101 protein-coding genes, 1 tRNA gene, 4 pseudogenes and 1 other annotated feature (1 of these 107 running past the window's edge) are annotated in these 115,343 nt (G+C 51.3%); of the genes and pseudogenes, 71 read left to right on the plus strand and 35 right to left on the minus strand.

Annotated elements, in window-relative coordinates:
* The 5 genes from dnaA (at position 1) to yidA (ending at position 6,968) form a co-directional block, all read left to right on the plus strand.
* Positions 1–1,404, plus strand: a complete 1,404-nt coding sequence (gene dnaA / locus HV037_RS00005; RefSeq protein ID WP_047498800.1) for a chromosomal replication initiator protein DnaA — start codon at positions 1–3, stop codon at positions 1,402–1,404.
* Positions 1,405–1,408: 4 nt separating this feature from the next.
* Positions 1,409–2,509, plus strand: a complete 1,101-nt coding sequence (gene dnaN / locus HV037_RS00010; protein WP_103284410.1) for a DNA polymerase III subunit beta — start codon at positions 1,409–1,411, stop codon at positions 2,507–2,509.
* Positions 2,509–3,582, plus strand: coding sequence for a DNA replication/repair protein RecF (recF, locus tag HV037_RS00015; protein ID WP_016155067.1), 1,074 nt, complete (start codon positions 2,509–2,511; stop codon positions 3,580–3,582). The genes dnaN and recF overlap by 1 nt, the downstream gene beginning before the upstream one ends.
* Before the next feature lie 28 nt (positions 3,583–3,610).
* Positions 3,611–6,025 (plus strand): DNA topoisomerase (ATP-hydrolyzing) subunit B, encoded by a 2,415-nt coding sequence (gene gyrB / locus HV037_RS00020; protein ID WP_016157816.1) that lies wholly within the window; start codon positions 3,611–3,613, stop codon positions 6,023–6,025.
* 130 nt (positions 6,026–6,155) lie between these two features.
* On the plus strand, positions 6,156–6,968 hold the full coding sequence (gene yidA / locus HV037_RS00025; RefSeq protein WP_016155065.1) for a sugar-phosphatase: 813 nt from the start codon (positions 6,156–6,158) through the stop codon (positions 6,966–6,968).
* A gap of 4 nt (positions 6,969–6,972) precedes the next feature.
* Here yidA and cbrA read toward each other — a convergent pair whose 3' ends face one another.
* Positions 6,973–8,091, minus strand: coding sequence for a colicin M resistance lipid reductase CbrA (gene cbrA / locus HV037_RS00030; RefSeq protein WP_103284411.1), 1,119 nt, complete (start codon positions 8,089–8,091; stop codon positions 6,973–6,975).
* A gap of 99 nt (positions 8,092–8,190) precedes the next feature.
* On the opposite strand from cbrA, the gene HV037_RS00035 reads away from it, so the two are divergent.
* A complete protein-coding gene (locus HV037_RS00035) occupies positions 8,191–9,417 on the plus strand; it encodes a DUF3748 domain-containing protein (protein WP_065554410.1) in 1,227 nt (408 codons plus the stop codon).
* Between the two features lies 1 nt (position 9,418).
* Here the strand turns inward: HV037_RS00035 and HV037_RS00040 are convergent, their stop codons facing one another.
* Positions 9,419–9,751 carry a YceK/YidQ family lipoprotein gene (locus HV037_RS00040; protein WP_181022917.1) on the minus strand — a complete coding sequence of 111 codons (333 nt, stop codon included), beginning with the start codon at positions 9,749–9,751 and terminating at the stop codon, positions 9,419–9,421.
* A gap of 239 nt (positions 9,752–9,990) precedes the next feature.
* Positions 9,991–10,063: a sequence feature (ROSE (Repression Of Heat Shock gene Expression) occurs in the 5'-region of heat shock genes and acts as an RNA thermometer to modulate expression.), on the plus strand.
* On the opposite strand from HV037_RS00040, the gene ibpA reads away from it, so the two are divergent.
* Together ibpA and ibpB are read left to right on the plus strand one after the other, a co-directional pair.
* Complete coding sequence (ibpA, locus tag HV037_RS00045) at positions 10,057–10,470, plus strand: small heat shock chaperone IbpA (RefSeq protein ID WP_003023882.1); 414 nt, start codon at positions 10,057–10,059, stop codon at positions 10,468–10,470. It overlaps the preceding feature by 7 nt.
* Positions 10,471–10,562: 92 nt before the next feature.
* Positions 10,563–10,991 (plus strand): small heat shock chaperone IbpB, encoded by a 429-nt coding sequence (ibpB, locus tag HV037_RS00050; RefSeq protein ID WP_003827096.1) that lies wholly within the window; start codon positions 10,563–10,565, stop codon positions 10,989–10,991.
* Here the strand turns inward: ibpB and HV037_RS00055 are convergent.
* Positions 10,980–11,201, minus strand: coding sequence for a hypothetical protein (locus HV037_RS00055; RefSeq protein WP_137352488.1), 222 nt, complete (start codon positions 11,199–11,201; stop codon positions 10,980–10,982). The two genes, ibpB and HV037_RS00055, sit on opposite strands and share 12 nt — an antisense overlap.
* Before the next feature lie 71 nt (positions 11,202–11,272).
* On the opposite strand from HV037_RS00055, the gene HV037_RS00060 reads away from it, so the two are divergent.
* Positions 11,273–12,934, plus strand: a complete 1,662-nt coding sequence (locus tag HV037_RS00060; RefSeq protein WP_103284412.1) for a putative transporter — start codon at positions 11,273–11,275, stop codon at positions 12,932–12,934.
* Here the strand turns inward: HV037_RS00060 and HV037_RS00065 are convergent, their stop codons facing one another.
* The gene (locus HV037_RS00065) at positions 12,935–13,651 is read right to left on the minus strand and encodes a GntR family transcriptional regulator (protein ID WP_046276201.1); all 717 of its coding nucleotides are present in this window, start codon (positions 13,649–13,651) and stop codon (positions 12,935–12,937) included.
* Between the two features lie 223 nt (positions 13,652–13,874).
* On the opposite strand from HV037_RS00065, the gene HV037_RS00070 reads away from it, so the two are divergent.
* Together HV037_RS00070 and HV037_RS00075 are read left to right on the plus strand one after the other, a co-directional pair.
* The gene (locus HV037_RS00070; protein WP_046276200.1) at positions 13,875–15,494 is read left to right on the plus strand and encodes an alpha-glucoside-specific PTS transporter subunit IIBC; all 1,620 of its coding nucleotides are present in this window, start codon (positions 13,875–13,877) and stop codon (positions 15,492–15,494) included.
* Positions 15,491–16,813, plus strand: coding sequence for a 6-phospho-alpha-glucosidase (locus HV037_RS00075; protein WP_019078008.1), 1,323 nt, complete (start codon positions 15,491–15,493; stop codon positions 16,811–16,813). Before HV037_RS00070 ends, HV037_RS00075 begins: the two co-directional genes overlap by 4 nt.
* Here HV037_RS00075 and HV037_RS00080 read toward each other — a convergent pair.
* Positions 16,810–17,703 (minus strand): AraC family transcriptional regulator, encoded by an 894-nt coding sequence (locus tag HV037_RS00080; protein WP_029139706.1) that lies wholly within the window; start codon positions 17,701–17,703, stop codon positions 16,810–16,812. The genes HV037_RS00075 and HV037_RS00080 overlap by 4 nt on opposite strands.
* Positions 17,704–17,870: 167 nt before the next feature.
* Between HV037_RS00080 and HV037_RS00085 the strand changes: the two genes are divergently transcribed.
* The 5 genes from HV037_RS00085 (at position 17,871) to HV037_RS00105 (ending at position 22,983) form a co-directional block, all read left to right on the plus strand.
* Positions 17,871–19,586, plus strand: a complete 1,716-nt coding sequence (locus HV037_RS00085; protein WP_029139707.1) for a solute:sodium symporter family transporter — start codon at positions 17,871–17,873, stop codon at positions 19,584–19,586.
* Positions 19,583–21,076: a sulfatase-like hydrolase/transferase gene (locus HV037_RS00090; protein WP_046276199.1), complete on the plus strand. Its 1,494-nt coding sequence runs from the start codon at positions 19,583–19,585 to the stop codon at positions 21,074–21,076. Before HV037_RS00085 ends, HV037_RS00090 begins: the two co-directional genes overlap by 4 nt.
* A 98-nt stretch (positions 21,077–21,174) precedes the next feature.
* Positions 21,175–21,522, plus strand: coding sequence for a DUF202 domain-containing protein (locus HV037_RS00095; protein ID WP_016155059.1), 348 nt, complete (start codon positions 21,175–21,177; stop codon positions 21,520–21,522).
* The gene (locus HV037_RS00100) at positions 21,512–21,874 is read left to right on the plus strand and encodes a DUF202 domain-containing protein (protein WP_019078012.1); all 363 of its coding nucleotides are present in this window, start codon (positions 21,512–21,514) and stop codon (positions 21,872–21,874) included. Before HV037_RS00095 ends, HV037_RS00100 begins: the two co-directional genes overlap by 11 nt.
* Entirely contained in the window at positions 21,871–22,983 is a 1,113-nt protein-coding gene (locus HV037_RS00105; protein WP_158655794.1) for an anaerobic sulfatase maturase, read from the plus strand. The genes HV037_RS00100 and HV037_RS00105 overlap by 4 nt, the downstream gene beginning before the upstream one ends.
* 12 nt (positions 22,984–22,995) lie before the next feature.
* Here the strand turns inward: HV037_RS00105 and dsdA are convergent, their stop codons facing one another.
* A complete protein-coding gene (gene dsdA / locus HV037_RS00110; RefSeq protein ID WP_049271687.1) occupies positions 22,996–24,318 on the minus strand; it encodes a D-serine ammonia-lyase in 1,323 nt (440 codons plus the stop codon).
* A gap of 17 nt (positions 24,319–24,335) precedes the next feature.
* Positions 24,336–25,673 (minus strand): D-serine transporter DsdX, encoded by a 1,338-nt coding sequence (dsdX, locus tag HV037_RS00115; protein ID WP_016157809.1) that lies wholly within the window; start codon positions 25,671–25,673, stop codon positions 24,336–24,338.
* A gap of 229 nt (positions 25,674–25,902) precedes the next feature.
* On the opposite strand from dsdX, the gene dsdC reads away from it, so the two are divergent.
* Both dsdC and HV037_RS00125 read left to right on the plus strand, forming a co-directional pair.
* Positions 25,903–26,829, plus strand: coding sequence for a DNA-binding transcriptional regulator DsdC (dsdC, locus tag HV037_RS00120; RefSeq protein ID WP_103284413.1), 927 nt, complete (start codon positions 25,903–25,905; stop codon positions 26,827–26,829).
* Between the two features lie 78 nt (positions 26,830–26,907).
* Positions 26,908–27,990, plus strand: a complete 1,083-nt coding sequence (locus HV037_RS00125; RefSeq protein ID WP_075848954.1) for a cellulase family glycosylhydrolase — start codon at positions 26,908–26,910, stop codon at positions 27,988–27,990.
* Here HV037_RS00125 and emrD read toward each other — a convergent pair.
* The 3 genes from emrD to tisB form a co-directional block, all read right to left on the minus strand.
* On the minus strand, positions 27,917–29,101 hold the full coding sequence (gene emrD / locus HV037_RS00130) for a multidrug efflux MFS transporter EmrD (RefSeq protein ID WP_075848952.1): 1,185 nt from the start codon (positions 29,099–29,101) through the stop codon (positions 27,917–27,919). The genes HV037_RS00125 and emrD overlap by 74 nt on opposite strands.
* A 193-nt stretch (positions 29,102–29,294) precedes the next feature.
* Entirely contained in the window at positions 29,295–30,128 is an 834-nt protein-coding gene (locus tag HV037_RS00135; protein WP_016157806.1) for a DMT family transporter, read from the minus strand.
* 123 nt (positions 30,129–30,251) lie between these two features.
* Entirely contained in the window at positions 30,252–30,341 is a 90-nt protein-coding gene (gene tisB, locus HV037_RS00140; RefSeq protein ID WP_003023909.1) for a type I toxin-antitoxin system toxin TisB, read from the minus strand.
* Between the two features lie 522 nt (positions 30,342–30,863).
* Here tisB and ivbL point away from each other — a divergent pair.
* The 3 genes from ivbL (at position 30,864) to ilvN (ending at position 33,052) form a co-directional block, all read left to right on the plus strand.
* Positions 30,864–30,962, plus strand: coding sequence for an ilvB operon leader peptide IvbL (gene ivbL / locus HV037_RS00145; protein WP_003827118.1), 99 nt, complete (start codon positions 30,864–30,866; stop codon positions 30,960–30,962).
* Between the two features lie 107 nt (positions 30,963–31,069).
* Positions 31,070–32,758 (plus strand): acetolactate synthase large subunit, encoded by a 1,689-nt coding sequence (ilvB, locus tag HV037_RS00150; protein ID WP_103284414.1) that lies wholly within the window; start codon positions 31,070–31,072, stop codon positions 32,756–32,758.
* Between the two features lie 3 nt (positions 32,759–32,761).
* A complete protein-coding gene (gene ilvN / locus HV037_RS00155) occupies positions 32,762–33,052 on the plus strand; it encodes an acetolactate synthase small subunit (RefSeq protein ID WP_003023914.1) in 291 nt (96 codons plus the stop codon).
* Between the two features lies 1 nt (position 33,053).
* Here the strand turns inward: ilvN and HV037_RS00160 are convergent, their stop codons facing one another.
* The gene (locus HV037_RS00160; protein WP_016157805.1) at positions 33,054–33,839 is read right to left on the minus strand and encodes a DeoR family transcriptional regulator; all 786 of its coding nucleotides are present in this window, start codon (positions 33,837–33,839) and stop codon (positions 33,054–33,056) included.
* A 325-nt stretch (positions 33,840–34,164) separates the two neighbouring features.
* Between HV037_RS00160 and rbsK the strand changes: the two genes are divergently transcribed.
* The 11 genes and pseudogenes from rbsK to HV037_RS00215 all read left to right on the plus strand — a co-directional run.
* Positions 34,165–35,085 carry a ribokinase gene (rbsK, locus tag HV037_RS00165; protein WP_003827124.1) on the plus strand — a complete coding sequence of 307 codons (921 nt, stop codon included), beginning with the start codon at positions 34,165–34,167 and terminating at the stop codon, positions 35,083–35,085.
* A gap of 27 nt (positions 35,086–35,112) precedes the next feature.
* Positions 35,113–36,429, plus strand: a complete 1,317-nt coding sequence (gene fucP, locus HV037_RS00170; protein ID WP_003023919.1) for an L-fucose:H+ symporter permease — start codon at positions 35,113–35,115, stop codon at positions 36,427–36,429.
* Positions 36,430–36,440: 11 nt separating this feature from the next.
* Positions 36,441–37,454 (plus strand): aldose 1-epimerase family protein, encoded by a 1,014-nt coding sequence (locus HV037_RS00175; protein WP_103284415.1) that lies wholly within the window; start codon positions 36,441–36,443, stop codon positions 37,452–37,454.
* Positions 37,455–37,649: 195 nt separating this feature from the next.
* Positions 37,650–38,243: a transcriptional regulator UhpA gene (gene uhpA / locus HV037_RS00180; protein ID WP_016155044.1), complete on the plus strand. Its 594-nt coding sequence runs from the start codon at positions 37,650–37,652 to the stop codon at positions 38,241–38,243.
* Positions 38,240–39,742: a signal transduction histidine-protein kinase/phosphatase UhpB gene (gene uhpB / locus HV037_RS00185; protein WP_103284416.1), complete on the plus strand. Its 1,503-nt coding sequence runs from the start codon at positions 38,240–38,242 to the stop codon at positions 39,740–39,742. The genes uhpA and uhpB overlap by 4 nt, the downstream gene beginning before the upstream one ends.
* Positions 39,743–39,751: 9 nt before the next feature.
* A complete protein-coding gene (gene uhpC / locus HV037_RS00190) occupies positions 39,752–41,080 on the plus strand; it encodes an MFS transporter family glucose-6-phosphate receptor UhpC (protein WP_075848946.1) in 1,329 nt (442 codons plus the stop codon).
* 142 nt (positions 41,081–41,222) lie between these two features.
* A pseudogene (uhpT, locus tag HV037_RS00195) lies at positions 41,223–42,602 on the plus strand (hexose-6-phosphate:phosphate antiporter); the annotation flags it as partial.
* Positions 42,603–42,669: 67 nt separating this feature from the next.
* Positions 42,670–43,821, plus strand: a complete 1,152-nt coding sequence (locus tag HV037_RS00200; RefSeq protein ID WP_001254932.1) for an IS30-like element IS30 family transposase — start codon at positions 42,670–42,672, stop codon at positions 43,819–43,821.
* Positions 43,822–44,232: 411 nt separating this feature from the next.
* Positions 44,233–44,949, plus strand: a complete 717-nt coding sequence (locus tag HV037_RS24770) for an EndoU domain-containing protein (RefSeq protein WP_077899760.1) — start codon at positions 44,233–44,235, stop codon at positions 44,947–44,949.
* The gene (locus HV037_RS00210) at positions 44,950–45,204 is read left to right on the plus strand and encodes a MafI family immunity protein (RefSeq protein WP_046401687.1); all 255 of its coding nucleotides are present in this window, start codon (positions 44,950–44,952) and stop codon (positions 45,202–45,204) included.
* 675 nt (positions 45,205–45,879) lie between these two features.
* Positions 45,880–46,226 (plus strand): annotated as a pseudogene (locus HV037_RS00215) (IS110 family transposase); the annotation flags it as partial.
* A gap of 350 nt (positions 46,227–46,576) precedes the next feature.
* Here HV037_RS00215 and HV037_RS00220 read toward each other — a convergent pair.
* Positions 46,577–46,666 (minus strand): annotated as a pseudogene (locus HV037_RS00220) (transposase domain-containing protein); the annotation flags it as partial.
* A gap of 405 nt (positions 46,667–47,071) precedes the next feature.
* On the opposite strand from HV037_RS00220, the gene HV037_RS00225 reads away from it, so the two are divergent.
* From HV037_RS00225 to HV037_RS00285, 13 genes and pseudogenes are all read left to right on the plus strand, one after another.
* The gene (locus HV037_RS00225; protein ID WP_044254439.1) at positions 47,072–47,809 is read left to right on the plus strand and encodes a hypothetical protein; all 738 of its coding nucleotides are present in this window, start codon (positions 47,072–47,074) and stop codon (positions 47,807–47,809) included.
* 89 nt (positions 47,810–47,898) lie between these two features.
* Positions 47,899–48,381 carry a hypothetical protein gene (locus tag HV037_RS00230; protein WP_044254435.1) on the plus strand — a complete coding sequence of 161 codons (483 nt, stop codon included), beginning with the start codon at positions 47,899–47,901 and terminating at the stop codon, positions 48,379–48,381.
* A gap of 127 nt (positions 48,382–48,508) precedes the next feature.
* On the plus strand, positions 48,509–49,642 hold the full coding sequence (locus HV037_RS00235; RefSeq protein ID WP_103284417.1) for a tellurite resistance domain protein: 1,134 nt from the start codon (positions 48,509–48,511) through the stop codon (positions 49,640–49,642).
* A gap of 50 nt (positions 49,643–49,692) precedes the next feature.
* Positions 49,693–51,162: an SrfA family protein gene (locus HV037_RS00240; protein ID WP_103284418.1), complete on the plus strand. Its 1,470-nt coding sequence runs from the start codon at positions 49,693–49,695 to the stop codon at positions 51,160–51,162.
* Positions 51,163–51,179: 17 nt separating this feature from the next.
* Positions 51,180–54,248 (plus strand): virulence factor SrfB, encoded by a 3,069-nt coding sequence (locus tag HV037_RS00245; RefSeq protein WP_046401685.1) that lies wholly within the window; start codon positions 51,180–51,182, stop codon positions 54,246–54,248.
* The gene (locus tag HV037_RS00250) at positions 54,248–56,962 is read left to right on the plus strand and encodes a virulence factor SrfC family protein (RefSeq protein ID WP_103284419.1); all 2,715 of its coding nucleotides are present in this window, start codon (positions 54,248–54,250) and stop codon (positions 56,960–56,962) included. The genes HV037_RS00245 and HV037_RS00250 overlap by 1 nt, the downstream gene beginning before the upstream one ends.
* Positions 56,956–57,969: a hypothetical protein gene (locus tag HV037_RS00255; protein ID WP_052443878.1), complete on the plus strand. Its 1,014-nt coding sequence runs from the start codon at positions 56,956–56,958 to the stop codon at positions 57,967–57,969. Before HV037_RS00250 ends, HV037_RS00255 begins: the two co-directional genes overlap by 7 nt.
* On the plus strand, positions 57,966–59,927 hold the full coding sequence (locus HV037_RS00260) for a vWA domain-containing protein (RefSeq protein WP_046401683.1): 1,962 nt from the start codon (positions 57,966–57,968) through the stop codon (positions 59,925–59,927). Before HV037_RS00255 ends, HV037_RS00260 begins: the two co-directional genes overlap by 4 nt.
* Positions 59,927–60,652 carry an ABC transporter ATP-binding protein gene (locus HV037_RS00265; RefSeq protein ID WP_044254422.1) on the plus strand — a complete coding sequence of 242 codons (726 nt, stop codon included), beginning with the start codon at positions 59,927–59,929 and terminating at the stop codon, positions 60,650–60,652. The genes HV037_RS00260 and HV037_RS00265 overlap by 1 nt, the downstream gene beginning before the upstream one ends.
* The gene (locus HV037_RS00270; protein ID WP_077899761.1) at positions 60,642–61,856 is read left to right on the plus strand and encodes an ABC transporter permease; all 1,215 of its coding nucleotides are present in this window, start codon (positions 60,642–60,644) and stop codon (positions 61,854–61,856) included. Before HV037_RS00265 ends, HV037_RS00270 begins: the two co-directional genes overlap by 11 nt.
* A 48-nt stretch (positions 61,857–61,904) precedes the next feature.
* Positions 61,905–63,473, plus strand: a complete 1,569-nt coding sequence (locus tag HV037_RS00275; protein ID WP_103284420.1) for an SUMF1/EgtB/PvdO family nonheme iron enzyme — start codon at positions 61,905–61,907, stop codon at positions 63,471–63,473.
* 46 nt (positions 63,474–63,519) lie between these two features.
* A complete protein-coding gene (locus HV037_RS00280; RefSeq protein WP_044254410.1) occupies positions 63,520–64,020 on the plus strand; it encodes a hypothetical protein in 501 nt (166 codons plus the stop codon).
* Positions 64,021–64,221: 201 nt separating this feature from the next.
* Positions 64,222–64,524: pseudogene (locus tag HV037_RS00285) on the plus strand (transposase); the annotation flags it as partial.
* Positions 64,525–64,653: 129 nt separating this feature from the next.
* Here HV037_RS00285 and HV037_RS00290 read toward each other — a convergent pair.
* Together HV037_RS00290 and HV037_RS00295 are read right to left on the minus strand one after the other, a co-directional pair.
* Complete coding sequence (locus HV037_RS00290) at positions 64,654–65,868, minus strand: integrase arm-type DNA-binding domain-containing protein (RefSeq protein ID WP_046401682.1); 1,215 nt, start codon at positions 65,866–65,868, stop codon at positions 64,654–64,656.
* A gap of 299 nt (positions 65,869–66,167) precedes the next feature.
* Positions 66,168–66,262: transfer RNA gene (locus HV037_RS00295), tRNA-Sec, on the minus strand.
* Between the two features lie 290 nt (positions 66,263–66,552).
* Here HV037_RS00295 and HV037_RS00300 point away from each other — a divergent pair.
* The 9 genes from HV037_RS00300 (at position 66,553) to HV037_RS00340 (ending at position 76,756) form a co-directional block, all read left to right on the plus strand.
* On the plus strand, positions 66,553–67,935 hold the full coding sequence (locus tag HV037_RS00300) for a glycoside-pentoside-hexuronide family transporter (RefSeq protein WP_016155017.1): 1,383 nt from the start codon (positions 66,553–66,555) through the stop codon (positions 67,933–67,935).
* A 10-nt stretch (positions 67,936–67,945) separates the two neighbouring features.
* Positions 67,946–70,264: an alpha-xylosidase gene (yicI, locus tag HV037_RS00305; RefSeq protein WP_103284421.1), complete on the plus strand. Its 2,319-nt coding sequence runs from the start codon at positions 67,946–67,948 to the stop codon at positions 70,262–70,264.
* A gap of 446 nt (positions 70,265–70,710) precedes the next feature.
* Positions 70,711–72,264, plus strand: coding sequence for a PRD domain-containing protein (locus HV037_RS00310; protein ID WP_101700449.1), 1,554 nt, complete (start codon positions 70,711–70,713; stop codon positions 72,262–72,264).
* 26 nt (positions 72,265–72,290) lie between these two features.
* On the plus strand, positions 72,291–72,761 hold the full coding sequence (locus HV037_RS00315; protein ID WP_003842172.1) for a fructose PTS transporter subunit IIA: 471 nt from the start codon (positions 72,291–72,293) through the stop codon (positions 72,759–72,761).
* A 19-nt stretch (positions 72,762–72,780) separates the two neighbouring features.
* Positions 72,781–73,101, plus strand: coding sequence for a fructose PTS transporter subunit IIB (locus HV037_RS00320; protein ID WP_016155014.1), 321 nt, complete (start codon positions 72,781–72,783; stop codon positions 73,099–73,101).
* A 26-nt stretch (positions 73,102–73,127) separates the two neighbouring features.
* The gene (locus tag HV037_RS00325) at positions 73,128–74,219 is read left to right on the plus strand and encodes a PTS fructose transporter subunit IIC (protein WP_016157774.1); all 1,092 of its coding nucleotides are present in this window, start codon (positions 73,128–73,130) and stop codon (positions 74,217–74,219) included.
* Between the two features lie 11 nt (positions 74,220–74,230).
* The gene (locus HV037_RS00330) at positions 74,231–75,082 is read left to right on the plus strand and encodes a class II fructose-bisphosphate aldolase (RefSeq protein ID WP_103284422.1); all 852 of its coding nucleotides are present in this window, start codon (positions 74,231–74,233) and stop codon (positions 75,080–75,082) included.
* Between the two features lie 80 nt (positions 75,083–75,162).
* Positions 75,163–76,023, plus strand: a complete 861-nt coding sequence (locus tag HV037_RS00335) for a ketose-bisphosphate aldolase (RefSeq protein WP_016155012.1) — start codon at positions 75,163–75,165, stop codon at positions 76,021–76,023.
* Positions 76,024–76,072: 49 nt separating this feature from the next.
* Positions 76,073–76,756, plus strand: coding sequence for a D-lyxose/D-mannose family sugar isomerase (locus tag HV037_RS00340; protein WP_103284423.1), 684 nt, complete (start codon positions 76,073–76,075; stop codon positions 76,754–76,756).
* 41 nt (positions 76,757–76,797) lie between these two features.
* On the opposite strand, the gene HV037_RS00345 is transcribed toward HV037_RS00340, so the two are convergent.
* Positions 76,798–78,507, minus strand: coding sequence for an AsmA family protein (locus HV037_RS00345; protein ID WP_103284424.1), 1,710 nt, complete (start codon positions 78,505–78,507; stop codon positions 76,798–76,800).
* A gap of 121 nt (positions 78,508–78,628) precedes the next feature.
* Positions 78,629–80,020, minus strand: coding sequence for a xanthine/proton symporter XanP (xanP, locus tag HV037_RS00350; protein ID WP_003024026.1), 1,392 nt, complete (start codon positions 80,018–80,020; stop codon positions 78,629–78,631).
* 225 nt (positions 80,021–80,245) lie between these two features.
* On the opposite strand from xanP, the gene gltS reads away from it, so the two are divergent.
* A complete protein-coding gene (gene gltS / locus HV037_RS00355) occupies positions 80,246–81,451 on the plus strand; it encodes a sodium/glutamate symporter (RefSeq protein WP_016155009.1) in 1,206 nt (401 codons plus the stop codon).
* A gap of 42 nt (positions 81,452–81,493) precedes the next feature.
* Here gltS and recG read toward each other — a convergent pair whose 3' ends face one another.
* Genes recG through gmk form a run of 5 tightly spaced genes read right to left on the minus strand, consistent with a single transcriptional unit; the run spans position 81,494 to position 87,367 of the window.
* Complete coding sequence (gene recG, locus HV037_RS00360; protein WP_047415765.1) at positions 81,494–83,575, minus strand: ATP-dependent DNA helicase RecG; 2,082 nt, start codon at positions 83,573–83,575, stop codon at positions 81,494–81,496.
* Between the two features lie 5 nt (positions 83,576–83,580).
* Positions 83,581–84,270: a tRNA (guanosine(18)-2'-O)-methyltransferase TrmH gene (gene trmH / locus HV037_RS00365; RefSeq protein WP_047415767.1), complete on the minus strand. Its 690-nt coding sequence runs from the start codon at positions 84,268–84,270 to the stop codon at positions 83,581–83,583.
* A 10-nt stretch (positions 84,271–84,280) separates the two neighbouring features.
* Entirely contained in the window at positions 84,281–86,395 is a 2,115-nt protein-coding gene (gene spoT, locus HV037_RS00370; RefSeq protein WP_181500162.1) for a bifunctional GTP diphosphokinase/guanosine-3',5'-bis pyrophosphate 3'-pyrophosphohydrolase, read from the minus strand.
* A gap of 18 nt (positions 86,396–86,413) precedes the next feature.
* The gene (rpoZ, locus tag HV037_RS00375) at positions 86,414–86,689 is read right to left on the minus strand and encodes a DNA-directed RNA polymerase subunit omega (RefSeq protein WP_000135058.1); all 276 of its coding nucleotides are present in this window, start codon (positions 86,687–86,689) and stop codon (positions 86,414–86,416) included.
* Between the two features lie 54 nt (positions 86,690–86,743).
* Positions 86,744–87,367: a guanylate kinase gene (gene gmk / locus HV037_RS00380; RefSeq protein ID WP_103284425.1), complete on the minus strand. Its 624-nt coding sequence runs from the start codon at positions 87,365–87,367 to the stop codon at positions 86,744–86,746.
* 261 nt (positions 87,368–87,628) lie between these two features.
* Between gmk and ligB the strand changes: the two genes are divergently transcribed.
* Positions 87,629–89,308 (plus strand): NAD-dependent DNA ligase LigB, encoded by a 1,680-nt coding sequence (gene ligB, locus HV037_RS00385; RefSeq protein WP_103284426.1) that lies wholly within the window; start codon positions 87,629–87,631, stop codon positions 89,306–89,308.
* Here the strand turns inward: ligB and HV037_RS00390 are convergent.
* Together HV037_RS00390 and HV037_RS00395 are read right to left on the minus strand one after the other, a co-directional pair.
* Complete coding sequence (locus tag HV037_RS00390) at positions 89,305–89,922, minus strand: trimeric intracellular cation channel family protein (RefSeq protein ID WP_003024049.1); 618 nt, start codon at positions 89,920–89,922, stop codon at positions 89,305–89,307. The genes ligB and HV037_RS00390 overlap by 4 nt on opposite strands.
* A gap of 256 nt (positions 89,923–90,178) precedes the next feature.
* A complete protein-coding gene (locus tag HV037_RS00395) occupies positions 90,179–91,042 on the minus strand; it encodes a YicC/YloC family endoribonuclease (protein ID WP_019078038.1) in 864 nt (287 codons plus the stop codon).
* A 125-nt stretch (positions 91,043–91,167) separates the two neighbouring features.
* Here HV037_RS00395 and rph point away from each other — a divergent pair, with 125 nt between their 5' ends.
* Together rph and pyrE are read left to right on the plus strand one after the other, a co-directional pair.
* A complete protein-coding gene (gene rph / locus HV037_RS00400; RefSeq protein ID WP_016154991.1) occupies positions 91,168–91,884 on the plus strand; it encodes a ribonuclease PH in 717 nt (238 codons plus the stop codon).
* Between the two features lie 65 nt (positions 91,885–91,949).
* Entirely contained in the window at positions 91,950–92,591 is a 642-nt protein-coding gene (gene pyrE, locus HV037_RS00405; RefSeq protein WP_016157763.1) for an orotate phosphoribosyltransferase, read from the plus strand.
* A gap of 87 nt (positions 92,592–92,678) precedes the next feature.
* On the opposite strand, the gene slmA is transcribed toward pyrE, so the two are convergent.
* The 3 genes from slmA to coaBC form a co-directional block, all read right to left on the minus strand.
* Complete coding sequence (slmA, locus tag HV037_RS00410) at positions 92,679–93,275, minus strand: nucleoid occlusion factor SlmA (protein ID WP_016154989.1); 597 nt, start codon at positions 93,273–93,275, stop codon at positions 92,679–92,681.
* A 116-nt stretch (positions 93,276–93,391) separates the two neighbouring features.
* Entirely contained in the window at positions 93,392–93,850 is a 459-nt protein-coding gene (dut, locus tag HV037_RS00415) for a dUTP diphosphatase (RefSeq protein WP_016154988.1), read from the minus strand.
* On the minus strand, positions 93,828–95,048 hold the full coding sequence (gene coaBC / locus HV037_RS00420; RefSeq protein WP_088583168.1) for a bifunctional phosphopantothenoylcysteine decarboxylase/phosphopantothenate--cysteine ligase CoaBC: 1,221 nt from the start codon (positions 95,046–95,048) through the stop codon (positions 93,828–93,830). Before coaBC ends, dut begins: the two co-directional genes overlap by 23 nt.
* 172 nt (positions 95,049–95,220) lie before the next feature.
* On the opposite strand from coaBC, the gene radC reads away from it, so the two are divergent.
* The 4 genes from radC to mutM all read left to right on the plus strand — a co-directional run bounded on the left by radC (position 95,221) and on the right by mutM (position 97,495).
* Positions 95,221–95,886 (plus strand): DNA repair protein RadC, encoded by a 666-nt coding sequence (gene radC, locus HV037_RS00425; protein WP_016154986.1) that lies wholly within the window; start codon positions 95,221–95,223, stop codon positions 95,884–95,886.
* 276 nt (positions 95,887–96,162) lie between these two features.
* The gene (gene rpmB / locus HV037_RS00430) at positions 96,163–96,399 is read left to right on the plus strand and encodes a 50S ribosomal protein L28 (protein WP_003024071.1); all 237 of its coding nucleotides are present in this window, start codon (positions 96,163–96,165) and stop codon (positions 96,397–96,399) included.
* Between the two features lie 20 nt (positions 96,400–96,419).
* Complete coding sequence (rpmG, locus tag HV037_RS00435; RefSeq protein ID WP_003024094.1) at positions 96,420–96,587, plus strand: 50S ribosomal protein L33; 168 nt, start codon at positions 96,420–96,422, stop codon at positions 96,585–96,587.
* A 98-nt stretch (positions 96,588–96,685) separates the two neighbouring features.
* Positions 96,686–97,495, plus strand: a complete 810-nt coding sequence (gene mutM / locus HV037_RS00440; protein ID WP_019078041.1) for a bifunctional DNA-formamidopyrimidine glycosylase/DNA-(apurinic or apyrimidinic site) lyase — start codon at positions 96,686–96,688, stop codon at positions 97,493–97,495.
* A gap of 47 nt (positions 97,496–97,542) precedes the next feature.
* On the opposite strand, the gene coaD is transcribed toward mutM, so the two are convergent.
* Both coaD and waaA read right to left on the minus strand, forming a co-directional pair.
* The gene (gene coaD, locus HV037_RS00445) at positions 97,543–98,022 is read right to left on the minus strand and encodes a pantetheine-phosphate adenylyltransferase (RefSeq protein ID WP_047358802.1); all 480 of its coding nucleotides are present in this window, start codon (positions 98,020–98,022) and stop codon (positions 97,543–97,545) included.
* 8 nt (positions 98,023–98,030) lie between these two features.
* Positions 98,031–99,308: a lipid IV(A) 3-deoxy-D-manno-octulosonic acid transferase gene (gene waaA, locus HV037_RS00450; RefSeq protein WP_103284427.1), complete on the minus strand. Its 1,278-nt coding sequence runs from the start codon at positions 99,306–99,308 to the stop codon at positions 98,031–98,033.
* A gap of 397 nt (positions 99,309–99,705) precedes the next feature.
* On the opposite strand from waaA, the gene rfaQ reads away from it, so the two are divergent.
* From rfaQ to HV037_RS00480, 6 genes are all read left to right on the plus strand, one after another.
* Complete coding sequence (gene rfaQ / locus HV037_RS00455) at positions 99,706–100,776, plus strand: lipopolysaccharide core heptosyltransferase RfaQ (RefSeq protein WP_075205757.1); 1,071 nt, start codon at positions 99,706–99,708, stop codon at positions 100,774–100,776.
* Positions 100,773–101,897 carry a glycosyltransferase family 4 protein gene (locus tag HV037_RS00460; RefSeq protein WP_019078044.1) on the plus strand — a complete coding sequence of 375 codons (1,125 nt, stop codon included), beginning with the start codon at positions 100,773–100,775 and terminating at the stop codon, positions 101,895–101,897. Before rfaQ ends, HV037_RS00460 begins: the two co-directional genes overlap by 4 nt.
* The gene (gene rfaP, locus HV037_RS00465; protein WP_019078045.1) at positions 101,890–102,687 is read left to right on the plus strand and encodes a lipopolysaccharide core heptose(I) kinase RfaP; all 798 of its coding nucleotides are present in this window, start codon (positions 101,890–101,892) and stop codon (positions 102,685–102,687) included. The genes HV037_RS00460 and rfaP overlap by 8 nt, the downstream gene beginning before the upstream one ends.
* Before the next feature lie 74 nt (positions 102,688–102,761).
* Positions 102,762–103,772, plus strand: a complete 1,011-nt coding sequence (gene waaO / locus HV037_RS00470) for a lipopolysaccharide 3-alpha-galactosyltransferase (protein WP_029139713.1) — start codon at positions 102,762–102,764, stop codon at positions 103,770–103,772.
* A gap of 90 nt (positions 103,773–103,862) precedes the next feature.
* Positions 103,863–104,876, plus strand: a complete 1,014-nt coding sequence (locus HV037_RS00475; protein ID WP_019078047.1) for a UDP-glucose--(galactosyl) LPS alpha1,2-glucosyltransferase — start codon at positions 103,863–103,865, stop codon at positions 104,874–104,876.
* A gap of 11 nt (positions 104,877–104,887) precedes the next feature.
* Positions 104,888–106,030 (plus strand): lipopolysaccharide N-acetylglucosaminyltransferase, encoded by a 1,143-nt coding sequence (locus HV037_RS00480; RefSeq protein ID WP_049042816.1) that lies wholly within the window; start codon positions 104,888–104,890, stop codon positions 106,028–106,030.
* A gap of 37 nt (positions 106,031–106,067) precedes the next feature.
* Here HV037_RS00480 and rfaL read toward each other — a convergent pair whose 3' ends face one another.
* Genes rfaL through rfaD form a run of 4 tightly spaced genes read right to left on the minus strand, consistent with a single transcriptional unit; the run spans position 106,068 to position 110,253 of the window.
* On the minus strand, positions 106,068–107,276 hold the full coding sequence (rfaL, locus tag HV037_RS00485) for an O-antigen ligase RfaL (RefSeq protein WP_181500353.1): 1,209 nt from the start codon (positions 107,274–107,276) through the stop codon (positions 106,068–106,070).
* A 14-nt stretch (positions 107,277–107,290) separates the two neighbouring features.
* Positions 107,291–108,268, minus strand: coding sequence for a lipopolysaccharide heptosyltransferase RfaC (gene rfaC / locus HV037_RS00490; protein WP_049271732.1), 978 nt, complete (start codon positions 108,266–108,268; stop codon positions 107,291–107,293).
* Between the two features lie 3 nt (positions 108,269–108,271).
* On the minus strand, positions 108,272–109,318 hold the full coding sequence (gene rfaF / locus HV037_RS00495; RefSeq protein WP_103284428.1) for an ADP-heptose--LPS heptosyltransferase RfaF: 1,047 nt from the start codon (positions 109,316–109,318) through the stop codon (positions 108,272–108,274).
* 2 nt (positions 109,319–109,320) lie between these two features.
* The gene (gene rfaD, locus HV037_RS00500) at positions 109,321–110,253 is read right to left on the minus strand and encodes an ADP-glyceromanno-heptose 6-epimerase (protein WP_003827312.1); all 933 of its coding nucleotides are present in this window, start codon (positions 110,251–110,253) and stop codon (positions 109,321–109,323) included.
* A gap of 278 nt (positions 110,254–110,531) precedes the next feature.
* Here rfaD and yibB point away from each other — a divergent pair, with 278 nt between their 5' ends.
* From yibB to tdh, 3 genes are all read left to right on the plus strand, one after another.
* Positions 110,532–111,389, plus strand: a complete 858-nt coding sequence (yibB, locus tag HV037_RS00510) for a protein YibB (RefSeq protein ID WP_103284485.1) — start codon at positions 110,532–110,534, stop codon at positions 111,387–111,389.
* 279 nt (positions 111,390–111,668) lie between these two features.
* Complete coding sequence (gene kbl / locus HV037_RS00515; RefSeq protein WP_046275754.1) at positions 111,669–112,865, plus strand: glycine C-acetyltransferase; 1,197 nt, start codon at positions 111,669–111,671, stop codon at positions 112,863–112,865.
* Positions 112,866–112,874: 9 nt separating this feature from the next.
* A complete protein-coding gene (gene tdh, locus HV037_RS00520) occupies positions 112,875–113,900 on the plus strand; it encodes an L-threonine 3-dehydrogenase (RefSeq protein WP_046275753.1) in 1,026 nt (341 codons plus the stop codon).
* A 67-nt stretch (positions 113,901–113,967) separates the two neighbouring features.
* Here tdh and HV037_RS00525 read toward each other — a convergent pair whose 3' ends face one another.
* The 3 genes from HV037_RS00525 to HV037_RS00535 form a co-directional block, all read right to left on the minus strand.
* Positions 113,968–114,231 (minus strand): lipopolysaccharide core heptose(II) kinase RfaY, encoded by a 264-nt coding sequence (locus HV037_RS00525; protein ID WP_249414955.1) that lies wholly within the window; start codon positions 114,229–114,231, stop codon positions 113,968–113,970.
* Between the two features lie 57 nt (positions 114,232–114,288).
* Positions 114,289–114,986, minus strand: a protein-coding gene (locus HV037_RS00530; RefSeq protein ID WP_223274117.1) for an IS1 family transposase whose coding sequence is annotated in 2 segments (ribosomal slippage) — positions 114,289–114,737 and positions 114,737–114,986 — 699 coding nt in all. Because the reading frame shifts where the segments join, the coding sequence is not laid out codon by codon here.
* A 28-nt stretch (positions 114,987–115,014) separates the two neighbouring features.
* Positions 115,015–115,343 carry the 3' portion of a lipopolysaccharide core heptose(II) kinase RfaY gene (locus HV037_RS00535; protein WP_249414956.1) on the minus strand. The gene runs 88 nt beyond the window's last position, so only the last 329 of its 417 coding nucleotides appear in the window; its start codon lies beyond the right edge, outside the window; its stop codon occupies positions 115,015–115,017.

A 115,343-nucleotide genomic window follows, 5' to 3' on the forward strand; every position in this document is an offset into this window, starting at 1 on the left:
GTGTCACTTTCGCTTTGGCAGCAGTGTCTTGCCCGATTGCAGGATGAGTTACCAGCCACAGAGTTCAGTATGTGGATACGCCCGTTGCAGGCGGAACTGAGCGATAACACGCTGGCTTTGTATGCGCCAAACCGTTTCGTGCTTGATTGGGTAAGGGATAAATACCTTAATAATATTAATGGATTACTCAATAACTTCTGTGGAGCGGATGCCCCACAGCTGCGCTTTGAAGTCGGTACTAAACCCGTCACGCAAACGCTGAAAACGCCGGTGAACAACGTTGTTGCGCCCGCCTACGTGGCTCAGCAAGTGCAACCGCAACGTGCCGCTCCGTCGGCGCGCTCAGGCTGGGATAACGTCCCGGCACCGGCAGAACCTACCTATCGTTCTAACGTCAACGTCAAACACACGTTTGATAACTTCGTTGAAGGTAAATCTAACCAACTGGCGCGCGCGGCGGCACGTCAGGTGGCGGACAATCCTGGCGGCGCCTACAATCCGTTATTCCTTTATGGCGGTACGGGTCTGGGTAAAACCCACCTTCTGCACGCTGTCGGTAACGGTATTATGGCGCGTAAGCCAAACGCGAAAGTGGTGTATATGCACTCCGAACGTTTTGTGCAGGACATGGTTAAGGCCCTGCAAAACAACGCGATCGAAGAGTTTAAACGCTACTACCGTTCCGTGGATGCGCTGCTGATTGACGATATCCAATTCTTCGCGAATAAAGAACGATCGCAGGAAGAGTTTTTCCACACCTTTAACGCCCTGCTGGAAGGCAATCAGCAGATCATCCTGACTTCGGATCGCTATCCGAAAGAGATCAACGGCGTTGAAGATCGTCTGAAATCCCGCTTCGGCTGGGGACTGACTGTTGCGATCGAGCCGCCTGAGCTGGAAACGCGCGTTGCGATCCTGATGAAAAAAGCCGACGAAAACGACATTCGTCTGCCGGGTGAAGTGGCGTTCTTTATTGCCAAGCGTCTACGCTCTAACGTACGTGAGCTGGAAGGCGCACTGAACCGTGTGATCGCCAACGCTAATTTTACCGGCCGGGCGATTACCATCGATTTCGTGCGCGAAGCGTTGCGCGATCTGCTGGCTTTGCAGGAAAAGCTGGTCACCATCGACAATATTCAGAAGACGGTGGCGGAGTATTACAAAATCAAAATTGCGGATCTGCTTTCTAAGCGTCGATCTCGCTCGGTAGCTCGTCCGCGCCAGATGGCGATGGCGCTGGCAAAAGAGCTCACTAACCACAGTCTGCCGGAAATTGGCGACGCGTTTGGTGGGCGTGACCATACTACCGTGCTTCATGCCTGTCGCAAGATTGAGCAGTTGCGTGAAGAAAGCCATGATATTAAAGAAGATTTCTCCAATTTAATCAGAACATTATCTTCGTGACGCTATGAAATTTACCGTTGAACGTGAACATTTATTAAAACCGCTTCAGCAGGTCAGCGGCCCGCTGGGTGGACGTCCTACACTGCCTATTCTCGGAAATCTGCTGCTGCAGGTTGCTGACGGTGTGCTTTCTCTCACTGGTACCGATCTCGAAATGGAGATGGTGGCGCGCGTGGCGCTGATCCAGCCTCATGAACCTGGTGCGACCACCGTTCCGGCGCGTAAATTCTTCGATATTTGCCGTGGGTTGCCGGAAGGCGCGGAAATTGCCGTTCAACTGGAAGGCGATCGCATGCTGGTGCGTTCTGGCCGCAGCCGTTTCTCCCTGTCTACGCTGCCTGCCGCCGACTTCCCGAATCTGGACGACTGGCAGAGCGAAGTTGAATTCACTCTGCCGCAGGCCACGATGAAGCGCCTGATTGAAGCCACGCAGTTTTCGATGGCGCATCAGGACGTGCGTTACTACTTAAACGGCATGCTGTTTGAAACCGAAGGGGAAGAGCTGCGTACCGTGGCGACCGACGGTCACCGCCTGGCGGTCTGTTCAATGCCTGTCGGTCAGCAGTTACCCAGCCATTCGGTGATCGTTCCGCGTAAAGGCGTGATTGAACTGATGCGTATGCTCGACGGCGGCGACAACCCGCTGCGCGTGCAGATTGGCAGCAACAACATTCGTGCGCACGTGGGTGACTTCATCTTTACTTCCAAGCTGGTTGATGGCCGTTTCCCGGATTATCGCCGCGTATTGCCGAAGAATCCGGACAAACATCTGGAAGCCGGTTGCGATATCCTCAAACAGGCATTTGCTCGTGCGGCGATCCTCTCTAACGAGAAATTCCGCGGCGTGCGTCTGTATGTCAGTGAAAACCAGCTGAAAATCACCGCCAACAACCCGGAGCAGGAAGAAGCGGAAGAAATTCTGGATGTCTCCTATCCTGGCACTGAACTGGAAATCGGTTTTAACGTTAGCTACGTACTGGACGTACTAAACGCGCTGAAGTGCGAGAACGTTCGTATTCTGCTGACCGATTCCGTATCGAGCGTACAGATTGAAGATGCTGCCAGCCAGAGCGCGGCTTATGTTGTTATGCCAATGAGACTGTAATGTCGCTCACCCGTCTGTTGATCCGCGACTTTCGCAATATCGAAAGCGCGGATCTCGCTTTATCCCCTGGCTTTAACTTCCTGGTTGGCGCGAACGGCAGCGGCAAAACCAGCGTGCTGGAAGCCATCTATACGCTCGGCCACGGCCGGGCGTTTCGCAGTTTGCAGATTGGCCGCGTAATTCGCCACGAGCAGGAGTCGTTTGTTTTACACGGGCGTTTGCAGGGGGAAGAGCGTGAGACATCGATTGGCCTGACGAAAGACAAACTGGGCGACAGCAAAGTGCGCATTGACGGCACTGACGGGCACAAGGTCGCGGAACTGGCGCACCTGATGCCGATGCAGCTGATCACGCCAGAGGGGTTTACTTTACTCAATGGCGGCCCCAAATACAGAAGAGCATTCCTTGACTGGGGATGCTTTCACAATGAAGCCGGATTTTTCACCGCCTGGAGCAATCTGAAGCGACTGCTCAAGCAGCGCAACGCAGCCCTGCGCCAGGTGAGTCGTTATGAGCAACTGCGTCCGTGGGATAAAGAACTGATCCCGCTGGCGGAACAAATCAGCACCTGGCGCGCGGAGTACAGCGCCGGTATCGCGCAGGATATGGCGGATACCTGTCAGCAGTTTCTACCCGAGTTTTCTCTCTCCTTCTCATTCCAGCGCGGCTGGGAGAAAGAGACCGATTATGCCGAAGTGCTGGAACGCAGTTTTGAACGCGATCGCATGTTGACCTACACCGCACACGGTCCGCACAAAGCGGATTTTCGCATTCGCGCTGACGGTGCGCCGGTGGAAGACACGTTGTCGCGTGGGCAGCTAAAGCTGCTGATGTGCGCCTTACGTCTGGCGCAAGGGGAGTTCCTCACCCGCGAAAGTGGGCGGCGGTGTCTCTACCTGATAGATGATTTTGCCTCTGAACTTGATGATGCCCGTCGTGGGCTGTTAGCCAGCCGCTTAAAAGCGACGCAATCTCAGGTCTTTGTCAGCGCAATCAGCGCTGAACACGTTCTGGACATGTCGGACAAAAATTCGAAGATGTTCACCGTGGAAAAGGGTAAAATAACGGATTAACCCAAGTTTAAATGAGCGAGAAACGTTGATGTCGAATTCTTATGACTCCTCCAGTATCAAAGTCCTGAAAGGACTGGATGCGGTGCGTAAGCGCCCGGGTATGTATATCGGCGACACGGATGACGGCACCGGTCTGCACCACATGGTATTCGAGGTGGTAGATAACGCTATCGACGAAGCGCTCGCGGGTCACTGTAAAGATATCGTTGTAACGATTCACGCTGACAACTCCGTGTCCGTTACCGATGATGGCCGTGGTATCCCAACCGGTATTCACCCGGAAGAGGGCGTTTCGGCGGCGGAAGTTATCATGACCGTTCTGCACGCAGGCGGTAAATTCGATGATAACTCCTATAAAGTTTCCGGTGGTCTGCACGGCGTAGGTGTTTCCGTAGTAAACGCCCTGTCACAGAAACTGGAGCTGGTGATTCGCCGCGAAGGTAAAGTGCATCAGCAAACTTACGTGCACGGTGTGCCGCAGGCGCCGCTGGCGGTAACCGGCGAAACAGAAGCGACGGGTACTCAGGTACGTTTCTGGCCAAGCCACGAAACCTTTACCAATGTCGTTGAGTTTGAATACGAGATTCTGGCTAAGCGTCTGCGCGAGCTGTCGTTCCTGAACTCCGGCGTCTCTATTCGTCTGCGCGACAAGCGCGATGGTAAAGAAGACCATTTCCACTACGAAGGCGGCATCAAGGCGTTTGTTGAATACCTCAACAAAAACAAAACGCCGATTCACCCGAATATCTTCTACTTCTCCACCGAAAAAGACGGTATCGGCGTTGAAGTTGCGCTGCAGTGGAACGATGGTTTCCAGGAAAACATCTACTGCTTCACCAACAACATTCCGCAGCGTGACGGCGGTACTCACCTTGCAGGCTTCCGTGCGGCGATGACCCGTACCCTGAACGCCTACATGGACAAAGAAGGCTACAGCAAAAAAGCCAAAGTCAGCGCCACCGGTGACGATGCCCGTGAAGGCTTGATTGCCGTTGTTTCCGTGAAAGTACCAGATCCGAAATTCTCCTCACAGACCAAAGACAAGCTGGTCTCCTCTGAGGTGAAATCGGCGGTAGAACAGCAGATGAACGAACTGCTGAGCGAATACCTGCTGGAAAACCCGTCTGATGCGAAAATCGTCGTTGGCAAAATTATTGATGCTGCACGTGCCCGTGAAGCGGCACGTCGCGCGCGTGAAATGACCCGTCGTAAAGGCGCGCTGGACTTAGCGGGCCTGCCGGGCAAGCTGGCGGACTGTCAGGAACGCGACCCGGCGCTGTCCGAACTGTACCTTGTGGAAGGGGACTCCGCGGGCGGTTCTGCGAAGCAGGGCCGTAACCGTAAAAACCAGGCGATTCTGCCGCTGAAGGGTAAAATCCTCAACGTCGAGAAAGCGCGCTTTGATAAAATGCTCTCTTCTCAGGAAGTGGCGACGCTGATCACCGCGCTCGGCTGTGGCATCGGTCGTGACGAGTACAACCCGGACAAACTGCGTTATCACAGCATCATCATCATGACCGATGCGGACGTCGACGGCTCGCATATTCGTACGCTGCTGTTGACCTTCTTCTATCGTCAGATGCCGGAAATCGTGGAACGCGGCCACGTTTACATTGCACAGCCACCGCTGTACAAAGTGAAAAAAGGTAAGCAGGAACAGTACATTAAAGATGACGAAGCGATGGATCAGTACCAAATTTCTATCGCTCTGGATGGCGCAACGCTACACACTAATGCCAGCGCACCTGCTCTTTCAGGTGAGTCGTTAGAAAAACTGGTTTCTGAATACAACGCGACGCAGAAAATGATTGGCCGTATGGAACGTCGTTTCCCGAAAGCGCTGCTGAAAGAACTGGTTTATCAACCGACGCTGCCGGAAGCTGATTTGGCGAACGAGCAGACCGTTACCCGCTGGGTTAATTCGTTGATTACCGAGCTGAACGAAAAAGAACAGCACGGCAGCCTGTGGAAGTTTGATATCCACCACAACGCAGAGCAGAACCTGTTTGAGCCGATTGTGCGCGTCCGTACTCACGGTGTGGATACCGACTATATTCTGGATCACGAGTTTGTGACCGGTGGCGAATACCGTCGTATTTGTACGCTCGGTGAGAAGCTGCGCGGGCTGATCGAAGACGATGCGTTTATCGAACGTGGCGAGCGCCGCCAGCCGGTTGCCAGCTTTGAGCAGGCGCTGGAATGGCTGCAGAAAGAGTCACGTCGCGGCCTCGCTATCCAGCGTTATAAAGGTCTGGGCGAGATGAACCCGGATCAGCTGTGGGAAACCACCATGGATCCGGAAAGCCGTCGTATGCTGCGCGTTACCGTGAAGGATGCGATTGCCGCCGACCAGCTGTTCACTACGCTGATGGGCGATGCCGTTGAACCGCGTCGCGCGTTTATCGAAGAAAACGCCCTGAAAGCGGCGAACATCGATATCTAACTTGCACCCAGGTCTACAACCGTCCTGCAAAAGGGGAATCTCGATTCCCCTTTCTATCCCCCTTTTCGTAGCTGTTTTTTGAGCGGAATCGCGTTAGCATGAGGACGGACTCATTTAATCCGGGGAACTCATGGCTATCAAACTTATTGCTATCGACATGGATGGCACACTTCTGCTGCCCGATCACACCATTTCACCCGCGGTCAAAACGGCGATTGCCGCAGCGCGCGCGCGTGGCGTAAATGTGGTGCTGACCACGGGGCGCCCGTATGCCGGCGTCCACAGCTATCTGAAAGAATTGCATATGGAAGAACCCGGTGACTACTGCATTACCTACAATGGCGCGCTAGTGCAGAAAGCAGGGGATGGCAGTACTGTCGCGCAAACCGCGCTGAGCTATGATGATTATCGTTATCTGGAGCAGCTCTCCCGGGACGTTGGCTCGCATTTCCACGCACTCGATCGCAACACGCTGTATACCGCGAACCGTGATATCAGCTACTACACGGTACATGAATCGTTTGTTGCGACGATTCCGCTGGTGTTCTGTGAAGCCGAGAAAATGGATCCCGCAACCCAGTTCCTGAAAGTGATGATGATTGACGAGCCGGAGATCCTCGATAAAGCTATCTCACGCATACCTGCGGAAGTAAAAGAGAAGTACACCGTGCTGAAAAGTGCGCCGTATTTCCTCGAAATCCTCGATAAACGCGTCAATAAAGGGACTGGCGTGAAATCGCTGGCCGATGCGTTGGGTATAAAAGCCGAAGAGGTGATGGCGATTGGCGATCAGGAAAACGACATCGCGATGATTGAATACGCAGGCGTGGGCGTTGCCATGGACAACGCTATTGGATCAGTCAAAGAAATCGCCAACTTTGTGACGAAATCTAACCTTGAAGATGGCGTCGCGTATGCCATTGAGAAGTTTGCGCTGAAATAAGATGTTATGGGCAAATGCCTTGGCGCATTTGCCCTGTTTCAGCAATTAGTTGTGATACTGAGTGGTCACCTTGAGGAATATGCGCCACGCCGCTGCGCATTATCCATTTACGGGAAAACGCCGACGTCAGGGCCCGACTTTTCAGGATCTTGCCAAACAGTTTGAGACGTAACTTGCGGGGGGCTTTGCGGTAAGCGTGATTCATATCTGGTGCATCCCGCAACAATACAGATTTGAGCGCCTCCGCGCTGTCCAGCGCATAGCTAATCCCCTCCAGTGAGCTGGCGCTGATAAAACCGGCCGCTTCGCCAATCAAAAATGCGTTGTCCTTGCCACAGACGAAGTCTTTCCAGCGTGAAGGAAACAGCACCGTACATTTTTCACTTTTCACCGGTTTGCCGAACTGAAATTGGAACGCTTCCATCTTCGCTTTCAGCGCGTCAAAGCGCGCCTGGCCGTCCTTCATCGGGTAGGCACCGCCAAAGATAAAATAGCCATCTTTGCTGATACTCCAGGAATAACAGTCGGTTGCGTCGTTATCAAAAATGCAGGAATAGAACGGGACGGGATGTTTTTCCGCAAACCATTGTTGAATAGCAACATATTTACGGATCTGGTGCCGGGGATAGAGATGACGGCGTACCAATGAGTTCGCGCCGTCGGCTCCCACCAGATAACGCGCGGTGATCTGCTGCTCCCAACCGTCGGCGCGGAAGATAACATGCCATTTATCGCCCTCGCGCCAGATTTTCCGACACAGGCTGTCGTGGTACACCTGTACATCATCAGGAATGAGAGATTTAAGCCATAAATCAAAAGCATGGCGGTTGATATTAATGTAGCTACGCTGGTAGTTACGCGTCAAAGAGGCTGCAACATCAACCGTTTTAACGCTAAATATCTGTGGGTTAGCGATGACATCAACGGGTAAGGTTATCCCGTCGCGGATAAACGAACGCTGGGCATCCGGGGCCAACAGACCGCCGCAGGGTTTGGTGAAACCTTCGTTGCCGCACTGGTGTTTTTTATCCAACGCGATCACGCGCATTTTTCCACTCAACTGCCGCGCCAGCGCTGCGCCTGCCGGGCCTAACCCGATAATGGCTACGTCAAAATGTTCCATCTTTCTGTCCGCAAAAATGAAGATGGCGATACGCTAAAGCCTGAAAGTGAAGTGCTTGTGAAGTATGATTGCTGAAATCGTCTTGTATCAGGGCATTCCATGAAGCAAATCACCTTTACGCCGCGTAATCATCAGCTTACCAATATCAATACCTGGACACCGGACAGCCAGTGGCTGGTCTTTGATGTGCGCCCTTCCGGTGCCTCTTTTACCGGCGACACAATTGAGCGCGTCAATATTCATACTGGCGAGCTGGAGGTGATTTATCGGGCCATGCAGGGATCGCACGTTGGCGTGGTGACCGTTCATCCAAAGTTGGAAAAATATGTGTTTATTCATGGGCCTGAAAATCCTGATGAAACATGGCATTACGACTTCCATCATCGGCGTGGGGTGATAGCTACGCAGGCAAAAGTGGAGAATCTGGATGCGATGGATATTACCGCCCCATATACGCCGGGCGCGCTGCGCGGCGGTAGTCATGTACATGTATTTAGCCCGAGCGGCGAGTTTGTCAGTTTCACCTATAACGACCATGTGCTGCATGAGCGCTCACCGGCGCTGGATCTACGCAATGTCGGTGTGGCTGCGCCCTATGGTCCGGTGACGGTCTCCGCGCAGCATCCCCGTGAGTACAGCGGGAGCCATTGGTGCGTGCTGGTAACCCAGACGACACCCACGCCTAAACCGGGTAGCGATGAGATTAACCGCGCCTATGAAGAGGGCTGGGTAGGGGAAAATAGACTGGCGTTTATCGGTGATACGTTATCAGTCACGGGCGAGAAAGTGCCGGAGTTATTTATTGTTGATTTACCACAGGATGAAAGCGGTTGGAAACAGCCGGGCGACGCTCCGCTGGAGGGCACTGAGACGACAATGCCTGCGCCGCCATTCGGTATTAATCAACGCCGCCTGACGTTTACTCATGCGCGCGCCTTTCCCGGTCTGGTAAATCAGCCGCGCCATTGGGTGCGCAGTAATCCAAAGGCATCTGATATTGCGTTTTTAATGCGTGATGACGTCGGCATTGTGCAACTGTGGCTGATTTCCCCACAAGGAGGGGAACCGCGTCAGCTTACCCGCTGCGCCACGGATATTCAGTCAGCATTCAACTGGCATCCTTCAGGGAAATGGCTGGGGTTTGTACTGGATAACAAAATTGCTTGTTGTGATGCTCAGACGGGAGAGGTTGATTTTCTAACGGACCGTCACGGCAACCCACCATCGGGCGATGCGATCATCTTCTCTCCTGATGGTCGACAGGTTGCGTGGATGGAAGACGTCGAGGGTTTCCGCCAGCTGTGGGTAACAGAGACAGGGCGTTAACTTAAGGAGCAGGAATTTCAGCCGGAGGGATAACGGCGTTCGTGGCCTGCGTTCTCTCCTCGCTTTTTTCTACACGGGATCTCACCGAGTTATCTTTGCGAAAGAGATCCCACGGAAGTAATACTGTATCCAGTACTGCGGTAAACGGCATATCCAGAATCGCCAGTGACTTGGTTCCCCAGTTTGTATCACTTTCGCTAATCATTGTGGCGCTGGCGCGCGTGCCAGGATACGTCCCTTCTTTGCCTCCGGTATGCGACATAATGCTGGAACAGCCGCTCACAAACGCCATCCCGCTGCACATTGTCAGTGTTACCAACATTTTTTTTATCATCATTTTTTTCATCTGTATTTATTGTGTTTGCATGGTGAGTTAAAGCGATCCGTTGCGAAAATAACATCACCATTTCGTCACACTGTGGCGGCTATCGCGATTTAACGATAACAACTGCTCACACCAGTGTATGCAATAGACAACAAACTGCAAAAAAAGTCAGATGAATACGCTTGAAAAGTTTGTATTAAGACCCATTTTTAGAGTGTAGACAAATGAAGGGCATGCCTGATGGGTGTCCTGGCTACCTGACCTGTCCATGATGGAAGGTCTATTATTCTCGCTGATTTCAGGAGCTATTGATTATGCGTAACTTTGATTTATCCCCGCTGTACCGTTCTGCTATTGGTTTTGATCGCCTGTTTAACCTGCTGGAAAACAATCAGGGCCAGAGCAATGGCGGCTACCCTCCGTATAACGTTGAGCTGGTAGACGAAAACCATTACCGAATTGCGATTGCCGTTGCTGGTTTTGCTGAAAGCGAACTGGAAATTACTGCCCAGGACAATCTGCTGGTGGTGAAAGGCGCCCATGCGGACGATCAAAAAGAACGTACTTACCTGTATCAGGGGATTGCCGAGCGCAACTTCGAACGTAAGTTCCAGTTAGCGGAGAACATTCATGTTCGCGGCGCGAACCTGGTGAATGGTCTGCTGTATATCGATCTCGAACGCGTGATTCCCGAAGCGAATAAGCCGCGCCGCATCGAAATCAACTAATTCTGTGGGCCGCTTCAGGCGGCCCTGCTAAGCAATCGGCTTGCCGTCAGGGAGCCAAAAGGTACTTACTCGCTTCTTAGAAGGAGATTATTATGCGTAACTACGATTTATCCCCACTGCTGCGTCAATGGATCGGTTTTGACAAACTGGCCAATGCCTTGCAAAACACGGGCGAAAGCCAGAGCTTCCCGCCTTATAACATCGAAAAGAGCGATGATAACCACTACCGCATTACCCTTGCGTTAGCCGGTTTCCGCCAGGAAGATCTGGATATTCAACTGGAAGGCACGCGCCTGACCGTGAAAGGTACGCCGCAGCAGCCGGAAAAAGAGACCAAATGGTTGCATCAGGGGCTGGTCACTCAGCCGTTCAGCCTGAGCTTTACGCTGGCTGAAAATATGGAAGTCTCCGGCGCAAGCTTCACTAACGGCTTGCTGCATATCGATTTGACCCGGAATGAACCTGAAACCATCGCTCCACAACGTATCGCCATCAGCGAACGTCCCGCATTAGACAGTTAAATAGCTCCATGCCTTTGCCCCGCCAGAAATGACGGGGCTTTTTTGTGCCTCAGCCCACATGAAACTATTATCTGGGAGGGCAGGATGCCGGAAGCGCTGCCATTGCCAGAAAAAAGCATTCAGCAATTTCAAATCGACGTGAAGAAAAACAGTAAAGAACGCCCTTCTTAAGCGCTCCTGGGCGCTCTGTAGCATGATAATGTGCGCCACTCTGCATTCATGCCTGAACGGTTCAGTCATAATCTTCGTTAAATAAAATGTTATTCACAGGGAACAGGAAAATGAGTGATATAGCATTGACGGTCAGCGTTCTGGCAATGGTGGCAGTTGTCGGATTATGGATCGGCAACATAAAAATACGTGGTGTTGGTTTTGGCATCGGAGGCGTGCTGTTCGGCGGTATTATTGTCGGGCATTTTGTCGATCAGGCAGGGATGACCCTGAGCGGCGACATGCTGCATTTTATTCAGGAATTTGGCCTGATTCTTTTCGTCTACACCATCGGTATTCAGGTGGGGCCGGGCTTTTTTGCGTCACTGCGCGTTTCGGGCCTACGGCTGAATCTGTTTGCCGTGCTGATTGTTATCATGGGTGGCCTGGTCACCGCGATCCTGCATAAGATTTTTGCCATTCCCCTTCCCGTGGTGCTGGGCATTTTTTCCGGTGCGGTCACTAATACTCCGGCGTTAGGCGCGGGGCAGCAGATTCTGCGCGATCTGGGTACTCCTGTTGATGTGGTGGATCAGATGGGGATGAGCTATGCCATGGCTTATCCTTTTGGTATCTGCGGTATTTTGCTCACTATGTGGCTGATGCGCCTTATTTTTCGCGTTAACGTTGATGCCGAAGCCCATCAGCATGAATCCACGCTGACCAACGGACACGCGCTGATTCAGACGATGAATATCCGTGTGGAAAACCCGAACCTCAACAATATGGCGATTCAGGATGTCCCAATCCTGAACAGCGACAAAATCATCTGCTCACGTTTAAAACGTGAAGAAACATTGATGGTGCCGTCGCCGGGGACGATTATTCAGATGGGCGACCTGCTACACCTGGTTGGTCAGCCTGCTGATCTGCACAATGCGCAGGTGGTGATTGGGCAGGAGGTGGACACATCGCTGTCGACGCGAGGCACCGATTTACGCGTTGAGCGCGTGGTGGTGACCAACGAACAGGTGCTGGGGAAACGAATCCGCGACCTGCATTTCAAAGAACGTTACGACGTGATTATCTCCCGTCTGAACCGTGCGGGGGTTGAGCTGGTAGCCAGCAGCGACGCCAGCCTGCAGTTTGGCGACATCCTCAATCTGGTTGGCCGACCTTCCTCGATTGATACTGTTGCCAATGTGGTGGGTAACGCCCAGCAAAAACTGCAGCAGGTGCAGATGCTGCCGGTATTTATCGGGATCGGGCTGGGTGTTCTGCTGGGTTCAATCCCGCTATTCATTCCGGGGTTCCCGGTGGCGCTAAAACTGGGGTTGGCCGGTGGGCCGCTGATTATGGCCTTGATCCTGGGGCGTATTGGCAGCATTGGTAAGCTGTATTGGTTTATGCCCCCCAGCGCTAACCTGGCGCTGCGAGAGTTGGGTATCGTGCTGTTTCTCGCAGTGGTTGGTCTGAAGTCAGGCGGTGATTTTGTTCATACCCTGACGCAGGGGGATGGCCTGAGCTGGGTGGGCTACGGTATTTTCATCACCGCGATTCCGCTGATTACCGTGGGGCTGCTGGCGAGGATTTTCGTCAAAATGAACTACCTCACGCTGTGCGGAATGCTGGCTGGCTCAATGACCGATCCGCCTGCACTGGCATTTGCTAACAACCTGCATGCCACCAGCGGGGCGGCGGCGCTGTCGTATGCGACCGTTTATCCGCTGGTGATGTTCCTGCGAATTATCACGCCGCAACTGCTGGCGGTGATTTTCTGGGGGATGGGTTAGTCAGGCTGAGTCTGGGTGGACGCGCCGTAAGTGGTAGTCCACCTGGTACTCGCTGGCGTTTCTGAACATCACCGAATAATTCAAAAACTCCCCGCTATCGCTGTAGGACAGTGAGGTAATCCGCAGCAATGGCGTCTGTTCAGGTACGTTCATCTGCGCGGAAAGCTGCTTATCGGCAAGAACGGGAGTCAGACTTTCATAGTTGCCGCTGATAGTTATTCCGCACTCTTTCTCGATGTAATCGAATTTTGACCCTTCCAGATGCGCCAGCGATAAATTACGGAATAATTTTACCGGCATGTAGCTGTCTTCAAGCATCAGCGGCTTGCCGTCCACATAGCGAACGCGACGTGAGAAGTAGATGCGTTCATTAATCTGGATACGCAGTTGGCTGGCAATTGCTGGTGGTGCGGGCATCACTTCAAATACCAGTACTTCACTGGTGACCTCTTTCCCTTGTCGCTTCAGTACTTCCGCCAGTCCGGTCAGGTTTGTGGTTTCATGATGGACATCTTTGCGCGCCACATAAGTTCCACTCCCATGACGGCGTACGACCAATCCCCAGCCAATCAACATATCAATTGCTTTACGGATCGTCATTCGTGAAACCGCGAACTCTTGGGCAAGCTTTTTTTCACCAGGCAACGGGCTACCGATGTTGTAATCAGAAGAATTCAGGCGAATTCGTAGTCGTTCCGCAATTGATTTGTAGATCACTACCAGACCTCTTTTTTCTTTTAATTACTGCACCATAAACCTTTTGATGTCTAACTTTTACGTAAAAAGTAGACCTCATTGCCGAAATTAAAACCATGAAAGCGATCACGAATCGCAGCGGCATGCCATGTCTGAAGGATCGCAACTTTCTATTCTCGTATCAGGCCAGCAATCACTACAAAAAAGGCCTCTCCCCTACTGGTTGTTATATGAGGATGTGAAAATGCTCAGTCAAATACAACGCTTTGGCGGCGCGATGTTCACCCCGGTGCTGCTGTTTCCCTTTGCCGGTATCGTCGTCGGTATCGCTATTATGCTGCGCAACCCGCTGTTTGTGGGTGAAGCGCTTACCGATCCCAACAGTTTGTTCGCACAAATCGTTCATATCATCGAAGAAGGTGGCTGGACGGTATTTCGCAATATGCCGCTGATTTTCGCCGTTGGTCTGCCGATCGGTCTGGCGAAACAGGCTCAGGGGCGCGCTTGTCTGGCGGTACTGGTCAGCTTTCTTACGTGGAATTACTTCATCAATGCCATGGGCATGACCTGGGGAGATTTCTTCGGCGTGGATTTTAGCGCAGACCCGACGGCAGGTAGCGGCTTAACGATGATGGCCGGGATTAAAACACTAGATACCAGCATCATCGGCGCCATTGTCATTTCCGGTATTGTTACTGCCTTGCATAACCGTTATTTCGACAAACCCTTGCCAGTATTTCTCGGTATTTTTCAGGGAACATCGTTTGTGGTGATCATTGCCTTCCTGGTGATGATTCCCTGTGCCTGGCTGACGCTGCTGGGTTGGCCAAAGGTGCAGATGGGGATTGAATCTCTGCAAGCTTTTCTGCGTTCTGCGGGTGCGTTGGGGGTATGGGTTTATACCTTCCTTGAGCGTATTTTGATTCCGACCGGGCTGCATCACTTCGTCTATGGTCCATTTATCTTCGGCCCTGCGGCGGTGGAAGGCGGCATCCAGGTCTACTGGGCGCAGCACTTGCAGGAATTCAGCCAAAGCACAGAGTCGCTGAAAACGCTGTTCCCGGAAGGGGGTTTTGCTCTGCACGGCAATTCGAAAATCTTTGGTTCATTAGGTATTGCTCTGGCGCTTTACTTCACTGCCTCTCCGGAAAACCGGGTGAAGGTGGCGGGATTATTGATCCCCGCTACGCTAACGGCTGTGTTGGTTGGGATTACCGAACCGCTGGAGTTCACCTTCCTGTTTATCTCACCCTTGCTGTTTGCTGTACACGCCGTGCTGGCGGCCTCCATGGCGACGGTAATGTATCTCTGCGGCGTGGTAGGCAATATGGGTGGCGGCCTGCTTGACCAGTTCTTACCGCAAAACTGGATCCCAATGTTCCACAACCATGCCGGAATGATGTTCACCCAGATAGCGATTGGCCTGGCCTTTACCGCGATCTATTTCACCATCTTCCGCGCGCTGATCCTGCGCTTCAACCTGAAAACGCCGGGCCGGGAAGACAGCGAAATCAAACTCTACACCAAAGCTGACTATAAAGCCGCGCGTGGGCAAACCACCGCCGCTACGCCAGACACCAAACTGGGACAGGCGGCCGGTTTTCTGCAAGCGTTAGGCGGCGCAGGCAATATCGGAAGTATTAATAACTGCGCCACTCGCCTGCGGATTGCGCTTCACGACATGGCGAAAACGCAAAGCGATGACGTCTTCAAAGCGCTGGGTGCACACGGTGTTGTGCGTCGCGGCAATGGTATTCAGGTCATTGTTGGTTTACACGTCCCTCAGGTACGCGACCAGCTCGAAACGCTAATGAAATCTACTTTATCAAACGAACAGATCCCCATGACGGAGGCAGTATCATGAAAAAATTCTCAGTGGTTATCGCAGGTGGTGGTAGTACCTTTACGCCGGGCATCGTGTTGATGTTGCTGGCAAATCAGGACCGTTTCCCGCTTCGTGCGCTGAAATTTTATGACAACGATGGCGCGCGTCAGGAGGTGATTGCCGAGGCGTGTAAAATCATCCTCAAAGAGCAGGCGCCGGAGATAGAGTTTAGTTACACCACCGATCCCAAAACTGCGTTTACCGATGTTGATTTTGTGATGGCACATATCCGCGTGGGTAAATACCCAATGCGTGAACAAGACGAGAAAATCCCATTACGTCACGGGGTGTTAGGCCAGGAAACCTGTGGGCCGGGCGGGATTGCCTACGGCATGCGATCTATTGGCGGTGTGCTGGAACTGGTGGATTATATGGAAAAATATTCACCAAACGCCTGGATGCTTAACTACTCTAACCCGGCGGCAATTGTGGCTGAAGCCACGCGTAGACTGCGTCCAAATGCGAAAATCCTCAATATTTGCGATATGCCCATCGGTATTGAAGGACGGATGGCGCAGATCGTCGGCCTTAAAGATCGTAAACAGATGCGCGTGCGCTACTACGGGCTGAACCACTTTGGCTGGTGGACATCAATTGAAGATCTCCAGGGTAACGATTTGATGCCGAAGCTGCGTGAATACGTGGCGAAGCATGGTTATGTGCCGCCATCGAACGACCCGCATACGGAGGCGAGCTGGAACGATACCTTCGCTAAGGCGAAGGATGTGCAGGCGCTGGATCCGGACACCATGCCAAATACCTACCTGAAATACTATCTGTTTCCGGATTACGTGGTCCAGCACTCCAATCCGCAGCGTACCCGTGCCAACGAGGTTATGGATCACCGCGAAAAACAGGTGTTCGGTTCCTGCCGGGCCATTATTGAGGCAGGCCATTCTGCGGCCGGTGAACTGGAGATTGACGAACATGCTTCCTACATTGTCGATCTGGCGGCGGCCATCGCCTTTAACACTCAGGAGCGGATGCTGCTGATTGTGCCAAATAATGGTGCGATTCATAACTTTGATGATGAAGCGATGGTCGAGATCCCATGCCTGGTGGGGCATAACGGCCCGGAGCCGCTGACTGTGGGGGATATCCCGCAGTTCCAGAAAGGGTTGATGAGCCAGCAGGTGGCGGTTGAGAAGTTGGTGGTCGATGCCTGGGAGCACCGCTCTTACCAGCGTTTGTGGCAGGCTATCACCCTGTCGAAAACCGTGCCGAGTGCGTCTGTAGCTAAAGCGATTCTGGATGATTTGATCGACGCTAACAAAGAGTACTGGCCGGAACTGCGCTAACCCAGTTGACCGGCATCCTCTGGGTGCCGGTCCGCATGTTTCAATACCGCCGACGGCGCATAGCCAAATTTGTGTTTAAACGCCTTGCTGAAATGAAACGAGTCAAAGAAGTTAAGTATATCAGCGACCTGCCCGACCGTATTTCCCTCTTGCTTTAACAGCGATAACGCCAGTTCCAGCCGCGCATCCAGATAGTATTCTTTCGGTGTTTTTCCGGTATAGCGTAAAAAAAGACGACGTAGCCAGGCTTCGCTACAGGGGATAGTGGCTGCCATATCCGCCACGCTCCACCGTTTTTGTAGACTGGCATGTAGAGTGGCAATCAGTTTTTCAATCTGTATTCGCTGTGGGTCTTTTTTACCTTCGGCGTAAATAAGACAAATCCATTGATAAATTATTTTTGTGAGAAAGGCGACTGCCAGATTATTTTTTATTGAGTCTGGGGATGTAATTAATCGCGAAACTTCGGTCAGCTCATGATTATAAATATCACCATTATAAATAATGCTTTGTTGTCGTAGCGGAATATCCATTACGCTGGTTGGTGTGAATTCCATCCAGTATTGTTCCCATACCAACCCTTCACAGTGATAAGACTGTATATCGGTTGGTTTTAAAAAGATTATACAGTTTCCGGTAAGCGTGATTTGTTCACCGCCTTTAAGAAGGATTTTTCCACAGCCCTGGACGGTGTAGACCGCAACCCATGAATTAGCAATCAGCGGTTTTTTCTTATCACGTGGCCAAATAACCCGATAATGTTCGTCGGCATAGGTGTGCCACAGCGAGATCAATGAAATCCCGCTGGAGATCACACTTTCATGAATCAACAGGGGAATATTGTACGTAGTTTCGTTTTTTACATGCGAACTTTGCATCTTTCCATTCATTTTAATTTCCCACCGGAGAATTATGCCCACAACCTGAACTTAACAGAAAAAATCTGTTCAGGGATATGACGTTTTTATTTTAAGAAATCTGACTGCCTGACCCGGCGCACATTACCTTGCATTCCCCCTACAGCTGCCGGGACATAATGAAAAATAAGGGCTATGAGATGAATACGCTACAAATTCTGAGCTTTGTGGGCTTTACGCTGCTGGTGGCGCTAATCACCTGGTGGAAGGTACGTAAAACGGATACCGGATCGCAACAAGGGTATTTTCTTGCCGGGCGTTCATTGAAAGCGCCGGTGATTGCCGCGTCATTGATGTTAACTAACCTTTCAACCGAACAGTTGGTTGGTCTGTCTGGTCAGGCTTACAAAAGCGGAATGTCGGTTATGGGTTGGGAAGTCACCTCTGCGGTGACGCTTATCTTTCTGGCGCTGATTTTTCTACCTCGCTATCTGCAACGTGGTATCGCTACGATCCCAGATTTTCTGGAAGAGCGTTACGATAAAACCACGCGAATCATTATCGACTTTTGCTTTCTTATTGCCACTGGCGTCTGCTTCCTGCCGATTGTGCTTTATTCAGGGGCGCTGGCGCTGAATAGCCTTTTTCACATCGGTGAATCGCTGAATATTTCTCAGGGCGCAGCAATCTGGTTACTGGTTATTTTGCTGGGCCTTGCCGGGATTATTTATGCGGTGATCGGCGGTTTACGTGCGATGGCGGTGGCCGATTCTATCAATGGTATAGGGCTGGTGATTGGTGGATTGATGGTCCCCGTGTTCGGCCTGATTGCGATGGGAAAAGGCAGTTTTTTACAAGGTGTTGAGCAACTGACCACCGTACATGCGGAGAAATTAAACTCAATTGGTGGAGCGAACGATCCGCTGCCGATAGGTGCAGCCTTTACCGGTTTGATTCTGGTGAATACCTTCTACTGGTGTACTAATCAGGGCATCGTACAACGTACGCTGGCTTCCAAAAGCCTCGCCGAAGGGCAGAAAGGAGCATTGCTCACAGCGGTATTGAAAATGCTCGATCCACTGGTGCTGGTATTACCAGGTTTAATTGCTTTTCATCTATACCAGGATCTGCCAAAGGCGGATATGGCATATCCGACACTGGTAAATAACGTGCTTCCTGTCCCTTTGGTGGGTTTTTTCGGTGCCGTTTTATTCGGCGCGGTAATCAGTACATTCAATGGATTTTTAAACAGCGCCAGTACCTTATTTAGCATGGGAATATATCGGCGGATTATTAATCAACACGCCCAACCGGAACAGCTGGTTCGGGTTGGGCGTAAGTTCGGATTCTTTATCGCGGTAATTTCCGTGCTGGTAGCACCGTGGATCGCTAATGCACCGGAAGGACTCTACAGCTGGATGAAACAGCTCAACGGTATTTATAACGTGCCGTTGGTGACCATCATCATCATGGGATTCTTTTTCCCGCGCATCCCTGCGCTGGCAGCGAAAGTCGCTATGGGACTCGGTATCGTCAGCTACATCACCATTAATTATCTGGTGAAGTTCGACTTTCACTTCCTTTACGTACTGGCCTGTACCTTCTGCATCAACGTGGTGGTGATGCTGGTTATCGGCATTATCAAGCCGCGTGCGACGCCGTTTAAATTCCATGATGCTTTTGCGGTAGACATGAAGCCGTGGAAAAACGCCAAACTTGCCTCTGTCGGTATCCTGACCGCGATGCTCGGCGTCTATGCTGGACTGGCGCAGTTTGGAGGGTACAACACCCAATGGCTGACGATTCTCTGCTACTCAATTACGGCGGCAGTGATGATGTATTTAATTTACAGCACCTGGCAGACGCGTCGTTTGGCCACTGCACTTTCTGTCTCTGACGCTAAGGATAAAGCATGACCCGCCCTAATTTCCTGTTCATTATGACTGATACTCAGGCGACCAATATGGTCGGCTGTTATAGTGGTAAGTCGCTGAATACCAATAACATTGATAGCCTGGCGGCGGAAGGTATTCGCTTCAATTCTGCTTATACCTGCTCACCGGTGTGCACTCCGGCCCGCGCTGGGCTGTTTACCGGGATTTATGCCAACCAGTCCGGCCCGTGGACCAATAACGTCGCGCCGGGGAAAAATATCTCCACCATGGGACGCTATTTTAAGGATGCGGGCTATCACACCTGCTACATCGGCAAGTGGCATCTCGACGGGCACGATTACTTTGGTACCGGCGAGTGCCCGCCCGAATGGGATGCTGACTACTGGTATGACGGGGCAAATTACCTCGCGGAACTGACGGACAAAGAGATCGGTTTGTGGCGTAACGGTCTGAACAGCGTGGAGGATTTGCTGGCTAACAATATCAATGAAACCTTTACCTGGGCGCACCGCATCAGTAACCGGGCGATTGATTTCCTCCGCCACCCTGCACGTGATGAAGAACCCTTCCTGATGGTAGTTTCCTACGACGAGCCGCATCACCCGTTTACCTGTCCCGTGGAGTATCTGCAGAAATATCAGGATTTTTATTATGACCTGGGGATGAAGGCGCACGACTCTTTGAGTAACAAACCTGAACATCATCGTCTTTGGTCTGAAGCGATGCCTTCGCCGGTAGGTGATGATGGGCGCTATCACCATCCGCTCTATTTTGCCTGCAACGACTTTGTCGATGACCAGATTGGCCGGGTTATTAATACCTTAACGCCCATGCAGCGGGACAACACCTGGGTCATTTACACCTCCGATCATGGCGAGATGATGGGGGCGCATAAGCTCATCAGTAAGGGGGCAGCGATGTATGACGACATCACGCGAATTCCGCTGATTATGCGCTCGCCTCAGGGAGAATCCATGCAGGTAGACACGCCGGTAAGCCATATCGATCTGCTGCCGACGATGATGGCGCTGGCGGGTATTGAGAAGCCACAAATCCTGCCGGGTGAAAACATCCTTACCGTTGAAAAACCACGCGGTGTGATGGTGGAGTTCAATCGTTATGAGATTGAACATGACAGTTTTGGCGGATTTATACCGGTACGTTGCTGGGTGACGGATGACTGGAAGCTGGTGCTGAACCTGTTTACCAGTGATGAGCTTTACGACAGACGAAACGATCCCGATGAGCTACACAACCAGATAGATTCTCCGCAATTAGCCGATGTTCGCTGCCAGATGCACGACGCGCTGCTGGACTATATGGATAAAATCCGCGATCCATTCCGCACCTATCAGTGGAGTTTGCGTCCCTGGCGTCCTGACGCCGTACCGCGCTGGATGGGCGCTTTTCGCCCGCGCCCGCAAGACGGCTATTCTCCCGTGGTACGCGATTACGACACCGGTTTACCAACCCAGGGCGTAAAAGTTGAGGAGAAAAAGCAGAAGTTCTGACTACAATGCCAATTGGCGCAGATACTCATATTTGCACTTACCTGTCGGCCGGATAAGGCATTAGCCGCCATCCGGCAATGACAGCCAGAGGAGTTTGAATGAAAATTTCCCGCCTTGGAGAAGCCCCGGATTACCGCTTCTCACTGGCAAATGAGCGTACCTTTCTGGCGTGGATCCGTACCGCGCTGGGGTTTCTGGCGGCGGGGGTTGGTCTCGACCAACTGGCTCCGGATTTTGCCACGCCGGTAATTCGTGAGCTTTTAGCGCTGTTGCTATGCCTGTTTGCCGGTGGTCTGGCGATTTATGGCTACCTGCGCTGGCTGCGTAATGAGAGGGCGATGCGCCTGAAAGAGGATTTGCCCTATACCCATAGCCTGTTAATCATCAGTCTGATTTTGTTGATCGTCGCGGTGATTGTCATGGGACTGGTGCTGTATGCCGGATAGCCGTAAGTCGCGACGTATCGCCGATCCGGGGTTACAACCGGAGCGAACATCGCTGGCCTGGTTTCGTACGCTTCTGGGTTATGGCGCGCTAATGGCATTGGCGCTGAAGCACAACTGGCATCAGGCGGGCTTCCTGTTTTGGGTTTCAATTGTGGTGCTGGCGATGGTGGCGATCGTTCTGTGGCGCTATACCCGCAGCCGTAATCTGATGGATGTTACGCATAGCGATTTTTCTGAATCTCGCGCGGTGCGTGACAAATTTATGATCTCCCTCGCGGTGTTATCCCTCGCAATACTGTTTGCTGTAACGCATGTCCGCCAACTTATTGCGTTTATCGGGAATTTAGCATGACAGGATGTCAGGTCATGGCCAAACCAGCCAGCTCTCGTTGTAACCTGGATTGTCGTTACTGTTTTTACATCGATAAACCCACTCAACCCGAAATGGATGACGCCACCTTAGAGACGTTTATTCGTCAGCATATCACCGCACAGCCGGGGGCTGACGTGATGTTCGCCTGGCAGGGCGGAGAGCCAACCCTCTGTGGCATCGACTTTTTTCGCCGCGTAGTGACGTTGCAAAAACAGTACGGGGAAGGGAAGAAAATCCATAACGCGTTCCAGACCAACGGGATTTTGCTCAACGACGAATGGTGTCAGTTTTTGCACGATAACGGCTGGCTGGTGGGGATTTCGTTGGATGGCCCCGCCGAGTTGCACGATGCTTATCGTGTTAACCGCAGCGGAAAACCGACTCACCATAAGGTGGTGGACGCCATTGCCAGGCTCCGTAAGCATCAGGTGGAGTTCAATCTGCTGGTAGTGGTTAATTCTCTGAACAGCCAGCAACCTGAGTTGATGTATCGCTACCTTCGCCAGCTTGGCACACCTTTTTTGCAGTTCATTCCGCTGGTTGAATATGATGACGAAGGCGAGCTTACCGCCGAATCCGTCCCGCCTCAGGCGTGGGGAACCTTCCTGAATTCCGTCTTTGATATCTGGGTCAGAGAAGATATTGGCCGCGTATTCGTCCAGTTATTTGATTCAACTCTGGGCGTATGGTGCGGACACCCGGCGCAGATGTGTTCGCTAAGCTCCACCTGCGGACATGCTTTTGCTCTGGAAGCGAATGGCGATTTGTATCAGTGCGATCACTATGTTCACCCTGATTTTCGCCTGGGTAATATTCATCGCACGTCGTTGAGTGAGCTCAACGCCAGCCCGAGGGCAGCGGCGTTTGGTCAGTCCAAGAGAACCACGCTGAGCGCGGAATGCCAGGCGTGTTCGCTATTACGCTTTTGCCATGGTGATTGCCCAAAGCATCGCGACAGCAGTGGAAAGAGTGCGATTTGCGGCGGATACAGCGCTTTCTTCAATCATACCGCGCCGCATATGCGCGTGATGCGTGACCTTCTGAAGCAACATCGCTCACCGATGGAACTGATGGCGATGCTGCGTTAAGTTCAGCGGCGTTTAACGTCCTTTGGTCAGATACTGCGCCATTTCGGCTTCCGGCACCATGCCGCCGCCGGTCGCCCACACCAGGTGGGTGGCGTTATTGAGCTGCTCCGCGCTGAAGCCGTGCATTTGCTGATAGTCAGCAGAAGCGCAAACGTGCTGCGGACCGGCCATCCCGGCCAGCGCCGACGGCTCAAGGCGAATGCCTTCTTCCTGCGCCAGCCAGCCCAGCATGTCGTACATAGTCTGATCGTCCAGGGTGTACAGACCGTCGAGCAGACGTTCCATTGCCCGGCCAACAAAGCCGGACGCGCGGCCCACCGCCAGCCCATCTGCCGCTGTCAGGTTATCGATGCCAATGTCCTGCACAGAAATTGTATCGTGCAGCCCGGTATAAATCCCCAGCAGCATGCACGGTGAATGGGTAGGTTCTGCGAAGAAGCAGTGCACGTTATCGCCGAATGCCAGCTTCAGGCCAAACGCCACCCCGCCAGGCCCACCGCCGACGCCGCACGGCAGGTAAACAAACAGCGGATGGTCGGCATCCACCACGCGCCCCTGCTGCGCGAACTGCGCCTTCAGACGCTCGCCGGCTACCGCATAACCTAAAAACAACGTGCGGGAATTTTCATCATCGATAAAGAAACAGTTCGGATCGGATTGTGCCGCCTTACGGCCCTGCTCAACCGCCACGCCATAATCTTCTTCATACTCCACGACCGTCACGCCGTGGCTGCGCAGTTTGGCTTTTTTCCATGCGCGAGCGTCGGCAGACATATGAACCGTCACCTTAAAACCGATACGGGCGCTCATAATGCCGATCGACATCCCAAGGTTGCCAGTGGAGCCTACGGCGATGCTGTACTGACTGAAGAACTGTTTAAACTCAGGCGAAAGCAGAATGCTGTAATCGTCTTGCGTGGTCAGCAGACCGGCATCCAGCGCCAGTTTTTCCGCGTGGGTTAGCACTTCATAAATACCGCCACGCGCTTTAATTGAGCCGGAAATCGGTAGATGGCTGTCTTTCTTCAGCAGAATTTCGCCGTTGATGCGCTGCCCATACTCTTTTTCCAGCCGCTTTTGCATCGCCGGGATCACGGCCAGTTCGGATTCGATAATGCCGCCGGTGGCTGCGGTTTCCGGGAATGCCTGCGCCAGATACGGCGCGAAGCGCGTCAGACGAGCGTGGGCATCCTGAACATCGTGCTCTGTCAGGCCAACATACGGTAAACCTTCCGCAAGAGAGGTAGTGCCAGGGTTAAACCAGGTCGTCTCCTTGAGAGCGACCAGATCTTCCACTAAAGGATGCTGGGCGATAAGTGTTTGAATGTTTTCCATAGTCAGTCTCTTTGCGCTTAGATAATAAAGGAAAGCAGGAATGTGCAAACCAGTGCAATAACGGACGCGATAAATGTCGCGGTCGTATAATATTTGAACGTCTCATTTAGGGTGGCGCCGCAGTACTGCTTCACCAGCCAGAAGAGGGAATCGGTGACGATCGTGCAGCCAATCGCGCCGGAACCGATGGCAATGGCGATGATCTCCGGGCTAACGTTGGGGTAGAGCGGCAGCATCGGGGCCACGATTGCCGTCGCACCCATCATCGCCACCGTGGCAGAGCCCACCGCAGCATGCAGGATTAACGCCACCAGCCAAGCCAGCAGAATCGGGTGCATATGCATGTTCGAGAGGATCAGCGCGAGAGTATCCGCCAGTCCGCTGCTCTTGAGGATAGCGTTGAATGCGCCGCCTGCGCCGATAATCAGCAAAATGTTAGCAATGGAGCCAAAACCGTTTTCGGTGTGGGTCAGCAGCGCACCCATGCCAATGTGCTGACGCAGGCCGAGAATGTAATAGGCCACGAAAACGGCAATAAACATCGCGGTGATCGGGTTACCAATAAACTCCAACAGCGTATAAACCGTGCTGCCTTTCGCCATGTTCAGCTCAGCGACGGTTTTTACCAGCATCAGGCCAATCGGCAGCAGTACGGTAAATAGCGTAGCGCCCAACGATGGCAGCGTACTTTCGTCGCGCACCTTGAGGTCGGAAAACTCAGCCGGAACCGGCTTAAACGGTAGACGGTTACCGAGGAATTTCAGATACAGCGGACCGCCGATCAGCGAGGCCATTAAGCCCACCAGTAAGCCGTAGACAATCACGGTGCCAATGTCCGCGCCCAGCTTGTTCGCCACGAACAGGGCGGCTGGATGCGGCGGCACGACGCAGTGTACCGCCATCAGCGCTGTACATAACGGAATCGCCAGCTTCAGTAGCGAGGTATTGGTTTTTTTGGCAATTGAAAAGGCCAGAGGAATCAACAGCACTACGCCGACTTCAACAAACAGTGTGATCCCGCAAATCAGCCCGACCAGTACCATAATGACGTCAGCGGAAAGCCAGCGACAGCGCTGTAGCGTCAGGCCGATACGTTCGGCCGCGCCGGACACTTCCATCATTTTGCCAAGAATGGTCCCAAGACCGATAACCGCGGCGAGGAAGCCCAGCGTACCGCCGATGCCACTCTCAATGGCATTGACCATATCCAGCGGCCCCATACCCATCATCGTACCCACGAAGAAGCTGGCTAACAGCAGCGCCAGAAACGGGTGGAATTTGAACTTCACGATGGTCAAAACGATTAACACGATGCTTATCAGCAGCGTGCTCACAACCCAGATTTGAGAGTGCATAACTCACCTTGCCCTGTGATTAATATAGGGTTATTGGACAAAAATAAGGCATGGTCTGACAAACGATATAAATCCCCTTTCACATGAGCCAGATTGCATCAAGTAGGTGATTTACGTCTAATTACGCTTTGTTTATGCGATATGGTTCACCTTGATTCATCTTTGTGCTGATTTTTGCAGCGAACTTTTTTACACTCCGGCGAATGAATCAGGAGGACAGGAGGTGAACATGGATCCCTTACGCGAGGTCAGAAATCGGCTGCTCAACGGCTGGCAGTTGTCAAAGCTGTATACCTTTGAAGTGGCGGCCCGACATCAGTCGTTTGCGCTGGCGGCAGATGAGCTGTCATTAAGCCCCAGCGCTGTCAGCCATCGCATTAATCAGCTGGAAGATGAGCTGGGTATTCAGCTGTTTGTTCGTTCGCATCGTAAAGTGGAACTCACCCACGAAGGCAAGCGGGTGTTCTGGGCGCTGAAATCATCGCTGGATACGCTGAATCAGGAAATCCTTGATATTAAAAATCAGGAGTTGTCCGGGACCCTCACCGTCTACTCACGGCCTTCTATCGCTCAGTGCTGGCTGGTTCCGGCGCTCGGCGACTTTACCCGTCGCTATCCGTCGATTTCGCTGACCATGCTGACCGGGAACGACAACGTCAATCTGCAACGTGCCGGGGTCGATCTGGCCATCTATTTTGACGACGCGCCCTCCGCGCAGCTCACGCACCACTTCCTGATGGATGAAGAGATCCTGCCGGTATGCAGCCCGGACTACGCTCGCCGCCATGACCTTACCGGTTCGCTGGTGAATTTACCGCACTGTACGTTGCTGCATGACAGACAGGCGTGGAGTAACGACTCCGGGACCGATGAATGGCACAGTTGGGCGCAGCATTTTTCGGTGAATCTGCCGACATCATCGGGAATCGGTTTCGATCGTTCTGATTTGGCGGTGATTGCGGCGATGAATCATATCGGCGTGGCGATGGGCCGAAAGCGGCTGGTGCAAAAACGCCTCGGCAGCGGAGAGCTGGTTGCGCCTTTTGGCGATATGGCGCTGAAATGCCATCAGCACTACTACATCACTACCCTTCCTGGCAGACAGTGGCCGAAAATCGAGGCGTTTATTCGCTGGCTTCAGGAACAGGTTAAATAAGCGGGCCGCGAATATTTTTTACGCTTTCTCGCTACACGCAAAGTGAAAAAGCATGCTAAATACGTGATATCACTCCTGATGATTTGCGTAAGGACGACCGTGTTAAAGCCGATAGTTTCCCTTTTACTGTTAGCCAGCGCCACCGTGTGTGCCGCGCAACCTGTGCTGACCGCGGCGCAGTATGCGCAGCAGCTTGGCGTTGGGATGGACGTAGACTGGGCGCGCACCGATCGGGGTATTCGTGAATTCGATCCGCTGGTGGTGCGGGATTACAAGGCGAAAGGGTTAACCCACGTGCGCATTCGCGTGGCGGGAGAGCCTACGGAGGCGCGGCTTATACATCTGCGCAAGCTGGTGGAAGCCTGCGAGCAGTATGGCGTGATCCCGATAATTGCCTATCAGGCTGACGAATATAAAAAAGATCCCAGTACCGGTAACGAAAAAGAGGTGGTTAACTGGTGGGTGGCGGTGGCGCATTACTTTGGTCAAAGCTCGCCGTTGCTGGGTTTCGACCTGATATACGAACCCTCTGATAAGCTCAACCATAATCAGGTATCGCTCAATCGGGTGTATGACAAAACCATTCGTACTGTCCATGCCATCGACCCGCAGCGGATGATTTTTATCGCGCCGCGACTACGCGCCGCGCCGGAAGATTTGCCTGACCTGAAACTGCCGCCGCAAAGTCAGAATACCGTGCTGGCTCAATGGCATATTTTTCCGTGGGGGCCGCTGAAAAATAATGGTAAATATCCGTGGACCTCAGGCACAGCGGCAGAAAAGGCTGCTATTCGCGCCCGTATCAATACCGCCCTTCGCTGGCAGCAGAAAACGGGTCATGTCAGTTGGGTGGGAGGCTGGTCGCCAGGAGAAACCATCAGGAACGCGCCTTCTGCCTCGCAAATGGCGTTTGCCCGCTTTATGGCATGCGAACTGAAAAAAGCGAAAATTCCCTATGCTATCAATGCGGATACGCAGTTTTATGATGGCGAGGAAGGCGCCTGGCGTCCGGCGCTGGAGCCGTTACTGACGACGATGATCGCGCCTGAATGCGAAAAGCCCGGCGATAAGCCGGGCCATCATACGCTTAAACCGCCTGCCCCTGATGCGACACGCGTGACGCCAGCGGAAGCCAGCAAACAAAAATCAACAGTCCCATAAGGGTCATCAGCAGGCCCAGACTGGCTTGCCCGGTCTGCGGCAGCATTGCAGAGAACCACGCCAGCACGCCGGAACCAATATTCTGTAATCCCCCAACCAGCGCACCGGCAGTGCCTGCCAGGAATGGGAAAGGCTCCATTGCGCCACTGGTTGCCAGCGGAAACAGCATCCCGGCACCGAAGAAAAATAGTGCGGCGGGAACCAGCAGCGTCCAGACGTTCATCACGTCAAACAGGCCCGGGATCCACATCATTAAACCGGCTACCAGACAGCAGATAACCGACTGCCACATCAGCGTCGAGAAACGCTTATTCGGGCGACCGGCGAACCAGGCGCCGAAAAATGCCGCCGGGATGGGCAGAATAAACAGGATACTGACCACCATGCTGCTTAAACCGAGCCTTGCGCCCAACAATACCCCGGAGCAGGCCTCGAAGACCGCAACGCCCGCCAGGCCGCCGATCAGCATCAGCACGTAACAGGTGAAAGAACTGTTACCAAACAGCGTTTTATAGCTGGCGATAAGGCGTGGACGCGGTGCGCCCGCAGGACGCGTTTCCGGCATCCAGCGCGCCATGCTAAACGTGACGCCCGCGCACAGAACCAGCAGGAAGATGTAACAGGCGCGCCAGTTCCACAGGGTATCCAGCATGCCGCCAATCAGCGGGGCCAGCAGCGGACTCACCAGAATCCCCATGTTTAACAAACTATTCGCGTGGCGCAGCTGCGTGCCTTCGTACAGATCGCGCGGTAAGGTTCGCGCCATTACACCGCCGACGCCTGTGCCCATGCCCTGGATTGCACTGGCGATAATCAGTACCGTCAGGCTGTGGGTGGTAATCGCGACCAGCGTGGCCAGCATAAAAATAGACATTCCGGCGAGGATCACCGGACGGCGGCCAACGCGATCGGAAAGTGGGCCGTAAAACAGTTGTGACAGGCCGTATGTCAGCAGGTAGGCGGCCATTACGCTTTGCACTGCTCCTTCGCGAACGTTCAGTTCACGCGCCATATCAGCAATCGCGGGGATATAAATGGTTTGCGCCATCTGACCTACCGCCACCAGTAATACCAACATCAACAACAAATTGACGCTTCTATGCCTTTTCATTTCGCTGATTACTTTTAAAAAAGAGAAAAAAGAAGAATAAGGTGCTGTACTTTCCCGTAAATGCGCGTGGAATCTACCACAACAGAAAAAGAAGGCCAGATAGTGGGCTGGAATGTTTACGCGATGAACGGCAGGAAATGTAAACAAAAAGCGGCAACAAATGTTGCCGGATTGCATCGGCTTTACGGCGCGATCATGACAAGCGAAGTAAGACAGCGCCTACGGCAATACCGGCGGCCGCGACAAGGCGTATTCCGGCAACCTTTTCTTTCAGCAGCAGCCAGGCGAGCAGAGCGCCAAACAGAATGGAGGTTTCACGTAGCGCTGCGACCACCGCCAACGGAGCCTGGGTCATGGCCCACAGCGCCAGACCGTAAGAACCCATCGTACCAATTCCACCCAGAATACCTTTCTTCCACTGTTGTACCAGATAGCGTGACGCTTCCCGGCGCCGGGCGATCATCGCCCAGCCCAGCAGACAGGAACCGTTCAGAAAGAAGGTCCACAGCGTATAACCGAGCGCGGTTTCTGATAAGCGTACGCCGGTGCCATCAACCAGCGTGTAACCAGCGATAAAGCAGGCGTTAATGAGCGCCAGTACGATCCCGCGTTGTGAGCTGCTGCGTCCGTTAAATGCCATGCCGAGAATGGCCAGACAGATCGTAGCAATCCCCACCCAGGCAAACACAGACAGGCTATCGCCAAGGAACAAGACGCTGATAATCGCAACCAGCAGCGGTGCTGTCCCACGCATCAGAGGATAGGTCTGACTCATATCCGAAACCTGATAGGTTTTGGCGACCAGGACCGTATACACCACTTGCAACGCGGTTGAGACGGCCAAAAACGGCAGGCTGGCGGCGGAAGGCTGAGGCGCGAAGGGTAAGCAGATCAGTGCCATAATCGCCGCGGAGCCGCTGACGCCAATCGCCGAGTACAGTTTATCGTTTCCAGCTTTAACAATGGCATTCCAACTGGCATGCAGCAGCGCGGCAAACAGCAAAATGCAGAAAACAGAAAGCGTCATGGTGGCGTTCTTCCCTGAGAATGTCATAAAAACGTAACATATTGGCGCAAGACAAGCACCAGGGAGAAGGTGAAAGGGGAGCGGAGTGTTACCCGCTCCCCTTAGGTGCGACTTGAATCCGAATTACTTAACGTATTTCAGAACGGCATCAAGTAGTTGCAGTGCTGCAACAATGAGTTTGAGGATAAGAATAGCGATATCCACGAGGCTCATACGCTCTCCTTTTGGTACAAGGAGCACGGTGCTGACGTACCTCGCCGCTGCCTGTTGCCAGCACCTTTGTTGACATAACACAGTGTGCTCACACGGGGGTTAAGGCGCTGACGGCACCACCCGTTTCAGCCAGGACTTTGATGCGCCGGTTTACGATGCGGCCCCCGCATAACACATTGCGTACCGAGACATTATAGATAAACACTGTATAAATTAACAGTATTTTGTGGACATTGTGCCATTCATGTTCCATACTCAAAACCATCAAAATTCGTGCCGAAATTGCGTGTTCTTCGCAGAACGCGTATACTTTTTCCGTTGACATAACACAGTGTGTTCGGCGGCTACCAACCGCACAGCGCTGAAAAAAACCTCGCTCCGGCGGGGTTTTTTGTTTTCCGACTCTGCACAGCGAAATGTGATCGTTGACGCATTTTTATGCAGATGAAAAATTTTCCATTGTCACGCTGAAAAACCTGTGTTTGTATAAATCCAGTTAATCAACAAACAGACAGGTCCCTAATGAACCCTTCCATGCTGACTGCGACCCTACTAAAAACTGCGCCATCTCGCGCAGCGGTCGTCGTGCGTGTGGTGGTGGTCGTCGGCAATGCGCCGTAGGGTCCGGATCAACACACGATTCCAAAACCCCGCCGGCGCAAACCGGGCGGGGTTTTTCGTTTAAGAGACCTGCCCGAAGCAAAGGCCCAGAATAAAAGGACTGGAGCATGGCAAGTTCGGGCATAACATCCAAGCGTACGCGTTTTACGGGCGCAGAATTCATCGTTCATTTCATGGAACGCCAGGGGATTCAGGTGGTCACTGGTATTCCTGGCGGATCGATTCTTCCCGTGTATGACGCCTTGAGCCAAAGCACGCAAATCCGTCATATCCTGGCGCGCCACGAGCAGGGCGCGGGGTTTATCGCGCAGGGGATGGCGAGAACCGATGGTAAACCCGCCGTCTGTATGGCCTGTAGCGGACCGGGCGCGACCAACCTGGTGACCGCCATTGCCGACGCGCGGCTGGATTCCATCCCGCTGGTGTGTATCACCGGGCAGGTTCCGGCCTCAATGATCGGGACCGACGCCTTCCAGGAAGTCGACACCTACGGCATCTCTATCCCCATCACCAAGCATAACTATCTGGTCCGCCATATCAGTGAATTACCGCAGGTCATGAGCGATGCGTTCCGCATTGCGCAGTCCGGCCGTCCGGGCCCGGTGTGGATAGACATTCCTAAAGATATTCAAACCGCCGTTTTTGAAATTGAAGAGATGCCGGAGCCCGCGCAGAAAATGGCGGCACCGGCGTTCAGCCAGGACAGCATTCGCGATGCCGCAGCTATGATTAACGCCGCACAGCGTCCGGTGCTGTATCTCGGCGGCGGCGTGATTAACGCGCCTGAGCGGGTTCGTGAACTGGCAGAAAAAGCCATGCTGCCCACCACCATGACCTTAATGGCGCTCGGTATGCTGCCGAAAGCGCATCCGCTGTCGTTAGGCATGTTAGGTATGCACGGCGCGCGCAGCACTAACTTTATTCTGCAAGAAGCGGACTTATTGATTGTTCTGGGCGCACGTTTTGATGACCGGGCGATTGGTAAAACCGAGCAGTTCTGTCCGAACGCCAAAATCATCCACGTGGATATCGACCGCGCGGAGCTGGGTAAAATCAAACAGCCGCACGTGGCGATTCAGGCGGATGTCGATGAGGTTCTGGCACAACTGATCCCATTAATTGACGCGCAGCCGCGAGAGTCGTGGCATCAAATGGTGGCCGATTTACAACGCGAATTCCCCTGCAGCATTCCGCAGGAAAGCGACCCGCTCAGCCACTATGGGCTGATCAACGCCGTAGCGGCCTGCGTGGATGACAATGCCATTATCACCACCGACGTAGGCCAGCATCAGATGTGGGCCGCACAGGCTTACCCGCTGAACCGTCCGCGTCAGTGGCTGACCTCCGGCGGTCTGGGAACCATGGGCTTTGGCCTGCCGGCGGCAATTGGCGCAGCGCTGGTCAACCCGGACAAAAAGGTGCTGTGCTTCTCCGGCGACGGTAGCCTGATGATGAATATTCAGGAAATGGCGACGGCCAGCGAAAATCAGCTGGATATTAAAATCATCCTGATGAATAACGAAGCGTTGGGTCTGGTGTATCAGCAGCAGAGTTTGTTCTATAAGCAGGGCGTTTTTGCGGCGACATATCCGGGGATGATTAACTTTATGCAGATAGCCGCCGGGTTTGGCCTCGAAACCTGCGATTTGAATAACGAAGCGGATCCACGGGCAGCGTTGCAGGAGATTATTAATCGCCCTGGACCTGCGCTGATCCACGTGCGCATCGATGCCGAAGAAAAAGTGTACCCGATGGTGCCGCCGGGTGCGGCAAACACAGAAATGGTGGGGGAATAAGCCATGCAACAGCAGACTCATGACAACGTAATCCTGGAACTCACCGTACGCAACCATCCGGGCGTAATGACCCACGTCTGCGGGCTGTTTGCCCGCCGCGCATTCAACGTGGAAGGCATTCTCTGTCTACCGATTCAGGACAGCGACAAGAGCCGCATCTGGCTACTGGTCAACGACGATCAACGTCTTGAGCAGATGATAAGCCAGATCGACAAGCTGGAAGATGTGGTGAAAGTGGCCCGCAACCAGTCCGACCCGTCGATGTTTAACAAAATCACGGTTTTCTTTGAGTGAGTTAGTCGCCGTCTGAATCCGGGGTGATGACTTTGACAGAACCGTTCCGGCAGTGGGTTGCGTAATCTGCCGGCAACGGGCGATCGCTTATCAGTACGTCAAAAGTGGAGAGCGGGCCAATGCTGGCGGGGGCAACCTCATCAAACAGGGCGTGGCGGGTCAGCAGAATTTTGCGCAATCCGCGTTCCATCGCTTTGCGTTTGGTGGCCAGATCGTCCGGATTGAACCAGCTAACGCCGAAATGCTCATGGACTCCGCTGGCAGAGATAAACACTTTTCGTGGGTTGAGCGCATCCAGCGGAGAGGGATTGCTGGTGTCGTAAAAGGCATCACTTTTCGCCCGATAGGTGCCCCCGCAAAGAATCACCGTGGCGTTGGGTTTTTCATTTAGCGCCACGAATACCCGGTGTGAGTAGCAAATTCCGGTAAAGGTAATATCGTCCGGGATCATGCTGACGACTAATGGCATTTCGGCACCATTATCAAAAAAGACCAGATCGTTTTCACTGACCAGTCCCGCGGCCAGAATGGCAACCGGTAAATCGTCGCGATGATACTGCTTTTGCACGGGGAGCGGAGCGTTAACGAGGGTGGCGGGCTTGTTCACCATCACGATGTAACCACCGAGTAGCGTAAGCGGCAATGGTTCGTCATCCTGGCTGAGATCCCGACGGATGGTCATCACGGAAACCTCCAGCATGCGCGCCGCCTCTTTCAGATGGATTCTGTCGGTCTTCTTCAACAATTCCATCAGACGTCGAATACGTTCTTTTTGCTTGGTTTCCATGCACACTCTCCACGAATCATGTTTTCATGTTCCTTCAGTAACATTTATGTGTTTCTGAGAACATGACATTGCTGCATTACTATACGTCTGACCATTGGGAAATAAAAGCGTGTTTTTACACGTTTTATTGATTATAAGCAGCGAGTTTTCAGTCAATTGTAAGCAAGTTAATCATTTTGAGTGTGATAGAGACGCAACATTTAGCATAATAAATAAACAATAAAATGATCCTCCAATCGCGATCCTAGTCACAAATGATACGGAAGTAACATGATAATGTTATTTTAATATCATTGTTGTGTGATTGTTTCTGAGAGGTAGTAAAATGGATATCGCGGTTATTGGCTCCAACATGGTGGATCTCATCACCTACATCAACCAGATGCCCAAAGAAGGGGAAACGCTGGAAGCACCCGCCTTTAAAATTGGTTGTGGCGGTAAAGGGGCAAATCAGGCCGTTGCGGCTGCTAAGCTCAATTCCAAAGTGCTGATGCTGACGAAAGTCGGTGATGATATTTTTGCGGATAACACCATTCGTAATCTCGAATCCTGGGGGATTAATACGACCTATGTCGAAAAGGTACCCTGCACCAGCAGCGGCGTTGCACCGATCTTTGTTAATGCAAACTCCAGCAACAGCATTCTGATTATTAAAGGCGCCAACAAGTTTCTCTCCCCGGAAGATATCGATCGCGCGGCGGAAGATCTGAAAAAGTGTCAACTTATTGTCCTGCAGCTGGAAGTACAGTTGGAAACGGTTTATCACGCGATTGAATTCGGTAAAAAACACGGTATTGAAGTGTTATTAAATCCCGCCCCTGCATTACGGGAATTAGATATGTCTTATGCCTGTAAATGCGATTTCTTCGTGCCAAATGAAACCGAGCTCGAAATATTAACCGGTATGCCGGTGGATACCTATGACCATATTCGCGCCGCGGCACGTTCTTTGGTCGATAAAGGTCTGAACAATATTATCGTCACCATGGGGGAGAAAGGTGCTCTGTGGATGACGCGTGACCAGGAAGTCCATGTCCCGGCGTTTAAAGTGAACGCTGTCGATACCAGTGGCGCAGGTGACGCTTTCATCGGTTGTTTTGCCCACTATTACGTTCAAAGCGGTGATGTCGAAGCCGCCATGAAAAAAGCCGCTCTCTTCGCTGCATTCAGCGTTACCGGGAAAGGCACTCAATCATCTTATCCAAGCATCGAACAATTTAATGAGTTTCTTACCTTAAACGAATAATACTCCTGCATTGTAAAAGGTAGCACTATGAACGATAAAAACATCATTCAGATGCCCGACGGCTATCTGAATAAGACGCCTCTGTTCCAGTTTATTTTGTTATCCTGTTTATTCCCTTTATGGGGATGCGCAGCCGCATTAAATGATATTCTGATTACGCAATTCAAAAGCGTATTTTCACTCAGCAACTTTGCTTCGGCATTAGTTCAGAGTGCCTTTTATGGCGGTTATTTTTTAATTGCGATTCCGGCATCTTTGGTGATTAAAAAGACCAGTTATAAAATCGCCATCTTAATGGGACTGACCCTTTATATTGTTGGCTGTACGCTCTTTTTCCCGGCATCGCACATGGCCACCTACACCATGTTCCTCGCGGCAATTTTTGCGATTGCGATTGGCCTGAGCTTCCTGGAAACTGCAGCCAACACCTATAGCTCCATGATTGGCCCAAAAGCGTATGCCACCCTGCGCCTGAACATCAGCCAGACCTTTTACCCCATTGGCGCAGCCGCCGGTATTCTGCTGGGTAAATATCTGGTCTTCTCTGAAGGCGAGAGTCTGGAAAAACAGATGGCTGGGATGAACGCGGAGCAGATCCACAACTTTAAAGTGTTGATGCTGGAAAATACCCTTGAGCCTTACAAGTACATGATTATGGTGCTGGTTGTGGTGATGGTGTTGTTCCTGCTGACCCGCTTCCCGACCTGTAAAGTCGCGCAAACGGCGAGTCATAAACGTCCGTCAGCGATGGATACGCTGCGTTATCTGGCCAGCAATGCCCGTTTCCGCCGTGGGATTGTGGCGCAGTTCCTGTACGTGGGGATGCAGGTCGCGGTGTGGTCATTTACCATCCGTCTGGCGCTGGAATTGGGTGATATCAACGAGCGCGACGCCTCAACCTTCATGGTCTATAGCTTTGCCTGCTTCTTTATCGGCAAGTTTATCGCCAACATATTGATGACACGCTTCAATCCGGAAAAAGTGCTGATCCTCTACTCCATCATTGGCGCACTGTTTCTGGTCTATGTTGCGCTGGCGCCAAGCTTCAGCGCCGTGTACGTTGCCGTACTGGTGAGCGTCCTGTTTGGACCCTGCTGGGCGACAATCTATGCCGGTACGCTGGATACCGTGGATAACGAACATACTGAAATGGCGGGAGCGGTTATTGTCATGGCCATTGTTGGTGCAGCGGTGGTTCCGGCAATTCAGGGCTATGTGGCCGATATGTTCCACTCGCTACAACTCTCGTTCCTGGTCTCCATGTTGTGCTTCGTGTACGTCGGTATCTACTTCTGGCGTGAAAGCAAAGTGCGCAATAACCTGGCTGAAGCGACTGTTTCCTGAGGAGAGCGATCATGACAACACGTATCACGCTGTGGCGGGAACTCTTTGCAGAGCATCCGCGAATCTTACTGAAGAATAGCGACTTCACGGTTACCGCATTTCGTTACGCCAGCGGTGTGGAAGGGCTGAAGGTAGAAAACAGTCGTGGACATCTGGTTATTCTGCCCTGGATGGGGCAGATGATCTGGGATGCTCAGTTTGACGGGCATGAACTGACCATGCGCAACATGTTCAGTCAGCCAAAACCGGCTGCGGAAGTGGTAGCGACATACGGCTGCTTTGCTTTCCACTCGGGTATATTGGCTAATGGCTGCCCTTCGCCAGAAGATTCTCACCCGTTGCATGGCGAAATGGCCTGTGCCGCGATGGATGAGGCCTGGCTGGAGCTGGAGGGAGAGAATTTGCGCGTGAGCGGACGCTACGAGTATGTGATGGGGTTCGGTCATCATTATCAGGCGCATCCTGCGGTGGTTATGCGCAAAGCGAGTGCGCTGTTTGATATTCAGATGGCGGTCACCAACCTCGCCTCAGTGGCAATGCCTTTACAGTATATGTGCCATATGAACTATGCCTACGTACCGGAAGCGACCTTCAGCCAGAATATCCCGGATGAAGCCATGAAGCTGCGTGAGTCGGTACCCGCGCATGTTAAGCCTACCGAGCAGTGGCTGACGTTTAATCAGCGGATCATTCAGGGCGAGACCTCGCTGGGGCGCCTCAACGAGCCCGATTTTTACGATCCGGAAATCGTTTTCTTCGCTGACCAACTGGACCGATACACGGATAAGCCTGAATTTCGCATGATCGCACCTGATGGCACCACGTTCGTGACACGTTTCTCCAGCGCGGAGCTGAATTATGTCACCCGTTGGATCCTCTATAACGGCGATCAGCAGGTGGCAGCCTTCGCCCTACCTGCGACCTGTCGCCCTGAAGGCTTCCTGGCGGCACAGCGAAAAGGCACGTTGATTCAGCTAGAACCGCAGCACACCCGCACATTTACCGTCACAACTGGCATCGCCTGATCGCTCAAGGCTTAAACAGCAGCACGTCGGAACACAAAATCCTTCAAGCTGCATAAGGCGGCAAGTCTGCTCACCTCAGAAGCTTACTCAAGTCAGTGACTGGGGTGAGCAGACCAAGCCAACGCAGAGGCTGCTTGAAGGATAAAGTGTATATCGTTAAGGTAAGCACGTTTTTTATCCCCCAGGACAGAACCCATGATCACCGTTGCCCTTATCGACGACCACACTATCGTCCGCTCCGGCTTTGCCCAGTTGCTGGGGCTGGAACCTGATTTGCAGGTTGTGGCTGAGTTCGGCTCAGGCAGTGAGGCGCTGGCGGGATTACCGGGACGTGGCGTGCAGGTATGTATCTGTGATATCTCGATGCCTGATATCTCCGGTCTTGAACTGTTAAGCCAGTTGCCAAAAGGGATGGCGATTATCATGCTCTCCGTCCACGACAGCCCGGCGCTGGTGGAGCAGGCGCTCAACGCGGGCGCGCGTGGTTTCCTTTCTAAACGCTGTAGCCCTGATGAGCTGATCGCGGCGGTGCATACCGTGGCGACCGGCGGCTGCTATTTGACGCCGGATATCGCCGTCAAACTGGCGGCTGGTCGTCAGGATCCGCTGACCAAACGCGAACGTCAGGTGGCGGAGAAACTGGCGCAAGGCATGGCGGTAAAAGAGATTGCTGCCGAACTGGGCCTGTCGCCGAAAACGGTGCACGTGCATCGCGCTAACCTGATGGAAAAACTGGGCGTTAGCAACGATGTCGAACTGGCCCGCCGGATGTTTGACGGCTGGCAATGAACACGCTCTGTTCCCGGTTAATCACCGTTGTTGCCTGCTTCTTTATCTTCTCTACCGCGTGGTTTTGCTTGTGGAGTATCAGCCTGCACCTGGTTGAGCGCCCGGAACTGGCGGTACTGCTGTTTCCGTTTGGCCTGCGTCTGGGGCTGATGCTGCAATGTCCACGCGGCTACTGGCCGGTGCTGCTGGGTGCGGAATGGCTGCTTCTTTTCTGGCTGGCGCAGGAAGTGGCGCTGGCTCACTTGCCACTTTTGATGATCGGGAGCTTCCTCACGTTACTCCCGGTGATGCTGATTTCGCGCTATCGCCATCAGCGCGACTGGCGCACGCTGCTGTTACAGGGCGCGGCGCTGACGGCGGCGGCGTTGCTGCAATCGCTGCCCTGGCTTGGGCAAGGCGAAGAGGCGTGGAATGCCCTGCTGCTGACGCTCACCGGTGGATTAACGCTGGCCCCGATCTGTCTGGTTTTCTGGCACTATCTTACCAGCACCACCTGGTTGCCGCTGGGCCCGGCGGTGGTGTCTCAGCCGGTGAACTGGCGCGGACGGCATCTGGTCTGGTATCTGCTGCTGTTTAGCGTCAGCCTGTGGTTGCAGCTTGGCCTGCCCGATGAACTGTCGCGCTTCACGCCGTTTTGCCTCGCACTGCCGATCATTGCGCTCGCCTGGCACTACGGCTGGCAGGGGGCGCTGATTGCCACGTTAATGAACGCCATTGCGCTGATTGCCAGCCAGACCTGGCACGATCATCCCGTCGACCTGTTGCTCTCCCTGCTGGTGCAAAGCCTGACCGGGCTGCTGCTCGGCGCGGGGATCCAGCGTCTGCGCGAGCTTAACCAGTCGCTGCAAAACGAATTAGCGCGCAACCACCGTCTGGCTGAACGCCTGCTGGAGACCGAAGAGAGCGTCCGCCGGGATGTGGCGCGCGAACTGCACGATGATATCGGTCAGACCATCACCGCCATTCGCACCCAGGCGGGCATTGTCCAGCGGCTGGCGCCGGAAAACGCAGGGGTGAAGCGCAGCGGGGCGCATATCGAACAACTTTCTCTTGGCGTGTACGATTCGGTGCGTCGTCTGTTGGGTCGTCTGCGTCCGCGCCAGTTGGATGATCTCACGCTGGAACAAGCGATCCGCTCATTGATGCGTGAAATGGAGCTGGAAAGCCGTGGCATCGTCAGCCACCTTGACTGGCGAATTGACGAATCTGCACTCAGCGAAAGTCAGCGGGTGACGCTGTTTCGCGTCTGTCAGGAAGGGCTGAACAACATCGTTAAGCACGCCAACGCCAGCGCGGTGACGCTTCAGGGCTGGCAGCAGGATGAACGGCTGATGCTGGTGATTGAGGACGACGGCAGCGGCCTGCCGCCGGGGTCAAATCAGCAGGGATTTGGCCTCACCGGGATGCGTGAACGTATTACCGCCCTCGGGGGATCGCTCTCGATTTCCTGTACGCACGGCACGCGGGTCAGCGTGTCGTTACCCCAGCGTTATGTGTAAGGAGCGGTCATGTTTTCGTTTTTAAAATCCCCAGTCAGCGCGCCGCTCATCACCGATAAGCGTGAAGTGGATGCCCTCTACCGCTACTGGCGGCGGCATATTCTGACCACTATCTGGCTCGGCTACGCGCTGTTCTATTTCACACGCAAGAGCTTCAACGCCGCCGTACCGGATATCCTCACCAGCGGCGTGCTGACCCGCAGCGACATTGGTCTGTTGGCGACGCTGTTTTACATCACCTACGGCCTGTCGAAGTTTGTTTCCGGTATCGTCAGTGACCGTTCCAACGCCCGTTATTTTATGGGGTTTGGGCTTATCGCCACCGGCGTGGTGAACATTCTGTTTGGCTTCTCCACCTCGCTCTGGGCTTTTGCGGTGCTCTGGGCGCTGAACGCCTTTTTCCAGGGCTGGGGGTCGCCGGTCTGCGCGCGTTTATTGACTGCGTGGTATTCGCGTACCGAACGCGGCGGCTGGTGGGCGCTGTGGAATACTGCGCACAATGTTGGCGGGGCGCTGATCCCTATCGTGATGGCGGCGACGGCGCTGCACTACGGCTGGCGTGCCGGGATGATGATCGCCGGGCTGTTGGCGATTGTAGTGGGGATTTTTCTCTGCTGGCGGCTGCGCGACAGGCCGCAGGCGATTGGTCTGCCGCCGATTGGCGACTGGCGCCATGATGAGCTGGAAATCGCCCAGCAGCAGGAAGGCGCAGGGCTGAGCCGTAAAGAGATCCTCACCCGCTATGTATTGCTGAATCCCTATATCTGGTTGCTGTCGCTGTGTTACGTGCTGGTGTACGTCGTCCGCGCCGCCATCAACGACTGGGGCAATCTGTATATGTCGGAGACGCTCGGCGCGGATCTGGTGACCGCCAATACCGCCGTGACCATGTTCGAATTGGGCGGATTTATCGGCGCGCTGGTCGCAGGCTGGGGCTCGGACAAACTGTTTAACGGCAACCGCGGTCCAATGAACCTGATTTTTGCTGCCGGAATTTTGCTCTCCGTGGGCTCGTTGTGGCTGATGCCGTTCGCCAGTTACGTGATGCAGGCGGCGTGCTTCTTCACCACCGGATTCTTCGTCTTCGGCCCGCAAATGCTGATCGGCATGGCGGCGGCGGAGTGCTCGCACAAAGAGGCAGCGGGCGCGGCAACCGGATTTGTCGGGCTGTTTGCCTATCTGGGGGCATCGCTTTCCGGCTGGCCGCTGGCGAAGGTGATGGAGGTCTGGCACTGGACCGGATTCTTTGTGGTGATCGCCATTGCGGCGGGGATATCCGCGCTGCTGCTGCTGCCGTTTTTGAACGCCCAGGCTCCACGCGAACTCAACGAAGCGTGATGCACCTCACCTTTTTGCCCCGAGTAGGGTAAAACTAAGAAATTTTCCCGGTTTCACCTGGACGCTGTCTCAGGCGCGTCTCCCGGCTGATTTTTACAATGCCTGCCATTCGCAGGTATAAAAATTAGCTCGGGAGTGTCAAATGCTGGCCTTTCTAAACCAGGTACGCAAGCCGACCCTGGATCTGCCGCTCGATGTGCGGCGTAAAATGTGGTTCAAACCGTTCATGCAGTCCTATCTGGTGGTCTTTATTGGCTACCTGACCATGTATCTGATCCGCAAAAACTTCAACATCGCGCAGAACGACATGATCTCCACCTACGGGCTGAGCATGACGCAGCTGGGAATGATTGGCCTGGGCTTCTCCATCACCTACGGCGTGGGTAAAACGCTGGTTTCCTACTACGCAGACGGCAAAAATACCAAGCAGTTCCTGCCGTTTATGCTGATCCTCTCCGCCATCTGTATGCTCGGCTTCAGCGCCAGCATGGGGGCGGGTTCAACCAGCCTGTTCCTGATGATCGCCTTCTACGCGCTGAGCGGTTTTTTCCAGAGTACCGGCGGCTCGTGTAGCTATTCCACCATCACCAAATGGACGCCGCGTCGCAAGCGGGGTTCTTACCTCGGCATGTGGAATATCTCCCATAACCTCGGTGGTGCGGGTGCGGCTGGCGTGGCGCTGTTTGGCGCCAACTATCTGTTCGACGGTCACGTCATTGGTATGTTTATCTTCCCGTCAATTATCGCCCTGATTGTCGGCTTTATCGGCCTGCGCTACGGCAGCGACTCCCCGGAGTCTTATGGCCTCGGTAAAGCTGAAGAGCTGTTCGGCGAGGAGATAAGCGAAGAGGACAAAGAGACTGAAGAAAATGAGATGACCAAATGGCAGATCTTTGTTGAATACGTGCTGAAAAACAAAGTGATCTGGCTGCTGTGCTTCTCCAACATTTTCCTGTACGTGGTGCGTATCGGTATCGACCAGTGGTCCACTGTCTACGCTTTCCAGGAGCTGAAGCTCTCCAAAGAAGTGGCGATTCAGGGCTTTACCCTGTTTGAAGTGGGCGCGTTGGTCGGCACGTTACTGTGGGGTTGGCTCTCTGACCTGGCTAACGGTCGTCGTGCGCTGGTAGCCTGCGTGGCGCTGGCGTTGATTATCGCGACCCTGGGCGTTTATCAGCACGCCAGCAACCAGTATGTCTATCTGGCTTCGCTGTTTGCGCTGGGCTTCCTGGTGTTTGGTCCTCAGCTGTTAATCGGCGTTGCAGCCGTCGGATTCGTACCGAAAAAAGCGATCGGCGCAGCCGATGGGATTAAAGGCACCTTCGCATACCTGATTGGTGACAGCTTCGCCAAGCTGGGTCTGGGGATGATTGCCGACGGCACGCCGATTTTTGGTCTGACCGGCTGGGCGGGCACGTTCGCCGCGCTGGATACCGCCGCCATCGGTTGTATCTGCCTGATGGCCATCGTGGCCGTGTTTGAAGAACGTAAAATTCGCCGCGAGAAAAAAATTCAACAATTGAAAGTTGTAGATTCAATTGGTCAACGCAACAGTTATGTGAAAACATGGGGTTGCGGAGGTTTTTTGAATGAGACGAACATTTACAGCAGAGGAAAAAGCCTCTGTTTTTGAACTATGGAAGAACGGAACAGGCTTCAGTGAAATAGCGAATATCCTGGGTTCAAAACCCGGAACGATCTTCACTATGTTAAGGGATACTGGCGGCATAAAACCCCATGAGCGTAAGCGGGCTGTAGCTCACCTGACACTGTCTGAGCGCGAGGAGATACGAGCTGGTTTGTCAGCCAAAATGAGCATTCGTGCGATAGCTACTGCGCTGAATCGCAGTCCTTCGACGATCTCACGTGAAGTTCAGCGTAATCGGGGCAGACGCTATTACAAAGCTGTTGATGCTAATAACCGAGCCAACAGAATGGCGAAAAGGCCAAAACCGTGCTTACTGGATCAAAATTTACCATTGCGAAAGCTTGTTCTGGAAAAGCTGGAGATGAAATGGTCTCCAGAGCAAATATCAGGATGGTTAAGGCGAACAAAACCACGTCAAAAAACGCTGCGAATATCACCTGAGACAATTTATAAAACGCTGTACTTTCGTAGCCGTGAAGCGCTACACCACCTGAATATACAGCATCTGCGACGGTCGCATAGCCTTCGCCATGGCAGGCGTCATACCCGCAAAGGCGAAAGAGGTACGATTAACATAGTGAACGGAACACCAATTCACGAACGTTCCCGAAATATCGATAACAGACGCTCTCTGGGGCATTGGGAGGGCGATTTAGTCTCAGGTACAAAAAACTCTCATATAGCCACACTTGTAGACCGAAAATCACGTTATACGATCATCCTTAGACTCAGGGGCAAAGATTCTGTCTCAGTAAATCAGGCTCTTACCGACAAATTCCTGAGTTTACCGTCAGAACTCAGAAAATCACTGACATGGGACAGAGGAATGGAACTGGCCAGACATCTAGAATTTACTGTCAGCACCGGCGTTAAAGTTTACTTCTGCGATCCTCAGAGTCCTTGGCAGCGGGGAACAAATGAGAACACAAATGGGCTAATTCGGCAGTACTTTCCTAAAAAGACATGTCTTGCCCAATATACTCAACATGAACTAGATCTGGTTGCTGCTCAGCTAAACAACAGACCGAGAAAGACACTGAAGTTCAAAACACCGAAAGAGATAATTGAAAGGGGTGTTGCATTGACAGATTGAATCTACAGAACATTTTAATCCCTATAAACTGGAAGAGAGTCAAACGACGGTCGATGTGACGGGTAATTATGATCAGTTTCCTGAGTTTGGAAAATATGACTCTTTGATTAGAAAAGAACGATAAGACTATTCAGCTAATTACAGACGCTTCTGAGGCGTGTGTCGTGGCATCACGTTTTCATACTGATATGATAGTGGAGTAGCAGATTAGGTGTCGCGACCGAGTGGAAGCGTCTGCGGAGCCAAAAACGCTTAACAGAGCAAAAAGTTGCCGTTCCGGAGGTACAGCAGGGGAAAGTGGTTTTAATTCACGGAAAGGAAAGGAAAAAACCGGGTTAACGACAGGAAGCCGCACAGGAAAGAATTGTTGTTGAGAATAATGCGCTGGGTCCGAACAGCTTCGGAAAAGGCATGGCAGATATGGGGTTATTCCAGCAGTCGTTTGCAGCCAGTATGATCCAGAATGGCGCTACAGCAGATGAGTTAACAGAAGCACTGATTAAAAACTCACAGGGTCAGATACCTGTAGGGCAGGATGCCGTTAAAGGTCTGTTGACTGCCAGGGGCGAATTCTTTGGGGTTCCGGTCAGTGCGTTGACCGCAAATGGAGAAATGACACCGCAACAAGCTGCGGAAATCCTGGCGAGTGGTGTGCCGACCAGTGAAGCAAAACTGATTCAGTATGTAGCAGCTAATGCGTTTTTATCTGTTGCGAAAAGCTCCGATCTTGGATTATCACCTGTAAACCAGAAATATGTGGATATTCTTTCGCCGGAAGCGAAACAGCATATTATATATGGGGATAGCCCTACACAAGGTGGACATCTGTATCCCGGAAATCCAGGAAAAACAGTTTTCCCTCAAAGTTGGTCAGCAGACAAGGTTGTTCATACTGTGGGTTATATAGCAACGTCGCCTGATACTAAATGGTTTGCTCAGACAGGAACCAGTGGTATGTATACCGCTAAGGGCGATCCTGCCAAATGGGTCGCATATGAAGTCAGAGATGGTGTCCGTATTCGTGTTGTTTATCAACCGGCTACAGGGAAAATTGTTACAGCCTTTCCCGATAATAAACCTGTACCTCCGGCATCGAAACCTATAAAAAAATATGAAGGGATTTATTAAATGTTTGGTGTAAAAATCAGTCAATTAGGAAAGTTGCTTGAAGATCGATTAGATCCGGATTTAATTGATGGCGCTTTAGATTATATTCAATATGACGAGGAGCCTCTTGCTTTTGAGATTCTTTGCGACCATATAAGCGAGTATGACATCACCATAACTGAAAATGAGTATGAGTTAATAACTCAACTTATCGAAGAGATGAAGTTTGATATAAGTGAACCACCGTTTAAATATTTAAAAAAATTAGTTGATTAAGCAAATCCCCGCCCTCAAAAGCCGGGGTTTTTAGACCTTCTGCTGCGACTCAATAGCCAGCTATCCCTTCTCGGCAGTGACCACTACTGTCAGTCCGGTATAGAAGGCTAGCGCCTTCAGCCAGCGGCCCTTGAGGGTAAACTGCGGCAGCGGGGTCGATAACCAACCCTGTAATAATGCGCCTGCGGCTCGAAGACGGCGGTTGTGGTGGCGTGCTGTTGTGTGCTGGAATTGCGTTCAGCCATGCTCGTTCAACTCTGTTGCAGAGGGGCGGTAGCGTCTGTGCCCCCAAAAACGCTTAACAGCGCAAAAAAATCCTAGGGAGAAAGTACAATAGACAAAATTGTTATTAACCAATCGAAATAACAGGGAAAAACCGAGCTCATCGCAGCAACCTGCATCGGGAAGAGTTGTTGTTGAGAATAACTCGCTCAGCGCAACCCAGCAGAAAAGCCGTAGCGAAGAACTGGTTGCCTGTGGCAACAACAGTAGCTGTAAAGCCAGTGTTCGTGAGCAATATGCCAAAGAGTTTGACAAAGTTCAGGAACAGCTAAATTCCTGTTTAACTGCCAAGAAATGCGTGGCTGTTGCGAAGGAAATGAAGCAATGGCAGGCAAACATAAGCGCTTGTTCGATAAAGCATTACCCAAACGAAAACAAACTCAGAGTGCTGATATCCGCGGTCTGTTGACCCAGATACATCCGGCTCTGGAGCGTGTTCTCGGCCCGAGACTGGATCACCCGGCCGTGCTCGATCTGCTCCAGTGATATCCTTCGCCCGAAAAACTCGCTTTGCTGGGAGAGACAAAACTGGCGACCCAGCTCAGCTAACTCGCGCCCCGTCTGGGAAAGCGCCTTGCTGCTGACATCACCCAGACTATGACAGAGCAAACCGTCGTCGTTCCCGGCACGAATGCTGCTGTCGTCGTCCTACCGCGCTTGGCACTCCAGCTCATCAACTGCGTAAGCAAAGAGACGAGGTGGCCCTTGAGGTAGAACAGCGGGTTCTTGCTCACCCCCTACTGTTCTCTTAAGGATAAAAACAGTGCTCTTAATCTTGCATTCAGTAGAGGGCCAAGAATTTGTGGAGGAAAAGGTTTCGCGTTGATAGAGATGGCAAGTTTAGTTTACATTTTTCTGAAATATGCATGTTTTTCACTCACGTCGGATTCCCCCTGTTTTTCACTGGCGTTCATAATTGCTTTGCAAGGATGGACAACCAGTAAAAGTAATACTTCGTTCTGGTATCAGCCGCAGATAATATTTATTGTCAGATCTCGTGTAAGTCCCCATCAAGGACGTGGGGTAAAAATTAGTTTACAGAGAAGAAGATGACGTTCCAGGGCAACAGCTCTTTCACGCGGTTGGCTGGTCATGTATTGATGACGCCGATCACGTAGTGCAACCAGGCTTCTGGCTCAATGCCTTTGAGTTTGCAGCTACCGATCAGGCTATACATCATGAATACCTGTTAGAACAGGAAGGAGAATGCTAGAAGTGAAAGGCAGCAATGGCAGGACCAGTGCGATCAATATAGTTGATACCTAATAGAAATCATTGGCTGATATATGGCTGATGGCATTTGCACTAACTCCTGCACATAGCTTGGTACCATAATTTGATAAATTAAAAAATTGCATTTTCAGTATAAGATAATGTACAAAATAGATTGCATAAGATAAGGCGAGGCATTGTGTCGATTTAGAATAATAACAATTGAAATAAATATGCTGCTATGCTTTGTTTGGGGTTACTTATAAATAAAGTAAAATCCTGCCTGATCTCGCTTGAAAATTTTACATAACCTAAATATTTAGGTCTTGATATGTCTGTTTATTGCCATTGAATTTTTTTTAAGGAAAAAATTGTGAATTCACTTAACAAAAAAACGGCTTGTTTCTTGATTTCTACCTCTTTGCTGCTGAGTGGCTGCGCTAATACCGGAAGTACTCTACTGTCAGGGACAAAAGCGGATCCACGTCTGACAACCACCGAGCAAGCCCAGTTTTTTAGCGCTTCTGGCGCGCAAGGTTGTGGCATTGGTGCGGTATCAGGTGCTGCGCTTGGCGCTGTAGTTGGTGCTCTGGCTGGAGACACCAAGAAAGCAATTACAGGTGCTGCCATTGGTGGTGCTGCTGGGTGCGCAGCGGGTATGACGGCTAACTACTATCTTGATGGCCTGAAAAAAGATTATGCTTCCACAGCCGATCGCCTGCAGGCAATGGATACGGATATCAGCAAAGATACCGCTGCAGTAGAAAAATCTACCCTTGCCATGAAACAGGTTATCAGTGAAAACCAGGCAACCTTAACCAAAATTAGCATCCAAAAAGATAAGGCTGGCTTTGATAAAGCAGGTGCCAAAATGCAATTAGCACAAATCGATGCCAACATAAGTAAGATGAAAGAGACAGTGAAAGGCATGAAAGACAAAGAGTCTGCCTATAAGGTCGCCTTGCAAGGACAAACCACTACCACATCTGCAGAGAAAACCAAGCTTGCTAATTTGAATAAAGAGTACAGCAGTCTGAATAGCAAGATTAGTGACCTGGAAAAAGAAACGAACGAGTTATACGAACAACGCCAGGCCATCTCTCTGGGTTAACAACATTTGGCCGGTCGGAGTATCGGCCTATTTTAAGGCGACTTTAATGTATAAAGCGCCATGATCTGACTCTATTCATGGACAATTTGATGAGAAAATATCTGCTTCTCGCCACTATTGTGCTTACCGGCTGTACTACATCGTCACAGGACTGTGATTTACACGCACAAGATCCGAGTTTTATTACCAAACTAAGCTGCGCCACATCCGGCGGTTATCGTCAGCAAGTTGATAAAAAAGAGCAGCAGGTTCGACTCAGCCAGTATGAAAATGAGTCGGCGAAGCAACAGCAGGCTTATACCCAAAACCGACAGCAGAACGTCAATCAGAAGCTGGCCGATGAACAAGCAAGGTTAAATGCCGTGCGTTCAGACCTGTCACAGACCCTTGCACAGCTGAAGTCCAGCAAAATAAAAAGCAGTGAACGCCAGAAGGAAATTCAACAATTACAGGACTTGCAGCGGCAGTCTCAGCATGCCAGTGGCGCAAGTGAAATTGCTGCAATTGAAAAGAAAGTCGCAGAAGCCAAGCAGAAAATCAAAGTTCTGGAAGAAGCAAATACCCTTCGCTAAGGATGCACTAAAAGTGGCGCTGGTCACCTGGCCACTTTTTCTGCTGCTGAAGAAAACGGCTCTGGCTTGCTGATATGCAGCTGCATGCATACCACGCATACAACTCACAACAATAATGATTTCGGTTATGCAACGATTAACAACTGCTGCGCCTATTGATGAAGCGACTCTGACAATCTACGAGGAGACGGTTGCGATCATACACCGTCATCTTCCACCGTCTCTGGCACTACTCTACGCCACTGCTCGTCGTGGTTCACAAGGACATCTGGAATGGTGGACTGAACGCCAGGGGCTGGCAAAGCCCTTTTCTGCGCTAAGCGATGCGGAACAATCCGCCGTCCAGAGTAAATGCCAGCAGTACCAGGATATTCTGGCCGGTTTGATTGAGCAGCTACTCGCACGCGGCGAAGAACATTCGGCGCATGCCTTGCAAAGACTGCTAACACATTCGCGCGATCTTAATTGCTATAGCGTAGGTGGCGAACCTGTGCTAATCAACTGGGCCATTGTCAGTGAAGCGCCCCTACCTCCCGTGATCGTTATCCCATGGTGGCGACGCTTCCTGCCATGGCTATTGTTGCTGCTAATCGCTTGCGCCTGGTGGTGGTGGCATAAAAATTCCTTAACCCCGCCCCCTCCTCCGGTACATCACGATGTGCCTGCTGCTGCACCTGCTGTCGCCCCCGCCAGCACGAACTTAACCCAGGCAAACCCCAGTATAAATCTGGAGAAACGCAAAGATTTTGGGCGGATTAAAATCAACCTGACCTGGCAACAGGGAAGCCATAAAGAGCCTATCGACCTCGATATCGCCGCTTTTATTCGTTTTAAAAACGGCAAGATCAGTGGTGCCGAAGCGTTGAGTAAGTTCTTGGGTAACTATGACAAACCGCCATATCTGTTGCTGCAACAAGATCTTCGTGAGGGTAACGATCAAGATGGTGAGTGGCTCTTCATTAATGGTAGCCACTGGCAGGATATTGATGAGGTTCTGATTTATAGCTTCATTTACGGCGGTGCCGACAACTGGCAAGGGACCAATGCCACCATCACGATTTATGTGCCCGATCAATCCCCCATTATATCCACGCTGACTGACAGCAATCAGCGCAATAACGTTGCGGCGATAGCCAGACTCAAAAACGTCGATGGCAATATCAACGTTGAACGTCTGGACCGTTTCTTCCCTGACCGGAAGTCGCTGGATAAGCACTATGGCTGGGGTTTTGAATGGACGCCTGGTGCGAATAAAAAATAGCCTGCATCACTGTGGCTTTTGTTAAATCACAGCCTTACAAGGTTTAGACAATGCGAAATTCGATTCAGGGACCACTGCTGCGTACCGGGCATAATTCCTCATTTAAGGCTCTGGGTGAAACGGGCTATCCCGTTTTTAAGATGGCGTTCCAGTTACGTGAAGCAATCTACCGTCTTGATGCAGGGCGCGATTTGGCTCGTCATTTAGCTATCCCACAAAACGATCAGGGTGGTGACAGAACCGATTGGTACAGCAGCTTCCCTGGCGATGTCATCCCCTGGAGCGGTGCGAGTGAAGCGGAGCGGGAATCAGCGCGCCAGCAATTTAATGCGTTTCAAATGTCAGTGCAGGCGTTAAGTGAACAGTTACTCAATGCTGAGCAAAACGGGACCGGGGGCGATCGCCGCGTCTTCGCACAGTTGCTGAAGTCAGTCACACATTTCCCGGATTACGAATTTGTGTATCTCGTAAACGGAATCCTGGTGATTACCTTTTGGGGATTTGTCCATCCGGAAGGCGAACAACGTAATCCTATGCATTGGCTGAGTCCGGCATCACTACCAGCAACCCCTCTCGCGGCCTCAACCCCTCTGTCTCCTGTAGACGCCGCCGTAACCCCGGCGGTTACACCTGTTGTAGATATCGTAGTGCGCAGACGCTGGAGCTGGCGTTGGTTACTCTGGTTGCTACTTGCGTTGCTGCTGCTGGCATTATTATTAGGTCTACTACGAGGATGCGTGCCATCACTCTCCATTCCGGGACTCCCTGCCATCACCACGGATAAAACGGCGATCGATACAGCTCCAGCCATCGAACGTCCAGCCGTAGGCGTTTCCGATGTAACAACGCAGGTTTCCCGCACAGGTTCAGAAACCGTCGTGGGTTCAGCTGTCGTCCCTGGCATATCTGAGGGTACTCCAGTCGATGCACAGCAAGCACTCGAACCAACATCGCCAGCCGTTCCGGCAGAGACAACAACCGCACAGGTCGGTGACGACGCAATTCCGCCAGCCGTTCCTGTAAGTGATGCCAACGCCGATGCGTCGACTACTCCGGCACCTCCTGCTGTACCTGGCACCGCAGACGCTCAAACGCCACCCGCAGTTCAACCAGCCACCACTCCGCCAGTCATCCCGGCACAGGGCACTCCGTTGACGCTTCCTCCGGCCCTTCCCGATGGCCCAGCGCAGTTTCTTAACGGCGAATGGCGCGTGAATGGTGGTATTCAGGACAAGCTCACCGGGCGACCGTTGCAACTGCAATATAACTTTGCCCAGGGTAATGGCACCGTCAGCATACGTCAGTCCAGCGGTGTTACCTGCCGTGGCCCTGCCAGCGGCAATGTGCAGCAAGGGGCGCTGAGTATCACCAATCCTGAGCAGATGAAATGTAGCGACGGTTCAAACTTTATTGTGCCGACAATCGAGTGCAAATCACCCGCTGCTGGCCACGCCGATTGTATTGGCAGCAATGATGGGGAAAAAACATTCCCTATTCGCATGCTTCAACCTAATTCCTGAACAGGGACGAGATAACTATGTTGCCTGAGATTGTATCTTTCGATCGTCAAATTACCCTCGTGGGTGACTCTGGGATCCAGTTTATGGATTTCGGATTGTCCCTTGGCCGCCTGCCTGCTGGCGAGTTTGTCAAATTAGCAAACGGTGTACTCACCCGTTTAATTTACAACGAGCAGCGCGATTACTATTTCTATCAGCCGACCCCCGATAACATCGAGAAGGCCAAAAGCCAGTACGATATCCCTGTTGAACAGAGCCTGAAGTTGTTCGACGGCATCTGGTTACCGCTTCCTTTGTTTCGCTTTAGCCCACCGAATGTGTACCAGGAGGGACCGCTAAACTGGGCTCGTTTTCGTTTAGTCAAACTACCAGAACCCGATTTAGATGGTCATAGCCATCGCATGACGCTGGCGATCGACACCCGTATTATGGCTAAACAGCAGGCTGCCGCTGACCTCAGCCCGAACCAGGAAGATGTGAATGCTGGGGCAACCTTCGCCGTCGCAACTGCAACCTATGCCCTAAATTGGTACCTGACGCAGGACTGGATAACCGACTGGCTCAAAGAAGTATTCAAAGAAGCGAGCAAAGGCCGGGATATCGACGAGCGTGAACAGGAACTTGCACAGCAATACCCGCTGGCACATTACCTGAACCTTCTGTCATTGATGGCGATTCCAGTCGAAGGTCTGCAAACCCAGACTGAACCCGTCATTGAACTGCCGCAGTTCAGGGTGATCGCCAATCGGGAAACCAATGCGATCAAACCCATCGCCGTCGACCTGATACTCGACGTGGGCAACTCGCGCACCTGTGGCATTCTTATTGAAGATCACGGGCAATCAGGTTCAGGCATGAGGCATAACTATGTGCTGAAACTACGTGATCTCAGTGCCCCCGAACATATCTATACCGATCCTTTTGAAAGCCGGGTCGAATTTTCGCAAGCCTTCTTCGGCAAAGATCACTGCTCTGTACGCAGCGGTCGCCACGATGCGTTCCAGTGGCCGACTATCGCACGTATTGGTGGTGAAGCCAGCCGTCTGGCGGCTCGTCGTAAAGGTAGTGAAGGTTCAACAGGCCTATCCAGCCCTAAACGCTATCTGTGGGATGAGAAGTTTTATGGTCAGGGTTGGCGTTTTAATGGCAGCTATGTGCAGGACAGCAATCCATTGGCAACGGCAGCACCGTTTGCCAATCTGATCGATGAAAGAGGCGAAGCCCTGCACACCATTGAAGATGAGATGGATCGCATCCCCGTCTTTACGCCACGCTACTCACGCAGTTCGCTGATGACCTTTATGCTGGCAGAAGTTCTGACCCAGGCCATTAGTCAGATTAACAGCCCGGAGCAGCGTATTCGCCAGGGACACGCTGGGATCCCGCGTCAGCTACGCCATATTATTCTGACGGTTCCGCCAGGTATGCCCATGGCTGAACGCTGTGTGCTGGATGAACGCATGCGTCAGGCTGTCGGCCTGGTGTGGAAATCGTTACGCTGGCACAACGGCGAGAACGATCCGTATGAGGACGTACAAGAAGAGCATACGGAAGCAAACATCAAGATCCCATTACCTGAAATCAGGGTGGAGTGGGACGAAGCCTCCTGTGCACAGTTGGTTTACCTGTATACCGAGATTAATCAGAACTTTGCCGGTCATCCGGAAGAGTTTTTCGACGCAATTGGCCGACCAGACCGTAGCGATCGTGAAAGTATCACTATCGCGTCAATTGATATTGGCGGCGGGACCACCGATCTGGTGATCACCGATTACCGCCTCGATCATAATGGGCACACTGGTGGTGGTACTAACGTACATATCATCCCTCACCAGCGCTTTCGCGACAGTTTTAAGATCGCAGGTGATGACATTTTGCTGGATGTTATTCAGTCATACGTTCTCCCCGCTTTTGAGCAAGCCCTGCGTGAAGCCGGTGTGATGTCCACTGAAACATTGATGTCCCAGTTGTGCGGATCGCAGAATATTAGCGCAGCCGAAGCCGTGCTTCGCCAACAACTGAGCCTGCAACTGTTCGTCCCGCTCGCATTACATATCCTGGGAACATACGAACATTACGATCCGCTTGATGAACAAACGCATACCCTGATTAACCAACGTGTCGGCGATTTGCTACCGGTGGGTTGTATTCGTGATGAAGTCGAAGGATTCGTGCGCCGGGAAGTTCAGAAAGCGGGAGGTCCGACCGACTTTAAGCTCGCGGATATCATGCTTAATCTGCCACTCGCCAAACTCCATGGCGATCTCTGTGCAGGTAAGTTCAGCATCGATAAAGTCCTGACTGCACTCTGTGAAGTGCTGTCTTATTATCATTGCGATCTGCTGCTACTCACCGGCCGGCCGTCTCAGTTACCTGGGATTCAGGCGATTATTCGTCGCAACCTTCCGTTACCGCCAGGGCGTATTCTGCCGTTACATGGTTATCAGACGGGTACCTGGTACCCGTTCCATAAAAACGGTCATATCGACGATCCAAAAAGTACGGCTTCAGTGGGTGCCATGCTCACGCAGTTGTGTGCAAACCACAGCATCCCTAACTTCCATTTCCGCACCTCAGAGCTGAAACCGTATTCAACGATTCGCCATATCGGCACCATTGATATGGATAACCTGATTCGCGATGCCGACATCGTTTATCAACATATCGAGTCTGAAAACGGGCAGATCAAGCTTCCGGCCATCACCGATGAAAATGGCGAGAAAACCACACAAAGCATCGTTATGCGTGGCGACCTGCGCTTAGGCTATCGCCAGTTGGATGCAGAACGCTGGACTGCAGCACCGCTGTATACCCTCCGTTTTAGCGAAGAAGGACGTAAAAAATTCTCTTCGGCTCAGTCCACGGATAATGGCTCCCCGTATCTCAAAGTCAGACTGACGATCGATAAGGGTAAACGAGCTCGTCAGCTTGGACTGATTAGCGATCGCCTGACGATCGCCGATGTCAGCAGCAACACCGATAAGTCATTTAGCAAACGTGATTTGGATCTGGAACTCAATACGATGCCCGACAGAGGGCTCATTGATAGCCGTCACTGGCTCGATAGCGGGAGTGTTAAAAAATAATGAATAGCGAACAAAAATCTCTCACTCAGGGTTGGGCTGCTATCGCTCAGGGATGCCTGGACGCACTCAGATGGGTCGACAACGTACGCCCCGGTTCACGTCGTTTAGACAACGAAGCAGACAAACTCAACTTGAGTTTGCTGCGTACGAGGAATCTGGCCAATAGCCTGACTCAGGTTGCCAAAACACCGATGACCGTCGGTTTTTTCGGTATTTCTCAGGCAGGGAAATCGTACCTCATTTCAGCGCTCGCTGCTGGTAGCAATGGGTCGCTGGAAGCACTCTACGGCGAAAGGCGTGTTGACTTTATCAAAGAGGTAAACCCTGTCGGCGGAGGTAAAGAAGCGACGGGGCTGGTCACTCGCTTTACCCGTCAGGCGCCTGCCGCGCCGGCTGGATACCCAGTGCCGTTGCGACTGTTCAGTGAAATCGATTTGGCTAAGATTCTGGCCAACGCCTGGTTTAACGACTTCAACCATGAGCAATTGAGCTATCAGCTTGACCAAAGCCGGGTTGAAGAGCACCTGCGCCCATTCTTGCAGCGTGCTGTGCAGGTTCAGGAATATAACGGCGTCAGCCAGGAAGATGTCGTCGCCTTGTGGGATTACCTTAACGCCTCCTTTAAAAAGTCAGTTGAGAAACTTGAACACGCCTGGTGGCCGCAGGTGTTGAAAATTGCCCCGACGTTGAGCCCAAATGATCGTGCAGAGCTCTTTTCCCTGTTGTGGGGAGAACAGCCAGCTCTCACCGAAACCTACCGTTCATTAGCCAATGTACTGGCGAAACTGAACCATACCCGGATGGTATTTGCCCCGCTGGAAACGCTGACTGACCATAGCAGCGGCAGCATCATGAACGTAGATAGCCTGAACAGGTTGGGCTCCAACCAGGATCGCAACGTTGAGATCCGTTATTGGAAAGAAGAACAACAAATTGGTAGCGCCAACTTAACGCAGGCGGAACTGGCGGCCTTAACCACAGAGCTGATTTTCCCTCTGGCAGAAGTTGAAACCAACAGCGTTGTAGAACAGGTTGATCTGCTCGACTTCCCTGGCTATCGCGGTCGTCTCAAGATCACCGCACTTGAACAGGCTGGCCGGGATGGACTTAACGCGATTTCGCAGCTCCTGCTTCGCGGAAAAGTTGCTTACCTGTTCGAACGCTATACCGATAACCAGGAAATGAATGCGCTTGTCGTATGCGCCAGCTCAGCCAAACAGAGCGACGTTGCTGATGTGGGCCCGGTATTAAACCGCTGGGTAGAGAAAACCCAGGGTAAGAGTGCCGAAGAGCGCGGGGGCCGCAACCCGGGTTTGTTCTGGGCAATCACCATGTGTGATATGCGTATCGTCAACAGCCTGCAACATACCGAAAGCCAGTTAAAAGAAGGCTGGGAAGGTATGATGCACATGACTTTATTGGAGCGTTTCTCGCACTATGAATGGCTTTCACAATGGGCACCCAACCAGCCTTTCAACAACTGTTTCCTGGTACGCAAACCCGGGCTTGATAACCCTTTCCTGAGGCTTGAAGGTGATGCCGGGCAGGAGAGACTCCAGGAAGTGGGTATCAGCGATCGTTACCGCGATGTACTCGATACCATGGGCAGCACCTTCGTCTGCGGAAAAAATGTGAATATGCACGTTGCAGAACCGAAAGCAGCCTGGCAGGCAATGCTCGAACTCAACGACGGTGGAATGTCGCGCCTGACGAAAGCACTGCGCGGCGTCGCCCATCTCGACTTCAAGCTAAAACGTTTACAGCAACAACTGCTGCAATGTCGCATGGAAACCGGCGATCAACGTCTTGGCCGGTGGTACGAAAAAGACGGTGATGGGCAGATTGTGAAAAAACAAGCAATTGCCAAAGAGTTATGGCAGGGCTTGTCTGCATGTTCCCACAGTATGGGGGAACTTATCGAACGCCTGGTTCTGCCGACTCAGGAGCTCAACAACATTTATTTGAGTATTCGCGACCTCGAGCAGGCGCCGCAAACCGAAGGCGAAAGCCCGACCATCAATGCTTTCGCAACCAGTCCGTTTGGTGGTAATCCGTTCGCTGATAACCCCTTTGCCAGCGATCCCTTTGCGACTACACCTGTTGAAACCGCCGTTGTTGATGCGCCAGCAACTGCCGCAGCGGAACGCGTAGGCCAGGATGACGATTTCGCGCATCAGGCCTTTAAAGCCTGGGTAGCCCATCTACGGGAGTTGCCGCAGCAACCGTTGCAGTGGCGTCAACTGGGCATGAGCAGTGAGCTGATTAATCAACTCAGCGAAGAGCTAATCACCGCCGCCACACGTTTGGATTTGGAAGGGACATTGAAACATGCCCTGGCGGGTCAAGAGCAGGCTGAAACAACTCGCGTACACATGCGAGCACGTCAGGTTTTACGCGCTCAACTGACCATACGTGATTTTATTGCCTGGTTTGGTTATCTCACCCTGCCAGCAGACAAGGTACCCAACAGCTATGTTGGCGAGAAAAACAAAGTGTTTCTGCGTCAGAAGCAGCTCGCTAACGATGAGTTGCCACAACTCGCCACCGTCGCACCACAGCCCGGCGTTTCCTATCTGGGTGACTGGCTTTCTGCTTTGATGAGCGTCGTCCTGGACAATGCGGGTCATAGCGCCACACGGGATATTTCCTTCGAACAGAATCGTCAACTTGGTCAGATTATCAGCCAATTGAAACAAGAGAACATGCCATGCTAGCTAAAATCATCGCCTGCCAGCCGGCAGAGCCAGGTACTGCACAATTGATGGTCCGCCTGCGTGGTGAAACCGCAATATTGACTAATCTGACCTTTACACTGTGCAATAACGAGCAGAACTACCTGCAACCCGATGGCAGTTGGAGCCCGGCGCAACACTGGTTTACCATGAACGGTGGTTATGCGTTAAATAATGGTAGCGGTTTTCGTATTGGCCCAACATTGCTTGACCCATTGCTGGCGACGGCAAGCCAGGTACAAATTCAGATCAAGCTGGATTCTGGAGAAACACGCAATACCACGTTACAGCTGGTGCGCGACGAACTGCTCTCTTCTGAAGCAAGAGGTGAAACAGGTAACTATAGCGGCAGCAGCATGCTGGCTACTCCAGAAGTTCCTTCTGAGCCCGTCATTGCAACAGAAACCGTTGTTGCCCCTGAACCTGTAGAGCCGGTAATTCATACTGAAGCGAGAACTCCGGCGAAATCGGGGTCCTCCCGCCTTCCTGTTATAGGCGCGGCAATACTGGCATTAGTCGTGATTGCTGGTGCGCTGTGGTGGTTTTTAGGCCGGGATAAATCACCGGAAGTCCCTCCCGTTGAACAAGCACAGCAAGAAACACCGGCGTCTGCATCCGCCGCCGCACCAGAGCCTGTCGCTCATAGCACCTGTTCTGCACAGGGTTTGAACAGCCAGAACGAGCTTGATTTCGTCCAGAGCTGCGTTCAGGAAAAACTCGACAGTGACAAACTACTGACCATTATCCAGGCCGCAAAAGAGGCTAAAAAATGTGGTGTTGCACAGCGTCTGTATGCTAACCGTGCCCAGGGTGGTGATACCAAAATCGCGCTCGTGTACGCAGGTGAATACGACCCGAAATACCACCAGCCAAGTGAATGTTTCAAAGCACCGGATAAAGATACTGCAGCATATTGGTACGAAACCGTTCTGCAAACGGAGCCTGACAACCAAACAGCCAAACAGCGCCTTGAGGAGCTAGGAAAATGACCTGGAATCCAATGAGTCGTCTGGCTCTGCCATTATGTGGTCTGTTGCTCAGCGGGCATGTATTTGCCGCTGATGGCGACAAACCTCTGCTCCAGGAAGGTAAGAAAACGTTATATCAACGTGTTCTCACTACCCCGGGCTGCAAACTTGGGACTGCCGCAGGTGATGATAAAGGTCAGCTACAGCCGGCCTTCAGTAGCCTGTATGTTTATCAAAAAGAAGATGCAAACGGCCAGAGCTGGCTTAAGGTCGGGCCGGATAGCTTTGGTAAAACTATAGGCTGGTTACCAAAGTCATGTACCGTCGACTGGAAAATGCAGCTCACATTGGCATTTACCAACCCGGCAAACCGTGACCGTTTGCTGTTCTTTAAAGAGAGAAAAAGCCTTGATGATATTCTCTCTGCCCCCGATCCCGTATCGCTGGTTGCCCCACTTCGCGCCAAGTTAAAACGGGATGGCCACGCCGAAGGTATTCAGGCTGAAGAGCCCGAATATTTTGTCGATCTGCAAAAGCAGTTTTATCTGCTGCCAATCCTGAGCGGTGAAGAGGTCATGACCGAAGATGGCTTCTATACACGCCTGCTTAACGTAGCCTCCGTCAGTAAAGCTGAAACGGATAAAAAACAAGAAGATAACGTAAATCAATTGAAAGGGTTTAACGCCTCAGTGGTCTTCGTTATTGACTCAACCATTTCAATGGGGCCTTACATTGAGCGCACCAAAGAAGCGGTTAATAAGATCTATGGCAAGATCAAACAAGAGCATCTGGATGGGCAGGTTAAGTTTGGGTTGATCTCATTTCGCTCGAATACCAAAGCCGTTCCGGGCCTTGAGTACCGCACAAAGATTTACGCAGATCCTAACCATGTGAAAGATGGTACGGATTTCCTGAAGAAAGTCGCTGATTTAAAAGAAGCGAAAGTCTCCAGTTCTCTGTATGACGAGGATGCGTATTCCGGCGTGCTATCAGCTATTGATGACATTGACTGGAGCCCGTTTGGCGCTCGTTACATGGTCCTGATTACCGATGCAGGTGCTATTGACGGTAGCAACAAGCTGTCAGGTACCGGTCTGGATGCCAGCCAGCTTCGCCTTGAGGCGGGTAACCGCGGTATTGCTATCTATACGCTGCACCTAAAAACATCAGGCGGCAAAGATAACCATGCCAAAGCCGAAAGCCAGTACCGCGATCTCTCCAATTTTGACAGCACCCAGTCCAACCTTTACCAGGCCGTAAATGCCGGTGATATCAAGATGTTTGGCCAGCAGGTAGATGCGCTAGCCTCCGCCATTACTGAGCAGGTTAAATCCGCTTACATGGGTGATGCTGCGATTGGTAGTGCGCTTTACGCGAAAGACGATGGACAGAAACTGACACCGGAACAAAAGCTGCTTCAGGATACGGCATTAATTGGACATGCCATGCAGTTGGCCTATCTGGGTAAGCGTAACAGCACACAAGCCCCGTTAGTCTTTCAGGCATGGATTAGCGACCGCGACCTGATTAAGCAAAACATTCCTACCACCGACGTTCGTGTTCTCTTGACCAAAGGTCAGCTAAGCGACTTAAGCGATGCTGTCAGCCAGATCCTTAAAGCAGCAAATGAGGGGATGATCTCACCGACCAAAATGTTTGAGCAACTGCGTACTGTTGCGGCAACCATGGGTGCTGATCCTAACCAGCTGAAACAACAGGACAATGCCCGCATTGGCGATCTGGGGGTGCTGGGAGAATATCTGGCCGATCTTCCCTATAAGAGCGATGTCCTGAACCTCGACGAAGAGACCTGGAAAAGCTGGGATGGATTGTCACAGGAGAAATTTATCCGCACGCTGTCATCTAAACTGCGTCATTACCAAAAATATAACGCCGATGTTGATCGCTGGGTTGAGCTGGCAAAAGGAAGCGATCCGCGCGATCGCGTTTATCCCATCCCGCTGGAAATGATGCCCTGATGCTGCGCATAGAAGAGTTGTGCGTTGTTCGTGGTCAGGGCAGTCATGCTCACCGGGTTTACCTGCCGCAGCTCACGCTGCGGTCAGGCCAGGTGGTCGCGGTCACAGGTGAAAGTGGATGTGGTAAAAGCACGCTACTGGAAGCCATCGGCTTATTACTGCAACCCAGTAAAATCGGGTGCTTCGAGCTGGACGAAGGTGCACAGCAATTTGATATCGCAACGCTGATACAGGATGAACAACATAATGAACTGGCGGGTATTCGCGCCCGCCAGCTTGGCTTTGTGTTGCAAAATGGGGGGTTGCTTCCCTATCTGAGCGTCAAAGATAACATCCTTCTGCCGTGCCAGTTGCTGGGATTACGCCCCGACAACGCGCTGCTGGACAGAGTAATCGATGCTCTCAAACTTGCGCCATTATTGGCTAAATATCCAACGCAGTTGTCGTTTGGTGAACGACAGAGAACCGCTTTCGCACGTGCGATATTGCACCGTCCAAAACTGGTACTGGCTGATGAACCAACAGCCGCACTTGATCCCTACAACGCAAAGAAATTATTTAGCCTGTTTATTGAGTTGGTCCGCCAGGAAGGCATGATGGCGCTGATTGTTTGCCACGACTGGCCACTGGTACAACATTTCAATTTACCCTGTTTAACTGCCCAGCCTGAACCGTTAGTGGCATCGTCGAAGCACGAACAGGGAGGAACCTATTTTGTCCTTTAACCGAGCCAGACTGCTGGGCCGCCTGGCTATGCAAGACCTGTGGCACGATCGCATCATTTCTTTTTGCATCGTCTCTTCTCTCGTCGCTGTCATCGCACCTTTATTACTTCTTTTCGGTTTGCGTTTTGGGATTGTGAACCAGCTGCAAGAAGATCTGGCCAGTGACCCTCGCAACCTGGAAATCCGTATGCTGAGTAGCGGCAGCTACAACCAAAACTGGATCGAAGAGTTACGGCAGCGACCCGATGTGGGTTTCGCCATCGGGCAAACGCGTTCGCTAAATACGCTTGCTGACCTGCAAACAGACAGCACACATTTCATTGAGAACGCTGAAGTTATTCCAACAGACTCAGGGGACCCTTTACTCAAGTCCCTTGAACTCCATCAGGAAAACGAGGTTGTCATTACTCAGGAAGCCGCACGTAAATTAGCGGTCAGTGTCGGTGATTCGCTCTCTTTGCGAGTAAGCAGAATGCTTGATGAACGCCGGGAATGGGGACGAAAAAGCGTTACCGTCGTGGGGATTTTGCCTGCGACCTATTTTAATCGTGCCGCGATCTTTACCCAGCCTTCGTTATTGCTGGCGCTTGAACATTTCCGCGATGGCTTTGCGGTAACCGGGTTGGGGATGGCCAGCGGTGCGCAGCTTGACGGTAAACCACCGCTCTACGCACGCGCCAGATTATACGCCCGCGATATTGATCAGGTTGCCAGCCTTGAGCGCGATCTCCGGGAACAGCGCATCGAAACCGCCAGCCGTCTGGCTGATATAGAAAATGTGAAAAGCATCAATCGGGTTTTGGGCATTATTTTTAATACCATTGCCGCCACTGCACTGGTTGGCTGTATTGCCTCACTTATTGGCTCATTTATCGCGAATGTTGACCGCAAACGTAAACATATTGCTGTCCTCCGCCTGCTCGGTTTTACCCGTCCCGCAGTGGGTGCCTATGTGATTTTTCAAGGCTGTCTTCTTAGTCTGGTGGCTTATATCGGCGGCTTTGCGATCTACCTTTTAGCCAGTCAGGTCTTTAACCAGGCGTTAGCGGGCAGTCAGGCAACAGATCAAATGATTTGTAAGATCACCCCGTTGCACGGCCTCGTCGCTCTGATACTCACCATTGTCGTGGCGACACTGGTCGCCGGCATTGGTGCCTGGCGCGCCATTAATATTGAACCTGCGCAGAGCCTGCGCGAGGCATAACCCATATTCCTACTTGCCCAAGGCATTTATCATTTGCGGAGAACGTTCATGACCCTTACCCCTTCCACATTATCACGCTGGCTGGCGCTGGCTCTGCTGGTGAAGATGTCGCCCGTGCTGGCCGAACCGTGGGCAGAGAAAATCTATAACCCCAAGCCGGATAGCGAAGATATTATTTTGCCCATGCCCTGTGAAGGTGCCATTGTATTCCGTCAGGTAGAGATCCCGGTCTCGGGCCCTCTGGATGATATGCCGATCACCTTAGGAGAAGATGGCGGAGAATGGGGGTTTGTTGAACACAGTTATCCAACCTTTATCGCCGGTAGCTTTACCGAAAGCAAAAAAAGCAAAGGTCGTTACTATTTGATGGCCAAATATGAACTGACAGCATTGCAATACCAGGCATTAACCAGCGGTACCTGCCCCACGCCATCACGTAAGTTAAGCATCGCAGAAACCAATATCAGTTGGTTCGATGCGGTAAATTTTGCCGATAAATATAACCAGTGGTTACGCACGAATGCTCTCGACAAATTACCGAAAGAGGATGGCAACCCTGGATTTTTACGCCTGCCCACTGAAGTAGAATGGGAATTTGCAGCACGCGGCGGCCTCAAGGTAAACAGTGCGGAATTCCGTGATTCCCACTACCCGATGGATGACATGAAAAATTATGAGTGGTATTCCGGTTCGCAGTCCTCTAACGGCAAAGTACAGCTTATTGGGCTGTTGAACCCTAACCCCCTCGGCCTACACGATATGCTGGGCAACGTCTCTGAGATGATGTTCACCCCGTTCTATCTCAATAAAATCAACAGACTTCACGGCCAGGCTGGTGGTTTTGTGGTTCGCGGAGGCAGCGTCATCTCGAATGAATCAGAGATCCGTAGCGCGACCCGTAAAGAAATTAACTACTACGATGAAGCCCATCCTTTCACCAGCAAAACCACCGGATTGCGTCTGGTTCTGGTCTCTCCGACCATTACATCAACAGACCGAGTGAAACAGCTGGAGAAAAATTGGGCTACTCTCGGTGCAGATAAACCGGGCATAGATAAGAGCAAAGACGCCCCCACAGACACCGCAAAAGCGCTGGGAAGCCTGGCATCAGGCGTTGAAGACACAGAGCTGAAAAAGAAACTGAAGGATCTGGAAAATCAGCTCCGCGCCAGTAATCAGCAACAGCAGGAAGAACGGGCACAATCGATCCGCGCCAGCCTTAACCTCGGCTCCTTCCTTTGCACAAAATTGCAGGATGATGGCCGCTTTCTTGACTTCCTCAATCACAACTATGAATTGCTGTGTAAGGATAAAGATGACAGTGATAAAAATTGCGCGATCCGAAAAACAAAACTTGGCGAGCAAACAGATCGCCTGCAACAACTGACGAGTTACTACGCCAGTAGTCTGGTTGATTCAGCCACGCTTTATGGTCAGGAAGGTCTGAAACACGAAGTGACGGTTTTCGATCAAATGCTCACCCTGAACAAACGTCTTGCAGGTCTTAAGCCATTTCTCGCCGCGCACTGGCAGAATCAGCAAAAATATCTGGCAAACGGGAAAATTGATACCGCCGGGTGGCTGGATACTTGTAAGCAAATTAAAAGCGGAAATTAATCTCACACAACGATTAAACACACATGTTTATTAAGGAGTGAAGAACGTGAAGTTTAGCTTAAAAATTGCGGTACTAGTTTTAGGCTGTATTGCCGCCGCCCAGACATCTTTTGCCGAGACCTATAGTTCAGAGGATCAGGAACAATTAACTCTTGAGTGTCTGCTAACCAATAATAAATTTGCCAGCGCTTTTATTGCCCAGGATGCTGCCGGATATGCTCTGGGAACAGCATCTTCTCCTATTGCGGAGCTGAATCTTGTCACTAATCAGCCGGGAGTCACAGCGTATTACAGCGCAGAAACGATCGCCGGAGGATCTTTATATTGGATTCGCATCGTAAAAGGGGTCTATGAATATATTGTTTACGACAAAGAGCAACACGGTGATATGTCTGGCGTCGTCGTCACAAAAAATGGGAAAAAAGTATTCCACAAAGATTGTAAAGAACCAATCAAGGTAGGTACACAAAGCGACAGTAGTATCTTTAGCCGGGTGGCACAGGAAGATGCTGAAGGCGATCGTATTATCGACTTAATCAATAAGTAATATACGTGCGCCAGATCAGACAGGGGATATCGTAGGATATCCCTTGCAGAAATAGGTGTGATGTGAGCCTGTAATTTAAATTGTGTATCTGCCTATTTTTGATATGTTCACTCAATTAATGGAGATAGATAAATTATGGACGATAAGAAACTCAAAGCCCTTTCGGCTGAACTGGCTAAAGGTCTTAAAACCAAAGATGTCTGGGGAGATAAATTCCGCAAATTAGTAAAAGCTGGTGTGCGCACGGGGAATATCTCAATACGTTCTTCGGCTACCCAGCGGATATCCGCAAGGCCATTTACATGACCAACGCTATAGTATTGCTGAACAGCGTAATCCGACAGGCGATAAAGAAGCGTAAGGTGTTCCCAACAGATAACTCAGTACGAAAAGTGATTTATCTGGCGATCCTGGCTGCATCGAAAAAACGGAGTATGCCGATCCAGAACTGGCGGCTGGCGATGAACCGTTTTATTATTGAGTCGACTGAGCGATCACCTTTAATACGATGGCAGTTACACAGAATTACTGGCAGGCTCAAAATACCTTATGCCAGTAATTCGGAGCTTTTTAAAAAAATTTCATAAAGTTTTCAGCGGCCATCTAGCAGTAAAGATGGCTATCTTGCTTGTTTTATGCTGTCTTCTCAAATTTCCCTTCGACTATAATTCCACCTTTCCCCAACTCACTAATATAATTCGCATACCACTGCATCATCTCCCTACGCCCATCAAGATACTGCGCATGGTTATACGTCCCGCGAATCGCGTTCTTATCAACATGCGCAAGCTGCGTTTCAATCCATGCTGAGTTAAAACCCTGCTCATGTAGAATGGTGCTCATCGTGTGGCGGAAGCCATGCCCCGTCAGTCTGCCTTTATATCCCAACAACTCAATAACCTGATTGATGCTTTCCTTGCTGATAGGCTTGCGAGGATCGTTCCTGCCGATAAAGACCAGCGGGTGATGTTTTGATATCGGCTCAAGTTGCTTAAACAGTGCAATAACCTGCTCTGATAGCGGCACAATATGAGGCCGCTTCATCTTCATCACTTCTGCTGGGATCTCCCACAATTTTGTCTCAAAATCGATATCCTCCCAGCGTGCGAAACGTAATTCTTGCGTGCGTACACCGGTTAACATAATGATTTGAGTAGCTGTCTTCGTTATAATGCTACCGGTATAACCCGCCAGGTCGTTAAGGAAGTGAGGAAGTTCATTGGCCGTAAGGAAGGGGAAATGTACTTTTTTCGGCGTAGCTAACGCGCTGGCAAGGTCGGGGGCGGGGTTGTAGTCAGCTCTGCCAGTGACAATTGCATAGCGGAACACCTCGCCACAGCGCTGGCGGACCTTGCGCATTTTCTCCAGTGCTCCGCGTTTTTCCATTTTACGCAGGGCCTCCAGCAACTCCATTGGTTTGATTTCAGCAATAGAGCGCTTGCCGATGTAGGGAAAGATATCTTTTTCAAAGGTATCGATGATTTCATCACGATAACGTAATGACCAGCGATCGGATTTCGTTTGATGCCATTCGCGGGCAACGGCCTCGAAAGTGTTTTTCAAGCTCATTTGCTGAGCCACTTTCTCTTCTTTCTTTACTTCGCCCGGGTCGCTTCCAGCAGCGAGGATTTTTCTGGCTTCGCTGCGTTTTTCGCGTGCGTCGGCCAGCGAAACATCGGGGTATACGCCAATAGAAAGCATCTTTTCTTTACCAGCGAAGCGGTACTTTATACGCCAGTATTTAGAACCATTAGCGTTAATCAGCAGATACATACCGCCGCCATCAGCCAGCTTATAAGGCTTTTCTTTTGGCTTTGCGGTTTTCACTTTAACATCGGTTAGCGCCATGACATTCTCCGGCTTTTGATGAATCCATTCTCCTGTGGGGATTTCCGCCAGTAACTAATATGATACCCCCAATTAATCCCTTTTATAACAAATATGTCGTCAAAACCCATTGTTATAACTCACATTTTTGCCATTATGGGGGTGCTGTCATTTTAATGGTGAATAGTACCCCCTAATACACCCCCAAAAACCGCTTGATGCAGGTTGAAGTCGATTGACCTATGGATACAAGGAATACTTGATATATAAGGGATTACAAAGGGGGTTGTTGACTTCGGGATAGTTCAGTAGAAGCTAATTGGCGGAAGATCACAGGAGTCGAACCTGCCCGGGAACGCTGGCGTCCCCAACTGGATTTGAAGTCCAGCCACCTCACCGGAGATGACGATCTTCCGCGCCTCGATTGCTACATGGAGGCGGGGCGCATTATAGCTACTTCCAAACGTTTCCACACCCCCTCACTCACTTTTTTAACTTCCGTTTCTCTATACCATGACCAGTTTCAAATAAATCCCCGCAAAATCCATTACTTACACTTAGACACATTTTTAGACGCTACGCTGATCACAGAAAACAAGAATCGTAATTTGATAACGAGATATCGGAATACCCGCGCTCACAGGGATGGTTTACAAGAACTGTAACCGGTATCAGGGCGTGTGAAAGTGCTAACAAGGATGCGTAATGAAAAGTGAAATTCTGTCTGTTAAAGAGAAGATTGGCTACGGAATGGGCGATGCGGCTAGCCACATTATCTTCGATAACGTCATGTTATATATGATGTTCTTCTATACCGATATTTTTGGTATCCCAGCCGGATTTGTCGGCACCATGTTCTTACTGGCCCGCGCGCTGGATGCCATCTCAGACCCTTGTATGGGGTTGCTGGCTGACCGTACCCGTTCGCGCTGGGGGAAATTCCGCCCATGGGTGTTGTTTGGCGCACTGCCGTTTGGTCTGGTTTGCGTGCTGGCCTACAGCACGCCGGATCTCAGCCTGAACGGCAAAATGATCTATGCCGCAATCACCTACACGCTGCTGACCCTGCTTTATACCGTGGTCAATATTCCCTACTGCGCGCTGGGCGGCGTGATCACTAATGACCCAACGCAGCGTATCTCCCTGCAATCATGGCGCTTTGTGCTGGCGACGGCGGGCGGCATGCTCTCCACCGTGCTGATGATGCCGCTGGTGAATCTGATTGGTGGCGAGGATAAAGCGTTCGGCTTTCAAGGCGGGATTGCGGTGCTCTCCGTGGTGGCGTTCCTGATGCTGGCGTTCTGCTTCTTCACTACCAAAGAACGCGTGGAAGCGCCGCCGAGCACCACCTCTATGCGTGAAGACCTGCGCGACATCTGGCAAAACGACCAATGGCGCATCGTCGGCCTGCTGACCATCCTCAATATTCTGGCCGTCTGCGTTCGTGGCGGGGCGATGATGTATTACGTCACCTGGATTTTGGGTAAGCCGGAGGTGTTTGTCGCCTTTCTCACCGCCTATTGCGTCGGCAACCTGATCGGCTCTGCGCTGGCAAAACCGCTGACCGACTGGAAATGCAAAGTCAGCGTCTTCTGGTGGACCAACGCTGCGCTGGCGGTAGCGAGCCTGGCGATGTTCTTTGTGCCGATGCACGCCAGCATCACCATGTTTATCTTTATTTTTGTCATTGGTGTACTGCACCAGCTCGTTACGCCAATCCAGTGGGTAATGATGTCCGACACCGTTGATTACGGCGAATGGTGCAACGGTAAACGCCTGACGGGGATCAGCTTTGCGGGCACGTTGTTCGTGCTCAAGCTGGGTCTGGCGCTCGGCGGGGCGCTGATCGGCTGGATGCTGGCGGGCGGGGGCTACGACGCCGCCGCGAAAACCCAGAACAGCGCCACCATTAGCATCATCATCGCCCTGTTCACCATTGTCCCGGCGATTTGTTACCTGCTGAGTGCCGTGATTGCCAAACGCTTCTATACCCTGAAAACGCCGTATCTGACGGAAATTATGAGTCAGCTGGCTCAGGGCGCGCGCCGCAACCAGCAGGATTTCACGACGAAAGAATTACAGAACTAAGGAACTGACGATGAAAATTAGCGATGGTAACTGGCTGACCCAACCTGGCCTGAATTTAATACACCCAATTCAGGTGTTCGACGTTGAACAGCAGGGTAATGAGATGATTGTCTACGTTGCGCCGCGCGACGTGCGTGAACGTACCTGGCAACTGGATACCCCACTCTTCACCCTACGCTTTTTCTCGCCGCAGGAAGGCGTGGTTGGCGTGCGTATGGAACACTTCCAGGGCGCGCTGGATACCGGACCGCATTACCCGCTGAACGTGTTGCAGGACGTCAATGTTGAGATGCGAAACACCGCTGAATTTGCCGAACTGAAGAGCGGCAATCTGAGCGTTCGGGTGACCAAAGGTGAGTTCTGGTCGCTGGATTTCCTGCGTAATGGTGAACGTATTACCGGCAGTCAGCTAAAGAATAGCGGTTACGTGCAGGATACCCACAGCGGGCGTAACTATATGTTTGAGCGTCTGGATTTGGGCGTGGGAGAAACGGTGTACGGGCTGGGCGAGCGTTTTACCGCGTTGGTACGTAACGGTCAGACGGTGGAAACCTGGAACCGCGATGGCGGTACCAGTACCGAGCAGTCTTACAAGAACATCCCGTTTTATCTCACCAACCGTGGTTACGGCGTACTGGTGAACCATCCGCAGTGCGTGTCGTTTGAAATCGGCTCTGAGAAAGTGTCGAAAGTGCAGTTCAGCGTTGAAAGCGAGTATCTGGAATATTTCGTCATCGACGGCCCAACGCCGAAGGCGGTGCTGGATCGCTATACCCGCTTTACCGGCCGTCCGGCGTTGCCGCCAGCCTGGTCGTTCGGTCTGTGGCTGACCACGTCATTCACCACCAATTACGACGAAGCGACGGTGAACAGCTTTATCGACGGCATGGCCGAGCGCAATCTGCCGCTGCACGTCTTTCACTTCGACTGTTTCTGGATGAAGGCCTTCCAGTGGTGCGACTTTGAGTGGGACCCGGTGACCTTCCCGGACCCGGAAGGTATGATCCGCCGCCTGAAAGAGAAAGGGCTGAAGGTGTGCGTATGGATAAACCCCTACATCGGTCAGAAATCCCCGCTGTTCAATGAACTGAAAGCGAAAGGGTATCTGCTCAAGCGCCCGGACGGTTCCCTGTGGCAATGGGATAAATGGCAGCCGGGCCTGGCGATTTATGACTTCACTAATCCACAAGCCTGCGAGTGGTATGCCAACAAGCTGAAAGGTCTGGTGGATATCGGCGTAGACTGCTTCAAAACTGACTTTGGCGAACGCATCCCCACAGATGTGCAGTGGTTTGACGGCGCCGATCCGCAGAAGATGCACAACCATTATGCGTACATCTACAACGAACTGGTGTGGAACGTGCTGAAAGAAACCGTTGGTGAAGAAGAAGCTGTCCTGTTTGCTCGTTCAGCTTCGGTGGGCGCGCAGAAGTTTCCGGTGCACTGGGGCGGCGACTGCTACGCCAACTATGAATCGATGGCGGAAAGCCTGCGCGGTGGCTTGTCTATTGGCCTGTCCGGCTTTGGCTTTTGGAGCCACGATATCGGCGGCTTTGAAAATACCGCACCGGCGCACGTCTACAAGCGCTGGTGTGCGTTTGGGCTGCTCTCCAGCCACAGCCGCCTGCATGGCAGTAAATCCTACCGTGTGCCATGGGCGTACGATGACGAATCCTGCGATGTGGTGCGCTACTTCACCGAACAGAAATGCCGCATGATGCCGTACCTGTATCGTGAAGCAGCGCGCGCTAATGCGCAGGGCACCCCGATGATGCGCGCGATGATGCTGGAGTTCCTGGACGATCCGGCGTGTGATTATCTCGACCGCCAGTACATGCTGGGCGATAGCGTGATGGTCGCGCCGGTGTTTAGCGAGGCGGGCGATGTGCAGTTCTACCTGCCGGAAGGACGCTGGACGCATCTGTGGCGTAATGATGAGGTGGCCGGCAGCCGCTGGCATAAGCAGCAGCATGACTTCCTGAGTCTGCCGGTTTATGTGCGTGACAATACCCTGCTGGCGTTGGGTAGCAATAACCAGAAGCCGGACTACGCCTGGCACGAAGGGACAGCGTTCCAGCTGTTCCATCTGCAGGAGGGGCGGGAAGCGCTCTGTGAAGTTCCGGCTGCTGACGGCTCGGTTATCTTCACGCTGAAGGCGACGCGTGTAGGTAATACCATCACTGTGAAAGGGAATGGTGAGGCACGTAACTGGACGTTGTGCCTGCGAAATATTCAGAAAATTGGCGGCATTAAATGCGGGTCGCATATGGGCAGCGAGCTGGGTGTAGTTATTACTCCACAGGGCAGTGAGCTGACGATTACCTTGTAAGCATGTGTCGACGTGGTGCCGGATGCGTCTTATCCGGCCCACACCGCGAGCAGCGTTCCAGATCTTAAAATCAAAAATATCCCGACTTAAATTTTTACCTCCCCATATTTGCGAGCGCTATCACTCTAATTCCCGCGAAAAATGTGATCTGCGCCGTAAATATCTTACTATTTCCTCTTTATGTCTTATTTCTGTCCGGAATACAGGACACGATTTAGTATTGTTGGCGCATCGTAGTCCTCTTATATTTATCATCACGGATTACACGTGGAGCATAAATGCTTCTTTATTACCTAAATAATTCGAGTTGCAGGAAGGCGGCGACGCAGCGAATCCCCTGAGCGTACATAAGTACGTGACAGGGGTGAGCGAGGAAAGCCAACGCACATGCAGCTTGAAGTATGACGGGTATAGATATTTAATCTGGTATGTAATAAGGGTAAATAATGCAAATGATTACCTCGCGACAAAACAGATTATTAAAGTTTCTTCTGTCCCGGAAGGAATATGTTACGCTGCTAAAAATTGCCGAATATTTATCTGTTTCAGAGAAAACCGTCCAGCGCGATCTGCGGTTACTGGAACAATGGTTATCGGAATGGAAAATATCCATCGATAAACGTGCCGGTGCGGGCGTGATATTAAGTGCCGATAACATTACTGACCTTTTATATCTGGATCAGTTATTAGGGTCGGAGGGTGATGATGCTGACGGCATGATGAATAATTCACGGCGGGTTAAGATAGCCTCGCAATTATTAAGTGAAACGCCGCATGAAACATCGATCAATAAATTATCCGAACGTTATTTTATTAGTAGTGCATCGATTGTTAACGATCTGAAAGTGATTGAATCGTGGATTACCCCGCTGGGCCTGTCGCTGATTCGCAGCCAGAGCGGCACACACATTGAAGGCAGCGAGAGCGGGGTGCGCCAGGCGATGGCGTCGCTGATTAACGGTGTGATTAACCATAATGAACCTGGAAGCGTGATTTATTCACGACTTGATCCGGGCAGTTATAAAGCGTTAGTGCATTACTTTGGCGAAGAAGACGTTTTATTTGTCCAGACGCTGTTGCAGGAAATGGAGAACGATCTGTGCTGGTCGCTGGGCGAGCCTTATTACGTCAATATCTTTACTCATATTCTGATCATGATGTACCGCATTACGCGGGGCAATGCGCTACCGAGAAAAGAAGAAAGCATCACGTCATGTGATGAGAACATCTTTTCCATTGCCAGTCGCATGATTCAGCATATCGAAAAACGCATTGCCCATCCGCTGCCGGAAGACGAAGTCTGGTTTATTTATCAATATATTATCTCCTCCGGTATGGTGATTGAAGAGCATAACGATGTGAGCGTAATTGGCCATATGCACTCCAGCGACGAAGCACGCTTGATTACCCATCGGCTGATTGCCACCTTCGCCGAAATGGTTGACTGCGATCTTAGCCAGGACACTGCGCTGTATGACGGATTGCTGATCCATATTAAGCCGCTGATTAACCGCCTCAACTACCAGATCCGCATTCGTAATCCGCTGCTGGAGGACATTAAAGGCGAGTTGCAGGACGTCTGGCGTCTGACTCAGTGCGCGGTGAATCGGGTGTTTAGCGGCTGGGGCGAGCGGGCCGTGTCGGATGATGAGGTGGGATATTTAACCGTGCATTTTCAGGCCGCGATGGAGCGTCAGATAGCGCGTAAACGTGTGCTGCTGGTCTGCTCAACCGGTATCGGCACCTCTCACTTACTCAAAAGCCGCATTCTGCGCGCCTTTCCGGACTGGACCATCGTCGGCGTGGTGTCGGCAGGCAGCTTGCCCTCCGTCCTGACGGACGATATTGAACTGGTGGTATCGACGATCAATTTACCTGCCGTTGCCATACCGGTCGTGTATGTCACCGCCTTCTTCAATGATGCGGATATTAAGCGGGTAACAGAAACGGTTATTACGGAAAAATTACATCGGGCGACGTCGCTGGTCGTTGAAAATTAATGTCTGAACTCCATGAGGTATGATTTATGGACATCACGAAAATACTCAATACAAATCGCGTTATTTTGGACATGAAGGCCACAAACAAAACGGAGGTTATTGAGGAACTGACGGATATTCTGCAAAAAGATGGGGCAATTAGCTGTCGGGAAACGTTTATTCAGGATGTCTGGCAGCGTGAATCAGAAGGCTCGACCGGATTCGAAAATCATATTGCGATTCCGCACGGGAAATCCTCGGCGGTGGTCAATACCACGCTGGCGATTGGGCGTACCCGCCAGGATATTCCCTGGGAAACCCTGGACGGCAGCAACGTGCGCTGCATCATTCTGTTTGCCGTACGCCTTGAAGATCAAAACACTACCCATATTCGTCTGCTTTCGCAGGTTGCTGGCGCGTTGGCGGATGACGACATTATTGAACAACTGTTAGTCGAAAGCAGTCCACAGAAAATTATTGAGCTTTTTAGCCAATATGCTGAATCCAATGTCTGCTAAATAAAACGTGGAGCATGTTATGAATATTGTTTGTGTTGCCGCCTGTACGGCGGGTATTGCGCACACCTATATTGCCCGTGAGAAGTTAATTAAAGGTGCTAAAGCGCTTGGTCATAATATAAGAGTAGAAACCCAGGGGACTATCGGAACGGAAAACGAACTGCTGACAGAGGACATTTCTGCTGCTGATGTCGTGATTCTCGCTGTGGATGTAAAAATAAAAGGGGAGGAACGATTTTTAAATAAACGTATTGTGCGAGTAAAAACTGAAATCGTCATAAAATCGCCCATTCAGTTTCTTGAAAAGGTCGAAAAATCATTAGTTAATAATAACCAGTAGCGATCCCCATTCTGGAGGGATTTCACATGAGTGAAAATAAAATTCCGCTATCTCAGGAAATAAAAAGACATTTATTAACGGGGATTTCGTGGATGATCCCGTTAATTGTTGCCGCCGGGATCTGTATTGCTCTCGGGCAAATACTTGGCGGCACTAACGTGGGTGAAAAAACAGGAACCATCCCCTGGATGCTCAACCAGATTGGCGGTTGGGGGATGGGGTTAATCGTACCGCTGATTAGTGCGGCGATTGCGTACTCCATTGCTGACCGCCCCGGATTCGCGCCGGGTCTGATTGTCGGCTTTGTCTGCGGTGAAATTCATACCGGTTTTATCGGCGGGATGCTGGGCGGTTTTCTGGTCGGTTATACCGTCCTGCTGCTCAAGCGCTATATCCGTTTGCCGCAGTCGATGCAGGGGTTGATGCCCATCATGGTGTTGCCGGTACTGAGTACCGTCATTGGCGGCCTGTTGATGATGACGCTCATTGGCAAACCGATAGCCTGGCTGCAGGACGCGTTGATTCATCTGCTGGAGTCCATGCAGGGCGGGTCACGCTTTTTAATGGGGGCCATCCTTGGCGCAATGGCGACATTCGACTTTGGCGGACCGGTGAATAAAACCATGTCGCTATTTGCTGACGGCATGTTGGTCAGCGGCGTGTACGGTCCGGAAGCGGTGAAGTTTGTCGGTTCGATAATCCCTCCGTTCGGCATTACGCTCTCCTTTTTGCTGACGCGTCACAAGTACACCCGTGCGGAGCGCGAGGCGCTGAAAGCGGCATTCCCGATGGGGATCTGCATGATTACCGAAGGGGTCATTCCCATTGCGGCGCGCGACCTGCTGCGCGTGGTGGGGTCCTGCGTGGTGGCCTCGGCGATAGCGGGCGGTCTGATTATGGTGTGGGGCGTCGAAAGCCCGGTACCGCACGGCGGCATGTTCGTGGTCCCGCTCTTTACACATCCGCTACTGTTTTGCCTGGCGCTGGGGATCGGCACGGTGATTTGCGGCGTCATGCTGTCGTTGTGGAAGAAGCCGGTGACCGAACGTGACGAAGAGTTTGATGAACTTAGCGATCAAAAGCTGAAAGACGAAGAGATCACCTTCACCCTGGAATAACCGGAGGCCGTATGTTTGCCGATATGAAAAGCATGGTGACGAAAGCCTGGCGCGAGCAGTACGCGCTGCTGGCCATCAACTGTATGAACCTGGAAAGCGCCCGTGCGGCGGTGCGGGTGGCTGAGAAACACCGTGCGCCCATCATTCTGAATCTGTATCAGGGGCATCTGGTCCATTTTCCTGCACCGATAGCGGTGGCGGTCGTCAAAACGCTGGCAGAGGAAGCGTCGATACCGGTCGCGCTGGCGCTGGATCATGGAAAGGACCCAGTACGCATTCGCCAGGCTTTTCGCGCCGGATTCAGCGGGTTAATGATCGACGCCTCCGCCTTTGCGCTGGAGGAGAACATTCGCCAGACCCGGGCGGTGGTTGAGCTCGCGACCAGCGTTTCTCTGTGCGTGGAAGGTGAGCTGGGGCATCTGGCCGACGCCCCGCGCTATGATCACGCAGCTAACGCTGATTTGATGACCCAGGCCGCCGATGTGGAGCCCTTTATCCAACAGACCGGTATCGATTTACTGGCGGTCTCGGTCGGCACGGCACATGGCATGTACGCGCCCGGTGTCATACCCGCCATTGATTTCCAGCGACTGGAGGAAATTGCCCGTTTATCAACGGTGCCGCTGGCGCTGCATGGCGGCAGCGGGACGCCGTTTGACCAGCTACAGCGCTGCCCGACGTTTGGCGTCGCCAAGATAAACGTTGGCGCGGCGGTTTTCGAGGCCGGAAAGGCTGCGCTGCTGCATACCCTGTGTCGTGACACATCCTGTGAACTCGTTGATGCCCTGGCCCTGATGGAGCAGGCCTGCGAGGAAGCCATTATTCCGTACCTGCAGGCCAGCGGCGCTATCGACAAAGCCTGATTCATTTTCTGTAACGCCTTCTATGCCTCTGCGACGACGCACTGGCAGGGCTTTCTACACCCTGAAACTGGAGAATTAACATGTTAGTTTCGATGAAAGAATTACTGCAACCTACCCGTCAGCACGGTTTTGCCATCGGCGCATTCAACGTGGCGGACAGCTGCTTTGTACGTGCAGTAGTGGAAGAAGCGGAAGCAACCAATACCCCGGCGATTATCTCCATTCACCCCAGCGAACATGATTTTGTAGGCGATGCGTTTTTTAGCTACGTCCGTGATATCACTCTGCGCAGCCCGGTTCCTTTTACTCTGCATCTGGACCACGGCGCTTCGGTCGAGCATGTCCTGCGGGCGATTCAGTGTGGGTTTACCTCGGTGATGATTGATGGCTCGCTGTTGCCGTATGAAGAGAACGTGGCGCTGACCCGCGAAGTGGTCAAGCTGGCGCATGCGGTAGGCGTTTCGGTGGAAGGGGAACTGGGTACGATTGGTCAAACCGGGACGTCAGTGGAAGGTGGCGTATCGAAGGTCACTTATACCGATCCTGATCAGGCACAGGATTTTATCGCCCGTACCGGCGCGGATACGCTGGCGGTGGCGATTGGAACCGCACACGGCATCTACCCGAAAGGGATGCAGCCAGAGCTGCAAATGCACATCCTGCGCGAGATTGCCGGGCGAGTGGACATTCCGCTGGTGCTGCACGGAGGTTCCGCGAACCCGGATGCGGAAATTGCCGAATCCGTTACGCTGGGCGTTGGCAAAATCAACATTTCCAGCGATATGAAATACGCTTACTTCCAGAAAGTCCGCGAAATCCTGGCAAAAGAAACCTGGTGGGACCCGAACGTTATTTACCCGGAAGCCATTAGCGCCGCGCGGGATGTGATCCGCCACAAAATGAAACTGTTCGGCTCAACCGGCAAAGCGTCACTTTACTAACCGCATACAGGCGGGGTGACCCGCCTTTTTCGCAACAAGGAAAAGTGGAATGAAGCGTTCACACATTAATTATGCCGTCGATAAAGCGCATGCCATCGCCGAGACTTTTCGGGTTTGCCTGCCTGACTTTGCGTATTTTACGGCTGATGCCTGGCGGCAACAGGATCATACTCTGTGGCGTGAAGTGCTCGATCTCCAACTGGGCTGGGATATAACCGACTTTGGGCGCGGAGATTTTGCGCAAACGGGGCTGACGTTACTGACGTTGTGCAATGGTCAGTTAGGGTCAGCCAGCTACCCCAAACCGTACGCCGAAAAGATGCTGCAGATTCAGCAGGATCAGCAGACGCCATGGCATTTTCATCGCCATAAAATGGAAGATATCGTTAACCGCGGCGGCGGTGATTTATGTATGCAGTTGGCGTGGGCTACGCCCGATGACGGGTATGATGCTCGGCGCATTGTTGAGGTTAGCGTCGATGGTCAGCGGCGTTCCGTTGACGCTGGCGAGACGCTGGTATTGAAACCGGGGCAGGGGGTATGCCTGCCGCCGCGGTTGTATCATCGCTTTTGGGCGGAGAAAGCGTTCGTGCTGGGCTGGGAGATCTCGATGGTCAATGACGACCTGCATGACAATCACTTCCTTGAGCCAGGCGGTCGCTTCCCGGCGATAGAAGAGGATGAGCCGGTGAAGTGGCTGTTGTGCAGTGAATATGCGCGCTTACAGCGATAAACGGCGACCCGGTCGGCAAATCGCCGCCGGGCCGTCAGATTTTACTGCGCAGCGGGTGGGGCGGTAACTTCACTACCGGATACCACGCCCGCCTGCATGGTTTGCGTTACCTGCTGTTTCTCCACGTTCACCGCATGCAACTGGCCGCTGACCGTTGGCTTGAGTGGCGCATCGGCTTGAATATTGCCGCTGGCGGTAAGCTGGATGTTACCGTCGCCGGAAAGCGGCAGTGCGGGCCATCCCCACTGCTGCAGAATCGTCATTGGCACGCCGCGCCCGTTCAGGCTGACCTGAGTTTGACGCTGAGGCAACTGTGAAATACTGGCAGTGGCCTCCAGCAACCCTTTTTCCGTATAGGCGCTTAGTTCGCTGATATTGATGGTGCTGCTGTTCGCCGTCAGCGCCAGCGAAGGACGACGCACGTCGGTGCGGTTAAAGGTGCCGGCAGCGGCGTTGAGGTTAGCGCTCCCGCTCCAGATCCCCCACTGATTGTTCTGCACCAGCCCGAGGTTAGCACCGTAGCCGTCCAGCGCGGTGAGCTGCCATGGGAAGCTCGGGTCGATATCAATCACCAGATTACGGCTGGCGCTGAATTTCTTCAGCGTCAGGCTGGCTAGCCAGCCTGGTAGAGGTTTCATCCACAGCTGTTTCCAGTTTTCCGGCAGCGTGTACTCCAGACCGGCAATGGCAGCATCATCGAGGACCAGCGCTTTGTTGTTGCGCTGCCAGTTTCCGGATGTTCTGACCATTCCCCCTTCCCAGCGGGTGGTGAACTGACGCAGCGCTATGCCCTGCGGCGAGAACTCGGCGTTCATAATCGGATCGAAAAAGTGCAGAGAGCCGTAGATAAACTCGCTGGCGTTCATCGACAGTTTTCCTTCCTGAGTTTGCCAGTCGTCCTTGCTGAAGGTCATGTTGCGCAAGCTCAGATCGAGATCCGTCACCGCCCAGTCAGGGCCTTGCAGACGGGCATCTGTTACTTCCAGACGACCAATTTGCAGGGAAGGAATAGTGCTTAACGGAGCAAAAAACTCGGCCAGCGATTTATCGCTTTGCAGCCGAATATCGTTCAGGCGCAGATTCTCCACTACCCAACTACCGTCGGCATTGCGTTGTGCCACGCCGGTTAATGCGCCACGCGCCACGTCTGCGCCAATATTGCTCAGCGTCACACGGTCATGGTCAATACTGCCTTCAATCAATACGTTGGTCGTGGGGACGTCGTTCAGCGTCAACGAACTGGCGCTGAGCTGAATTTGCGCTTTACTCCCGAGAATTTTACCCGCCTCAGGACTCCAGGGAATGACTCCGCCGTTAACGCGCTGCGCGCTCAGGGTCCACTCGCTACCGGGACTGTTAAGCGCCATATCTTGCAATTGCAGGCGATCGGACTGGAACGGCAGCGGCGCAGTTTGCTGGGAAAGATTCAGCGTGCCGTTTTGCAAAAGAATGGTGTCTACGTGCAGCGGGTCGGTGATTTGGCGGCTGCTCAGTCCAATATCGACCGTTTTGGCGACCAGCGTTGCGGGCTGACCATCCCGGCCAAAGGTGACGTTTTCCAGCAGAATATGGGAAGGAGAAGAAAACCGGTGATCGATGGCATCAAATGCCAGATGGTAGCTGCTGTTCTGCGAAACCCAGGCGCTGACGTGCTCTGCGCCCCAGCGGGTTTGCAGTAGAAAATATAAGCCGAGGATCGCCACTGCAAGGGCGATCAGCACGTAAAGAAGCAGCTTTCCAATAAATTTCATGGTCTTCCATCCCGCGAAGTGCACATAGTCAAGTTATGCACGATTTAGGCGCAATGCTCAAGGCGGGAATGGTGAAAGAGCGTTACAGCGGCGTTGATTCAGAATCAACGCCGCATTTTGCTTATTGCTTCTCTGGTGGGAACACCAGATTCAGAACGATAGCAGTAATACCGCCTGCGGCAATGCCGGAAGAGAGCAGGTTTTTCACCCAGTCCGGAGCGAACTGCAGGATCAGCGGCTGCTGGGAAACGCCGAGGCCGACGGCCAGCGACAGCGCGATAATCAGAATTGCGCGGCGGTTCAGCGGTTCGCGGGATACGATACGCACGCCGGATGCCGCGATAGTACCGAACATCACCAACGTAGCACCGCCGAGTACCGGCTCAGGAATATGCTGTACAAAACCGCTGACCGCCGGGAACAGGCCCAACGCGATCAGCATCAGCGCAACCACAAAACCAACGTAGCGGCTGGCAACGCCCGTTAACTGAATAACCCCGTTGTTTTGTCCAAAACAGGAGTTCGGGAAGGTGTTAAATACGGCTGAAACAAACGAGTTCAGACCGTTCGCCAGTACGCCGCCTTTCAGGCGTTTCATGTACAGCGGACCAGAAACGGGCTGCTCGGAGACATCGGAGGTGGCCGTAATATCACCGATGGTTTCCAGCGAGGTAATCATAAACACCAGCATTAGCGGCAGCAGTAAGCTCCAGTCGATACCCAGGCCATAATACAACGGCGTTGGCACCATCAGCAGGTCCTGACTTACCGGCGCGGTATTTTGCGGTAGCATATCCATAAACCACGCCAACAGGTAACCTGCCGCCATCGCAATAACCAGTGACGCAACGCGCAGGTACGGGTTGCGCTGGCGGTTAAGCAGGATAATCAGCGCCAGCACGACGCCTGCCAGCAGTAAATTCTTTGGCGCGCCAAAGGTGTTGTCGCTCATTGCCGCATAGCCGCCGCCAATCGACGTCAGACCCACCTGAATCAGCGACAGGCCGATAATCATCACCACCACGCCTGAGACCAGCGGGGTAATGATACGACGCGCCAGATGCAGTACACGTGAGATAACCATCTCAGTGCAGCTTGCCAGCATCAGTGTACCGAACAGCGCCGCCATCATGGTTGGGACATCTGCACCACCGGTTTTTAGCGCTGTACCGCCCATAATCAGTGGCGCAACAAAGTTAAAGCTGGTGCCCTGAATGGATAATAGCCCTGAGCCGACCGGCCCCCAGGCTTTGATCTGAATGATAGAAGCCACGCCGGAAGCGAACAGCGACATACTGATAATGTGTTGAGTATCCTGAGCCGGTAAACCGAGCGCCTGGCAAATTAACAGCGCTGGGGTGATTACCGCGACGAACATGGCCAGCAGGTGCTGACAGGCGGCAAACAGGGTCTGGGCTAGTGGGGGGCGATCTTCAAGACGGTAAATCAGTTCACTGTTGTGAGTCTGCGCAACCGGTTGCGCATTTGTTGACTCTACGGCGTTAACGGACATCAGAGGCAATCCCATGGTGGAAAAGCGGTGATTTTATCTGACCATGGCGGAAATGCAAACGTTTGCTACCAGGTGTTCTTAATATTTAAAACGGATAAACAAACATTTTTATATAACATTTCATGATTTTCTGCTTAAAATCCACACCGAAAACTCAATAAGAGCTAAAAATCGGTCTGGAATGCATCGTGCGTGATTGTGCTAAACGCACTAATGGAGTTGTAAATGTTTTATCTCGATACGTTATCAACGCTGGTTGCGGCAACCCTTGTGTTGCTGCTGGGACGTAAGCTCGTCCAGTCTGTTTCCTTCCTGAAAAAATACACCATTCCCGAACCTGTAGCTGGCGGATTGCTGGTGGCGATTGCGCTGCTGGTGCTGAAAAAAAGCATGGGTTGGGAAGTGAACTTCGATATGACCCTGCGCGATCCGCTGATGCTGGCATTCTTCGCCACTATCGGCCTGAACGCCAATATTGCCAGCCTGCGCGCGGGTGGCCGCGTGGTGGGTATCTTTCTGATTGTGGTTGTTGGCCTGCTGCTGATGCAAAACGCCATTGGTATTGGTATGGCGACTCTGCTGGGTCTGGATCCGCTGATGGGTCTGATCGCCGGTTCGATAACCCTCTCTGGCGGGCATGGAACCGGGGCCGCATGGAGCAAACTGTTTATTGAGCGCTATGGTTTCGCTAATGCGACGGAAGTGGCGATGGCTTGCGCAACGTTTGGCCTGGTGCTGGGCGGATTGATTGGCGGCCCGGTGGCCCGCTATTTGGTCAAACACTCTACCACGCCAGACGGCATGCCGGACGATCAGGCTGTGCCTACCGCATTTGAAAAGCCGGATGTCGGACGCATAATCACTTCGCTGGTGCTGATTGAAACCATTGCGCTGATCGCTATCTGTCTGACGGTGGGTAAAATCGTTGCACAAATGCTGGTCGGAACGGTGCTGGAACTGCCGACTTTCGTCTGCGTGCTGTTTGTTGGGGTGATCCTCAGTAACGGCCTGGCGTTAATGGGTTTTTATCGGGTGTTCGAGCGCGCGGTTTCGGTGTTGGGTAACGTTAGCCTGTCGCTGTTCCTGGCGATGGCGCTAATGAGTCTGAAGCTGTGGGAGCTGGCTTCTCTGGCCCTGCCGATGCTGGCAATCCTGGTTGTGCAGACCATTTTCATGGCGCTGTACGCGATATTCGTCACCTGGCGCATGATGGGTAAGAACTACGATGCCGCCGTGCTGGCAGCCGGACACTGCGGTTTTGGCCTCGGTGCGACACCCACGGCGATTGCCAACATGCAGGCAATTACAGAACGTTTTGGACCATCCCATATGGCGTTTCTGGTGGTGCCGATGGTGGGGGCGTTCTTTATCGATATCGTCAATGCGCTGGTGATTAAGCTGTATCTGCTGCTGCCGATTTTTGCGCAATAATGTCTGTGCGGCGGAGTCACATCCGCCGCCGCTATGAATCGACTATGCGTTGGAGTAGCGCTCGGTTTCCGGCATCCAGCGTTCAATCAGCGCCACAGCCTGTTGCGGGTAACGTTCGTGAATATGACGGGCAATGCGCTGAACTTCCGGGATAATCGCCTGATCGCGCAGCAAATCTGCGACTTTGAATTCTGCCGTTCCGGTCTGGCGCGTACCCAACAGCTCGCCGGGCCCGCGGATCTCTAAATCTTTTTGCGCGATCACGAATCCGTCGTTGCTGTCGCGCAGAACCTGCAGACGTTTTTGCGCGGTTTTTGACAGCGGCGATTTGTAGAGCAGGACGCAGTGGGAGGCCACCGCGCCACGACCTACGCGACCACGTAGCTGGTGCAACTGCGCCAGGCCCAAGCGCTCCGGGTTTTCAATAATCATCAGGCTTGCATTAGGTACGTCTACGCCCACTTCAATCACCGTGGTGGCAACCAGCAGCTGCAGTTCGCCCTGCTTAAACGCCGCCATTACCGACTGCTTCTCTGCGGGCTTCATACGGCCGTGTACCAGGCCAATATTCAGCTCTGGCAGCACCAGTTTAAGCTCTTCCCACGTGGCTTCAGCCGCCTGAGCTTCTAACAAATCAGACTCTTCAATCAGCGTACAGACCCAGTACGCCTGGCGCCCTTCATGGGTACAAGCGTTGCGCACGCGGTCAATAATATCGCTGCGGCGGGTATCCGGAATCGCCACCGTGGTGACCGGCGTACGCCCCGGAGGGAGTTCGTCAATGACCGATGTGTCGAGATCGGCATAGGCGGTCATCGCCAGCGTACGCGGGATTGGGGTGGCGGTCATGATTAGCTGGTGTGGGTGGAAACCCTGCTGCTGGCCTTTCTCCCACAGCGCCAGGCGCTGATGTACGCCAAAACGGTGCTGTTCGTCGATGATAACCAGCGCCAGTCCGTTGAACTGCACCTGTTCCTGGAAAATTGCGTGCGTGCCGACAATCATCTGCACCTCACCGCTGGCGATAGCTTCCTGCTGTGCCAGGCGCGCTTTGCCTTTCTGTTTACCTGCCAGCCAGCCAACTTCAATACCCAGTGGCGCGAACCAGTTGCGGAAGTTATTGGCGTGCTGTTCAGCCAGCAGTTCGGTAGGGGCCATCAGTGCAACTTGCTTACCATGTGCGATGGCACGTAGGGCGGCCAGCGCCGCAACCAGCGTTTTACCTGAGCCGACATCGCCCTGTACCAGACGCATCATGGGGACATCCAGTGCCATATCGCGTTCGATCTCAGCGGTAACGCGGGCCTGGGCGCCGGTGGGTTTAAACGGCAGAGCCGCCAGCAGCTTATCTTTCAGCGCGTTGTTTGCGAGCAGCGGCTGGGCGTGGAAACGTTGCGCCCCGGCGCGTAGTGCCAGCATGCTGAGGTTATGCGCCAGCAATTCTTCCAGTATCAGACGTCGCTGTGCTGGATGCTGACCGGTTTCCAGATCGCTCAACTGCAGTGACGGCGGTGGACGGTGCAATGTGCGCAGAGCTTCCGGCAGGCTCATCATGCCTTGCAACAACTCTGGCGGTAGCAGTTCGGCAATGGCGCAGGTATCGAGCAGGTCCAGCGCTTGATCGGTCAGTTTGCGCAGCGTGGCCTGCTTCACGCCTTCGGTGGTTGGATACACCGGTGTGAGCGTTTCCTGCAATTCCGGCGTGCTGAGATCGCCCTGCACGCGATACTCCGGGTGGATCATCTCTGCGCCGTATTTTCCGCGTTTGGCTTCGCCATAGGCCAGCACCCGGCGACCGGTGGCGAGACTGTTTTTCATTGCGGCGCTGAAGTTGAAAAAGCGCATGGTGAGAATGCCGGAGCCATCACTGATCTGACAGGTCATCATCCGGCGTCCGCCGAAGGTGATATTGCAGTTCAGCACTTCGCCTTCTACGGTGGCGTAAACGCCCGGCAGCAGTTCGCCAATCGGGTACAGGTGCGTGCGGTCTTCGTAACGCAGAGGGAGGTGGAGCAGAAGGTCCTGCACGGTGTGCAGGCCAATTTTCGCCAGTTTACTGCTTTGCGCTGCGCCAACGCCGGTCAGAGAATTGAGTGGGATGGCATCCAGTAAACGGCCTTTCATCGCGTTTATCTCGCAGATTGCATAGTGGCCCACCACGTTGCATCGGCTTCAATTTCGCCCTGCGTGTTTACGTGGGGGTAGGGAAGACCTTTGCGCTTAGCGACATTCGCCAGCACCGGATAACCGCCTTCAAACAGCAAACGCTGCTGCTCATCTTGCGCCAGCATGCTGTTTTCTCGTTGGTACATGCCGGCGTTTTGCCGCTGGCGCTGTGCTTCGTACAGAATCAGCGCGGAGGCGACCGAAACGTTCAGCGACTGCACCATGCCAGTCATGGGAATGATGATGTCCTGATCCGCCAGATCCAACGCTTCCTGAGTGATGCCGGTTTTCTCCTGGCCCATCAGGATGCAGGTGGGGCGCGTGTAATCAATCTCGCGAAAATCCACGGCTTTATCTGACAGATGTGTTGCCAGAACCTGCATGCCCTGGCTTTTTAAATGTGTGACCGCATCGCCAATAGTGCGGTGAGTCTTCACCTGTACCCAACTGTTGCTGCCTGCGGCAGAAGAGGCCATGGTGCGCATACGGCTACCAGGCCAGACGGCGTGGACTTCATGCACGCCGACCGCGTCTGCAGTACGAATGATTGCAGAAACGTTATGAGGTTTGTGGACCTGCTCCATGCAGACGGTCAGATCGGGCTGACGACGTGCGAGCATCTCGCAAATACGTGCATAACGTTGAGTATTCATAAAACGTGTTCTAGTTACGGTTACGGGTGACTTTTATCACGTCCGGCATGACGCGGATTTTGCGCATGATATTCGCCAGGTGCACGCGATCGCGAGCGGTCAGGCGAATAAAGGCGCTATAGACGCGGCCATCTTTCTCTTCCGTATTCAGACTTTGAATGTTGGAGGTGGTCGTGTTGATTGCCGCCGTCAGGTTTGCCAGAGCACCCTGGTGGTTAAACATATCCACCTTAATCTCGGTGATGAACTCCTGCTCTGTCTCTTTATCCCATTCCACCGCCATAAACTTCTCTGGCTCTTTTTGATAGCCACGAATGTTACGGCAGGATTCATGGTGAATCACCAGACCTTTACCCGGGCTGACGTGGGCAATGATTGGATCGCCAGGAATCGGACGACAGCATTTCGCGAAGGTGATCAGCACGCCATCTGCGCCTTTGATCGGCAGATGACCGTGGCCAGATTGTGCTGGCACGTTTGCCGTTGCTTCGCCCTGCTGGAGGTTTTTCGCTACCACCACGCTCATGGCGTTACCCAGACCGATTTCCGCGAGCAGATCGTCAAGGGTGGCGAGCTTCACGCGTTCAAGCTCACGCTGGATGCTCTCTGGCGGGATCTCAGCCAGTTTACGGCTACCGCCTAAGGCATGGTTGAGCAGTCGACGACCCAGACTGACGGAATCATCGCGCTTGAGGTTTTTCAGCAGTTGGCGAATTTTGGCGCGCGCTTTCGAACTGACGACGAAGTTGAGCCACGCTGCATTCGGACGGGCGCCCGGAGCGGTAATAATCTCAACGGTCTGGCCGCTAAAGAGCGGCTGCGAAAGCGGGTAAGGTTGTCTGTCGACGCGTGCGCCGACGCAGGCGTGACCGATATCGGTATGCACGGCGTAGGCGAAGTCGACAGGCGTTGCACCGGCAGGCAGTTCGACAATGCGCCCTTCCGGTGTGAAAACATAAATCTCATCCGGGAAGAGATCAGATTTGACGCTTTCAATAAATTCAAACGAGCTACCGGCGCTCTGCTGCAGTTCCAGCAGACTTTGCATCCAGCGTTGAGCGCGGATTTGTGCGGTGGTGCTGCTTTCGCCGCCGTGCTCTTTGTAAGCCCAGTGCGCTGCTACACCCATCTCTGCCATCTGGTCCATGTCTTCGGTACGAATCTGTACTTCAACCGGGACGCCGTGAGGGCCGATCATTGAGGTGTGCAAAGACTGATATCCGTTCGCTTTCGGAATGGCGATATAGTCTTTCACGCGACCAGGACGAGGTTTGTACAGGCTGTGCATCTGGCCGAGTACGCGATAACAGGTATCGGAATCATGAACGATAACGCGAAAAGCGTAGATATCCATGATGGAGTGAAAACGCTGCTCTTTGAGCACCATTTTGCAGTAAATAGAGTACAGGTGCTTCTCGCGGCCACTTACGCGACACGGAATGCCTGCCTCCTGTAAACGCCCTTCGATTTCCGAGAGGATTTTTTGGATCATCTCTTTGCGGTTGCCACGAGCGGCTTTAACCACTTCTTTAATCACGCGATAGCGGTTCGGGTACAGCGCTTCAAAACCCAGCTCTTCCAGCTCGGTTTTAATGTGATGAATACCTAAACGGTGTGCCAGCGGACTATAGATTTCGAGGGTTTCACGGGCGATGCGGCGACGCTTGTCCGGGCGTAATGAGCCCAGCGTGCGCATGTTGTGGGTACGGTCAGCGAGTTTGATGAGAATGACGCGGATATCCTGCACCATCGCCATAATCATCTTGCGAAAGTTTTCAGCTTGCGCCTCTTTCTTGTCGCGAAACTTAAGCTTATCAAGTTTCGACACCCCTTCTACCAGTTCAGCAACGCTTTTACCAAAAAGCTGTTCCATGTCCTGGTAGGTGGCTGGGGTATCTTCAATCACGTCATGCAGCAGCGCAGCCATCAGCGTTTCATAGTCGAGTTTCATCTCGGCCAGAATGCAGGCTACCGCTACCGGGTGCGTGATATAGGGTTCACCGCTTGAACGTGTCTGGCCCTCGTGAGCGTCACGTGCAACGAGATACGCCTGCCGAAGACGCTTAATCTGGTCTTCCGGCAGGTAGTTTTGAATCAGTTGATTCAGGCTTTCAAACAGATACAAGGGCGACCCGCTTTGTGATTAACGACGACCTTCAGCAATAGCGGTAACGGCTTGTAATTCAGCGGCTTCCTGCTCTTGCTGTTCCTGGCGCTCACGCACGTCGAGGATCTGGTTGTTGATCAGACCTTCTTCGATTTCGCGCAGCGCGATAACGGTAGTTTTATCGTTTTCTTCCGGTACGAGCGGATCCTTTCCGCCTACCTGCATCTGACGAGCGCGACGCGCGGCGACCAGTACCAGGTCAAAACGGTTACCAATTTTCTCTACAGCGTCCTGAACAGTTACGCGTGCCATACTTAAAATGCTCCACAGGTGAAGAAATGACTGGGCATGATACTGAATGTGGGTTCAGTCTGCCAACAGTTTGCTGATTAAAGCGTCATGACGCTGCTTTTGGCGGCTCATGCGCAGACGTTCGGCGCGAATGATAGTTTTCAAATCGCCCAGGGCGGTATTGAAATCATCATTCACAATAAGATAATCATATTCGGCGTAATGGCTCATTTCTGCAACAGCTTGCGCCATACGTTTTGCGATCACGTCTTCGCTATCCTGACCGCGGCCACGAAGACGGCGATCCAGCTCAATCTTAGATGGCGGCAAAATAAAAATACTGCGCGCATGCGGCATTTTTTGACGAATCTGCTGCGCACCTTGCCAGTCGATATCTAAAAAGACGTCTACGCCGGATGCTAATACTTGCTCAATGGTCTCACGCGAGGTGCCGTAGTAATTACCGAAAACCTCAGCGTGTTCCAGGAACGCGTCTCTGCCAATCATGGTTCTGAATTCGTCATGGTTCACAAAAAAATAGTGTTGACCGTGCACTTCCCCCGGGCGCGGTGCGCGCGTGGTGTGCGAAACAGAAACCTGGGTGTCATACAACGGTTGGGTCTTTAATAAAGCCTGAATCAGGCTGGATTTACCCGCGCCACTGGGGGCAGAAACAATATAAAGCGTGCCTTGAGCCATGAGTATCTTAATGTATGTGATTGTCGAAAGAGAGCCTACATACGGGCTTATTATACACGTAGCCGCTATGTGACGTAGCCCTTGTCACACTTTTTGCGCATGTTTATTGCGTTTTGCGTACCAGTTTCCTGTTTTATCCGCGATTTGCAGCAATTCGTGCAAATGTCAGGAACGTTGCGCGCAGGATGAGTTTTTGCCGCTCTGTTTCCATTTTAATTCGCGTTATATCTGCCGGGAAACGTACTGTTCAGCGGAGATAGCATGGGATTATGGAAATGCATAGGGCTGGTTTTGCTAATGTGGTATCTACCCTCATGGGCGGTATGCCCCGTCTGGTCGCCTGCCAGGGCACAAGAGGAAATTTCACGACTACAGCAGCAGATAACACAGTGGAATGACAGTTACTGGAAACAAGGGGAAAGTGTCGTAGACGACGCCGTTTATGACCAGCTCAATGCGCAGCTCATCCAGTGGCAGCGCTGTTTTGGCGATGAAGCCCCATCAGATCTATCTGCGCCCCCAATAAGTGGAACCGTCTCGCACACCGTTCCCCACACGGGAGTTCGAAAACTTGCCGATAAGCAAGCGCTACAACAATGGATGCATGCTCGTAGCGATCTCTGGGTGCAGCCGAAGGTGGATGGCGTGGCGGTCACGCTGGTTTATCGCAATGGCAATCTGATACGGGCGATTAGCCGTGGTAACGGTCTGAAAGGCGAAGACTGGACGCAAAAGGTTCTTCAGATCCCTTCCGTTCCACGTACTACCAGCGGGCTGCTTTCTAACAGTACGTTGCAGGGGGAGATATTTTTGCAGCAACAAGGGCATATTCAGCAGCAGAGAGGGGGAATGAACGCCCGCTCAAAGGTTGCTGGAATGATGATGCGCCAGAGCAACCCGGAAATGTTACGCTCGCTGGCTATTTTTATCTGGGCCTGGCCTGATGGTCCAGTTGCCATGTCGGAAAGACTTGAGCAACTCACTGCTGCCGGGTTCAGTTTCACGCAACGATATACTCAGGCCGTGAAGAGTGTGGATGACGTCGAGCAGGCGCGCGCCAGGTGGTGGACTTCAGCGTTACCTTTTGTGACGGATGGTGTGGTGGTGCGAACGGGAAAAGAACCGCGGGCGCAATACTGGCTACCCGGACAGGGAGACTGGCTGGCAGCGTGGAAATATCCTCCCGTGGCCAGGGTATCTGAGGTGACAGGTATTCAGTTTTCCGTTGGCAAAAGCGGAAAAATTGCGGTGGTTGCATTGCTGGTCCCCGTCATGCTGGATGATAAGCGGGTGCAGCGCGTCAATATTGGCTCAGTACGGCGCTGGAATGAATGGGATATTGCGCCTGGCGATCAGATTCTGATAAGTCTGGCCGGACAGGGGATTCCCCGTATAGATGAGGTGGTCTGGCGCAGCATCCAACGTAATAAGCCAGCACCACCTGAGGGGCGCTTCAATTCACTAACTTGTTTTTATGCCACAGCGGAGTGTCAGGAACAGTTTGTTGCCAGACTCGTCTGGCTGGGGGCCAAAGATGTGCTAGGGCTGGAGGGTATGGGCGAAGCGGGATGGCGGGAGTTACATCAGACGTATCGCTTTGAACATATCTTTTCCTGGCTTGGATTAACGCAGGAGCAGCTACAGTCCACATTTGGCGTGAACAAAGGGGGGAAGCTGTGGCATCAGTTCAATCTGTCACGCCATCTTCCATTTACGCGCTGGGTGATTGCCATGGGAATACCGTTAACACAGGCAACGTTGAATGCCAGTCGGGATGGATCGTGGCAGCAGTTACGGGAACGCAGTGAACAAAGCTGGCGGCAACTTCCTTTCATGGGGGAGCGACGGGCACGACAGGTTATTCAGTGGCTGGAGGATAAAGAGATCACAGCGCTGAGCAACTGGTTAGCTGCTCAGCGGATCACGGGCTTTATGCCTTAATGGCCTTCATGGCGATAGTAAAATACCGGCAGCCCCAACTTCAGGCGCAGCGCCAGCAGTCGGGCGGTAAAGCCAAAGAGCAGGGTAGAGATCACCACCACATCGTGGCTGGAGACATAATGTTGCAGCACGATATACAGCACAGCAGCGGCAAACGAAACGCCGGCATACAGTTCTTTCTGGAATACTAACGGGATGCGTTTGCAGAACATGTCACGTAATACACCACCAAAGACGCCGGTAGTGACCGCAGCGACCACGGCAATAATCGGTCCATGACCCATATCCAGCGCCACCTGGGCGCCAATAATAGAAAAGACCACCAGGCCCAGCGCATCCAGGACGAGGAATATTTTACGCAGATAGGGCATGACGGGGGCAATAATGGTGGTGAGTACCGCAGCGGTCGCCACGATAATAACGTATTCAGGGTGCTTTACCCAGCCGAGCGGATAGTGGCCGAGAAGGATGTCGCGTACCGAGCCGCCGCCAATGGCCGTCGCGGTGGCAATGATAATGACGCCAAATGTATCCATACGGCGACGCCCAGCCGCAAGCGCACCGGTCATGGCTTCGGCAGTAATACCAATTAAATATAAAACGTGTAACAGCATGTATTCCCCCTGATTTGCTGGGGCTAAGGTTAACGATTTGTGCGCATTGTCACGATTGAGATTTTCTAAGGTGAAGTGATTTTAATAACTACAGCTAATGTGAGTTTTCTGTAAATGCGTTATGGCATGGGCTTTACTTTATGAATGGTGACAATAAATGATGAGAAAATATAATTCGAACTGGATGGGTCACAACCGAAGTGTTGGGAAAAACACGTAGCCCCGTCGTTTATGGGTGGGCTACGTGGAATGGAGTTTACTCGATATTCTGAATTTGCTCGCGCATTTGCTCGATCAATACCTTCAGTTCAATTGCGGAATTAGTCACCTCGGCATTGATAGACTTGGATGCAAGAGTGTTCGACTCACGGTTGAATTCCTGCATCATGAAGTCCAGACGACGGCCAACAGCCTCTTTTTTCTTCAGAATGTTGTAGGTTTCTTTGACGTGGGCTTCCAGACGATCTAACTCTTCTGCTACATCGATGCGCTGCGCCATCAGCACCAGTTCTTGCTCAAGGCGGTTATTCTCCAGTTGCACCTGGGCGTCTTCCAGTTTGGCTACCAGACGCTCACGCTGCCATTGCAGAATTTCCGGCATATGTGCACGCACTTTAGCGACTTCAGTGCTGACGCCTTCCAGACGCTGCTCGATCAGCGCTTTCAGCGCCTGACCTTCGGTTTCACGCGCGACGATGAAGTCATCCAGCGTACCGTCAAGCGCGGCGAGGATCTCGGCGGCAATGGCGTCCAGATCTTGCTCCTGGGCAGCCATTACGCCTGGCCAGCGCAGGATATCAACTGGGTTAATTTCACCTTCATCACTCTGCATTTTGACCCAGTTAGCAGCGCTAACGAGCTGTTTAGCGAGCTTTTCATTTAGAATCAGCTCGCCCTGGGCGCTGGCATCAGGCTCAAAACGCAGCGTACACTCGACTTTACCGCGCGTCAGACGCGTGCGAATACGTTCGCGAACAACGGGTTCAAGACTACGGAACTGTTCCGGCAGGCGAAAATAAGTTTCCAGATAACGCTGGTTTACCGAGCGCATTTCCCAGGTAGCGCTACCCCATTCACCCTTGATTTCACGCCGGGCGTAGGCGGTCATGCTGCGGATCATAGACGTTCCTGTTTTTAAAGATGAGATGGGAGGATTATAGCCATCCACGTCTTGTCAGGATAGGAATAACAGTCGGAAGTCCGTATAATGCGCAGCCACATTCGTTTCAAGCCGGAGATTTTATCATGCGTCCAGCAGGTCGTAGTGCCAACCAGGTGCGTCCCGTCACCCTGACCCGTAATTATACAAAACACGCTGAAGGCTCCGTGCTGGTCGAATTTGGTGATACCAAAGTGCTGTGTACCGCCTCTATTGATGAAGGCGTACCGCGTTTTCTGAAAGGTCAGGGCCAGGGCTGGATCACCGCAGAATATGGCATGCTGCCACGCGCCACGCACACCCGTAACGCCCGTGAAGCGGCGAAAGGTAAGCAGGGCGGTCGTACCATGGAAATCCAGCGTCTGATCGCTCGTGCGCTGCGCGCCGCCGTTGATCTGAAGACGCTCGGTGAATTCACTATTACGCTGGACTGCGATGTTATTCAGGCAGATGGAGGTACGCGCACTGCATCAATTACCGGCGCATGTGTGGCGTTGGCTGATGCGCTGAACAAGCTGGTTGCGAGCGGTAAACTGAAAACTAACCCGATGAAGGGGATGGTCGCCGCGGTTTCCGTGGGCATTGTGAACGGTGAAGCGCTCTGTGACCTCGAATACGTTGAGGACTCTGCCGCAGAAACCGACATGAACGTGGTGATGACTGAAGACGGCCGCATTATAGAGGTGCAGGGCACGGCAGAAGGCGAGCCGTTCAGCCATGAAGAACTTCTCACCCTACTGGCGTTAGCCCGAGGGGGAATCGAATCCATTGTAACGACGCAGAAGGCGGCGTTAGAAAATTGATTTTAAAGGCGACTGATGAGTCGCCTTTTTTTTGTCTGTAATAAAGTGAGATGAGGAGCGAATCCATGAAACCGTATCAGCGCCAGTTTATTGAGTTTGCGCTTAGCAAGCAGGTACTAAAGTTTGGCGAGTTTACGCTGAAATCCGGGCGTAAAAGCCCCTATTTCTTCAACGCCGGGCTGTTTAATACCGGGCGCTGCCTGGCACTGTTAGGCCGTTTTTATGCCGAAGCGCTGATGGATTCCGGTATTGAGTTCGATTTGCTGTTTGGTCCGGCCTACAAAGGTATCCCGATTGCGACCACCACGGCTGTTGCACTGGCGGAACACCACGATAAAGATTTGCCGTACTGCTTTAACCGTAAAGAGGCGAAGACCCACGGTGAAGGCGGTAATCTGGTAGGTAGCGCACTTGAGGGGCGTGTAATGCTGGTGGATGATGTTATCACTGCAGGTACGGCTATTCGTGAGTCGATGGAAATTATTCAGGCTAACGGCGCTACGCTGGCGGGGGTACTGATTTCTCTCGATCGTCAGGAACGCGGTCGCGGCGAGATTTCAGCGATTCAGGAAGTGGAACGCGATTATGGCTGCAAGGTGATTTCTATCATTACCCTGAAAGATCTGATTGCGTATCTGGAAGAAAAACCAGAAATGGCAGAACACCTGGCCGCAGTACGGGCGTATCGCGAAGCGTACGGCGTATAAGAACTGCCGGATGGCGCTGCGCTTATCCAGCCTACGCACCGCAGGGTTCGTAGGCAAAATAGGCGAGGTCGCCATCCAACAACGGTGTTACTGCAATTGAGCGGCAACCAACGGCCAGCGGATGTCGAAATCATCCGTTGGGCGGTATTTAAATTCGCTACGTACAAACCGGGACAGCATACCTTCGCAGAAAGCCAGTAGCTGGCTGGCCAGCAGCGTTTCATCCACGGTGTAGCCTTCACCTTCACGCATTCTTTTTTCTCGCAGAACCTGGCGTAACTGCGCCTCAATTCGCTCAAAAAGCTGGTTAATACGGCCTTGCAGACGGTCTTGCTCGAACATCAACGCGTGTCCGGTCAGAATTCGCGTCAGGCCAGGATTACGTTCACCGAATCCTAAAATCAGCAGTACGATCAGACGCAATCGCGCGTTAGTGTCCTTTTCATCTTTCAAAATCAGATTGATACGGGTAATCAGACTATCTTCGATAAACTCAATCAGGCTATCGAACATGCGGGTCTTGCTGGGAAAATGGCGATACAAGGCCGCTTCGGAAACGCCCACAGAGGCCGCCAGTTTAGCTGTCGTGATGCGTTGGCTACCATCGCTGGACTCAAGCATCAGTGCCAGAGACTGAAGTATTTCTTCGCGACGATTCCTTTTCGCAGTTTGCTTTTCTACCATGTTACAAAATACCCCTGAAAATAAGCTCTTGCCAGGCAGGCATCCACACAGCGACCGCAAACGGGTGTTTGCGGTGTGTTATTGCGTTATTACGCTGTGAGATACTTTTCTGCGGGTTACTTGCGCCCGGAATGGCCGAAGCCACCTTCGCCACGATCGGTGGCTTCAAACTCTTCCACCAAATTAAATTCAGCCTGGACGACCGGTACAAATACCATCTGCGCGATACGTTCGCCCGGTTCAATAGTAAAGTTGTCCTGACCACGGTTCCAGATTGAAACCATCAGTTGGCCCTGGTAGTCGGAATCAATCAAACCGACCAGATTGCCCAGTACGATCCCGTGCTTATGGCCCAGCCCGGAGCGCGGGAGCATCACCGCCGCAAGAGAAGGATCGGCAATGTGGATAGCTAACCCGGTTGGCACCAGCGTTGTTGCGCCAGGCGCCAGTTCTACGGCGTCATCAAGACAGGCACGCAGGTCAAGTCCGGCAGAACCAGAAGTGGCGTACGTCGGGAGCGGAAATTGTTGCCCTACGCGCGGGTCCAGAATCTTAACGTCGATTTTTTTCATCATAACGGGTCACGATCTCGTCGAGTAATAATTGGCCCAGGAGTTCTTTGCGCTCAAGCGGTAAGACTTTATCTCCATCCTGCCAAAAAAGGTGTAATGCGTTGCTGTCGCTGTTAAATCCTTGAGTGGACAGCGAAACGTCGTTCGCACAGATCACATCAAGGTTTTTGCGGATGCGTTTTTGCCGGGCATATTCTTCCACATTATTTGTTTCGGCGGCAAACCCAACGACAAAAGGACGATTAGCATCCAGTGCGGCAACACCAGCGATGATGTCTGGGTTTTTGACCATTTTTACTGTTAATTCATCACCCTGCGTTGCCTGTTTTTTGATTTTTTCACTGGCGACAGTTTCAGCGCGATAATCAGCGACTGCGGCGCAGCCGATAAAAATATGCTGTTGTTGCACCGCAGATTGCACGGCGGCTTCCATTTCCAGTGCGGTCATCACATCAATGCGCTGGACAAAAGGCGGTGTAGGTAACGAAACCGGACCTGATACCAGCGTGACGTTTGCCCCGCGTTTTGCGGCAGCGGCCGCGATAGCAAATCCCATTTTCCCGGAGCTGTGGTTGGAAATATAACGCACGGGATCAAGCGGTTCACGCGTCGGGCCTGCTGTAATCATGATGTTGAGATGTTGCAGATCTTTGACAGGTGAAAAATGTTCTGCCGCCATATCCACAATTGTTAACGGATCCAGCATACGTCCAGGACCGACATCACCACATGCCTGACTACCGCTGTCAGGGCCCCAAATGAGCAAACCGCGCGAGGCAAGAATGCCCAGATTGTGTTGGGTTGCGGCAGCGCGGTACATCTGCTGGTTCATAGCCGGCAGCACGGCAACAGGCGCTGGCGTTGCCAGACAGATCGTAGACACCAGATCGTTGGCCATACCTGCGGCAACGCGGGCAATCAGGTCTGCCGTCGCAGGGGCCAGTATAACCAAATCGGCCCATTTCCCCAGCTCAATGTGGCCCATCGCGGCTTCGGCTGCGGGGTCAAGCAGGCTGTCGGATACGGGATAGCCCGAAACCGCCTGTAAGCTCAGAGGAGTAATAAACGCTTTTGCTGCTTCGGTCATCGCCACGCGGACGTCTGCGCCGCGTTCCCGTAAACGACGCACCAGCTCAGGGGTTTTGTACGCAGCAATCCCGCCACTGACGCCAAGTACGATTTTTTTACCGGCCAGACTCATCATGATCTTTCCTGTTGGGTTTCACCAGAAGGCGGATATTTTATCACAATCCGCAATGTGTCGTGCTTTTGCCCGCGCTCCAGTTTGCGAGGCTCTACGAAGAAGTGAAAACAGAGCGTCGATTCGCCGCTGGCGTTATGCCATTATGCGGACGCGAAAGGAGGGGAAAAGCATGGAAAATACAGGACGTATAATGCCTCGGGAAAAGCTGTTGGCGCAGGGGGCCAGTTCGCTGACCGACGTAGAGCTACTGGCTCTTTTTCTACGCACCGGGATACTGGGTAAAGATGTGCTTACGCTGGCGAAAGAGATGCTTCAGCATTTTGATTCGCTGTATGGCCTGTTGTCTGCTGATTACATGGATTTCAGCTATGTTCAGGGTATCGGTATCGCGAAGTACGCACAGTTGAAGGGAATAGTGGAGCTGGCAAGGCGCTACTACAACGTACAGGTGATAGAGGAGCGTGCGATACTTAGCCCGGAAATGGCGCGTGAATTTCTGCAAAGCCAGCTTTCGCAAGAGGAACGCGAGATCTTCTATGTGATCTTTATGGATTCTCAACATCGCGTGATTAAACACCGTAAACTTTTTTCTGGAACGCTAAGCCACGTTGAAGTGCATCCGCGAGAAATTGTCCGCGAAGCGATAAAAATGAATGCTTCTGCGGTGATCCTTGCACATAATCACCCTTCGGGGTGTGCAGAGCCGAGCAAAGCAGATAAACTCATCACCGAGCGTGTTGTGAAATGCTGTCAGTTCATGGATATCCGGGTGCTTGATCATCTGGTCATTGGGCGCGGAGAGTACGTTTCTTTTGCGGAACGCGGTTGGATTTAACGCACTTTACGCGATCCATCGGGATCTTTGTCTGTTCGGGACTTGAGCACATCGCTGACTCAGCGTATACTACGCCACCTTTGAGAATCTCGGGTTTGGCATTTGGGCCTGGCAATCGAGAGTTCGCAAATACGCAAAATCATTCTTGTTGCGTCCAATGACGAGGCAACGATGAAAGATTTAGTGTATTGAACTGCGATAACCGGGCTGAGAAGCCTGACGAGGCGCCAATACCCCATACGAAGCTCGAGCTAATTTGATTTTTGGAGAATAGACATGTCCCGAGTCTGCCAAGTTACTGGCAAGCGTCCGGTGACCGGTAACAACCGTTCCCACGCACTGAACGCGACTAAACGCCGTTTCCTGCCTAACCTGCACTCTCACCGTTTTTGGGTTGAGAGCGAGAAGCGTTTTGTCACCCTGCGTGTATCTGCTAAAGGTATGCGTGTTATTGATAAGAAAGGCATCGAAACAGTTCTGTCTGAACTGCGTGCCCGTGGCGAAAAGTACTAAGTACTAAGAGGAAATAAATCATGGCTAAAGGTATTCGTGAGAAAATCAAGCTGGTTTCTTCTGCTGGTACTGGTCACTTCTATACCACCACGAAGAACAAACGTACTAAGCCGGAAAAACTGGAGCTGAAAAAGTTCGATCCAGTTGTTCGTCAGCACGTTTTATACAAAGAAGCGAAAATCAAATAATTTCCGCTTTGATGTAAAGAAAAACCCTGCCTCGGCGGGGTTTTTTGTTTTCTGGCCGTCCCCATATTAATGAGACCTGATACATCGCCGGAGATACTATGCCTGAATTACCTGAAGTCGAAACCAGCCGCCGCGGTATTGAGCCGCATCTGGTGGGGGCAACGATTATGCACGCGACTGTGCGTAACGGTCGTTTGCGTTGGCCTGTATCAGAGGAAATCTATCGTCTGAGTGATAAACCAGTCCTGAGCGTACAGCGGCGCGCGAAATACCTGCTGCTGGAGCTATCAGATGGCTGGGTAATCATTCACCTGGGGATGTCGGGTAGTTTGCGTATCCTTTCTGAAGAGCTTCCGGCAGAAAAACATGACCACGTCGACTTAGTGATGAGTAACGGCAAAGTCCTGCGCTATACCGATCCGCGTCGTTTTGGCGCCTGGCTGTGGACTAAAGAGCTGGATGGGCATAATGTCCTCGCCCATCTTGGCCCTGAGCCGCTGAGCGACGATTTCAATGCTGGTTATCTGCAGCAGAAATGTGCGAAGAAGAAAACTGCGATTAAACCCTGGCTGATGGATAACAAGCTGGTCGTGGGGGTGGGAAACATCTATGCCAGCGAGTCGCTGTTTGCGGCTGGTATCCATCCTGACCGTCTGGCGTCATCTTTGTCGCAGGATGAGTGCGAACTGCTGGTGCGCGTTATCAAGGCGGTTTTGCTGCGTTCTATCGAGCAGGGCGGGACCACGCTGAAGGACTTTCTGCAAAGTGACGGTAAGCCGGGCTATTTTGCCCAGGAGTTGCAGGTCTATGGGAGAGAAGGTGAACCCTGTCGCGTATGCGGCGCGCCAATCATTGCGACAAAACACGCTCAGCGCACAACGTTTTATTGCCGTCGCTGTCAGAAATAACACCATTATCGGCCGGACGTAGCGAATGCCTCATCCGGCCAGACGCATTACTTCAGTTTACTCAATAATGCCTGATGAACATTTTCCGGCAGAAAGTGCGCTACGTCACCCTGGTGGCGGGCAACTTCTTTCACCAGTGACGATGAGATAAATGACCACTCTTTAGACGGCATCAGAAAGACGCTTTCCAGTTGTGGCATCAGATGACGGTTCATATGGGCCAGCTGCATTTCATACTCAAAATCAGCTACCGCACGCAGGCCACGGATCAGAATGTTAGCCTGATTATCGCGGGCAAAGTTTGCCATCAGGTCGCTGAATCCCAGAACCTCCACATTACCGAGATGCGCCGTTGCCTGTTGTGCCAGCTCAACGCGCTCTTCCAGAGTAAACATCGGTTTTTTACTGGGACTTGCGGCAATTGCCAGGATTACGTGATCGAACATGCTTGTCGCTCTTGTCACGATATCGATGTGGCCGTTAGTAATGGGATCAAAGGTTCCTGGATAAATCGCCCGTTTTTGCATGACTTGCCTCAATGCGTTTTGGGTGGCAGATAAGGTTCCAGCAGCTGCAGCAGACGCTGAAGCGCGCCCTGATTTTGATACAGAACTTCAACTGCGTGACGGCCATAAAAATTACGATAATCGGCATCGGTCAGTAAAGAAGAGACCTCTTTCACCAGCGTAGTTGCGTCGGTGACGGTGATCAATCCGCTTGCCTGTTCGAGGCGGGCGCAAATATCTTTAAAATTAAAAGTATGTGGCCCCATCAGTACCGGAATGGCGTGCGCCGCGGCTTCCAGTGGGTTGTGTCCACCGCGTTCAACCAGCGAACCGCCAACAAAAGCAAGGTCAGCAATGCCGTACAGCAACATCAACTCGCCCATGGTGTCGCCGATTACGACCTGGGTTCCTGATGACGGAACTTCGCCCGAAGAACGTGTCGTATAGCTTAGCCCAGCCTGGCGTACGAGGTTAATGGCATCCGGGAACCGTTCAGGATGTCTGGGTACCAGAATCAGTAAAAGATTAGGGAACTGGTTTAATAACGCCTGATGGGCGGCAATGATTATGCTTTCTTCGCCGTCGTGCGTGCTGGTTGCAATCCATACCGGGCGGTGAGGTGCCCATTGACGACGCAATGTAATCGCTTTTGCGGCCAACTGCGGCGTGACGGAAATATCAAACTTCAGGCTACCGGTAACGGTGACCTGATTGCTTCTGGCACCAAGCGTGATAAAACGATCGCCATCTTCTTCGTTCTGGGCGGCAATCAACGTAATTCGGCGCAGTAGCCTGCCAACAAATTTACCTAATTTAGCGTAGCCAGCAGCTGAGCGAGCGGAAAGACGTGCATTGGCAATGACCAGCGGAATATGGCGCTTATGCAGTGCTGCGATCAGATTCGGCCACAGCTCGGTTTCCATAATTAACACCAGCTTGGGGTCAACTTTATTCAGGAAACGATTTAGGGCATCCGGTAAATCGTATGGCAGATAAATATGCTGAACGTCAGGGCCAAAAGCGGATTGTACGCGCTCGGAACCGGTTGGCGTCATGGTGGTGACCGTGATCGGCAAGTCGGGGTAACGATGTCGCAGAGCGCGGACTAATGGGATAGCTGCCAGCGTTTCGCCTACGGAAACCGAATGAAGCATGATACCGCCTGGTTTTAGCGGACGGCGGTAAAAGCCGTAGCGTTCACCCCAGCGTTTACGGTAGGCCGGAGCCTTACGTCCGCGCACCCAAAGCCGTACCCAGATCAAAGGCTGAATAAGGTAGAAAAGGGCGGTGTAAAGCAATTCGAGCATAATGGTAGCTGACTTATGAATGTGCTGGGGATTCTATGTATTTAGCTGTGGCTTTACCAATACTTTTCCTATTTTTAAATTAAATAGCGTCCCTCGCGGGGGATGTCCAGGGTACCAGCATCTTTTGCATCTTTACGTTTTCTGTTGATATTTTCCGGTTTAGTCGAGATAGAGGGCTAAAAATCAAAAGGTCTGAACATCTTAATTCATTGATTTATATGTTTTAAAATCATTGGCTGTGCAAGAATTATTCGAGTCGGAACATGGCGAAAGAAGTGATACACTAGCGCGTAAAAAATCAGTGCGATATCAGTAATCAGGTAGCTGTTGAGCCTGGGGCGGTAGCGTGCTTTTTTCTGCTTAACTTTACCGGACACTCACGATAAAAGAGCCGCTTGTGGATAAGCCAATTAATAGAATTCTGGTCATAAAAATGCGTTTTCACGGAGATATGTTGTTAACAACTCCGGTCATTAGTACGCTAAAGCAGAACTATCCTGATGCGAAAATCGACGTGCTTCTCTATCAGGATACCATCCCAATTTTGTCGGAAAACCCAGAAATTAATGCCCTTTATGGTATTAAAAATAAAAAGACAAAAGTAACTGATAAAATTACTAATTTTCTGCACCTGATCGGAACGTTGCGCGCGAATGGGTATGATTTAGTTGTAAACCTTACCGATCAGTGGATGGTTGCGATACTGATGCGGTTACTGAACGCGCCAATCAAAATCTCTCAAGATTATGCACATCGGCAATCTTCTTTTTGGAAAAATAGTTTTACATGTCTGGCTCCGCTTAGCGGTGAAAATGTGGTGGAAAGCAATCTGTCTGTGCTGGCCCCGTTGAAACTTAAATCGACTATTACGCATACAACAATGAGCTATCCTCCGGATAGCTGGGAACGTATGCGCACAGAATTAAATCGGGCTGGGGTTGGTGATGAATATGTTGTAATTCAACCAACGGCACGCCAACGCTTCAAATGCTGGAATAACGAAAAGTTTTCACAGGTAATTGACGCCTTACACCAGCGTGGTTTGGAGGTAGTTGTGACCTCTGGCCCAGGCGAAGACGATCTGGCTTGCGTGAATGAAATTGCACAAGGTTGCAAAGAAAGGCCCGTTACTGCGCTGGCGGGAAAGATGAGCTTCCCCGAGCTAGGAGCGGTCATCGATCATGCGCAGTTGTTTATTGGGGTGGACTCTGCTCCGGGACACATTGCTGCTGCGGTTGATACACCATTGATATGCCTGTTTGGCGCAACGGATCATAATTTTTGGCGACCATGGTCAAAGCAGATGATTCAATTTTGGGCTGGTGATTACCGTCCGATGCCTCCACGCGAACAGCGCGATCGCAATGAAATGTATCTTTCGGTGATACCCGCTGACGATGTTATTGCTGCTATCGATAAATTATTACCGGGTAGACTTGTGCCGCCACAAGCGGGGAGTCCCGTATGATTGTTGCTTTCTGTTTGTATAAATACTTCCCATTCGGTGGGTTACAGCGTGATTTTATGCGCATTGCGCAAACTGTAGCGGCACGTGGTCACCATGTTCGTGTCTATACGCAGTCCTGGGAAGGTGAGTGTCCTGACGTTTTTGAATTGGTTCTTGTACCGGTCAAGTCCCGGACAAACCATGGTCGCAATGCGGAGTATTGTTCCTGGGTCCAGGCACATTTACTTCAGCACCCTGTCGATCGGGTAGTTGGTTTTAATAAAATGCCAGGGCTGGATCTCTACTATGCTGCTGACGTTTGCTATGCCGAGAAAGTGGCACAAGAAAAAGGTTTCCTCTATCGGTTAACTTCACGATATCGGCACTATGCAGCGTTTGAACGCGCGACGTTTGAGCAGGGTAAACCGACGCAGCTATTAATGCTAACTGATAAGCAGATTGCTGATTTTCAGAAACACTATCAGACAGAAGCTCAACGATTTCATATTCTTCCTCCAGGGATTTATCCAGACAGGAAGTATAGCCAGCAGATTCCGAATAGCCGTGAAGTTTATCGCCAGAAAAACGGTATAACAGAGCAACAAAATCTATTATTGCAGGTAGGCTCTGATTTCACTCGTAAAGGTGTGGATCGTTCAATACGTGCACTGGCCTCGTTACCAGAAACGCTTCGAACTAATACGCTACTGTATGTTGTTGGACAAGACAGACCGAGAAAATTTGAGGCGCTGGCGGAAAAACTTGGCGTACGCAGTAATGTCCATTTCTACTCTGGCCGTAATGATGTTGCAGAATTAATGGCTGCGGCTGATATATTGATGCATCCAGCTTATCAGGAGGCGGCAGGTATTGTTTTACTAGAAGCAATCACTGCCGGGCTGCCGGTGTTGACCACGGCCGTATGCGGTTACGCGCATTATATTGTTGATGCTAATTGTGGAATGGCAATTGCAGAACCATTCCGGCAAGAAACGCTGAATGAAGCCTTACGTAAAGCTCTGGTAGAGCCTTCATTGTGTTCGGAATGGAGGGCAAATGCACGACACTATGCGGATACGCAAGATTTATACAGCCTACCGGAGAAAGCTGCGGATATGATTACGGGTGGTTTAGATGGTTGAATTAAAAGAACCGTTAGCCACACTATGGCGCGGGAAAGATGCATTTGAAGAAGTTAAAAATTTACAAGGTGAAGTATTCAGAGAACTGGAGACTCGCCGTACTCTACGATTTGAACTAACGGGTAAAAGCTATTTTTTAAAATGGCACAGAGGCACTTCTCTGAAAGAGATTGTTAAAAACCTACTTTCATTACGCATGCCAGTATTAGGTGCTGATAGAGAATGGAATGCCATTCATCGCCTGAGTCAGTTAGGTGTGGATACAATGACAGGCGTGGGATTTGGTGAGAAAGGGTTGAATCCACTGACTAAAACCTCGTTTATTATTACTGAGGATCTCACACCAACTATCAGCTTAGAAGATTACTGTGCTGATTGGGCCACAAATTCTCCCGATGTGAAAGTGAAGCGTATAATTATTGATCGTGTTGCCACCATGGTGCGTAAGATGCATGCTGGTGGTATCAATCATCGCGATTGCTATATTTGCCACTTTTTATTACATCTGCCTTTTTCAGGGCATGAGGACGATCTCAAGATTTCAGTGATTGATTTGCACCGTGCTCAGATTCGGTCGACTGTTCCCCGACGCTGGCGCGATAAGGACTTAATCGGTCTCTATTTTTCGTCCATGAACATTGGATTAACCCAGCGTGATATTTATAGATTTCTACGCATCTATTGCGAGTTGCCGTTGAAAAGCATCCTAAGTCAGGAGGCTGATTTGTTCAAGGAAGCTCAGGTTAAAGCTAATAAAATACGCGAAAGAACAATCCGTAAATCTCTGTGATTAATTTATCCTGAACTATTTGAAATGCATCATGTGAGAACATGGTCTATTTCTCAAAAATTGGTAAGAGTCAAATGTCTCAATTTAGCGATAAAGAAGTTATCCTTTCTGTTTTTGAGTACGATTTTCGGGAAAATGCTTCTGCAGACTGTTTTAATATCGGTTATGGTATTGACAGGAATTTTTTATTTGGCTGCGGTGTATCAATAGCCTCTGTATTATTGTCGAATAAAAAAATCGATTTCACATTTCATATATTTACTGATTATTTCGATGAGAGTGATAAAGCCAGATTCGCCGATCTTGCTAAACAATATCAATCCTGTATCAAAGTTTACCTAATTGATTGCAATAAATTAAAAGACTTACCTAGTACAAAAAACTGGACTTATGCAACATACTTCCGTTTTGTTATTGCAGATTATTTCTATAATAAAATAGATAAATTATTATACCTGGATGCTGATATTGCTTGCCAGGGTAGTGTACGAGAACTGGTCGATTATAAGTTTTCCGCAGATGAGATCGCTGTCGTTGTAACGGAAAGAGATTCCGAATGGTGGCATAATCGTTCTGTAACGCTGGCCACTCCAGAATTAATCACCGGATACTTTAATGCTGGATTCTTACTTATCAACATCAATGCATGGCACAGTAATAATATCTCTTCCCGAGCCATCGAAATGTTGCGAGTTCCAGAATGGGTGGAAAGAATAACTCATCTTGATCAAGATGTCCTTAATGTATTGTTAGCCGGAAAAGTAACTTTTATCAATGGTAAATACAATACACGCTTTAGCATTAATTATGAACTGAAAGATACAGTAGTCAATCCTGTGAATAATGAAACTGTCTTCATTCATTATGTGGGACCGACAAAACCCTGGCATGAGTGGTCCAACTATCCGGTATCGAAGAGTTTTTTAGTTGCGAAAGAGGCCTCGCCCTGGCATTCAGTAGCGCTTCTCAAACCGACCAATAGCAATCAATTCAGATATTGTGCAAAGCATAAATTTAAACAAGGGTTATACGTTCAGGGACTGTGTAACTACTTTAATTATTATCTGACCAAGTTGAAAGGTTAACTGCTGGCTAAGTACATTGTTAAAATAATCAACAGCAATGCATATCTTAGCCGCTGGAAAATATAGCTGAAATAATTAAAGGTAATTAACTTGGACTTCAAAAGATTAACTAACTTCAAAGATATTATTGAGTTAGACAGACGTGTTACACCATGTGATGATCGTGACACTTTTAATATCTCATGGGGAATCGATAAAAATTACCAAACTGGCGCGGCAATTTCTATTGCATCAATCCTTGAAAATAATAAAGAGAGTAATATTAATTTTACTTTTCATATTATTGCGGATTATTTAGATCAAGAATATATTGTACTTTTGACACAATTAGCAGAACAGTATAAAACAGTTATTAAGCTATATCATATTGATTCTGAACCGCTGGTGTCACTACCTAAAACAAATATATGGCCAGTGTCAATATACTATCGCTTGCTTTCATTTGATTATTTTTCTGAACGATTAGATCGACTGCTATATCTTGATGCTGATATTACGTGTAAAGGCTCTTTAGAGGATCTTGCCGCACTGAAATTTGATGGGGAATATGGTGCGGTTGTAGTAGATGTTGATTCAATGCAGGATAAAAGTGCAGAGCGTCTACATAATCCTGAGTTTAAAGGCAACTACTTTAACTCGGGTGTCATGTATATAAACTTGCAGCAATGGCTTAACTCTAATTTAACGAAAAAATTCTTCGAACTATTGTCAGATGAAAGTATAGTTTCCAGAGTAAAATATCCTGACCAGGATATTTTAAATATCATGTTTTTGCATCATGCGGTATTACTACCGAGGAAATATAACTCAATTTATTCATTGAAGTCTGAGTTTGAGATTAAAAATAAAAATTACTATAAATCAGTGATTAATGAAGAGACAGTATTTATTCATTATACTGGTGTAACAAAACCATGGCACGAGTGGGCTGACTATTCCTCAGCACAATTTTTCCGCACAGTATATGAGAAGTCACCATGGAAGAATCAGCCTTATCAAGTTGCAAAACAAAAGCACGAATATAGAGAAGAATATAAACACCTTCTTTATCAAAATAAAATAATTCCAGGCCTGATCGCAGCAATTAAATATAAAACAATGTAATGGTGATCTTTATGATTGATAAAATCATATTTACTGTAACACCTATTTATTCTATTCCACCACGTGGTGCCGCAGCAGTTGAGACCTGGATGTATCAGGTTGCCCAAAGAACCAAATTCCCTAATCGTATTGTCTGTATAAAGAATGAAGGATATTCTGATTATTCTTACGTAAACGAAAGATGTAGTATTCATCGTATTGGATTTAGCTCGGTATATAAGCGTATTTTCCAAAAGTGGACTCGGCTGGATCCGTTACCTTATTCAAAGCGCATACTGAAAGTTGCCGAAAAGTTTGAGATAACCGATCAAAGTGTGATTGTTGTCCATAACAGTATGAAGCTATATCGACAAATTCGTTCGCAAGCTCCTCAGGCTAAAGTTGTGATTCATATGCATAATGCGTTTGAACCTAAGTTGCTTGATAAAAAAGTTAAGATGATCGTACCAAGTTTGTTTTTGAAGAACTATTATCAATCTTATCTTCCTGAAGCTGATATTGTTATTGTGCCTAATGGTATTGACTTGGATATCTATCAATCGTCATATGAATCAATATCAAAAAATAAATTAAATATTCCCCCTGAAAGCAAGGTGGTATTTTTTGCTGGACGTATAGTCCCTGATAAAGGCGTTCTCTTACTTCTGCAGGCTTTTGAAAAGTTGCTGCATGAGAACAAAAATCTGAAGCTTGTGGTTGTTGGTGATCACATGGAAGTAAGTAAGAACGATAAAGGTGATTATCAGCGTGAAGTTCGGGAAATAGCTGAGCGCCTCAAACCACATTGTATTATGTTAGGTAGTATCTCACCCGAGAAAATGCACTATTACTATCCACTGGCAGATATAGTTGTGATTCCTTCTCAATTTCAGGAGCCATTTTGTATGGTGGCTATTGAGGCTATGGGCGCTGGAAGACCTGTATTAGTCAGTACTCGAGGCGGCATGGTTGAGTTTGTTAAAGATAAAATTACAGGCTATCACCTTACAGAGCCGATGACTGCAGAAACTATTACTCAGGATATTACCAGGGTAATGGCGGAAAGTAGTTTAGCGGATACCGCCCAACGAGGTCAGCAATATGTCTTTGGAAACTATAGTTGGTCTGCGGTTACACAACGGTTTGAAGAGGTTATTTGTAACTGGTTCGAGTGAAAAAAAGGCTACATAAAGTAGCCTTTTTTTTACTATTTTATTTATTCTTCAGCGCTAACAGAAAACCTGCAAAAATACCCAACAGATCTAACTCAATCTGCTCAACGTTGCCACGTATAATAAAATAACCGAAAAATGAAAGTAAAATTATTATATAAGCATTGTATGGGGAATAGTAATTCTCCCTAAATGCATGCGTAACACATTCTCTCACAATGCTAGTGTACACCAGTATTAAACCCACAAGTCCAAGTAATCCTGTACCAAACCATACAAAAAGAATAAGGTTGTGTGGTCCAATTGACTCGCGGAATGTCCAGTTTGGATAATCAACAACACGCTTGTTGTATACAGTTTTATAAGCGTTATTACCAAAACCATAACCAATAACTGGATTTTCTAAGATTAGGTCAAACGCACTTCCTTGCGTACCGTTAGTATAGCGATATGAACTGTCAGTTTGCTGCAATTTAAAGGTCAGTTTTTCTGACATATCTTTGTGTGAAAATATAGCTGTCAGAGCAACAATAGCTACGAGGATTCCTACAGTAAGCAATCGCCATTGTTTGTACATGATTATCCATGTAAGAGCAATAATGAATACAGATAACCATGCGCCACGGGACAATGTTCCAAGAATTAAAAAGGTGTATATCGCCCCTAACAACAGGAATAATATACGGTATTTCGCTGATTTAACGAGCCATAGATTCAGAAGCACTGGGAATAAAAACACCATTGCATCTGAAATTCCGCGATGTTGGTAATTAGTAAAAGGCATGATTCCTTGCTGATAGTTCTGATAATAAAGGACAAGTTCTGAAAGGCATCGCAAACTAAGAGCTGTAAGGAACGAGAAGAATATCAACTTTGAAATGGTTTCTTTGCTTTCTTCTCTTAGTAATACAGGGATCGCAATAGTGCATAATAAGACATTTTCAACAACTGAGTTGTTTATCTCTTTCAGGCTAGCTTTTAGTTCAGGAGTGAACACTAAAGAGACGAAGGTAGCGATTACAAGAAATGATACACTTGCAAAAACAAATGTTTTAAAAATAGGAATATAATGTCGAGGATTCTTACATAAATAAACTATCGTTGTGATAGTCATCAGGATGACAATCAAATGTTTATAACGAGTAATACCACCTAAGAAATAGGTGGCGACAAACAGAAATATAAGTCCTCTATTCCAGTTTATCTTCCAGTTTTTTTTCTCATCTAAAAAAAACTTTGTTAAAGCCATCATTTCTCCGACACTTACAGACAATTATTTAAAAAATTGCAATTAATTGATTCTAATACGGTCGAAGAACGCAAGTCTGAAAGATTTTCACTTTCTGAGCGACATGCCACTTGATTCTTCCCATACCCACCAATCAATCCTGGGTCCGTTGGACCGTACAACGTAATATTAGGGCGATCCAGTGCAGCGGTTAAATGACTCAGGCCTGTATCAACCGACACCACAAATTTTGCCCCCGCCAGTACGCGAGCGACCTCTCCCAAAGTCATCCGTGGAAGAACATCAACATAAGAAAAACCATTTGCCAGCCTACGGGCTCGTGCTTCTTCATGAGGAGCACCCCATGGCAGTTTAATAAGTATGCCAGCGTTATTTAACAAGCCAATTAGCTCCCGCCAGTTGGCTTCTGGCCAGTGCTTATCATCACGCGTTGTGGCATGCAGAAATACGGCATACTGGCCCGCATCAGCATTACGTTCTTTCAGAAAATGCTGAGCGATAGCGTAATCACCCTGCGACTGGGGCCTAGAATATCCCAGACTTTTGGCGAACAATTCACGCGTACGTTCTACCGCGTGCTGCTGTTTGGCAATGTGATGTTTGCGATTATAAAACAGGCTCGCCAATGGTTCGCGCGCCGTGCTCCAGTCCATACCATGCTTGATGCCACGTGCCAGACGCGTAACCAACGCCGCACTTTTAACCAGACCCTGCGCATCAATTATCGCGTCATACTGCTGTAAACGCACCGCATCGCGAAAGGCTTTACGCTCGGCTTTAATCGGCGCTGAAAACCAGGCTTTACGCCAGCGGCGGATCGCCACGGGAATAACCCGGTCAACGGCTGCATGCCAGGATGGGATCTGCGCGAAGCCTTCTTCCACTACCCAATCAAATTGAATATCCGGCATGACCTGCTGCGCATCGGTTAATGCCGGTAACGTATGCAGTACATCGCCCATAGACGATGTTTTAACGATCAATACCCGCATCCGTCAGGCTTCCTCTTGTAACAACAGGTCGTTGAGTTCTTCCAGCACGCGCTGGGGTGTGATGTCAATCAGGCTCTGATGATAGCCTTCTGCTGCATCGCCCTTGCGTACTTTGTGATAGCCCGTAATCAAGCGAATCACGCGCGCCTTGTGTGAAAGCGGCGGAGTAAAATCCGGGCTGCTGGGGCCATACAACGCTACCAGAGGTCGATTCAACGCTGCGGCAACGTGCATTAATCCAGAGTCGTTGGTGACCACCGCTTTGCAGGCGGCGAGCAGAATGACGGCCTGCTCCAGCTGTGTTTCGCCCGCCAGATTACGGCACCAGGGCTGCTGATCAACGTTCAGCATCGCCAGGATCTCATTTCCGGCTTCATGGTCTTTTGCAGAGCCAAAAAGCACAATCTGATGGCCTTCATCGATCAGTTGCTTCGCCAGGTCTGCGTAGTGGTAATGTGGCCAGCGTTTCGCTGGACCAAATTCCGCACCAGGGCAAAAGCCGATGATGGGGCGTTCGGCAGAAAGGGAAAACTGGCGACAGGTCAGGGACTTTTCACCTTCGCTTACCTGCAACTGCGGCCATAGCAGAGGCTGCGGTAAATCTTTAGCTGACAGCATTACGCCTTTATCATAGGCCAGGGCTACATAGCGTTCGACCATCAGCGGCCAGGCATCTTTATCCAGCACGCGCGCATCGTTTAGCAGGCCGTAGCGCATTTCACCACGCCATCCGGTACGATGGGGAATGCCAGCAAAAAACGGTACCAGCGCGGATTTAAACGAGTTAGGCAGCACATAGGCGCGGTCATAGCGTTTTTCACGCAGGCTATGACCGAGTTTACGCCGCTCGCCGATCTCCAGCGCGCCGTGTCCCAGCGGCATGGCGATAGCTTCGTTAACTTCAGGCATGCGCGACAATAACGGACGGCACCATGCAGGTGCCATCACGTCGATTATCGCCTGGGGATAGCGCGCCTTAAGCGTGCGATAGAGACTTTGCGACATCATCATGTCGCCCACCCAGGACGGGCCTACCACCAAAATTTTCATACTTACGCGTCGCGGTTCAGCCAGGCCATATATTCCGTTACACCTTCAGCAACGGTTTTAAACGGCTTGTCATAGCCCGCAGCGCGTAGATTAGTCAGATCGGCCTGGGTAAACGCCTGATAGCGACCTTTCAGTTTTTCCGGGAATGGGATGTACTCAATGCTGCCTTTTTTGTGGTACGCAAGCGTTGCATCGGCAACGGCCTGGAAAGATTCCGCACGACCGGTACCAAGGTTAAAGATGCCGGAAACCCCGTTTTCCAGGAACCACAGGTTCACCGCAGCCACATCGCCTACGTAAACGAAATCACGCTTGAAGTTTTCACTGCCTTCGAACAGTTTTGGTGTTTCGCCATTGTTGAGCTGGGTGTTGAGGTGGAAAGCGACGCTCGCCATGCTGCCTTTATGGCCTTCACGCGGTCCGTAGACGTTGAAATAGCGGAAGCCAACAATCTGAGAATTGGCTTCTGGCAGGATCTGACGAACGTACTCGTCGAACAGGAATTTTGAGTAGCCGTAAACGTTCAGCGGTTTCTCATATTCACGGGATTCGATGAAATCAGAAGTACGACCGCCGTAGGTGGCGGCAGAGGACGCATACAGGAACGGAATTTCACGCTCCAGGCAGTAGTGCAACAGCTCTTTGGAGTATTGATAGTTGTTATCCATCATATACTTGCCGTCCCACTCGGTGGTGGAGGAACATGCGCCTTCGTGGAAGATCGCTTCGATATCGCCGAAATCTTCTCCGGCCATAATCTGGATCAGGAAGTCTTCCTTGTCCATGTAGTCAGCAATATTCAGATCCACCAGGTTAACAAACTTGGTGCCATCTTTCAGGTTGTCCACCACCAGGATGTCGGTGATGCCTTTATCATTCAATGACTTGACGATGTTGCTGCCGATAAAGCCCGCGCCGCCGGTAACGATGATCATAAATGTAACCTTCGAATTTTGGAGTCAGAGACAATCTCAGACACTAATGTCTGTAATCATACCATCACATCGGCATCCCTTCAGCCTCTTAAGTAAGATGGTGGGTCGGTAGAAGGCCTATAAACACCAGTATAATAATGCTTATTTAATGGTTATTAAGTCTATTAAATTAATCTTAAATGTACTTAGTTTTTTTATATCCATCTATGTATATTATATGTACAAAAACAAAAACTATGTGATATAATATTTTTTTTATTAATGGTTTGAAAATGGTTATGAAATCGTCTACCACTATTGTGACAGCATATTTTGATATCGGTAGGGGGGAGTGGACTGTTAATAAAGGCTTCCGTGAAAAACTTTCCCGATCTTCTGATGTCTATTTTGACTACTTCAAACGGTTAGCCGCTTTAGAAAATGAAATGGTTATTTTTACTTCGTCTGAGTTTGAAGACAGAGTTGCGGAAATACGCAAAGGTAAGCCCACAAAAATTATAACCATAGATTTAGGTAAAAAATTTAAGCATATTAATAATAAAATAAGACAAATCCAGCAGGATGATACCTTTAAGAATAAATTAGAGACGCGACAGCTAGGTAACCCTGAGTACTGGTCTCCAGAATATGTGTTGATCAATAATTTAAAAGCATATTTTGTAGTGAAGGCCATAAATGCAGGCTTAGTTAATACTCCGATGGTTGCCTGGGTAGACTTCGGATATTGCCGTAAACCGCAGGTTACTCGCGGATTAAAAGTATGGGACTTCCCTTTTGACCGTAATAAAATGCATCTCTTCACGATTAAAAAGGGTCTGGTTATATCATCCAGAAAACAGGTTTTTGATTTTATGATCGGAAATCATACTTATATTATCGGCGGCGCTATTGTTGGTTCACCAGAGAAATGGAAAGAGTTTTACTCATTAGTCACTGAGTGTCAAAAAGAGACTCTCAGAAATAATATTGTTGATGATGATCAGGGTATTTTTGTCATGTGTTATTACAAGCGCCCTGATCTATTAATGCTTAATTACCTTGGTCGTGGCAAATGGTTCGATCTGTTCCGTGTTTATCGGCGAACCGCTTTAGGTGCAAAACTCCAGGCATTGCGAATTTTTCTCACTCGAAAGTAGTGGCTTGAATGAGATTGAAGGGTTACCTAACCAGATAGAATGCTGCAAAGGCATTCTTCTGCTATTGCTGTTGTTTTTTTATGATTTTTTATAAAATCCAGCCAATTCAATTGGTTGAGATTCAGTGCGTCCAATGAATCCATACGACGGCATCACTGATTAGCCATGTGGGTATACGTGATTTATGCTTCATTTTGAAGAAGTGATGATGCGTCATCTCGTATCAGCGTATAGCTTTGGGTAATATGTGCTGAAATTTGCCCAGTCTGGAGAATTGAAATGCGTGGGGATTTTTACAAACAGTTAACGAACGATCTCGAAACCGCACGTGCGGAAGGATTGTTTAAAGAAGAGCGCATTATTACGTCTGCCCAGCAGGCGGATATCACCGTGGCGGACGGAAGCCACGTTATTAACTTTTGTGCGAACAACTATCTGGGGCTGGCTAACCACCCGGAACTGATTGCAGCTGCAAAAGCAGGTATGGATTCTCACGGATTTGGTATGGCTTCGGTCCGCTTTATTTGCGGTACCCAGGACAGCCATAAGCAACTGGAGCAAAAACTGGCGGCATTCCTCGGTATGGAAGATGCCATCCTTTACTCTTCCTGCTTTGACGCCAACGGCGGCCTGTTTGAAACGCTGCTGGGTGCAGAAGATGCGATTATCTCAGATGCGCTCAACCACGCTTCTATCATTGACGGTGTTCGCTTGTGTAAAGCAAAGCGTTTCCGTTACGCCAACAACGACATGGTCGAGCTGGAAGCGCGCCTGAAAGAAGCGCGTGAAGCGGGAGCCCGTCATATCCTGATCGCCACCGATGGCGTGTTCTCTATGGATGGTGTGATCGCTAACCTGAAAGGCGTTTGTGACCTGGCGGATAAATACGACGCGCTGGTCATGGTTGATGATTCCCATGCTGTCGGCTTTGTCGGCGAAAATGGTCGTGGCTCACATGAATACTGTGACGTGATGGGGCGTGTGGACATCATCACTGGTACGCTGGGTAAAGCGCTCGGCGGCGCATCTGGCGGGTACACCGCAGCGCGCAAAGAGGTTGTTGAGTGGTTGCGTCAGCGTTCCCGTCCGTATCTGTTCTCCAACTCATTGGCTCCTGCAATTGTTTCTGCCTCCATTAAAGTGCTGGAGATGGTCGAAGCAGGCAGCGAGCTGCGCGATCGCCTGTGGGCGAACGCACGTCAGTTCCGCGAGCAAATGTCTGCCGCAGGCTTTACGTTAGCGGGAGCGGATCACGCAATTATCCCTGTCATGTTGGGGGATGCGGTAGTGGCGCAAGAGTTCGCCCGCGAGCTGCAAAAAGAGGGGATTTACGTTACTGGATTCTTCTATCCGGTGGTTCCAAAAGGTCAGGCGCGTATTCGTACCCAGATGTCTGCAGCGCATACCCCTGAGCAGATTACGCGTGCTGTTGAGGCGTTCACACGCATTGGTAAACAACTGGGCGTTATTGCCTGAGGATGTGAAATGAAAGCGTTATCCAAACTGAAAGCGGAAGAGGGCATTTGGATGACCGACGTTCCTGAACCGGAAGTCGGCCATAACGATTTGCTGATTAAAATCCGTAAAACAGCCATCTGCGGGACTGACGTTCACATTTATAACTGGGATGAATGGTCGCAAAAAACCATCCCGGTACCGATGGTCGTTGGACATGAATATGTCGGCGAAGTTGTTGGCATCGGCCAGGAAGTTAAAGGCTTTAAAATCGGCGATCGCGTTTCAGGCGAAGGTCATATCACCTGCGGGCATTGCCGTAACTGCCGCGGTGGACGTACTCACCTGTGCCGCAATACGACCGGTGTTGGCGTAAACCGTCCTGGCTGCTTTGCAGAATACCTGGTGATCCCGGCATTTAACGCGTTTAAAATTCCGGACAACATCTCTGACGACCTGGCGTCTATCTTCGATCCGTTCGGTAATGCGGTGCATACGGCGCTGTCGTTCGATCTGGTTGGGGAAGATGTGCTGGTTTCCGGCGCGGGTCCAATCGGTATTATGGCGGCAGCGGTTGCCAGGCACGTTGGCGCACGCCACGTGGTGATTACCGATGTTAATGAGTATCGCCTTGAACTGGCGCGTAAAATGGGCATCACTCGCGCGGTCAACGTGTCGAAAGAGAGTCTGACCGACGTGATGGCTGAACTGGGCATGACCGAAGGGTTTGATGTCGGTCTGGAGATGTCCGGCGCGCCGCCAGCGTTTCGCACCATGCTGGACACCATGAACCACGGTGGCCGTATTGCTATGCTGGGTATTCCACCATCAGACATGTCCATCGACTGGACTAAAGTTATCTTTAAGGGATTGTTTATTAAAGGTATCTACGGTCGCGAGATGTTTGAGACCTGGTACAAGATGGCCGCATTGATTCAGTCTGGTCTGGATTTGTCGCCGATTATCACCCATCGATTCTCCATCGATGAATTCCAGCAGGGCTTTGACGCGATGCGCTCGGGCCAGTCAGGGAAAGTGATCCTGAGCTGGGATTGAATGCTCGACTTGTATTAAATGCTACCAACGGCCAGATTCTTTATTCTGGCCGTATAAATAATAAATACTATTTGCCACGAAGCTTTCTGGATAAAGATCTTATCGCTTCTTTGAGCCAGATGAGCTTATAGATTAACCCTTTTCCTTTGATGTGAATATGATATTTTCGCTGCAAAGCTAAAATATCATTAGCCTGGCAAATCTTCATATTTCCCTTACAGGATAAGTCAATTATTCTTAATTCACCGCCTGGCGTACGAATGAAATTTCCAGGGTGGATATCATTAGATGCCAACCCGGCTTTGTGAAGGCGCAGAACGCACTGCTTCACTTCATCGGCATTCTTATGGTTAATTTCTTTTAAAGGAGTGCCGGTAATGACTCCAACTTACTGATAGTGTTTTATGTTCAGATAATGCCCGATGACTTTGTCATGCAGCTCCACCGATTTTGAGAACGACAGTGACTTCCTGCCCAGCCTTGCCAGATGCTGCCTCAGATTCAGGTTATGCCGCTCAATGCGCTGCGTATATCGCTTGCTGATAACGTGCAGTTCTCCCTTCAGGCGTGATTCATAAAGCGGCCAGCCATCCGTCATCCATACCACGACCTCAAAGGCCGACAGCAGGCCAAGAAGACGCTCCAGCGTGGCCAACGTGCGTTCACCGAATACGTGCGCCACAACCGTCCTCCGTATCCTGTCATACGCGTAAAACAACCAGCGCTGGCGTGATTTAGCGCCGACGTAACCCCACTGTTCGTCCATTTCCGCGCAAACAATGACGTCACTGCCCGGTTGTATGCGTGAGTTTACCGACTGCGGCCTGAGTTTTTTAAGTGTCGTAAAATCGTGTTGAGGCCAACGCCCATAATGCGTGCACTGGCGCGACATCCGACGCCATTCATGGCCATATCAATAATTTTCTGGTGTGTACCGGGCTGAGAGGCGGTGTAAGTGAACTGTAGCTGCCATGTTTTACGGCAGTGAGAGCAGAGATAGCGCTGATGTCCGGCAGTGCTTTTACCGTTACGCACCACGCCTTCAGTAGCTGAACAGGAGGGACAGCTGATAGAAACAGAAGCCACTGGAGCACCTCAAAAACACCATCATACACTAAATCAGTAAGTTGGCACCATTACCAGGAGTGCCTTCAACATATTCATGAATAATATAAACATCATGACACTGACGAAGTCGTACTTTTTCAGCGGCATAGTAGAGATCGGCTGTACAGGCGCGCATTTCCGGGGAGAGTGTGTCCAGCTTCTTGATGAGCCTGGAATAAAAGGGGCCGGAGATAAAATTCTGCATTTTTTTCTCAAATCGAGGATCAACTTCACGGTCGTTTTTGATGATAAATTTTTGTGAGTTGTACTCGACCAGTTCTACACTGCGCATGGCGTTACCACTGCTCAACGGTTTGCCACTGATTTCTTTGTTTA

It is taken from the genome of Citrobacter sp. RHBSTW-00017, from assembly GCF_013797615.1.
Lineage (GTDB): Bacteria > Pseudomonadota > Gammaproteobacteria > Enterobacterales > Enterobacteriaceae > Citrobacter > Citrobacter braakii.

Bases quoted from the DNA above. Each gene is read 5' to 3' on its own strand.
- dnaN (WP_103284410.1), top strand. From the start codon at position 1,409: ATGAAATTTACCGTTGAACGTGAACATTTATTAAAACCGCTTCAGCAG.
- recF (WP_016155067.1), top strand. From the start codon at position 2,509: ATGTCGCTCACCCGTCTGTTGATCCGCGACTTTCGCAATATCGAAAGC.
- gyrB (WP_016157816.1), top strand. From the start codon at position 3,611: ATGTCGAATTCTTATGACTCCTCCAGTATCAAAGTCCTGAAAGGACTG.
- yidA (WP_016155065.1), top strand. From the start codon at position 6,156: ATGGCTATCAAACTTATTGCTATCGACATGGATGGCACACTTCTGCTG.
- cbrA (WP_103284411.1), bottom strand. From the start codon at position 8,091: ATGGAACATTTTGACGTAGCCATTATCGGGTTAGGCCCGGCAGGCGCA.
- HV037_RS00035 (WP_065554410.1), top strand. From the start codon at position 8,191: ATGAAGCAAATCACCTTTACGCCGCGTAATCATCAGCTTACCAATATC.
- HV037_RS00040 (WP_181022917.1), bottom strand. From the start codon at position 9,751: ATGATAAAAAAAATGTTGGTAACACTGACAATGTGCAGCGGGATGGCG.
- ibpA (WP_003023882.1), top strand. From the start codon at position 10,057: ATGCGTAACTTTGATTTATCCCCGCTGTACCGTTCTGCTATTGGTTTT.
- ibpB (WP_003827096.1), top strand. From the start codon at position 10,563: ATGCGTAACTACGATTTATCCCCACTGCTGCGTCAATGGATCGGTTTT.
- HV037_RS00060 (WP_103284412.1), top strand. From the start codon at position 11,273: ATGAGTGATATAGCATTGACGGTCAGCGTTCTGGCAATGGTGGCAGTT.
- HV037_RS00070 (WP_046276200.1), top strand. From the start codon at position 13,875: ATGCTCAGTCAAATACAACGCTTTGGCGGCGCGATGTTCACCCCGGTG.
- HV037_RS00075 (WP_019078008.1), top strand. From the start codon at position 15,491: ATGAAAAAATTCTCAGTGGTTATCGCAGGTGGTGGTAGTACCTTTACG.
- HV037_RS00080 (WP_029139706.1), bottom strand. From the start codon at position 17,703: ATGAATGGAAAGATGCAAAGTTCGCATGTAAAAAACGAAACTACGTAC.
- HV037_RS00085 (WP_029139707.1), top strand. From the start codon at position 17,871: ATGAATACGCTACAAATTCTGAGCTTTGTGGGCTTTACGCTGCTGGTG.
- HV037_RS00090 (WP_046276199.1), top strand. From the start codon at position 19,583: ATGACCCGCCCTAATTTCCTGTTCATTATGACTGATACTCAGGCGACC.
- HV037_RS00095 (WP_016155059.1), top strand. From the start codon at position 21,175: ATGAAAATTTCCCGCCTTGGAGAAGCCCCGGATTACCGCTTCTCACTG.
- HV037_RS00100 (WP_019078012.1), top strand. From the start codon at position 21,512: ATGCCGGATAGCCGTAAGTCGCGACGTATCGCCGATCCGGGGTTACAA.
- HV037_RS00105 (WP_158655794.1), top strand. From the start codon at position 21,871: ATGACAGGATGTCAGGTCATGGCCAAACCAGCCAGCTCTCGTTGTAAC.
- dsdA (WP_049271687.1), bottom strand. From the start codon at position 24,318: ATGGAAAACATTCAAACACTTATCGCCCAGCATCCTTTAGTGGAAGAT.
- dsdX (WP_016157809.1), bottom strand. From the start codon at position 25,673: ATGCACTCTCAAATCTGGGTTGTGAGCACGCTGCTGATAAGCATCGTG.
- dsdC (WP_103284413.1), top strand. From the start codon at position 25,903: ATGGATCCCTTACGCGAGGTCAGAAATCGGCTGCTCAACGGCTGGCAG.
- HV037_RS00125 (WP_075848954.1), top strand. From the start codon at position 26,908: ATGATTTGCGTAAGGACGACCGTGTTAAAGCCGATAGTTTCCCTTTTA.
- emrD (WP_075848952.1), bottom strand. From the start codon at position 29,101: ATGAAAAGGCATAGAAGCGTCAATTTGTTGTTGATGTTGGTATTACTG.
- HV037_RS00135 (WP_016157806.1), bottom strand. From the start codon at position 30,128: ATGACGCTTTCTGTTTTCTGCATTTTGCTGTTTGCCGCGCTGCTGCAT.
- tisB (WP_003023909.1), bottom strand. From the start codon at position 30,341: ATGAGCCTCGTGGATATCGCTATTCTTATCCTCAAACTCATTGTTGCA.
- ivbL (WP_003827118.1), top strand. From the start codon at position 30,864: ATGAACCCTTCCATGCTGACTGCGACCCTACTAAAAACTGCGCCATCT.
- ilvB (WP_103284414.1), top strand. From the start codon at position 31,070: ATGGCAAGTTCGGGCATAACATCCAAGCGTACGCGTTTTACGGGCGCA.
- ilvN (WP_003023914.1), top strand. From the start codon at position 32,762: ATGCAACAGCAGACTCATGACAACGTAATCCTGGAACTCACCGTACGC.
- HV037_RS00160 (WP_016157805.1), bottom strand. From the start codon at position 33,839: ATGGAAACCAAGCAAAAAGAACGTATTCGACGTCTGATGGAATTGTTG.
- rbsK (WP_003827124.1), top strand. From the start codon at position 34,165: ATGGATATCGCGGTTATTGGCTCCAACATGGTGGATCTCATCACCTAC.
- fucP (WP_003023919.1), top strand. From the start codon at position 35,113: ATGAACGATAAAAACATCATTCAGATGCCCGACGGCTATCTGAATAAG.
- HV037_RS00175 (WP_103284415.1), top strand. From the start codon at position 36,441: ATGACAACACGTATCACGCTGTGGCGGGAACTCTTTGCAGAGCATCCG.
- uhpA (WP_016155044.1), top strand. From the start codon at position 37,650: ATGATCACCGTTGCCCTTATCGACGACCACACTATCGTCCGCTCCGGC.
- uhpB (WP_103284416.1), top strand. From the start codon at position 38,240: ATGAACACGCTCTGTTCCCGGTTAATCACCGTTGTTGCCTGCTTCTTT.
- uhpC (WP_075848946.1), top strand. From the start codon at position 39,752: ATGTTTTCGTTTTTAAAATCCCCAGTCAGCGCGCCGCTCATCACCGAT.
- HV037_RS00200 (WP_001254932.1), top strand. From the start codon at position 42,670: ATGAGACGAACATTTACAGCAGAGGAAAAAGCCTCTGTTTTTGAACTA.
- HV037_RS24770 (WP_077899760.1), top strand. From the start codon at position 44,233: ATGGCAGATATGGGGTTATTCCAGCAGTCGTTTGCAGCCAGTATGATC.
- HV037_RS00210 (WP_046401687.1), top strand. From the start codon at position 44,950: ATGTTTGGTGTAAAAATCAGTCAATTAGGAAAGTTGCTTGAAGATCGA.
- HV037_RS00230 (WP_044254435.1), top strand. From the start codon at position 47,899: ATGAGAAAATATCTGCTTCTCGCCACTATTGTGCTTACCGGCTGTACT.
- HV037_RS00235 (WP_103284417.1), top strand. From the start codon at position 48,509: ATGCAACGATTAACAACTGCTGCGCCTATTGATGAAGCGACTCTGACA.
- HV037_RS00240 (WP_103284418.1), top strand. From the start codon at position 49,693: ATGCGAAATTCGATTCAGGGACCACTGCTGCGTACCGGGCATAATTCC.
- HV037_RS00245 (WP_046401685.1), top strand. From the start codon at position 51,180: ATGTTGCCTGAGATTGTATCTTTCGATCGTCAAATTACCCTCGTGGGT.
- HV037_RS00250 (WP_103284419.1), top strand. From the start codon at position 54,248: ATGAATAGCGAACAAAAATCTCTCACTCAGGGTTGGGCTGCTATCGCT.
- HV037_RS00255 (WP_052443878.1), top strand. From the start codon at position 56,956: ATGCTAGCTAAAATCATCGCCTGCCAGCCGGCAGAGCCAGGTACTGCA.
- HV037_RS00260 (WP_046401683.1), top strand. From the start codon at position 57,966: ATGACCTGGAATCCAATGAGTCGTCTGGCTCTGCCATTATGTGGTCTG.
- HV037_RS00265 (WP_044254422.1), top strand. From the start codon at position 59,927: ATGCTGCGCATAGAAGAGTTGTGCGTTGTTCGTGGTCAGGGCAGTCAT.
- HV037_RS00275 (WP_103284420.1), top strand. From the start codon at position 61,905: ATGACCCTTACCCCTTCCACATTATCACGCTGGCTGGCGCTGGCTCTG.
- HV037_RS00290 (WP_046401682.1), bottom strand. From the start codon at position 65,868: ATGGCGCTAACCGATGTTAAAGTGAAAACCGCAAAGCCAAAAGAAAAG.
- HV037_RS00300 (WP_016155017.1), top strand. From the start codon at position 66,553: ATGAAAAGTGAAATTCTGTCTGTTAAAGAGAAGATTGGCTACGGAATG.
- yicI (WP_103284421.1), top strand. From the start codon at position 67,946: ATGAAAATTAGCGATGGTAACTGGCTGACCCAACCTGGCCTGAATTTA.
- HV037_RS00310 (WP_101700449.1), top strand. From the start codon at position 70,711: ATGCAAATGATTACCTCGCGACAAAACAGATTATTAAAGTTTCTTCTG.
- HV037_RS00315 (WP_003842172.1), top strand. From the start codon at position 72,291: ATGGACATCACGAAAATACTCAATACAAATCGCGTTATTTTGGACATG.
- HV037_RS00320 (WP_016155014.1), top strand. From the start codon at position 72,781: ATGAATATTGTTTGTGTTGCCGCCTGTACGGCGGGTATTGCGCACACC.
- HV037_RS00325 (WP_016157774.1), top strand. From the start codon at position 73,128: ATGAGTGAAAATAAAATTCCGCTATCTCAGGAAATAAAAAGACATTTA.
- HV037_RS00330 (WP_103284422.1), top strand. From the start codon at position 74,231: ATGTTTGCCGATATGAAAAGCATGGTGACGAAAGCCTGGCGCGAGCAG.
- HV037_RS00335 (WP_016155012.1), top strand. From the start codon at position 75,163: ATGTTAGTTTCGATGAAAGAATTACTGCAACCTACCCGTCAGCACGGT.
- HV037_RS00340 (WP_103284423.1), top strand. From the start codon at position 76,073: ATGAAGCGTTCACACATTAATTATGCCGTCGATAAAGCGCATGCCATC.
- HV037_RS00345 (WP_103284424.1), bottom strand. From the start codon at position 78,507: ATGAAATTTATTGGAAAGCTGCTTCTTTACGTGCTGATCGCCCTTGCA.
- xanP (WP_003024026.1), bottom strand. From the start codon at position 80,020: ATGTCCGTTAACGCCGTAGAGTCAACAAATGCGCAACCGGTTGCGCAG.
- gltS (WP_016155009.1), top strand. From the start codon at position 80,246: ATGTTTTATCTCGATACGTTATCAACGCTGGTTGCGGCAACCCTTGTG.
- recG (WP_047415765.1), bottom strand. From the start codon at position 83,575: ATGAAAGGCCGTTTACTGGATGCCATCCCACTCAATTCTCTGACCGGC.
- trmH (WP_047415767.1), bottom strand. From the start codon at position 84,270: ATGAATACTCAACGTTATGCACGTATTTGCGAGATGCTCGCACGTCGT.
- rpoZ (WP_000135058.1), bottom strand. From the start codon at position 86,689: ATGGCACGCGTAACTGTTCAGGACGCTGTAGAGAAAATTGGTAACCGT.
- gmk (WP_103284425.1), bottom strand. From the start codon at position 87,367: ATGGCTCAAGGCACGCTTTATATTGTTTCTGCCCCCAGTGGCGCGGGT.
- ligB (WP_103284426.1), top strand. From the start codon at position 87,629: ATGGGATTATGGAAATGCATAGGGCTGGTTTTGCTAATGTGGTATCTA.
- HV037_RS00390 (WP_003024049.1), bottom strand. From the start codon at position 89,922: ATGCTGTTACACGTTTTATATTTAATTGGTATTACTGCCGAAGCCATG.
- HV037_RS00395 (WP_019078038.1), bottom strand. From the start codon at position 91,042: ATGATCCGCAGCATGACCGCCTACGCCCGGCGTGAAATCAAGGGTGAA.
- rph (WP_016154991.1), top strand. From the start codon at position 91,168: ATGCGTCCAGCAGGTCGTAGTGCCAACCAGGTGCGTCCCGTCACCCTG.
- pyrE (WP_016157763.1), top strand. From the start codon at position 91,950: ATGAAACCGTATCAGCGCCAGTTTATTGAGTTTGCGCTTAGCAAGCAG.
- slmA (WP_016154989.1), bottom strand. From the start codon at position 93,275: ATGGTAGAAAAGCAAACTGCGAAAAGGAATCGTCGCGAAGAAATACTT.
- dut (WP_016154988.1), bottom strand. From the start codon at position 93,850: ATGATGAAAAAAATCGACGTTAAGATTCTGGACCCGCGCGTAGGGCAA.
- coaBC (WP_088583168.1), bottom strand. From the start codon at position 95,048: ATGAGTCTGGCCGGTAAAAAAATCGTACTTGGCGTCAGTGGCGGGATT.
- radC (WP_016154986.1), top strand. From the start codon at position 95,221: ATGGAAAATACAGGACGTATAATGCCTCGGGAAAAGCTGTTGGCGCAG.
- rpmB (WP_003024071.1), top strand. From the start codon at position 96,163: ATGTCCCGAGTCTGCCAAGTTACTGGCAAGCGTCCGGTGACCGGTAAC.
- rpmG (WP_003024094.1), top strand. From the start codon at position 96,420: ATGGCTAAAGGTATTCGTGAGAAAATCAAGCTGGTTTCTTCTGCTGGT.
- mutM (WP_019078041.1), top strand. From the start codon at position 96,686: ATGCCTGAATTACCTGAAGTCGAAACCAGCCGCCGCGGTATTGAGCCG.
- coaD (WP_047358802.1), bottom strand. From the start codon at position 98,022: ATGCAAAAACGGGCGATTTATCCAGGAACCTTTGATCCCATTACTAAC.
- waaA (WP_103284427.1), bottom strand. From the start codon at position 99,308: ATGCTCGAATTGCTTTACACCGCCCTTTTCTACCTTATTCAGCCTTTG.
- HV037_RS00460 (WP_019078044.1), top strand. From the start codon at position 100,773: ATGATTGTTGCTTTCTGTTTGTATAAATACTTCCCATTCGGTGGGTTA.
- rfaP (WP_019078045.1), top strand. From the start codon at position 101,890: ATGGTTGAATTAAAAGAACCGTTAGCCACACTATGGCGCGGGAAAGAT.
- waaO (WP_029139713.1), top strand. From the start codon at position 102,762: ATGTCTCAATTTAGCGATAAAGAAGTTATCCTTTCTGTTTTTGAGTAC.
- HV037_RS00480 (WP_049042816.1), top strand. From the start codon at position 104,888: ATGATTGATAAAATCATATTTACTGTAACACCTATTTATTCTATTCCA.
- rfaL (WP_181500353.1), bottom strand. From the start codon at position 107,276: ATGGCTTTAACAAAGTTTTTTTTAGATGAGAAAAAAAACTGGAAGATA.
- rfaC (WP_049271732.1), bottom strand. From the start codon at position 108,268: ATGCGGGTATTGATCGTTAAAACATCGTCTATGGGCGATGTACTGCAT.
- rfaF (WP_103284428.1), bottom strand. From the start codon at position 109,318: ATGAAAATTTTGGTGGTAGGCCCGTCCTGGGTGGGCGACATGATGATG.
- rfaD (WP_003827312.1), bottom strand. From the start codon at position 110,253: ATGATCATCGTTACCGGCGGCGCGGGCTTTATCGGCAGCAACATCGTC.
- yibB (WP_103284485.1), top strand. From the start codon at position 110,532: ATGAAATCGTCTACCACTATTGTGACAGCATATTTTGATATCGGTAGG.
- kbl (WP_046275754.1), top strand. From the start codon at position 111,669: ATGCGTGGGGATTTTTACAAACAGTTAACGAACGATCTCGAAACCGCA.
- tdh (WP_046275753.1), top strand. From the start codon at position 112,875: ATGAAAGCGTTATCCAAACTGAAAGCGGAAGAGGGCATTTGGATGACC.